Consider the following 115,343-nt stretch of genomic DNA (forward strand, 5'->3'; position numbering starts at 1 on the left):
TCCGGCCCGCAAAATAAGAAATCGGCATGAAAAGTGTTAGTACCGGCCCGCAAAATAAGAAATCGGCATGAAAAGTGTTAGTACCGGCCCGCAAAATAAGAAATCGGCATGAAAAGTGTTAGTACCGGCCCGCAAAATAAGAATCGGCATGTAAAGTGTTAGGTCCGGCCCGCAAAATAAGAAATCGGCATGAAAAGTGTTAGTTCCGGCACGCAAATCGGGAAAGCGGCACGTAAAATATTAGTCCCGGCACGCAAATTAAGAAAGTGGCACGTAAAGTGTTAGTTCCGGCAAGCGAATCGGGAAAGTAGCCCGAAAATTAGCAGTTCCGGCTCATTAATCAGAAATCGGTCTAGAAAAGTACACGTCACCGCATAGTAACCTCTCGATATTCGTTATAGATAGCATGTTAACAGCAGTGTGTGTTGTTCGTTCTCACTGCTGTTTTGCAAATTGGATTAATCCGACATTTATTCCACTGCTCCACTTTCAAGAATTTCAAAATTGACATTCACTTGAAAAGGGATAGTTGGATATAATGACTTCCATTCATCCTTATTCCAGCTTCTTGTTCTAGTTCGTACTTGCTCACCAACTCCAAGCGGATCGACTTCTAGTTTTTGAAGTTTTACGATTAGTTTTTCAGCTCGTTGTTTTAATTCTTTTTCCATCTTCTTTTCAATTGTTCTGATCACTTTTTTATCAGGCTGTTCACCAGTGAACTCTCGCAAAACCGCTTCTACTTTTAAATTGATCATAATGGGCGAATTGGTCATTGGTTCAGGGATGTTGTAGGAAACTTTTGAGGAGATATTATAGACGGAAGCAAATAAATTTTCCCCTAATTTTGCCGAAAAACCTTCTTTGTTAGAAGATGTTTCGACTAACATTTTAAAAATGATGTTTTCATGATCTTTTGTTTGATACACGAATTTCCCCTGATCAAATAGGGCCACACCAGTAATGATTGGATTCCCATTTTTAGGCTTAATGATCGGAAGGAATGGGTCCATCCCTTCTGAATTATGTGCATATGAAAATAAATGCAGATTGGTTTTAGGGAGTATTCCGCTTTGGATATTATGCTCAATCGCATTTGATAAGTATGTGCCTTTATCTACGTTACCGAACTGTTTGATTAAGACATCCTGAGCCTTACCATCTACAACGGCCAAATACACCGTATTTCCGATCGAAGGATCGCGAATTAATGTATCTGTCATTCGTATTAAATCATGTTTAGCAAGTTCCTTACTATATAAGACGACTTCTATTTTTCCGCTGAAAATCGGTTTATCCGTTTGTTGATTCATTCTTTGGCGGACGTCTTTGCTCAAAGAAGAAGTTGCCGTAAAGGTAACGTTATTTACTCGCTTATCCGGCAAATAGTAAGGTGTGACAGCAGTAGATGTAAAGTGGTCTTTATCGATGTAATCATAACTGATGGCTGTGGCTATATTAATCTCATTTAAAACTGTAGGTTCGATATTCATACAAGACGACAGAAATAAGGTCATCATTGAAGTTAGTAAGATCATTTTAATTCTCATGCATTACTTCCTTCTTTTTCATAATAAATGATAGACAGAGCAGAATCGGGATGTACACTGTATAAAGGTAAAAACCAGTGTAGGACATATAATTCAAGAAGGTGTTAATCTGATCACGATTTTTCAAAGAAAGTGAGACAACAATTAAGATCACTAGATATAACATTGTTATCTTGTTAGGAGCCACGTTAAATAAGACAGAAGCTCCTTTCGTCGCTGCCCAAATAAATAGACAAATATTGGGAAGAATGAAGATCACCCATGTTGCAATGCCGATATATTCGAAACGTTCTACAAAAGGTACTTGGACGATACTCCAGAAAGACAGTGTAGCCCATACATATCTGCTGATTTGATTTTCGGAGTAAAATCCGATTGAAACAATTATGAGTAATAAATACGATAAGGTGGTAATAATATTTGCCAGTTGCGCCCATTTATTTGCTTTCTTTTGCTGCTTGATTAATGGAAAGTACATCAGTAAAGTCGAAATACCCAAGTAGCTAAGTGACATATTTTTCGTTGCCAAGGCTATTTCTTTATATGAGTGATTCCATACTGGTAATAAGTTGCGAAAGTCTGTATATTCCAATGGGAAAAAGATTGTTAATATCAAATAAGAGGGAATGATGACTCCTAAAAAGCATATTCCAGTTATAACTTGAAAACCACCAGAAACCGTATAATAAATTAAAAGTGCAAAAACAATACTAAAAGTCAGAACATTGATTTGTGGAAACATCCATGCCTGGACAACTTCTACATAGGTTCGATAAACAGCGATGCCCATGAATAGCCAATAGGAGATCCAGATTATATTTAAAATGCCGCCTAGTACTTTTCCAAAAAGCTGAGTATGAATGCCCATCAAGTTCTGCTTATGCAAATTTAGTAGGGTAAGCATACACCAAATAACGATCGAGAATAGGAGTCCAGCGAGAATGACTGCAATCCAAGAATCGTTTCCTGCTGATTTTATTATGATTCTTTGAAAGCCCAAAACCCCTATCCCCATTTGTACTTTTAAAACGAGAAAGAAGACTAAGAATGGAGAAATTTGTTCATTTTTATTGATCATATGTGAATAAAGTCCCCTTTCATTACTCTTCATGTTTTGAAGCAGGGCGCTTAGATAGATAAGTTAATGGCAGTCGGATAAGAGAATCCTTTAAGCTTTCTAGCTTTGGTGGGTATAGTGGCTCAAGATAAGGTCTTCCTAGTGTCGTGATTCTTAACAAATGTATCAGCATGAAACAAAAGCTAATCGCAACACCTAATATTCCAATATAATAGGCCATGAAAAGAAATGGGAATCGAATAAGCCGAATCGTATTACCCATTTGATATACAGGTGTTGTAAAGGAAGCAAGAGCTGATAATGCAACAATAATTAATAGTACATTACTCGTTAAACCCGCTTCGACCGAAGCTGTTCCGATGACGATACCACCAACGATACCAATTGTTTGTCCTACTTTGGTAGGGAGTCTTGCCCCTGCCTCACGGAGCAACTCAATCACCAATTCCAACACAAGTGCCTCTAGAATGGGAGGAAAAGGGATCCCACTTCTTGAAATAACGAGTGTGTTGATCAGATTTTTAGGCAGCAATTCATAGTGATAAGTCAAAATTGCTACATATATCGGTGTTATTAAAATGGAGAATAAGACAGCAAAAAATCGGACGAGACGAAAAAATGAAGCCATTGTCCAATTAATAAAATAATCCTCAGAGGCAGTAAAAAATTCTACCAACGTAGCTGGCCCTAGAAGACCGTGTGGTGCACCATCTACTAAAATGACAAGCTTACCTTCACCTAGCACGGCAGCTAAACGGTCTGGTCTTTCAGTATCAATAAACTGTGGAAACGGCGAATTCTTCTTATCCGCAATCATTTGAGCTATATAGGAACTATCAATAATCTGTTTCACATCTAAATTCGAGATTCGTTGAATAACGGTGGAAACATTCTTTTGGTTACAGATGCCATCAATATGGAGGAGGGCCACTCTTGATTTTGATAATTTCCCTACCGTTAATACCTCCACTTTTAACTCTTGAATCGGCAATCTCTTTCTGATGAGATGCAAATTCGTATCGAGCGATTCTACAAGCGATTCCTTTGGTCCAATGACGCTAAATTCTACCTCAGGCAATGAGACAGTTCTAGAAAGTTGAGAATCAGCTTTCACTAACACGGCCTGATCATTGTTCCCTTCTACCGTTATTGATATATAGCCAATTAGTAAATGATTTTGCACATCAGCTGGTTTCTGAGTGAAAAGTAAATTTTCAATTGGCAAGGCTTGGACAGCATCGTAAAGTGTGGACGAAGATTTATTTAAATATGGAAGCAGATCTCTGTGTAAAATATTCGTGTCGATTAACGTATTAAAATAAGAAATACATAGAGTATCGTGCTTGATACCAACCGTAAAACATGTAAAATCTTTAGATTCCTTTAACTGCTGTAAGACTTCATCAAAATGAGGTGTTTGCGATTGATTGCTTTTTTCGAAGGGGAACTTTTTCATTTTCGTCACCTCAGAATTCATCGTTTGACATATATTTTAAGCAAAGTGGAAATTATTATGCGTATTACTAAATGATTCATCCTAGATTAGCTAAAAAGAGGGGGAAGGTTGACCTCGCACTCTGAATCGATAAGTAGGGTTTCATTACACTTTATGTAATGAGTTGTTGTGAGCCTTTTATTTTGAATTTTCTGAATTTTAATGTTAGTTTGTGTAAAATAATGTTAAAATGTTTGTAGAGTGTTCAATCTAATTGTTTGGAGGTAAATCAAAATGACAATTGCAGTTAAACAAAATACAAACATGAGCGTCTGCTCCCAACCCTACGATGAAAAAGGTTCAAGTTCACAAACTGTATCACCTAATGAAGGTGGCGGTGCGGAGCCGATTTTGCGAAACCGCGCCCCTTTTTCGCAAAAAAAGTTGAAAGCTAGTCGTGTCAGAGCTATTAGTAAATTTGCTGCTTGGTGTTATCTTGAGTCGTATTCTATCGTTTCAGAAGAAGAGCTGGATGATATTTTTGACAACAAAGATGAAACATACATTAAAGAATTGTTGTTACATGGTTTACATTCTAAAGGATTACTTATAAGAGATTGAAAGATTCATAACTAAGCTACAAATAGTCGGAAGATAATGGGTAATTTTTACAACAAAAAATATTTTGTCACCTGGTATTGCAACTGCTTTTCTAACCTGCTAAGATAATATCAATATAATATTTCCTTTAATACGGTCCAGAGAGGCCGAAAAGGGTGGCTTGATAGTCTGATATTTTTTAAGTCTATTTTTGTACATTCATGCCCTTCTGTCCTCTGTGACGGAAGGGCATTTATTTTTGTATTAAAGACATGGGGACGGGTCTTTTCGACTTATTAATATGGCCAATCTACTTTGCAGAATACGTATTTTTTAAGGAAGTGCTTCAAAATTCAGCTCCGCACCGCCACCATTATGATTTTTGCGAGTGTAGCGTGACATATGTGGTAATTGGTGGCGTTTTACGGCATATTTGTTAAAAGCTCCTCTTTTAAATAAAGTCCTGTGAGGCTTGAAAAGAGAATGGAAGATTTTCTTGTAATTGATGAATTGCATATCCATTCCCTCAAAGCACAAAAAATTTTTACTGAAAGATTAAACTGGAGGGTGGAACAACATGAATTATCGTAATAAAACAGTTGTAGCGTCAGTGGCAGGATTAACGTTAGAAGGCATGGACATCATGTTTATCTCTTTTGCTATGTCGATGATCATTGCAGAGTTTCACATTGATTTAGCAACGGGAGGACTTATTTCTTCGATAACGAATATTGGCATGCTTGCTGGCGGGATTATCTTTGGGATCTTGGCAGATAAGTTCGGCAGGGTGCGTATTTTTACCTATACAATTATTTTGTTCGCAGTAGGTACAGCTTTAACAGGATTAGCTACAAATATAGAGCAGGTTTACGTGTTTAGATTTATCGCTGGATTGGGTGCTGGAGGCGAGTATGGGATTGGAATGGCTCTAGTTGCGGAGGCATGGCCTAAAAATAAACAAGGACGAGCTTCATCATATGTAAGTATCGGTGCTCAATATGGTGTCATTCTCGCAGCATTGCTTAGCGCCATCATTCTGCCTACTTTGGGGTGGCGAGCATTGTTCTTCGTGGGTGTTCTTCCAGTTATATTCGCTTTTATTGTGAGGAAGAATCTAGATGAATCTCCTGAATGGATGGAAGCTCAAAAACAGAAAAAAATCGTCAGCAAACAAGAGAAAGGTAAGCTGCTTCAGTTGTTTGAAACACCAAGAACAGCGATGACGACGATTTCTCTAGCAATTATGGCAACGGTGCAGATTGCAGGCTACAATGGCTTAATGATTTGGTTGCCATCTATGTTGCAACAATCCCAAGGTCTGTCTGTTTCAAGCTCAGCACTTTGGACAATTAGTACAGCAGTTGGCATGATCGTTGGTATGTTAACTTTTGGACAATTCATGGATCGATTTGGAGCGAAACGAGCCTTTGGCATTTTCCTTCTTGCTTCTGCATGTGCTGTTTTTCTTTACTCGTATGCTGAGGGAAGTGCAGGTGTATTAATCGGTGGTGCCATTGTCGGCTTCTTTTCGAATGGGATGTTTGCCGGATACGGAGCGTTGATCAGCAGTTATTATCCTATTCAAATTAGAAGTACAGCTACCAACACAATATTTAACTTTGGTAGGGCAATAGGTGGACTGTCACCCATCCTCGTGGGCTATATTTTGCAAAGTTATGATATGACTGTAGCGATGACATATCTAGCAGCCTTATACATCATCTCCTTTGCCGTGATGGTTAGTCTTAAGAAAAGACAGCCTACAACTTTAATAGATGGATTCAATCATTAACACATGGGTGTCCACTTTGGGCACTCTTTTTCTTTGGAAAAGGGGCGAGGCTTCGCAAAATCAGCTCGGCACTGCGAACTTCATAAGCTGTTACAATTTGAGAACTTGAATCTTTTTCATGCTCTATTTTCGTATGGACTTGCTTTACTTAGCTATTAAAAAGAAGTGGAAAAATTGGTTGGAGTTCCATCTAAGAGGGATGTTAGGTTCATATATAGGTATTGTAACGGTCACTTTAGTTGTAAATGTGCATTGAATACTTTTATTAAATGAATTTCCTACAATATTGTTTTGGTTCTATCCTACAATAACTCATAATAAAGAGGATGACCCGTATGTAAAGGGGCATCCTTTATTGTAAGTCATCCTTTATTTAGTCACATAATTCTCTGTGAAATAAGGTCTCGATTCGGAGTTGAAATCGACGCCAACTCCGAGTTCTTGATATTCCGGGCGGAGTTTATTTTCCCGGTGACCGAGTGAATTCATTAATCCTTCGTGGGCAAAGATGCTACTTTGCTGGCCTGCCGCTAGATTTTCTCCAGCCATGCGGAATGTGATGGCGTCCGCTTCCATTCTGTCGAAAGGAGATTCACCATCGAGGTTCGTGTGGTTGAAATAGTTATGAACGGCCATATCGTTGCTATGATCGCGAGCTGTTTTGCGAACGGCCTCATTCCAGGAAAGCACGCTAAGACCGTGATTCACCCTCGATGCATTCGTCAGATCGAACAATTGATACTCAAATCCTTCCTCTAATTCAGGACTAGGCTCACCGAAGAACTCCTTCTTATTTGCTTCAAGTCTATCACTAATAATTTGCAGTGCAGTGACTGTATTATTTTCATGCTTGTCATAAAAAACCGTTACATAGCTTTTCTCAACATGAAATGTATCGTATTCTGGATTGTTTATTTGATAAAAAGCAAAACCTTTTTGAATTTTCGTTAAAGGCTTTCCTAGCTGTGAAAGAACCGTGTCCTTAGCCGCACCGAGTTTCAAGCCTTGTTTCGATGAAATAAGATCTTGATTCGTATACAATCCAGCTACTTTGCCTTGATCATCATAAGCGACCATGAAAAAGTTTTGGTAATTCTCATGATAGGTATGCCAATCCACTCCATATTCATTTAGAGAAGAGCGTTTCGGTGCTCCAATTTGACTTTCAACATCTGTTTTTGAATCACCAAGTTCTATGTTATGGATGGAGAAAGCTTGTGTGGGTGTAGCTAACAGAGGCTTTTGAACAGGGTCATCAAGGTGTTCCTTGTTAGATGAAGAATCTAATTTGTCATTTACAATGACAAGTAGATTCCCAACACCCTCTTTCAGCTTTTCAATTCCAGAAGAAACCTCTGGAGAATTTTTAAGTGAAGTTACGTCCGATTTCAGTTCCGAGAATGCAGCTTGAAAACCAGATTCCTTAAGCTTCTCTCCATAAAAAAACCAAAATAGACCGACAATCATCAATATAGTAAAAAGAAAGCGCACCTTTCTCATTATTCCACTCCTATCCGCCTAGTCGGTATCTCTGATTATTCTAGTCGTTTCATTGTACCAGTTTGGAAAAAAGCATGCATACTTTTCAAACTGGAGTTTTTTGGAGTAAATAGTCATCTTCAACGCCAATCCGCCAAAATTTCAATCGATCAATATACTTGCTATAATAGATGAGAAATATTAATCAAGAATGAGGTGCTTATGATGGAAGAAATTAAAACGATTACCCCAGATGAGGTAGAAGCGAAGTTAGAAGCAGGAGAGAATTTGGAGCTCGTTGATGTCCGTGAAGATGATGAAGTTGCAGAAGGAATCATCAAAGGTGCTAAACATATTCGGATGAATGATATTCCTGCTACACTTGACTATTTCGATAAAGAGAAAGAATATATTTTCATTTGCCGCTCAGGAGGTCGTAGCGCAAACGTTGCTCATTATCTTCAAGAACAAGGCTACAAAGTTGTAAATATGGTAGGCGGAATGCTTGAGTGGAATGGTGAAGTAATTGTGAAATAAGGAAGGCTTTGCCTTTCATTTGGGTCTTGCTCCACATCTACAGATGGTTTGTAACCGTATGTAGAGTGTGAGACAAGACCTATTTTTTTAAAAAAAATGAATATTCTTTTCCAAATTGGGGCACGCTGTTTATAAAAAAGGTAGGGGATAGCTGATGATTCAAGTAAAACTGTTTGATCATGAGCATGAAAAGGACTTAGAAGATGAAATGAATGTATTTCTTGAGGACATTCGTGATAATAAAATTGTCGACATCAAATACAATATTGCCACGACCGGAGAAGAGGAAGATGATCAAATCTATTGTTTTAGTGCGATGATTATATATAAGAAGTAACAGCAGTATATAGAGAAAAGTAATTTAGCACTTGGCTGATATATGGGAAAAACGGCTGATATAGGCAAGATAGGCAAGTGTTTTGACAGGCTCATGTGGTCGAACTGCTTCATTTATTAGAATATTGCCTGAGATCATTTATTTATCAAATCTGGGTTTTATGCCTCGAAATCGAAAAATATGCATCATATTGAAAAAGAGCAGATTCCAATCTGATTTGGAATCTGCTCTTTAGATTATGAGTGACCTTTTGCATAGAGCGCTGCATTCATCCCAGCGAGCCGGCCTGTTACAAGCGCAGAGGTAATATTGTAGCCTCCAGTATAGCCATGTATGTCTAAGATTTCTCCGCAAAAATAGAGACCGGGCATCAATTTCGAACCCATTTCTTTTGGATGGATTTCTTTCACAGAAACTCCGCCACCGGTAACGAAGGCTTTTTCGATCGAATGAGTACCAGTAACGGTGAATTGAAAGTCTTTGCATAACTCAGCAAATCTACGGACTTTTTCATGTGCTAAATGGCCACTTTGTTCTTGTAAATCAATACCGCTTTTTTCAAGTAGAAAATGCAAATAGCGTTCAGGAAGCAAGCCTTTTAAAGAATTCTTAACCGCTTTTTTCGGATCTTCTTTTAGTAATTTAATTACATCTTGAAATACTTCTTCTTTGTTTGCGTCTGGTAGAGCATCAATCTTCATTGTTACAGTTTGTGAATTTGCTTTTTTTAATTCTTTCACAACGAACTGACTGCAGCGGAGAACGGCGGGACCAGAGATGCCAAAATGGGTGAAGAGCATATCCATTCTGTGCGTGATCAGTGGTTTGCCCTTTACATTCAAAACGCTTAAGGCAACGTCACGAAGTGCGAGACCTTGCAATGACTTATCTTTAATGAATGGCTCATTGCTTGTTACAGGTACCTCAGTTGGAAACAGCTCGGTAATTGTATGGCCTGCCTTCTTTGCCCATGCATAGCCATCGCCAGTTGAGCCCGTCTGTGGTACAGACTTACCGCCAACTGCGACAACGACGCTGCCTGCCTTGAAAGTTTGTCCATCTTTTAAAAGCACACCTGCTGTTTTGTCATTTTCATACAGTACCTCTGCAACAGGGGAATTTTTATAAATCGTTATTTTCAAGCTGTTCATGCGTTCTAGCAGAGCATCAACTACACTTTGGGCACTGTTATTAACAGGAAACATTCGACCGTGATCTTCTTCTTTTAATTCAACACCAAGCTTCTCAAAAAAATTGATAATATCTTCATTATTAAATTCGGAAAAAGCACTATATAAAAAACGGCCGTTCCCTGGGATATGTTTAATAATTTCATCTATCGAAAGACGATTAGTTACATTACAGCGGCCACCGCCTGAAATGGCAAGCTTTCGTCCAAGTTTTTCTCCTTTATCAACAAGAAGCACATTCGCTCCTTTTTCTCCAGCGGCAATCGAAGCCATTAATCCAGAAGGACCGCCGCCAATTATAATTACATCATATTTCATGTTTTCACCAGCTTTACTATTTTCATTCCTTCATTATAAAGCATATCTAGCTAGTAGTAAAAACGACATGTAAAAACATTTACTTGTGACTCTAGAAAGTTTTTGCTAAAATTCATGAGATATTGTTATAAAATATCTATATCTAATCTAGTTATGGATTCTTAAATGATTAGGAATTGTGGTAAGGTAAAAAGCGTGAAAACGTAACTGACATAGGCAGGAAGGGATTAAATGTCTTCAAAGCTTTTAAAAGGGGCGTTCATATTAACGCTCGGTTCGGTTTTATCGAAAGTATTAGGGTTATTATATGTGATACCGTTTGATGCATTAATGGGAGAAAAAGGAGCCGGTCTGTATTCCCATGCGTACGTTCCATATACGATCTTTATCAGTATGGCTACAGCTGGAATGCCGCTTGCTGTTTCTAAAACGGTTTCTAAATACAATTCATTAGAAGAATATGCAGTTAGTCGAAAACTATATAAGTCGAGTTTGAAACTCATGTTAGTAACTGGGTTTTTAGCTTTTATTGTGATGTATACGTTAGCTCCTGTGTATGCTAACTTTGTCAGTGTGGGCGAAAAAAGTTTTGCAGCTGCTGATATTACAGCGGTGATTAGGGCAGTAAGTTTTGCGTTGATTATCGTGCCATTTATGAGTATTATCCGTGGCTTTTTTCAAGGACATCAAAAAATGGAACCAACGGCTATATCGCAAGTTGTTGAACAAATCGTTCGGATTGTTTTCCTATTGGCTGGTGCATATGTTGTACTGAAAATAATGGATGGAAATCTTGTAACAGCGGTCAGTGTAGCAACATTCGCGGCTGCAATAGGTGCAATTGGTGGGTTATTCGTACTTTTATGGTATTGGAAAAAAGAAAAACCTTACTTAAACGACCTTTTGAAACAAGACAAAGGGACCATGGATATTTCCTTACCACATATTTATAAAGAGATACTCATTTCTTCGATCCCATTCATTTTCGTATCGATTGCCATGCCTGCTTTCCAGTTTGTAGATAACTTAACATTTGAAAAGACTTTAGTTTCGATTGGTATAAGTGGTGACATTGCCGAATCAGCTTTTGGGATATTGAATTTTAATGCACAAAAGTTAGTTGTCATTCCGATGACGCTTGCGACTGCTTTTTCGATGGCTCTTTTGCCATCTGTAACAAAGGCATATGTGAGTGATAATCAGGATGCCTTCCGTCATCAACTCGATCAAGCCTTTCAAATTTTATTATTTTTAACGATTCCTTCCGTTATCGGAATGGCGACATTAGCAGAGCCGATTTATACTGCGTTTTTCGCACATAATCCATTAGGGACAAGTATTCTTGCCACGTATGCGCCCACTGCGATTTTATTTGCGTTATTTTCTGTATCAGCGGCTGTTTTGCAAGGAATTAACCAGCAAAAGTATTCAGTGTTAAGCTTATTAGTTGGATTACTCATAAAATTGAGCTTAAATATCCCATTGATCAAAATGTTCGAATCAGTTGGAGCGGTTTATGCAACAACCTTGGGATATGTCGCTTGCTGTGCACTAAATTTATATTTTATCCATTATTTCACAGGGTATCGATATTATCTAGTCATAAAAAGAATAATTCTTATGAGCTTATTTGCGACAATTATGGGTCTTGTAGTTTGGGGAGTAGAAAGTGTATTAGGCTTGTTTTTGGATTCGGAAATTAAAATTCAAGCAATCCTAATCATCATTATATCTGCCATCTTCGGTGGTCTCATCTACGCAGCCTTCTCTCTAAAAAGCAAATTAGCGCACCGTTTATTTGGCAGTCGAATCGATCGTTTAGCAGAGAAACTAGGTGTAAAGGCGAAAGGTTAAGGAAAAAGAAAATTAGATAAAAGATGCTTCCATAAGGGTCTAACCATGCACTTTATATACCCGTTTATTGTGTCATATAAACGATATAAAGAAGATGTAGGGTTTTAGACCCTTTTGCTTTTTACTTTATCCCGCATTAACGGGCAGTAACACCCCATCTTAAGGCATAGAGGAATCGAAGAAGCGTAGGTGGGCGATAACTGCCTAATTTAGTTGTAGCTCTAGCCCTACTTAAGGTTATAAACTGTAATACTCTGTGGCAAACTACGCCACGCCGTATTTCCATCTTCTGCTTGTCGGACTATCACAGGATGTGGGTTACTCAGATGAAGACATGGGGACGCGGCGTACTTAGTCTGAGTTCGTTAAACCTTAGTTCGTACCCTGTTGATTGATCGAAGCGAAAGCAAAGATCTTGGCTACAGTAGAACGGCACTAACAATCAGCGGGGATGAAGAACCCCCCACTGATTGAAGTTTCACTTTATTCCTTTTAGAAGTATCCTGTTATAATGAAATGGGCATATAAACAATAAATGTTAATGTAATGCAAGATCAATTGTACCGGAGGAACTTATGAGAATCGATAAATTATTAGCAAATGTTGGCTATGGCAGCCGAAAAGAAGTGAAAAGTTTACTAAAATCAGGTGCTGTCGTTGTGAATGATCAAGTTGTGAAAGACGCGAAGGCGCATGTTGACCCAGAAGTGGATCATGTAACGGTACATAATGAACAAGTGGTCTATAGAGAGTTCATCTATTTAATGATGAATAAGCCACAAGGCCTTATTTCTGCTACGGAAGATAATTTTCAGGAAACAGTGATTGATATACTAGAACCAGAGGATGCGGCAATGGAGCCTTTTCCGGTAGGTCGCTTGGACAAAGATACAGAGGGGTTGCTTTTGATTACAAATGATGGACAGCTCGCCCATCAATTGCTTTCCCCAAAAAAACATGTCCCAAAAACGTATTTCGCCGTGATTAACAGCGAAGTGTCAGAAAGCGATATTGAAGAATTCAGTAAAGGGGTAACACTGGATGATGGCTATCATACGAAACCTGGAGAGTTGAGAATCATTAAATCAGGACTTACATCTGATATTGAATTAACGATTATGGAAGGGAAGTTTCATCAAGTGAAAAGGATGTTTGAAGCGGTAGGCAAACGGGTCATCTATTTGAAGCGTATTTCAATGGGGAGCCTTACGCTTGATGAGGAGCTTGAATTAGGTGAGTACCGTGAATTAACTGATGAGGAACTTTTTGCTTTAAGAAATGGGCAATCACAATCATAATAAGCAAAAAAATGAGGCGGACTGTATGAGTCTGCCTCATTTCTAGTAGATGGGTATTATTCATATATTTCTTTCTTTAGTTTGCAAGCTTAGGTTGGAAATTATTATAACAAATTTTGTCTTTTGCCTTAAGATGACATCTTTACTTTTTTGCTTGTTGTGGTCCATAGGCCGCGGCTTGGGCTTTTGACTAAGTCGTTATAAGCTAACACATTTAAATCGCGCTGTATTGTTCGAGGAGTGATGCCAAATTCTTCTACAAGGTCCTGAGTAGAAACCGTACCGTTATTGCTAATAAACATATAAACGGATTTAATACGGGTTAACATGCGATTTGTTGAAGGTTTCAAAAAATCACTCCTTATTCATTTTCATTGGCACCAAAACAAATGAAAACAACCGATAAGATGGACAGTATTCCAACTGCCACTATGTACTTGCTTTACCCATCCAAAAACTCCCCTGAAACATTACGCAAAATTCAAGTTGTCATTTGCTTATATTCTAACTCTTTATTCAATGAAATTCTAGAAAAAAACTATGGAATTTACAAATTTTTTACTTTTCATCGTTAATCTATGCGTGTATTTTTATTTTATTCGTTATTAATCACTTTTTGGGAAAAAATGTTGATTGGTTTTATGTAAAGTATTAGGTATAATTCCAACGTATTCATTAATAGTTAATAGGGGGAAAAGGGTTGCTAGAAGAAAGATTTAAAAATGATCTTGTTTACCGAAAAGAGAAAGTGTATTTTATTCTCACAATGATTTTTAGTTTGATGATGTATATCTCTTTAGCCTTCAGCATAATTGGAATTGTGATTGTTGGGGCACTGATTTTATTGTCATTATTTGTCCACGGCCTATCGATGGCCCATATTCGCCGTAACGGTGTTAGGATTAGTGAGAGACAATTTCCCGGTGTTTATGAAAAGGCAGAGTTGCTTGCCAAAGAGATGGATATGAACGTTCCTTCGATGTATGTGTTAGAGTCTTCTGGAATGTTAAATGCTTTTGCGACTCGTTTTTTTGGGAAAAATATGGTGGTTATTTATTCTGAATTGTTCGATTTAACAGAAGAAGGCAAGGAAGATGAGTTATTGTTCGTGCTTGCTCACGAATTTACACATATAAAGCGAAGACATGTGCTAGTTCATATGCTCGTACTTCCCGGAATGTTTATTCCACTTCTTGGTGAGGCGTATATGCGAGCATGTGAATATACATGTGACCGTCATGCACACTTTTATGTGAAAAATATGGAAGCATCTAAGCAGGCATTGACTATGCTTGCCATAGGAAAGAAACTTGCGCCGAAAGTGAATCAGGATGCATACATAGACCAGATTCGCGAAGAGTCGGGATTTTTTGTTTGGTTAAGTGAAAAACTGTCCACACATCCCCATCTACCGAAGCGTTTAAATGCGTTGGATAACTGGTCATTTCCAGAAGAAAAAGAATTAATTAAAGAGAAAAAAGCAACGGTCATAATAGGAATTAGCGTCAGTATTCTACTATTTGTGGCTGCTGGTATAGGGATTGCTTTCGCGATATCTACTCTAGCCAATAGTGATTTAGCTACAATGTTTCAAGAGGACTATGACATGGAAGAAGGCTTTACACCGCTTATGAACGCAGTTTCTGAAAATGAGACAGAGACAATACTTTCGCTCCTGGCTGATGGTGCAGATATTAATGAAACCGACGATTATGGCCAGAGTGCGCTTCATCATGCAGTGTCCTATGAAAATAACGAAGCAGCTAAATTACTGCTTGAAAAGGGAGCAACCGTTGATTTAGTAGACTCGTATGAAACGACACCATTAAATCTGGCGGCTTATTTAGAAAATGTGGAACTAGTTGCATTACTTCTTAAATATGGTGCAGATCCGACCATAAAAGATATGGAAGGCTTATCAGCAATAGATTATGCGCATGACTCACAAAACAAAGAATTAATTGAACTATTTAAGCAATAATAACAAGACTTCTTTCCTGACAATGGAGAGAAGTCTTTTTAGTGAAAAATTTAATATGGATATGGAAGATAAACCTATATCTGAGTTACCTGATTCCGATATTTGCCATCCCTAAATTTTGGATTGTTATTTTACCGGCCCGAAAGAGCTAGTTCTGGCACGCAAAAGCGGAATCCGGCCCGAAGAGCTAGTTCTGGCACGCAAAAGCGGAATCTGGCCCGAAAAGAGCTAGTTCTGGCACGCAAAAGCGGAATCCTGCCCGAAAAGAGCTAGTTTTGGCACGCAAAAGCGGAATCCGGCATGAAAAGAGCTAGTGCTGGCACGCAAAAGCGGAATCCGGCCCGAAAAGAGCTAGTTCTGGCCCGCAAAAGCGGAATCCGGCCCGAAAGAGCTAGTTTTGGCACGCAAAAGCGGAATCCGGCCCGAAAAGAGCTAGTTCTGGCACGCAAAAGCGGAATCCTGCCCGAAAAGAGCTAGTTTTGGCACGCAAAAGCGGAATCCGGCATGAAAAGAGCAAGTGCTGGCGCGCAAATCTCAAATCCGGCCAGAAAAGTACTTAATCCTGCGCAAAACCTCATGTTTCATCTTGGAATAGGCTTTTCATATACTTTGAGTTTGCCGATATTAATCTTAAATAAGTAATTTCCGGGATTTTATGTAAAAAAATCACGGCGATTATCCATGTATGAAAAGAATAAAGAATCTATTTTCTATAACATTTATTTTTTCCTCTTTCATTCTTAGTTGAAATTAACTAAAATAGGGATTAACAAAATAGAAAATGTAGACGTTTTCAATGAATTTGCATTTAAAGGGGCCTATGATGAATACAACCATGACTAGTTATTCACCTTATGTGACATTTACTAAAGAGGAATGGGCAAAATTACGTTTTAACACACCGATGACATTGTCAGAAGCCGAGCTTTGGGAATTACAAGGAATTAATGAGAATATCTCAATGGATGAGGTTACGAAAATTTACGTTCCTTTGACAAGGCTGATTAATTTATATGCAACAGCTTCTCAACAGCTTCATTCTGTAACAGATACTTTTTTTGGAAAAAACACTCGGAAAATCCCTTATATTATTGGGATTGCTGGGAGTGTCGCGGTTGGAAAAAGTACGACCTCGAGAATCATTAAGGCGTTGCTCTCGAAATGGCATAATCACCCAAAGGTTGAAATTGTAACGACGGACGGTTTCCTTTTTCCGAACTCAGTTTTGGAGCAAAAGGGATTAATGCAAAGAAAAGGATTTCCAGAAAGCTATGATATTCGGGAACTTATTAACTTTCTGGCGCAGTTAAAGTCAGGTGCTCCAACCATTTCAGCACCCGTTTATTCACATTTGTATTATGATGTCTTGCCAGGTCAAAATGTGCTGATTAATCAGCCGGATATCGTGATTGTAGAAGGAATAAATGTATTGCAAACACCAATACTTCAAGATCAATCATCACCAAGTGTGTTTGTCTCGGATTTCTTTGATTTATCCATTTATGTAGATGCAGTGGAAACAGATTTGAAGGAATGGTATATAAACAGGTTTATGAAGTTAAAGGAAACAGCTTTTCATAATCCTCAGTCTTACTTCCATCGTTATGCGTCGCTATCTGATCGAGAAGCTTTTGTTGTAGCTGCGGATATTTGGAATCGAATCAATAAAGTGAATCTGCTTCATAATATTGAGCCGACAAAGACAAGAGCTGATTTAATTTTAACCAAAGCTGCCTCCCATGATATTCGTACCATTAAGTTGAGGAAGATTTAAAGGCTTAATAAAGGAGGGACGACTGAGTGACTGATTACAAATTAAGTCAAATTGGACCACCACGGTTTGCGCTTGCCGTTCATGCTCTCTTCTTGCTTGCTAAAAGTAATACGTTGCAATCAAGTTCAAGTATTGCACAGCAGGTGAATTCTCATGCGACTTTTTTGCGTAGGGTGCTTGCCCTTCTTTGCGTGTCTGGGATAGTGAAAGCAAAGGAAGGACGTGATGGCGGATACGGCTTATTAATACCTGCATCTAAATTAACGCTTGCGGATATTTACATGGCGGTAAGACCAGAATGTCTCATTTGTTCAAAGGAAGAACCAGAATGCGATGATACTGGGAAGCGATTGGCCCAGCTACTGGAAGAAATCCTTAGCGACGCTGAACAAGAGACTGTTAAGTATTTGCGGACAATTACCTTGGATGAAATCATGGACAAAATTAAAATTTCTTGTTAAGAAAACAAATATGGCGTTAAAATGCAACCATTTATCATGAAGGAGCAATCAAACAACACGCTACACTCGCATTCACAATGGTGGCGGTGCGGAGCAGGATTTAGGGGATTTCAATAATAAAGTAAGTATACTACCTAAGTAGGTTAGCTATATTTATAAATCGCGAAGACCCGTCCCCATTTCCTTCATTCAAAAAGACTGTACAGGCGGATGATTTGGAGAATCATACTGTACAGTTTATAATGTGCTTAGTTTAGTTGCAGTTAATTTTCATTAAAATATTATTTAGGAGGTTTAGACATGAAAGTTGAAGTTTGGTCTGATTATCAATGTCCGTTTTGCTATATTGGCAAACGTCGTTTTGAAAAAGCTTTGTCTCAATTTGCTCAGCAATCAGAAGTAGAGGTTGAATTTAAAAGCTTCGAATTGGATCCGCATGCACAAAAAGATATGGGGATGAATGTTCACGAAATGCTGGCAAAGAAATATGGTACGTCAGTTGAACAAGCAAAAGAAATGAGTGCCAATGTAACAAGTCAAGCAAAGGGAGAAGGGTTAGATTATCGCTTCGATACGCTGATTCCTACTAATACATTTGATGCTCATCGATTGTTGAAATTCGCTTCAGTAAAAGGAAAAGAAAAAGAAATGAATGAAACGTTATTTCATGCGTACTTTACAGAATCCAAGCATATCGGTGATCAAGAAACACTTGCTTCACTTGCCAAACAAGTCGGGCTTGATAAAACAGAAGTAACTGCCATGCTTGCTAGTGATCAATTCACTGAAGAAGTAAGAGCAGATGAACGTGAAGGAAGTCAGTTGGGAATTACTGGAGTGCCATTTTTCGTAATTAATCGAAAATACGGTGTTTCTGGTGCACAACCAACTGAATTATTTTTAGAAACTTTAAATAAAGTTTGGACTGAAGAAAATCCGTTGCAGATTTTAAATGAAGCCTCAACAGAAAATAGTTGCAGTGATGGATCTTGTGCTGTTCCTGAAAAGTGACAACATTGTAATAAGTAACAAGAGGTTATCCTATTTCGAAAAGGTCAGATTATGACACAAAAAAACGGTTGATAGAATGTGAAGTCCTACCTTTTCCAGGATACCTCTTTTGTATGGATCGAATAAGTTCCCTTAAAAAGGAATGGGTGAATCCGCTTGATTTGGATAATCACAATATTCAATGATTGTGCCTTCAGTATCCGCTGGATTTAAATAGATGAGCCTTCTTCCGTGTTTATTGATCCGTAAAGAATTTTCTAATACTCGGATCCCTTGCTGTTTCAGTTCGATTAAAGCTTTGTCTAAATCATCAACGCGATAAGCGATATGATGGACGCCTTTTCCTTTTTGCTTAATGAACCGTGCAATCGGTGAAGTTGTGTTATTTGTCGGTGCAAGCAATTCGATTCTTTCCCCGTTGATTTCAATGATTGCAATTTCACTTTCGACCCCTATCGCTTCACTCCTGTAACGATCGATTAATTTTCCACCTAATACATTCAGATAAAAATCAATACTATTATTTAAGTCGCGGACTGCAATCCCGATGTGATCTATTTTTTTATTCATATTAACCTCCAAGTTTATATCTATTACATAGTAGCATACGGCTTATATTTCCTGTAATGATTAAAGAGGAGTCTATTACTAATTGTAAAAATATTTTGTTTGCATGTTTTGTCATACATTTAGTAGGATTAAAGATGAAATAGAGTTATTCATTCAAAATGGTTGTAATGCATAAGTTAAACATGTAGTTGAGAAATAATTTAGGGGGGAATATGGTGAAGCGTACAGGTGAATATATTCTGGCAATTATTGGAATTTTACTATCGGTAATCTTGACATTTATTGGGGTTTTCTTTATTGCTTTGAAACAAAATGATGGAATTAGACAAGTGATAGAAGCAGAATTAGCTAACGACCCAACGATAACGATGGAAGACTTCTCTCTTGTAATGGACGCAGTTGGAGGGTTTGGCTGGCTGATTGTAGTTGCATCGGCAATTGGTATTATTCTTGGTCTCGTTTCCATCTTCATCCTTAGAAGCAAGAGACAGACGATGGCTGGGGTTTTCTTCATTATAACCGCCGTGCTTGTTGGTTTACTTTCAATTGGCTTAGGATTGCTTCAGGCGGTATTATTCCTGATTGTTGGCATCATGTGTTTCGTTCGTAAACCGAAAAATGCCGATAAAGATCCAGTTGTAACCATGTAAATAATTCGTAGGAGGGTGTTTCATAAGGGGTCTGACTTCGCACTCTAAATCAGTATGTAGCGTTATCTTATACTGTATTTAGTTGTTGCTGCGGGGTCTGACTTATCTTATTGGGCATCCCTTTTTTTATTGAAGATGCCATCATGTTGCTGCTTAAAGAAAAAAGGATCACGTACAAATATATGTGCAAAAACAATCAATTAAAAACATAAACCCTATTTGTCTCTATGTTCGCGTATAATGAAAGCTTGTACACATGGGAAACATAATAAAAATTCAAAATAAATGAGGCAAAAAGATGAAAAGTTTTAAAGAATATAAATTAAGTGAAGAAATTGTAAGAGCGCTAACGAGTATGAATTATGCGACACCAACAGAAGTTCAAAGCAAAGTGATTCCGCTTGTGCTTGAAAATAGAGATCTTGTTGTAAAGTCACAGACAGGAAGCGGGAAGACAGCTTCATACGGTATTCCGATTTGTGAAAAAGTGGATTGGCATGAAAATAAACCACAAGCACTTGTTTTGACGCCAACGCGAGAGCTAGCGGTTCAAGTGAAAGAAGACATCATGAACATTGGTCGTTTTAAGCGAATTAAAGCGACGGCAGTTTATGGCAAGCAGCCTTTCTTGAAACAGCAAGCAGAATTAAAGCAAAAGAGCCATATTGTTGTAGGGACACCAGGTAGGGTACTTGATCATATTGAACGAGGGACTATAGCTTTAGACAAACTAACTTATCTTGTGATCGATGAAGCAGATGAGATGTTAAATATGGGGTTTATTGACCAAGTTGAAGCGATTATTCAGGCGCTTCCTAGAAATCGTGTAACGCTTCTTTTCTCTGCAACATTGCCGGAAAGTATTAAAAACATGACTCATAAATATATGAATAACCCAAGTGATATTGAGATTAAGGCAACAGGCTTAACGACAAATACAATCCATCATACCGTTATCGAAGTTGAGGAACAGGAGAAATTTACATTACTACAAGATATAACGATTGTAGAAAATCCTGATAGCTGTATTATTTTCTGCCGAACAAAAGACCGCGTTGATCAGTTAGTTGATGGGTTAACCGATTTGGATTATGACTGTGATAAAATTCACGGAGGGATGGTACAGGAAGATCGTTTAGCTGTTATGAATGAATTTCGCCGAGGTGAATTCCGTTATTTAATTGCAACAGATGTAGCAGCAAGAGGTATTGATATTGATAGTATTACCCATGTGATTAATTACGATCTACCATTGGAAAAAGAAGGATATGTTCACCGTACTGGAAGAACAGGGCGTGCAGGGAAAACTGGACAGGCGATCACCTTTGTTACCCCGTTTGAAGATCGCTTTTTAGCAGATATTGAAGCATATATCGGTTTTGATATTGCTAAAAGAATGGCACCTACCAAAGAAGAAGTGGCAAGTAAGCAGGCAGCTTTCGAAATGAAAATGAATGCCAAACCAATGTTGAAGAAAGATAAAGCAGGCGCATTAAATAAAGGAATTATGAAACTTTATTTTAATGGTGGTAAGAAAAAAAAGCTACGGGCAGTAGACTTCGTTGGAACAATTGCAAAAATTAACGGGGTATCTTTTGATGATATCGGGATTATCTCCATCGAGGATCATGTTACCTATGTTGAAATATTAAATGGAAAAGGGTCACAAGTATTACGGGTGATGAAAGATACAACGATTAAAGGGAAATTATTAAAGGTAAATGAAGCTAAGAAGAAATAATGAATAGGTATTTCGAAAAGGGTTAAACATGCACTAGGGATTGCGGTGTTTAATCCTTTTATTATGGGGGAGTTTATCCAGCATTAACGGGCAGTAATACTCCCACCTCAAGGCTTAGAGGGGATAACTGCCCATAAAAGCCCGATTAGTTCAACTAACAATCAGTGGGGGATGAAAAAAACCACTGATCGAAGTTTCACATTATATGAAATCACTTCAATCGATTATCAGCTTTACTCAAGATGATTTGGAAAACCGAAGCAAAAGCGGTAATGTATGTATTGGATAATTAAAAATATTGGATTTCAGTAGTTGTTTTGGGGTATAAATAAGGCATGGTGTTTAAGAAAGAGGGGAAAAGAATTTGGAAGAACGCAAAGAGATATTTTCATGGGTAAAGGCCATATTAATCGCCGTTTTACTTGCATTTGCCATTCGTACCTTTATATTTGCTCCAATTATCGTAGACGGTGAGTCCATGATGCCCACATTACACAACCATGAGCGTGTTGTGCTGAATAAAATGGGTACAGATATTGAAGACATAAACAGATTTGATGTTGTCGTTTTTCATGCGACGGAAAAGAAAGATTATATTAAACGTGTGATTGGGCTTCCAGGTGATCGAATTAAATATGAAGATGATGTTCTGTATGTGAATGACAAACCTGTAGATGAACCTTATTTAGCTGAATATAAACAAATGACGGACGGGTTGTTAACATGGGATTTCACCCTGGATGAAACAGTTCCTGAAGGACAACTATTTGTCATGGGGGATAACCGCCAAAATAGCCTCGATAGCAGGGAAATCGGTACCATATCCATTGATCAAGTTGTCGGCAAAGCAAGCTTTGTCTATTGGCCGGTGAAAGAAATTAAAATAATTAAATAGGCTCTTTTCGTAAAGAGTTGTTTTTAGCAAGAAACCAAATCGAGTAGATGTTGATTGTAGTGGGAGGTGCGAGACTCCTGCTTAGAGAAGCGTGTTGATGGAGACCTTGTAAGTGCAACGCACTCAGGAGGCTTCTTTAGACCGCCCGCTTAAAAGCAAGTACCTGCTACGGAAATCAACCCAGAATAGTCAATAAAGTATGCGAAAAATAGCAATAAATAAAACGAATGAGAATATCTGAAAAAGGGTCTGACCTCACACTCTATAAATAGTTTATAGTGTTAATCACTTAAATTTAAACTATATATAGGTAGTGGGTCGGACCCTTTTTCTTTATATTTACGAAATATCATAAGTCAGCCTCTAAAAGACGTGGTTCTTCTGAATTTCAGATAGGAAGAATTTAAAGAACATATATTGATTATTTAGGGAATATACTCTATGGTTGTGCTTGCTAGTTAGATAGAAAAGTCCTAATTTTTCTTGGTAAATAGGATAATATATTATTGATGAAACAGAAATAGCAGGCTATAATTGGAAATAAAGCAGGTGTTTTTTAATAAGTATTTCAGAGTTGTATGTTAGTAAAGTAGTGTTTTGGTAATGAAGATTAGAAAAAAACCGGGAAATAGGTGGGGGAAAATTGAAAAAGTATATTGGCTGTTTGACAGGAATTGTGTTGGTCTGCGGATTGGTTCTATTCGGAAAGCACGGAGAAGCAGCTACTCATGTAACCTCTAATGAAATCCATGGCATCGGTCAGCATATGAAGCATGAACTTCTGCTTTCTAAGAAAGAGTGGGTCGAACAAGAAATAACATTGATTGATCCGAGAGATGGAAGCGAAATACAAAAAGTTAAACCTTCTTCATTTAATAGTGAAGAAAAAGCTGAGAATCTTGCTCACGAGCTGGAACAGAAATACGATCAGCCCATGGTCCCGGCCCGACTAAATTCTGATGGGACAATAAAAGCAGGCAGCAACAGAGTCGTGGTAGATAAAGCAGCATTTGTAACAGCACTACAGAATGTGCCATTTTTTCAAAGAGAAATTGAAGTACCTATAACGGAAAGTGCACCTAATATAACAGCAGAAGCAGCTGTAAATGTGGATCAAGGTGTGCTAGCCTCTTATAAAACCCATTTTAATGCTTCTATTAAAGGGAGAACGACCAATATTGTTCTTTCTGCCAAGGAGATTGATGGAGTCATCTTAGGTCCAGGAGACAGATTTTATTTTAATTTAATAGTTGGGCAAGCTACTACTGAAAGAGGCTATCAAAAAGCTATGGAAATTGTGAATAAGGAAATGGTAGAAGGCATTGGCGGTGGAATTTGCCAGACATCTAGTACTCTCTACAATGCAATAGATAAATTAGGCCTAGAAATTATAGAGCTGCACCACCATTCTTTGGGTGTTTCCTATGTTCCAGTAAATCGTGATGCTACCATAGCTTACGGAGGAAAGGACTTTAAGTTTTTAAATAATCAAGACTTTCCAGTTATGATTAAGGCCATAGTAGATACAAAAAATGGAACGCTTGAAGTCCAAGTACGCGCAGCTAACCAATATGTTGCAACAAAAGGTTGAGAATTGATGATAAGCGATTATAGGGAAATCGGTTATCATCAAAATTCAAAATCAATGATATAATAATAAGTAAACTTTAACCTAGACAAAATTTTTTGTTTAGGTTTTGTCTTTTTAGCTGACATATATAATGTGGAACTTCAATCAGTCGGGGTGTTCTTCATCCCTTGCTGATTGTTAATGCGGGATAATGGGAGTTTCTATCAGTTGGTTATTCTTCACAGGAGCAATGGGAGATATATGAAAAAGTGAGCGGACCGCTAGCGGTTCGACTCCAAAGATTGTTCACATCCTGCGACAAGTCCGACTAGTATTACAGCTTAGGCCTCGGACGGGCTTGGTGCAACATCAGCAGACTGTTTTTCTCACAAACATTGAGATGTGAGGATTATAGACTGGTAAACCGGGTTTAAAGAATAAAGTAGATGGAGTGTGATGAATGGTAGTGAGATTTAAAAAAATGATTCCGAATTTTGTTACGTTAGGAAATTTGTATTGTGGTTTTTTATCAATTGGCTTCGCGGCAAATGGTCAATATAATAACGCAGCCATCTTAATTTTGATTGGTATGATGCTTGACAGTATGGATGGTCGCTTGGCACGAATGTTACATGCGGACAGTATATTAGGAAAAGAACTGGATTCATTGGCTGATATTGTTACATTTGGTGTTGCACCTTCGTTTCTTGTGTATTATACATATTTCTTCCATTTTGGTTTATTAGGATTGATTGTAGCTGGACTGTTCCCTCTATTTGGCGCATTCCGCTTAGCAAGATTTAACATAAGCTCGACGAAATCATCTATGAATTATTTTATCGGAGTACCAATTACAGCAGCAGGAGGGATTCTGGCGTTACTCACTTTATTTGGTGGAAAACTACCAAATATCATAACGACAGTTGTCTTTACAGCGCTTTGCTTCTTAATGGTGAGTAAGATCCGAATTCCTAGCTTAAAAGAAATACCACTCCCAAAATACGGTACCATTGTAACGATATTTCTAGGCTGCTCTTTGTTTGCGATTTATAAAGGCACTCATCAAAACTTTCCTTATTTTATCTATATCGCAACACCGCTTTATATCACGTATTTAGGGTATCGTTTTGTGAAAAGCAGGCGGGATCCAGAATAAAGTGAAATCAGTGGGGGATACTCCCATGAAAATAGCTATTATTATTATTTTGGGTGTGCTTGCTTCATGTTTGGTTACTAATGAGTGATAAAATGGAATATGTTACTAACTGTTCTGCCTTCACACTCTATACACCGTTTTTTTTGACTAGTGATATATAGTAGTAAAAGGACATGATCGGATAGTTTAGATCTTCTTGAAATGGGTAGAAAATTTGGAAGTATTGGTAAAATAGAACGGTAATGTGAATAGGAGTGATCGTATGATGAATAAAATTAATTGGCGTAATGAAATCGAAAAACGCAAGTTGGATTTGTTACTAGATACCCAAAATCTATTGAAGATTAAAAGTGTTTTAGACGAAGAAAATGGTACGAAAGAAGCGCCATTTGGAGTAGGTGTGAAAGATGCGCTCGACTATATGCTAGAGCTTGGAGAGAAAGCTGGTTTCACGACTAAAAACGTTGACAATATCGCAGGGTCTATTGAAATCGGCGAAGGAGAAGAAGTTGTCGGGATATTATGTCATGTAGACGTCGTGCCAGCAGGAGACGGTTGGAGCTCAGACCCATTTGGAGCGGAAATTCGTGATGGCAAAATCTTTGCTCGCGGCGCCATCGATGATAAAGGGCCGACAATGGCGGCTTTCTATGCGATGAAGACAGTTGCGGAACTTGGTTTACCATTAAGTAAGCGTGTACGGATGATCATCGGTACAGATGAAGAATCCAAATGGCGTTGTGTGGATCGTTATTTTGAAGTAGAAGAAATGCCATCAATCGGCTTCGCACCAGATGCTGATTTCCCAATTATTAATGCGGAAAAAGGAATTTGGGATTTTGCGATTATTCAACAACCAGCGAAAATAAATCAGAACACATCTTTCGTACAAGTAAAGAGCTTTACATCTGGACTAAGAACGAATATGGTACCTGATTTTGCAACTGCTATTGTGGAAACGGCTAATCAGGAAGAAGTAACAAGTCTATTCAATTCGTATGTAAAAAATCATTCATTAACGGCTACAGTCACTCCGATGGGGAATGAACTATTATTTGAGGTTAAAGGGTTATCTGCTCACGCGTTGGAGCCGAATAATGGTGTGAACGCAGGACTACACCTTGCCGATTTCCTATCAAGTATAGAACTGGATGAGCACGCAAATACGTATTTCCGATATATTAAAGAGTATTTAATTGGCGATACACGTGCTGTCAAACTTGGGCTCGCCTATAGCGATGAAATTACGGGTGAGTTGACGTTGAATGCAGGCAGATTCAACTATTCTAAAGAAAATGCAAGCAGTATCGGCTTCAGCATGCGTTATCCGGTTACATACAAATGGGAAGAATATTCAACAAAGCTAAAAGCTCAACTGAAATCTTTGAATTGGAGTCTTGTAACGAATTCTCACTCTACTCCGCATTATGTGGACAGTGACAGTTTCTTAATTAAAACCCTGCAAAAAGTATATGAGGATGAAACAGGTGAAAAAGCTGATTTACTTTCGATTGGCGGGGGGACATATGCCCGTTCATTGAAAGAAGGAGTTGCATTTGGTCCACTATTCCCGGGTAGTGAGGATCCTGCCCATCAAAAAGATGAATATATGGAGATTGAGGATATGTTAAAAGCGGCAGCCATTTATGCAGCTGCTATTTATGAATTGGCTAAGTGATAAAAGGGGGATTTCTGTATGGAAAAGATGATTCTTAACGGTGAAATACGAAATCGTAGCGAAATAAAGGTAGAAATTGAAGATAGAGGCTATCAATTTGGGGATGGGGTATACGAGGTTATTCGGATTTATAACGGCAAGCTCTTTACGAGTGAAATGCATCTTGCTAGGCTAATTGAAAGTGCGAAAAAAATCAATATCACGATTCCTTATACAATAGAAGAAATCGAGGTTAAGCTAAAGGAACTCATAGCTGAAAATGCGATTACATTCGGTACTGTCTATATGCAATTTACAAGAGGGGTCTCGCCTAGAAATCATGCATTTCCAAGTACAGATGTTGCACCGGTTTATGTTGCTTACACAAAAGAAGTTCCATACAGCGGGGTACTAAAGCCAGGAGCGAAGGCAATCACAGTAGAAGATATACGTTGGCTTCGCTGTGATATTAAAAGTCTAAACTTGCTTGGAAATATCCTTGCCAAACAAAAAGCGGCTGAAGCAGGTTGTTTTGAAGCGATTCAGCATCGTTGCGGCACAGTGACTGAAGGGAGTTCATCGAATGTATCGATCGTAGTGAACGGTGAACTGAAAACCCATCCAGCTACTAACTTGATCCTAAACGGTATTACTCGACAAGTAATGATTAAGATTTGTAAGGATTTAGGGATTTCATATAAAGAGGACGACTTTACTTTAGAAGAACTCTTAGCAGCGGAAGAGGTCATCATGACAAGCACAACGGCTGAAATCACGCCAATTACTGAAATAGATGGTCAAGCAATTGGTAATGGTGAATCAGGTACTGTGACACGTCAATTACAACAAGCTTTTCATGCAGAAATTGAACGTCAATGTGGTCACATTAGTGAATCCATTGTGAAATAATCCAAATATTTTTGTTGAAATTCATGAACGAACGCCAATAAAAACTTGATAGTATGCAATATACGTTTTCAGTAAATGAGGGGACAGATTAGTCTGTTCTCTTTTTTGAATACTAATAATTAATCTATTATAAAGTGAAACTTTTTCCTCCCACACTTAAGCTTCTTCAATTTCTCTCTAAGCTTTTAGGTAGGGGAGTACTGCCCATTAATGCGGGATAAAATATAAATAAAAGGAAGGGGTAGTTGATGACTAAAACACATTTTTTTTATGCGCTAACATTGCCAGATGAAACGAAAGAATTATTGCAGCAGACGAGCGAACGGATTAAGACCGAGTTCCCTTTTAAAAAATGGTTGCATCATGATGATTATCATATTACACTTGCGTTCCTTGGAGATGCACCAGAAGAAATGAGGCAGAAGAGTTTAGAAAACGTGAATGTTGCGCTTGCAGAAGTATCTAAATTTGAACTCTATTTGAATGGAATGGGTATTTTTGGATATTTGGCATCGCCTCGAATTCTTTGGGCGGGAGTGGATCCGTCAGAACAGCTTTTCAATTTGCAAAAAAAAGTATACACAGCGTGTGAGGAAGCTGGTTTTACTTTAGATAAAAAGCCATTCAAACCACATATTACATTGGCAAGAAAGTTTATCGGAAATGCTTTTCAACTTAATCGAATGCAAGAACTAGCCGATATATCTAATAGAACATATCGATTGCAAGGTGCTACTGTTACGTTATACCAAACGCATTTAGGTCAAGCGCCATCTTATCAACCAATCGCAACAAGTTCACTAATATAAATCAGAGGATGTGTCAGAAAGGGTCTGACCTCACACTTTAAACACATAAATTAAACGATTGTAGTTGTGGGGTCTGACCCTTTCGTTATGGGGCCCCTTCGACTAAACCTCTTAGGACGGTGAAGAATATGGGACAGCTGATAAAGCTTCAAGATTATATATCAAGATATGAACAGGATATATATCGTTATCCCAGTCAATTTGTTCGGCTCAAGCAGCAACAGTGGGAAAAGCTAAAAGCTGCTTACACGGCAGGTGAGCTTACAAGGCTTTATGAGGAACATGAAGATACTGGACAAATGGAAGTAGAGCATGATGAAAAAAAAGGCTTATTGAACAAAGTAAGAGGTCTTATAGGACGAGGTACTAAAGAGTTACCTGCTAATCAGCTAAAGCCTGTTGGAGAAACGAATGTTTTCTCGTTGAATTTTCCAACAGAGCCAAAGAGTTTAGATGATTTGAAGCAAAACTACTTGAATCAGCTTTTGAAGTTTCAATTAAAGTGGGGAAGCTCGACGATTCATGAAAAATCATGGATGGATGACTCTTATATTTTAGATGAAAAGTTGCGTTTCTTTTTACAACGTTTTCCCGATACATATCTAGTCCTCTACAAGCCGATCTTTGTTTTTAAAAACGCCCCTATTGAATTAGAAGTCATTTTATTAGGACCGACCGATGTGTGGTGCATAACCTTTTTGGAGGCAGAAGAAGATGCAGCCTTCATCGGGTCAAATGAACGATTCTGGCTCCGCAGGCATCATCGATATCCGGATAAAAAACTATTAAACCCACTAATTGCTTTGAATCGGACTGGAAAAATTGTTTCCCAGTTATTTGAGTTGTATGAGATTAGCCTACCTATTCATAAGGTTGTCTTATCACGAAACGGATACATTGATTATCCACAAGCACCTTACGATGTGACATTTCTAGATAAGCGCGTTTTTCCGGAATGGTTTGAGAAAATGAGAAGCGCACAAACGCCTTTAAAGCACCAGCAGTTAAAAGCGGCACAAGGATTGTTAGAATATTGTCAGACAACATCAAGCAGACGATTGGAATGGGATGTGGATCAACATGATCAATTTGGAATCGAAGATGAATCCAAATAAATCGAACAGCAGTTGATGTCTCAAAACATAAGCTATCAGGTTTTTTATACAGAAAAAAGATCATGCACAGCAGTTGACTGAAAATATCCTAAAAAAATCAGCAGAACGAACGTATATTATTTCAGTAGGTGGCGATGGAACTCTTCATGAAGTGATAAATGGAGCAGCGAGCTTTTCAAATGCATTGATAACTTGCGTTCCGGCTGGTTCAGGCAATGATTTTGCAAGAGGCATACAGAAGAGAAGATAGGAAATATAGCTGATGCCCTTTCTTACTAGTAAATAATAAGGAAGAGGCCCAGGCAGTTGATATTGGCGAGTTTATGGCCGCTAACAGAAACGGGTATTTCATTAATAGCCTTGGCATGGGGATGGATGCCGAAATCACATCTGATGTAAATCAGTCACAATGGAAACGTTGGTTCAATCTTTTAAAAGCCGGTCGACTGATTGATATATACTTTTTTAAAGAAGTTGTTTACTTATCAACAGCGCGATATGGACGTGATTCTAGACAATCAAACGTATCATTATAAAAAAGTATGGTTTATTGTTGTTGCAAATCAACCTTATTTTGGTGGTGGGGTAAAAATTGCCCCAGACGCACGCACGATTCGACGATGGGAAATTTAATATACATATCCATATTTATTACGGTTTATTGGGGCCGACACTTATGAATCAAAAATGTAGATTCATTCAGTTCGCAAGACGTTCAGATTACGTCAAAACAGCCCGTAAAAATCCAGGCGGATAGGGAGATTATCGGGGGTTCTTGCGTAAAAGTCACTATGTCCACTAAAAAAAATTTAGTGTTATTAAAGTGAGAATATCAAGCTTTACAGAAAATATAGGCTTATTTTCTATTGTGATTCGATGATACCACTTGACGAAAAACTAGCTTTTAACTAAAATTTAAAAAGGATAGCTATTGTTAAATTGCTCAATAGCTGTCTTTTTTATTCTAATGGATACGACCAAAACTTACGCATGTCTTTTATTGAATTAAGAAGCGATAAGATTTTAGAAATTATTTAAGCAAATACCGAATCTGAAAGTGAAGTTGTAAAAACAGCTATTATATAAAGAAAACACCACGAGGCAATTATGTGAGGAAATTGAAGGTGAACCAATTGGAACATTTATTAGGGCAGGAGTGGGATATATTTCCTGCTGGAGGAGCAACAGGAGAAGCCTTCATTGCCGTCAATAAGAATGAAAAACTTTTTCTAAAACGGAATTCATCTCCATTTCTTGCTGTCCTATCTGCTGAAGGCGTCGTGCCTAAGCTGATTTGGACTAGAAGGCTGGAAAACGGAGATACCATTACAGCACAGCGCTTTATAGACGGCAAGGAGTTAACACACGAAGAAATGAACGAAGAGAAAGTTGCTCATCTTCTGCGGAAAATTCATCGGTCTAAACCGTTATTAAGCATGTTGAAAAGGTTAGGAAAAACGCCATTGCTGCCCGATATCATGTTAGAGAATATTGCAAGTAATCTTGACTTGGAATTACAGAACATTTCGCCGATACAACAAACGTTATATTTTTTACAGGAAAATTTATCTTTAATTGAATGTGATGATAAGGTTGTTTGTCATTGTGATGTAAATCATAATAACTGGATGATTACGAAGGAGAATAAGTTGTATTTAATTGATTGGGACGGTGCCATGATTGCAGACCCAGCTATTGATCTAGGTATCCTCCTTAATTCTTATATACCAAGAGAACAATGGGGACCTTGGCTAAGCCGGTATGGAGTAGATCTTGAGCCGGGTCTTCTATTGCGGATGAAATGGCATGTGTTAGCGCAGTTGCTCATTTCCATTCAATGGCATAAACGTAAAAATCGATTAAAGGAAATGGATATTCTTCTTAAAAATCTTGAAGCCATTTTAGTATAATTATGAATATTGATTCATGCCATCCACCCATTGTAATAATTGGTCTTGATGAGTTTGTATGTGTTGGTCTGAATCTGAAGTGGAAATGCCATTCTGACTATACTGATATACGTCCTGTAAAATTGATTTTACATTTTGATGAACGCCGTTGTTGACCAGTAATGACTTCACAAGTCGTTCTACCTGCTCGTACTCTGAAATGGAACCGCAGCAGTCTGTTTGATGGTTGCTTAATATATCTTTTAATAACGTCATTTGGTGCTCGTGTGAAAGTGGCATAGCGTCACCCTTTCTGAAGTTTCTTTTAGGGTGCGCTCTGCTACTTTTCTTTATTCATTTAATATGTGATCGCCGGTGTACTAAATTCATGTTGCTTAGGTGAGCGATTCCGTGTTATGGTTTGAACGAATCTTTTTATTAGGGGTGTCATCATGCGTTTAAGAAATAAGCCCTGGGCTGACGAAAAATTAAGTGAGTTCTCTCACTTTGTTATTGCAAATCCAGAAGAACAAAAAGGAAAATGGCGAGATGTTTTTGGAAATGATAATCCGCTTTATATTGAAGTTGGATCTGGGAAAGGTCGTTTCATTACGGAAATGGCCAAAGCTCATCCAAACGTGAATTTTATCGGCATCGAAGTATATAAAAGCGTGATCGTCGCTGCGCTTGACCGTGTCATCGAAGCAGATATTCCCAATGTAAAACTGCTCAATGTCGATGCAACCAACATACGAGATTATTTTGCAAAAGGTGAAGTAGACCGGTTGTATTTGAACTTCTCTGATCCATGGCCAAAGACACGTCATGCCAAACGTCGGTTGACCTACAAAACGTTCCTGAGTATCTATGAAGACATTTTACCGTCCAACGGTGAAATTCATTTTAAAACCGATAATCAAGGGTTATTTGAATCGTCGTTAAAGAGCATTTCCGAATATGGAATGTTGCTGTCCTATGTCAGTCTTGATCTTCATAACAGTGATTTTGAAGGCAATATCATGACGGAATATGAGGAGAAATTCTCAAATCTAGGCAGTAGAATCTACCGAATGGAAGCTAAATTTCAATAAGAAAAACTTGTCATAAGGGTCAGACCTCGCACTCTAAATCAGTATGAAGTGTTCCTTGCTGTATTTAGTTGTTACGGAGTCTGACCCTTTACTTATGGGATCGCTTCTATTTCAAATTATATCAATTTGAGCTCATACGTCGAGACCGAAAAATATGTGTCAACTTCGGGATTTGTGATAGTTTTTGTAAAATATTTTCAATAATTAAATAATGGTGATACGCTTATTTGTATGAAGGACATGGGGACTTAGTCTTCGTTCGGCGCAGTAGTGATAGGCTGTTATTATATGATTGCAAAAATAGTTATGTAAACTTAACAGGTGAAGTGTATTTGACTTATATTTGATGAAAAGATAATCGAGCTCTATAATGAATTTTTAATATAAACAAAATGGGTTAAACTGAAGGGCGGTCATTATTTTGAAACTTGCATTCATCTCTGATATTCACGGAAATGCTGCTGCACTGGATGCAGTGTTGCATGATATTAAATTAAGAAATGTAGATCAAGTATATGTACTTGGTGATTTATGCTACAGAGGGATTGAACCGAAACGTGCGCTTGAATTAGTTAGAGCGTTGAATTGTGAGGTTATTAAAGGAAATGCTGATGAATGGGTAATTCGTGGAGTTGGAGAAGGTGAGGTGCCCAATCAAGCTCTAGAAATGATGAATAGAGAACGAGACTGGATTGTATCTCAATTAGATGAAGAATGTATTGAATATTTGAAAGAACGGCCAACTGAATTAAATCTTACATTTGGAGATGTAACAATCCACGCGTTTCATGCTACTCCTAATAGTTTGTTTGAAGTGGTTCAAACAGATGATAGTGATGAAGTTTTGACTGAAAAATTAATGGCGAAACAAGCTGATTTATACATATACGCGCACATTCATAAGCCTTACGTAAGATGTATAAATGGGAAATATGTCATAAATTGTGGAAGTGTCGGATTGCCATTTGATGGTCTGAAGAAAGCTTCATATACACTCATTGATATTGAAGCAGAAAGTATTCAGGTTTCAAATGTAAGAGTGGACTATGATGTTGAAAGTGTAATACGACAGTTTAAAGAATCTGATTATCCAAATCATGAGTTATTGGCTAATATTTTAGATAACGCAAAATTGTAATAGTATAAATTCGTTAACTTGAGAGAGCGGTGTTTACGCTCTTTTTTTGTCGAAAGAATGTTCTTTAAAAAGAATTTATTGTATTTTATAATGAAAAGGGAGCTGATTTCTAAGTCTTAATTACTATTTTGACCTTGATATATAGTAATTTGTTACTACGGAAAATGATGATTTGTTCTTTTTTAATAGATTATAAAAATCGGTCAAGCAATCCATAATGGGGGAGTTGGGAATGATAAACACTGCTCATACATTTGTTTACAAAGCATTTGGCTATACAATATCCAGTGAAATTCCTTTGCCGGAATTACCTACGATAAAGCTTGAGGATTATTTATCTGATATTACTGTAAAAAGACTAGATTTGATTAACTTGTGGTCTGAACTTTCAAGTGAGAATGATTATTTTGTAATAAATGAGAATCAAATCGTGTTTCAGATTCCTGAAATTGCAATATTTTTAATTCGAAATGGAAATGAAATTTGTTTTTCTCCATTTGTAGATATACATGATAAACATCTTCGATTATATATACTTGGAACTTGCATGGGGGCCATTCTAATGCAACGGAAAATCCTTCCGCTACATGGTAGTGCAATTGCCATAAATGGAAAAGCGTATGCTATTGTAGGAGAATCAGGTGCAGGAAAATCAACTTTGGCTTCTGCTTTTTTACAGAAAGGATTTCAACTTCTTAGTGATGATGTGATTCCAGTCACATTTTCATCAGATGATACTCCTATTGTCACACCAGCCTATCCCCAGCAAAAATTATGGATTGAAAGTTTGAATCAGTTTGAAATGAATGCAGATGATTTTCAGTCTATTGTTGAAAGAGAAACCAAGTTTGCAGTTCCAGTTTTCAGTCAATTTGCCAGTGAATCCTTACCCCTTGGCGGCATTTTTGAACTGATTATATCAGAAGATGAGAGAATAGAACTTCTTCCTATAAAAAAAATGGAACGCTTCCTAACTGTGTATCAACATACCTATCGAAACTTTTTTATTGAGGATTCAGGATTAATGGATTGGCATTTTAATACTTCAGCTAAATTTGTAAATAAAATCAATCTTTACCAATTGAGTCGGCCACAATCTCGTTTTACCGCTCATGAATTAGCAGATTGCATTTTAACGACAATTGAAAAGGAGGTGAGTTATTTAAAAAATTAAGAAAGGTAAGTAGATTTTAATGTAAAGATTATGTTTAAAAAAAATCACTTTATGAGGTGGAATTTTATGAAAAAACAATGGAGACAACCTGAGTTAGAGGTACTTGATGTTAGTATGACGATGAGTAATGGTAAAGGTCATAACAATGGTAACGGTAATGGAAATAATGGTAATGCTCCTGGTCATGGCTACGATGCGGGTCCTGGTATGGGTCCTGGCAATGGTAATGGATACGGTCATAATGGTGGTAATAAGCCGATTCTTGGTAGTTGAAAGAGAAGAAGGGCACTTTTATAGGAAGGGCAGTATAGGGGCTTTCAGTAATTGTTAGAGAAAAGGTACATTAATCATGTATGAATTGAAGTATGTAGTCAAGATAGAGGGCGAAGTTTTATCAGTATTTTCTGGTACTTCTACATGCAGGAGGCTAATCAGGACACTAAAATGACCATGATAAACAACAAGACAATTAGTCTGTCATGTTTGAAGAATCATGTATATCATCAACTATCACTCAGTGGGGGTGAAGAAAACCCTCGCTGAGTCGATTTTCACTTTACACGTTGGAACATTGAGTGGGACTTATGTAAAGTCGAGATTGTTTTTCTGACAGATGAACTACTTCATATACTGAGAATTCAATTATTGCATCTGAATCTCATGGTAAGAAAGTAAAAGCAATGTTGGAGTGATTCAATGAAAAATAAAATAGTAACATTAGTTAGCCCTTATTTTGCATGGAGTGATTTTCAAAAAACATTCACCTTACTAAAACCTTTTGTTCTTCAGTATAAGAAAGCCTATTTTGTTTTGTCTTTTATTTTATTTATACAAATTTTCTTCACGTTGGCGTTTGCATGGTTTTTTGGGAATCTTACTGATGCCGCTATTTCTAGTAATCTTGATCGAATCAAAGCTTTAGTACCTATTGGTGTAGGCCTTATTTTATTAAATATTATTACTACTTATATTTATATTATTTATGAAACGATCGCGATTAATGGTATTAAAAAAGATTTGAAATCCTATTTATTTAGCCATATTTTACGATTGCCCGCAGGTAAATTAGCTACTCTTGAATCTGGTAATTTATTATCGCACTTTAACAATGATATTCATAGTATTGATGGGGTCATTGGGAGTAGCTTAATTGAATTAATTAGGCTTCCCATCATCTATATTGCTGTCTTTATCTACTTATATCAAATTAATCCGATAATATGTTTTGTTAGTTTGATTGTCGCTCCTTTGGCGATCGGTTTTGGTGTTTTTTTTGGATTATTACTGCGCAGAAATAATCGGAGGATTTATACTTTATTTGGAAAGATTAATACGATTCTTAATGAATCGTTTTCTGGACTCACTGTGATCCGTTCCTTTACATTGGAAAAGCTTACATTTAATAAACTCTTAAAGAAGAATGATGAACTGTATCGTTTGGAAATTGCCAATTCTAAATTAAGGGCTTGGTTTTTTACAGCCGGGGAATTATTATGTTCCTTTTACTTTTTATTTAGTCTTTGTTTAGGTGCTTATTTTGTATTTACAGGAGAAATGACAGTAGGATCGCTCTTAATCTATGTAAATCTTGTGAATTATTTAGTAAATCCGTTAACTGGTTTAGCTGCTATGTGGGCAAGCTTTCAACGCTCGGCGACCGCAGTTGAAAGACTCTCCACCGTACTAGATCTTGAGCCTGAATCTTATGGATTACCTTCTTACAACAAGGCTATAAATACTGTTTCATCTATTCGTTTTCAAAATGTAACATTTGGTTATGAGTACAATCAAATCATTTTTGATAGATTTCAGTTAGAGATTCCAGTTGAAAAAGTTGTGGCCCTTGTTGGACCAAGTGGAGCAGGGAAAAGTACGCTATTCAATTTGCTCCAAGGCTTCCATAAACCAAGTGAAGGCGATGTTTTCATTAATAATAGATCTACTGCTGATTATTCTCTTGAAGAATTAAGAAGTGCCGTTGCCTATGTACCACAAGAGACTTTTTTGTTCAGTGGGACGATACGAGAAAATTTGCAGATTGCTCGTCCCAATGTTACGGAAATGGAGATAACACAAGCCTGCAGCCAAGCTTTTTTACATGATTATATTATGTCTCTTCCCGAAGGATACGACACGAAGATAGGAGAAAGAGGCATTCGCTTATCGGGTGGGCAGAAGCAGCGTCTAGCCATTGCTCGAGCAGTTTTGAAAAACGCACCGATTCTATTATTGGACGAAGCGACCTCAGCTCTTGATAGTGAAACAGAGCTTTATGTACAAAAAGCCTTACAGGAGCTAATGAAAAATCGAACGACCATTATTATTGCGCATCGATTATCCACGATTCAAAATGCTGATGTAATTATTGCCATTGAAAATGGAAAAATCGTTCAGATGGGCAGTCATGAAGAACTTTTACAAAACAAAGGTTTATATGAAAAATTGTATAATATTCAGTATGGTCGTGAGAAAAGAAAACCCTTTAGGGCTGTCGCAGAATAGGACATACTAAGAATGAAATGCGATCATAGGAGACACTTTATTTGCAAAAAAACTTCTTTTTCAAAATAATTTAATAGACATAAATTATTTTGAATATAAAGCAACAAATTGGAGGAGCCTGTCACTGACAGGCTTTTTTTGCGCTTTTTTAGAAGGGGGGTAAGAATTTGGAACTATTTTTACAGCTATTCTTTATTATTATTATCGCAACAAAAATCGCCGGAGTGATTTCAGTGCGGTTTGGTCAGCCATCTGTATTAGGGAAATTAATCATTGGTGTGATTATTGGTCCAGCAGTATTTGGATGGATACCAGAAACAGATGTTATAAAAGCTCTTAGTCATATCGGGGTTTTGTTGTTAATGTTTATAGCGAGCCATGAGATGAATCGGCTTCAGATAGGGCGTGGCTTATGCCACGTTAACGCTCCGACATTTGCTCAGCCAAACATGTAAAAAAAGTATGAATATCATGCTCTTATTTCCCTTAAACCTTTTAACATATGTTACCATTAGCATGAGATGGTAGATTGGGCAGACGTTAAGGATGGTAGGGGATAGGGGATATCTGTACTTCATTCAGAACTCTATTGCATGCGTCAAATATCGCTATAAAGTATGAATGGGTGATAGAGATGTAAGATGAAAAGAGATGTTGTATCAAATAGAAACAGATCATGGTTTTACCATTTCAGAAATCGAAACCGATTGCTACCCTATTCATCTTCTTATCGACTGCGCTCCACAACATTCCATTCCAACTATGGTCCATACATGAAAAGGTGTCTCCGCTGAACATGCGTTTCAAGCCATTGAGAAAGTCATGTATGGGAACGGTAAGAAAGTTCATTTTTGTTCAATGGGTTCATTCTATTCGTTAGAAGAAAAGACAAACAAGGCTAGTTTTCGTTACTTCTCCGAAAACAAACGCATGGAATGGTTAGGGCTGATCCTGCCTGTCATGATGAAAGATCGAGATGAATACGCACATCTTGCGCTTCAAGATAAAAATAGACTGGCGACAGTTTCAAAAATGGGGGGATATCTATGGAAACATTACAAATTGGAGATTTTAAGCTGACCTGGTTGAATGGTGGTGTTACTTATATGGATGGCGGCGCCATGTTTGGTGTTGTTCCTAAACCACTCTGGTCAAAAAAATATCCAGTAAATGATATCAATCAAATTGAATTACGGACCGATCCCATTCTTATTGAAGCTAATGGATTAAAGCTTCTGATTGATTCAGGAGTGGGAAATAATCGATTCTCAGAAAAACAAATCCGAAACTATGGTGTAAAAGAAGAATCAAAAGTGGTTGAAGATTTAGCAAAGTTGGGCCTAAAGACATCTGATATTGATTATGTGTTAATGACGCATTTACATTTTGATCATGTTAGCGGGCTTACTAAGCATATCGGAGAAGAATATGCACCTGTTTTTGAAAATGCATCGATCATAACATCTGATATTGAATGGGAAGAAATGAAAAATCCAAACATTCGTTCAAGAAATACATATTGGCGGGAAAATTGGGAGGCTATAGCTCATTTAATTCAACCTTTCAGTACCGCTTTGCAAATAACAAAAGGAATTAAGATGATTCATACAGGCGGTCATAGCGCTGGCCATTCGGTTATCATGATCGAAAGCGGCGATGATATGCTCATTCATATGGCTGATATTATGCCAACGCATGCGCATAATAATGTATTATGGGTGCTTGCTTATGATGATTACCCAATGAACTCCATCGATCAAAAACAAAAGTGGATGAAAAAAGGACTAGAAAAAAAAGCTTGGTACAGCTTTTATCATGATGCCTACTACCGAGCTGTAAAATGGGATGAGACGGGTAAAGAAATTGTAGCAGAAGTAAAACGAGTCCGATAATGGACGAACGTATATCTCATAAGGGACAGACCCTGCAATAATAACACGATAAATTGAAACTTAAATCAGTGGGGAGCTCTTCTCCCCCACTGATTGTTAGTCCCTTTCTACTGTCGGTATGAGACCTGACCCTTGTTATTTTTGCGGTATTAAATCAATGATTGTACCTGAAGCTGCATCTGCAACAAATTCGAATTGTTCTTGGGTATCGTTGATTCTCCTCGTAATGCCACCTTTATACACTTCATAATCGAGGTCGTATTTTTGATACGTTTCAGGCTTCATTAAAATCCAAGAACCGTAAATTTTTCCATCCTTCTTAATGGATGCTTTCACAACATCTAATATTTTTTCAGGAGAAGGTGGTCCTGATTGTTCCAATACTTGTTTCGTTGCATAGCCTGCAGCAAAACCGGCAGTAACTCCTAGTATTAATGTTTTCCAATTCATTCTCTGATCCCCTCCGTTTTCACACGTGTAAATCTACCTCTTAGTATACAAAAGATTGTCATCACTTCCCAATAATTAGTTACCGATATAATCTTCTATGGTGTATGTATTCATACTATGCAAATTATTTTATTCTGAGGGCAAAATAATCTGTAAGTGGCAACAAACATCAATTTTCTGTAAAATAGAGGGGTACATAATATAGTCAGATTCGAGGTAGAAAAAAATGGATCAAGAAACTTTAGCGTTATTTAGAACGTTGACTGAGTTGCCAGGCACTTCAGGTAATGAACATGCTGTCAGAAAATTTATGAAATCTGAGCTTGAAAAATATTCAGATGAAATTGTTCAGGATCGACTTGGCAGTATTTTTGGTCTGAAAAAAGGACCAGTAGATGGACCAACTGTACTAGTTGCTGGTCATATGGATGAAGTAGGTTTCATGGTCACGTCAATTACGGATAATGGAATGATCCGTTTTCAGCCACTTGGCGGCTGGTGGAGCCAAGTACTACTTGCGCAACGTGTGCAAATCATTACCGATAATGGTCCAGTTATAGGGGTAATTGGCTCGATTCCACCTCATTTACTTGAGGAGTCTCAACGCTCAAAACCAATGGATATTAAAAATATGCTGATTGATATCGGTGCCGACGATAAAGAAGATGCGATGAAAATCGGCATTATCCCAGGTCAACAAATTGTCCCAATTTGTCCATTTACACCGATGGCAAATGAAAAGAAAATTCTTGCAAAATCATGGGATAACCGCTACGGATGCGGTCTAGCCATCGAACTTTTGAAAGACGTACAAGGGGAGACGTTACCAAATAATCTATATTCAGGAGCAACGGTTCAAGAAGAAGTGGGTCTTCGCGGTGCACAGACTTCTGCATTTATGATTAAACCAGATATTTTCTTCGCATTGGATGCGAGTCCAGCAAATGATATGTCCGGTAATAAATCTGAATTTGGACAGTTAGGAAAAGGAGCACTATTAAGAATCCTTGACCGTACGATGGTAACGCATAAAGGGATGCGTGAATTTATTTTAGATACAGCAGAAACCCATTCCATTCCTTATCAATATTTCGTATCACAAGGTGGTACAGACGCAGGACGTGTGCATCAAGCGAATGAAGGAATACCAAGTGGAGTAATTGGCATCTGCTCAAGATATATCCACACAGCGGCTTCTATGATCCATATAGACGATTATGCAGCAGCACGTGAGCTAATTGGGAAATTAGTGCGTGCTTGTGATAAAACGACGCTTGAAAGTATTCTAAATAACGGGTAAAGGTGATTGAGAGGTACGATGTTACGAATTGTAGTCGGGAGTCATAACCCGGCAAAAGTGCAAGCAGTCAAGAATGTATTTAAAGGAGAACGTGTTGAAATCATATCCTTAAACGTTGCTTCTGGTGTACAAGATCAGCCTTTTTCTGATGAGGAAACGATTGAAGGCGCGATAAATCGGGCTCGAAATGGGTTAACCGAAAGCGATGCACAAATTGGAATAGGTCTTGAAGGTGGAGTGGTCGAAACAAAACACGGACTGTTTCTCTGTAATTGGGGAGCTTTAGCAGTGCGGGAATCATCAGATGTGTTCATTGCAGGCGGTGCGAGAATATTGCTGCCAGATACAGTTGCCAATAGACTGCTTGCTGGAGAAGAGCTTGGGCCGGTTATGGATGAATTTACAAATCGTGCTGGAATTCGAAAAAAAGAAGGCGCGATTGGCGTATTTACAAACGAACGAATCACCCGAGCAGATATGTTCAGCCATATTATGAACATGTTAGTTGGGCAGTATGAATATAAAATCGGGCAACAGCGATAAAGTGAAACTTCCATCAGTGAGGGGCCTCATTCCCCACTGATGGTTAGTCCCGTTCTACTGTCGCTAAGATCTTTGCTTTCGCTTCGATCAATCGACAGTACGAACCCGATTCAACGAACTCAGACTAAGTACGCCGCGTCCTGCGGCCACGTCTGAGTGACCCACATCCTGTGGGCCTCAACTAAACCTCTGCTCACGCATCGGTAAGTTTCACTGTATCTCACCAATCGGGCTTTTAGGGGCAGTTAGTCCTCCACCTACATTCTTTGTACCTCATAAGCTTGAGGTGGGGGTCTTACTGCCCGTTAATGCGGGATAATTTTAGTAAAGTTCTTTCTTCGGAATGGAGGAAGAGCTTTTTTATGCGTCGAAATCGAAAAATATGCATCAAAGTAATCTTTCGATGAGCGATTGAGCTTGCCCTTATGCCCCGTTAATCACAAGAGCCCAAGGAGATGAGAGGGACTAGGTACTGCCTTGTCCTTTTGTCGAAGCATAAGTGAAAAACCTATATTTTTGAATTTATTAGCTCTAGTCCTATACACTTTAGCTTCCACCTGCATTATATAACAGGAGAGACACAGTATAGTGTCAGCATGAAAGGAAGATGAGAGAAATGACTTTTGTTTCAAGGTCAGATTATAACGAAAATTATCGAGGGAAAGACGATTGCAAAGATCGTGAAAGAAAAGACGATAAGAACAATCAATGTTTTATTGCTACTCAAATTTCGAATCCAAATATTTCTGTCCCAGCGGGTGCAGAAAAATTGGTTTATGAGAATTTTACAAAAAATCACAATAAAGCAACGATGAATTTGCAATCTTCTGAACCAATTGGCGGTGGTGATGCTCATACATTAATAGTAACGATTACAACAAGAAGAAAAAAAGGTTGTGACAAACAGATTGTAAGAGTTATTGATCCCCAAGATGTAGTATCATTTACAGTTGAGAATTTAAAACGAGTTGTTGTCACTGGAGGCGCTGCTCCTGGAAGGCTTACCGCAAATATTACATTAACCATGTGTATCTGCTGTAATGAAAATGAAGATGACAAGCATGATTGTTGCTACTGAGCATTCACAGATTAGGTCAGTGATAATTTGAATGATATACTGGAATAACCCATTTTGTATTTGTCAATTCAACATTCCCACACTTAATCATTTAAAACTCCTAATATTCAAATATTTACATTTGTTTAGTGGGCTGACCATAAATAAATAGGAGTATTCCCAATTGATCTTCTAATTCTCTTTTTCCTCGCGTGATTTTCAATCTGTTCTTTAAGATGTCTAATTCCTTTCTCGACAGCTATCCCTTTCCATCAATAGGCTCCTATTTTTGAAAAATTCGTAGAGTTCTTTCAGCGACGCTTTTTTTATTGATTGATTAACAATGAAACAGTAACCACACCTTATATCCCTCTTTATAGGCCTTCATCCCGAGGCCTATGGCCATGTGGCTTTTACCGGTATCAGGGTTTCCTGCTAAGATGATGTTTCTGCTTGGCTGAAATACTCCTACTTTTAAATAAAACAAGGTTGCTATTGTAGTCGGAAGTCATAACCCAGCAAAGGTGCAAGCAGTACAGCATGCATTTAAAGGGGAACATGCTGAAATCTGTCTCTTTAAACGTTGCACCTGGTGTACAAGAACAGCCTTTTTCTGATGAAGAAACGATTGAAGGTACGATGAATCGGGCTCGAAATGATTTAACTGAAAGTGATACACAAATTGGAATAGGACTTGAAGGTGGAATGGTCGAAATAAAACATGGGTTGTTCCTCTATAATTGGGGTGCTCTTGCAGTCCGGTAATCATCAGATGTGTTCATTGTTGGCGGTGCGAGAATATTGCGTGCCGGAAAAAAAGGAAGGCGCGATTGTATTTACATATGAACGCATCACCCGAGCAGACATGTTCAGCCATATTATGAACATGTTAGTTGGGCAGAATGAATATAAAATTGGACAACGACGATAAAGTGAAACTTCCATCAGTGGGGGGCCTCATTTCCCCTGATGGTTAGTCCCGTTCTACTGTCGCTAAGATCTTTGCTTTCGCTTCGATCAATCGACAGTACGAACCCGATTCAACGAACTCAGACTAAGTACGCCGCGTCCTGCGGCCACGTCTGAGTGACCCACATCCTGTGGGCCTCAACTAAACCTCTGCTCACGCATCGGTAAGTTTCACTGTATCTCACCAATCAGGCTTTTAGGGGCATAGTCCTCTACCTCCATTCTTTGTACCTCATAAGCTTGAGGTGGGGGTCTTACTGCCCGTTAATGCGGGATAATTTTAGTAAAGTTTTTTCTTGGAATGGAGGAAGAGCTTTTTTTGCGTCAAATTCTAAAATATGCTTCAAAGTAATATTACGAAGAGCTATCGAGCCTGCTCAAAAAGAAAAAAGGGTCTGACCTCACAGTCTATTCACGATAAATAATGTAAGGTCAGACTTGCAATGTTAAGCCTATCTCTTCTATGTCCAGTACGTTTTTCTATCGCTTGAGGAACTTAAGTTTTTTAGTTCGTCTTGCTTTCTTTTTCTTATCAGAAGGTATGCCGTTGGCTTCTTCCTCAAGATTAAATTGTGAAACGACTGTTTGTAAATCAGCTGCGATACGGCTTAGTTCTGATGCTGCTTCACTAACTTGAGTAATCGCCATTAATTGGCCTTCACTTGATGCACTTACTTCTTGTGAAGCGGCGGTAGCTTGCTCTGATACTTGATACACATCTCCCATTTTTTGAACGAGGATCGTATTTGCGCTTTGGACATCACGTATGGAATATTGGATTGTACTAATTTTCAAGCTGATTCGTTCTACATGTTGAACGATATTTTCAAATGCGCTTTTTGTATAGTCCACAGAATTACTTTGAATCGTTTTATATTCATTGAATTTCTTCGATTCAATCATTAGTGCTTTCATTTGTTCATTCATTGTATGGATGACGTTTTGAATGCTTTGGGCTTCATGCTTAGATCGTTCCGCAAGCTTTCGTACTTCGTTTGCCACGACATTAAATCCTCTGCCTGCATCCCCGGCTCGGGCAGATTCGATGGCAGCATTTAAGGCAAGAAGATTAGTGTTCTCAGCAATTTCTTGGATTGTTCCAACGATACCTGATATTGCAAGTGATTTTTCAGATGCACTTTGAATTTGCATCGTCAAGTGTGAAGCCAAATCTAGGAATTGTTCAGATGTTTCCTGGAGGCTTGCGACAGTATTCAGTCCTTCATGCCCTTCATACTCCGTTTGTTTAGCCTCAATAACAATTTCCTCACTGATCAATTCTGTTTCTGAGATAGACTTCGTAACCTTTTGCAAAATATCATTGCTCTCCTCAAGCTCTAAAGATTGCAATGTCGCTCCTGATGCAACTTGTTTAATCGCTGCATTTACTTGATTGGATTGAGCTGAAGTTTCTTCAGAAATAGCGGCTAGATTTTGTGAAGAAGAGTTCAACTGATCAGCTGAATTTCTAACTTCGAGTAAAGTTTGTTTAACTTTTTCAGCCATTTTATTGAAAGTTGAAGCTAAACTCATCATTTCATCTTTTCGTGTGATGGGTACTTGGTAAGCCAGATTCCCGTTGCCGATTTTATCTGCTCCGTCTTCTAAAGCAAATATAGAATTCCGTATCGATGCCATTAAAAAATAGCCTGTGGTCGAAAGAATGACTACAATAATAATACTGATTACGACAAGAGAAATAGTTATCCACTTAATCTTTTCTTCATTTGCTCGGTTTAATTTAGTTTCGTGATCATGTACAATGGCTTCTAAATCAGAAGCGGAGTCTTCAACTGTGCGGGCTGTTGTATCAAAGGCCATCGTCATTGTTGCTGTATCCAGATAGGTTTTCACGATCGATCTCATTGGATCTCTATAATTATTTAGTTGAACAATTAGGGCCTCTTTTTGCAACGGAGAAATGGATAAACTAGCAATTGTATTTTCCAAGTCATTCATCTGTGAAGAATATTCTGTATTAGCACTGGTTTCTTTTGTTGCTAAATATTGTCTTTCGAATAGACGAGTAATGGAAAATTGGTTGAAAAGTTCTTGGTGATTCGATTGCAAAAGCAACTCAGCCACTTTTACCCCGCTACTTTCAAGCTCTGCTTGAAGGCCTTCTGTGTTGGAGTAGCCTATTTTTTCATATAGCTGGACGATTTGCTTAAAGCTATTTTTGTAATCTTTAACATAATCCTCAATCTTTTCGAATTGCTGAACGATGTCAGGATATGAGCGGTATTCTGCTTTTAATGATGCAGATGTATCGATAATCTTACCGGCACGTTCGAATACAAACCTTGCATTGGATGCTTTAGGATTTTTCAAATATTGTCTCTCGAATTTTCGTATATCCGCCATTTGATATTTAAGATCCTTACTATCATGGATAGCTTGATTGAGAATTATCTGCTCTTCTCGAACGTTATTTTGCATGCCCATTGCGACCATGTTAAATACTATTAACAAAAGAACGCTAACTAATGATATGAAAATAATAAGTCCGATCTTTGCTTTAATTGTCTTCATGAACTTCCTCTCTTTCTAAAACATTAGGTACAAAGTATGTACTATGCTATTTCAATATAAGAAATATTTACTATATTATAGAATTTTTAGTAGTTGATAACAATAGAAAGTTGTTTAAGACGGAAGACTGGTAACAAGGAAACCTCGAAGGAGTGGGTCTATAGACTTTGTTTATCGTCGGTTTGTATTTCTTCTCATATTAACTGAAAGCAAATTTGCGTATTGTTGGTTTATCGTGAAGTAGTTTGGTATCATCAAAATAAGAGATGAGAGCTAAAGTGAAACTTCCCCCAGTGGAGTGTAGTTCACCACTTGGGATCTTACTGCCCGTTAATGCGGGTTAAATTTAGTGAATAAATGGAGGGAATAAAATGAAGAACTTAGAATCTATGGAGCAATTTACAACGTTAAAAAATGAAGGGAAACATATTTTTTTGTTTTCAGCAGACTGGTGTGGAGATTGTCGAGTAATTGAACCTGTTTTACCAGGTATTGAAGCTGCGTATCCAGATTATACTTTCGTACATATAGACCGTGATAAATTTATTGATCTATGTGTTGAAAACGATGTTTTTGGTATTCCAAGCTTTATTGCGTATGACAATGGAAAAGAGTTAGGGCGTTTTGTTAGTAAAGACCGTAAAACCGAGCAAGAAATTAAAGATTTTATTGAATCGTTATAATGTTTAAACACGTTAGATGCGCTTAATCACAATGGTGGCGGTGCGAAGCCGGAATTCGAAATATTTTTCAATAATTTAGGTATATTTGATATAAAGATTGACTATATAATCAAGTTGCGAAGCCCCGCCCCATGTCCTTAAAGGAGTGAAGTTTTCTGGATGAAAATGGATAGTAAGCAGATCATGAAACTTATGAAAGAGCGGCTAGGGTCGGAAAACCGCAGCTATGCTTTCGATCATAAGACAGATGTTCTTCGAATTGAAAACACGGTAACTGGAAAAGGAATTTCGGTCGAGTTGCCGAAAATCGTGGCAAATTGGGAAATTTCAAAAGAAAAAGCCATTGATGAAGTAGTATATTACGTTGAGGAAGCCTTGCTGGTCATGGGAGAAGATCATACGTTGACAGGGAAGGAAAAAAGCATCTTTCCAGTCATTCGCTCCACCTCATTTCCAAAAGAAGCGACTGTTGGAAATCCGTTTTTATTTGATGAACATACAGCAGAAACTCGGATTCTGTATGCTCTGGACTTAGGAAATACATACCGACTTATCGACCGGCAGATGTTAGAGAAAGAGGGGTGGGAACCTGAGCGAATTCGGCAAATTGCCAAGTTTAACGTCCGATCGCTCAAAACCCCTTTGAAATCTGATACCGTTGCAGGCAATACATTCTATTTCTTGAATACGAATGACGGCTACGACGCAAGCCGTATCCTTAACGACACGTGGTTAAAAGAAATGAAGAAAACAATGAAAGGTGAAATGGCCATTAGCATTCCGCATCAGGATGTCATCATTATCGCCGATGTTGAAAATGATACGGGCTATGATGTACTTGCACAAATGGCAATGAGCTTTTTTGCAAGCGGCCATGTCCCGATTACCGCTCTTTCCTTTTTATACGAAAATGATGAATTAGAGCCAATCTTCATACTAGGTAAAAATAAAAAGAGAAGCGAATAATCAAGCAAAATCTAATAAAATGCACATTCTGACAGTGAGACATCACTGGTCGGGATGTGCTTCTTTTTTATCCCAGTTTAACAGGCAGTAATATCCCTTGATAAATATTTCGTGAAAAAGTGGAATAGGAGTAAAGCGGTAAACAGCCTGTAAAACCCCGATTGGTTCAACTAACCAACAGAGGGAAACTGCACCCCTCTGTTGGAAGTTTCACTTTATCCCGGTTTAACAGGCTGTAATAACCCCAAGTATTTCGTGAAAAATGGAATGGTGTATTAAGTGGGTAAACAGCCTGTAAAACCCCGATTGGTTCAACTAACCAACAGAGGGAAACTGCACCCCTCTGTTGGAAGTTTCACTTTATAATGAAAATATAATATGACTGTATTGCTACTGAAATAGAATCCACGTATACTAGGTCATCTAGAGGTTATGAAAATCTCACAAATAAAACGGTTTCCACTAATGAATTTTGTGAAAATCATTGATTAATTGGTGTATACTGGATATATTCCAAATGGTTTATCCCGTTAACGCGGGATAAAAGTTGATTTAAATAAATTAAAAAGATCGTTGACTATAAGTTGGTAGAAAGAGTGATTGTATTGAAATGGCTCAAAAAAATAAAGAAATGGTTTCAAGATGAAGAAATTATTGAAATAGAAGAAATTATGCTAGATGAAGAGATTGATAAAGATACTTTAAAAAAGATGGACTTGACTCAATTGCAAAGATTGAAAGAGCAATCAGTCTCGCATGAAGAGCCTACGTCAACTCGTTTAGACCCGGATACTCGGATATTATTTCAATATCCAAAGGGTGAATTTAAATTTCCTGTAATACCAGATAGTAAAGTGAGAGAAAGGCGCCCTAAAAGGCCCGAGCGACCAATAAATAAAGAAAGAAATCTGAACTATCGGGAGAAAAGTGCGGAAAAAGTTAACAAGAAACCGATAAAACCAGAAATAAAGAAACCAGAAGTAGAAGTAGCACCCAAAACTACTAAAATTATTCCGTCAAAAACACCGTTTCGGCCAACTGAAATCCCATCTCCTATCTATGGTTATAAACGGCCAGAATCGTCTAAAAAAACGGAAGCTGCCCCTGTTGAGTATGAATTAGAAAACACAATAGGATTACGTGTTATTGACCCAATAGAAACACCAGCGATCCTGCGAAACAATGAGAGGGAAGAAGTCGCAAGTAAGTATAAGGAAAAAGTTGAACCAGATTATAAGGAACAAGAGGTTAATGAAGTTGCATCAGAAATAAGCGAGGTTCAAGATAGAAAAGAAACAAATGAAGATTTGTCTCTACTAATCAATGTAGAAAAAACAGATCAAAAGGAAATAAGTTCTGAAGCGACGGCTGCTACAATTGAACCGTTTGCACAAAACGTAGAAGAGAACGAGATAATGGAAGCTGTGCCTAAAGAAGAACCAGAGTATGCAACGACTATCGAGGAATCTTCCATTGAACAAGAACCTGTTGAAGAAAAAACTGTAAAAAAACATATTCCATTTAATGTAGTTATGTTAAAGCAAGATAAAGAAAAGGTAGATCGGCTGAAATCGATTGAATTGATGAGAAAATCGATTGTCGATAACAAGAACATTTCCCGGGAAACTGTCGAATCACAGTCTGAAGATACGGATGAACAAGAGGATGCTGAAATACATAATCAAGAATCAGAAATAACCAAAGACCGACTTGAATCGAAAGCCGAAACACCTCTTTCTTCTGATCAAGGTCATGTATATATCGAAGAATCGGTAAAAGAGGCCATTTCTACTATTCCGGTAGAAATGAAATTACATGAGGATATTGTATTGAATCATACACAAGGGGAAGAAGAAAACCCGTACTATGCCTTTCCTTCTATCAATCTATTAACCCCGGCTAAAACCGCGGAAAATGACAATGAATGGCTTGATGGCCAAACGGCACTATTGGATGATACATTAAAGAATTTTAATGTACGTGCAAAAGTGGTCAATGTAACCCAAGGCCCTGCTGTCACAAGATTTGAAGTACAGCCAGAGCCAGGCGTGAAGGTGAATAAGGTTACGAATTTAATGGACGATATTAAACTAAGTCTTGCTGCACAGGATATTCGGATGGAAGCACCGATTCCCGGTAAGCATACAATTGGAATTGAAATACCGAACCGAAAAAGCATGCCTGTTTTTCTTCGGGAAATTCTCGAAAGTGATTCATTCAAACAAGATCCATCTCCGTTAACAGTTGCACTTGGGCTTGATATTTCCGGACAACCGATCGTAACAGATTTGAAAAAAATGCCGCATGGACTCATTGCAGGGGCAACGGGCTCAGGGAAAAGTGTATGTATTAATTCAATGTTAATCAGTTTACTGTACAAAGCTACACCACAAGAAGTAAAACTTTTGCTCATTGATCCTAAAATGGTTGAGCTTGCACCTTATAATCGTCTTCCTCATCTCGTTAGTCCGGTAATAACGGATGTTAAGGCAGCTACTGCTGCTTTGAAATGGGCTGTCGAAGAAATGGAACGGCGTTATGAACTATTCGTTCATGCGGGAGTACGTGATATTGGACGTTTCAATGAAAACGCAGAGGCTGCGGGTCAGTATGCAAACAAACTGCCTTTTATCGTGATTATTATTGATGAACTTGCAGATTTAATGATGATGTCACCTGCAGATGTAGAAGAGGCTATTAGTCGAATTGCACAGAAAGCGCGTGCTTGCGGGATTCATTTGATTGTTGCAACTCAGCGTCCTTCAGTTGATGTCATTACTGGGTTGATTAAGGCAAATATCCCGACAAGAATTGCCTTTTCTGTTTCATCTCAAGTAGATTCACGGACAATTCTTGACAGTGGTGGTGCAGAAAAACTGTTAGGTAGAGGAGATATGTTGTTTGCTGAAAATGGATCTTCCAAATCGGTTCGGCTCCAAGGAACATTCGTCACTGATCATGAAATTGACGAAGTTGTAAATCATGTGAAGAATGAGCAGCAACCTCAATACTTATTTGAGCAAGAAGAATTATTGAATAAAGCTCAAGTAACAGAAGAAATCGATGAACTATTTTTTGAGTCATGCGAATTTGTCGTTGCTCAAAATGCTGCTTCAACCTCAAGTTTACAAAGAAGGTTTAAAATAGGTTACAATCGTGCAGCTAGATTGATGGAAATGATGCATGAACAGGGGATCATTTCTGAATCCAGAGGAAGCAAACCAAGGGATGTCCTCATCACTGAAGAAGAATTGGAATACTTTTTGGAGGAAAATTCAGTGACTTAAAAATCGGACAATATTATCGGGTGCTTCATGGTCATTCTTCGTTTGTGCTAACGGTTGTCACGAGGGAGTAGCGGTCCGTAATCGAAGTTCCTCTTGCGAAGTTCAAAAGCAAAAAACAAATAACGTAAAAATCTTACATGTTTTTTATGCAAGAAGATGTGTTATAGTGTTACTCACGTCACTTTCATCGAGTTTGTTCGTTTATTCGTCAGCTTGGTGTGTTTTGTAGGTGAACATCCTAGACAAAAATGTATATAATAAGAATTGTAACGCATACATTGAAAATTGATCGGTTGGTAAAATCAACTAAGTAAATGGTAGTATCGTGTGATGGTTGATTTTTTTTAAAAGTGATATAATGAGTACTCATGTATTAAAATGAGAAAATAAGATTATGATTTACTGGGAGATGCTGAAAGGGAAGCCATTAATACCCTTATCACTTCCACATTAGATAACATGTAAAAAAGATAATATTTTATAACGTGATACAGATAGACGATTGGTGGAGGATCTATTTATGACTGTTTACCATTTTGTAGGAATTAAGGGCTCTGGGATGAGCGCGCTTGCGCAAGTACTTCATGATATGGGGTATGTTGTTCAAGGTTCTGACTACGAAAAGAAATTTTTTACACAAATTGCATTAGAAAATGCAGGCATTGCAATTCTTCCTTTTGCTGAAGAAAATATTCAGCCTGGAATGACAATCATAGCAGGAAATGCATTCCCAGATACTCATCCGGAAATTGTTGCAGCGATGAAGCTCGGATTGCCAATTCTTCGCTACCACAACTTCCTCGGAGACTTGTCGAAAGGGTTCATCAGTGTGGCTGTAACAGGGGCACACGGGAAAACATCGACGACAGGATTACTTGCGCATGTAATGGGAGGAGCAAAGCCAACTTCGTATTTAATTGGGGATGGCACAGGAAAAGGGATTGCTAAATCGGACTATTTCGTTTTCGAGGCGTGTGAATATCGCCGCCATTTCCTTTCTTATTATCCTGATTATGCAATTATGACAAATATTGATTTCGATCATCCAGACTATTTTGCTAACATTGAGGACGTATTCGAGGCGTTTCAGAAGATGGCTTTGCAAGTGAATAAAGGAATTATTGCTTGTGGCGATGATGAGCAACTTCAAGGAATTCAAGCAAAAGTTCCAGTGATTTTCTACGGATTTGCGGAAGAAAATGATTTTCAAGCACGAAATATTCAAGTTTCGGAGCAAGGTACAACTTTTGACATTCATGTGCGTAATAATTATTATGAGACGTTTACGATTCCGACCTTTGGTAAGCACAATGTATTAAACGCGGTAGCGGTTATTGCTTTGTGTCAATATGAAAACTTGGACACTGAAACGGTAAAGGCTCAATTGGCTACATTTATGGGAGTGAAGCGTCGCTTTTCTGAGAAAGAAATCGGCAATCAAATTATTATTGATGATTATGCCCATCATCCGACTGAAATCACAGCAACTGTTGATTCTGCACGTCAAAAATACCCGAATCGTGAAGTCGTAGCTGTCTTCCAACCGCATACGTATTCAAGAACACAGGCTTTTTTGAATGAATTTGCTGACAGCTTAAACTTAGCTGATAAAGTATATCTGTGCGAAATCTTTGGTTCGGCACGTGAACATCAAGGGAAACTTTCCATTGAAGATCTTCAAGAGAAAATCCCAGGAGCTGAGCTGATTTCTGAGGAAACAACAGAAATCCTTCGCAAACATGACAACAGTGTAATCCTATTTATGGGCGCTGGAGATATTCAGAAATTCCAGGCTGCATATGAACAGATATTAGAAGTGAAATAATATAACAAATGCCATCGGGAATTACCCGGTGGCTTTTTGTGTGATAAATAAAAAACTCAGATTTCCTAAATGAGGAAAAGCGCTTTATTTTTGCGTGCTCTTTTAAATGTGGTTAAAGATGAGTAAATAATATGGGGAAATAGCTTTTGACATTTGCCTTGTATGTGCTATGCATGCTATATGAGGGACTCATTTCTGTAGTTTGAGGTTAGCAAACATCAGTCTATAGAATTAGTGTCCTTTTTGTGATGCTTTTATAGAATTTCATTGGTAAATCACGAAGTATGTCGCGATCATAGTTTATGGAAGTGTCCACTCACTACTATGTTGTCTGCCAGCATGTCAGCTAAGCCACAGATACAACCTAAAGGATTTGTATTGAGAGACATATCTAGTGAGGTTAAGACCGTCGGAAATGAAATTTGCACTTACATTTCTGCTCTAACTTTTCTTTTTTATCATTCTTCTTGTTATGGAACTTGCTTTTCTCAGGACTAGTATGATGAGAGTAATATCGAGCTTCCATATAATACTTATTTTTCTTTGGATCATAAAGCTTCATAAGATCATCCTTTCTATCATCTTAATATAAGGTATTCAATGAACGAAAAGGGTGCTTGTACCTAAGAGAAAAATCTCACTATTATTGCGCCTTTTTTATGTCGGACCGAGCACGAATGTTAGTTTATTGATTTCGTTCCTTTAAAATGCAAGATAATTGAGAAGGAGATCAACATGGAGATTTAATAGGTCCCTTTTATCAAATAGAAAGTTGGGTGCAGCATATTCACATAACAGGAATAAACACGCACCCATTCTTAAGCGCTTTATATAAGTACGGCCTGTGTAGATAAAGACAAGTTCTATGGGCAGACGATTTATTGACACGGATTACTATCCATGTTTTCATCATTATTTTCAATTTTTGTGTCTTTATTTAAATACTTCCAATAATACGCTTCAATGGCAGTATCAATCATCCGCTGTTTAATAAAATGATCAAATGTCCTTTTCCCTTTCTTTTTCTCCTCCAATGCAGCATTCCGATCCTTCTTAAGCTCATCGATCCACTCCAATAATTCTTCACGGCTGGAATCAAGAAAGTCGTTGTAAATTTCTCTGAAAGGATGAGACTCAGGTACTTTAGGACGTTTTTTCCATTCTGACATAACGAGTAGTTCCCTCCTCCTCTTAATAAGGTATTCTTCAATCCCTTTAAAAGCTCCCAGATTTATAAAATTGTTTAGATGAATGTCTCAATTTATACAAGGGTATATCAGGAGCAGTAACTTTACTTTTATTAAATAAGCTCATGTCCTTATCAAAATCATGCCAGTCTTCATTAACTAAAAGAGATGGTATTAATATTAAAAAGTATTGGGTGGAAGGGAGAATGATTTTTTTGGCGGAGAATAATACGGAAAAAATTAATATTGATGTTACCCAAAAACAAGAATGTTTTAGTGGTAATCATACATTTTTTTCTGGATTTGAGAATATTGGAAATAACACAAGTCGAACAGTGTTCGAAGATAATACAAAAAATCACAATAAAGTAACATTAGTATTAGTTTCAAATGGCGGTGCTTTAGATATAAAAATTAAAACTAGAGGGAAAAATTGTGATAGGGTAATTTCTGCAATAGTTCCCGCTACAAGTGTAAGAAACTTTCTAGTTGAGGATTTTAAAAGTCTTGAAGTCTCTAATAATAGCGGTGTAGTCATTAGTTTTCAATTTGGCATTTTAAAAGAATTTTGTATCTGCTGTAATGATGAGTGTTCTTACGGAGATTGCCATAAAAAAGACCAAAATAAAAACAACGAGAATGCACAATGTTTTGTTGGAAATGAAGATTTTTTCTTTTTCCAACCAATTCCCGGTAATACTTTAAACCTTCCACTATTTGAAAATTTTACAAAAAATCATAGTAAAACCAACTTTATTATAGCTGTGACTAATCCTATACAAGTAATAATTCGAACTAGAGGAGAAAAAGATTGTGACAGACCAATTATTGCAACGATCCCTACAGGTGGTACGAGGGCTTTTCAAATTGAGGACTTTAAAAGCCTTGAAGTTTCAAATGATAGTGCTATCCCTTCAAGTTTTACAATAACAGTCCAAAATTCTATATGTATTTGCTGTAAAGATGGGAAACACAAGAAATTGGAAGATGAATGTGAAAGTGAACATGAACATGCATGATTAATATTAAATAAAATAGATGAGAACTTTCATTTAAGGGTTCTCTTCATCTAATATAAAAATTAAAACTTTTTCATATCCTACTCTTAAAAAATATTAGGAAAGTATGTTCCAGTCCTATACAAGACTAAGATTACTTGCATTTTATAAAAGGCAAGGCATTAATGTAGCAAAATAGAAAGGTGATAAAAATGGATAATATTAAAAAAGATATGGAGAAAGCTGCTTCGAAAAACCTTGATACTCAATCTAATAAGCATTCTTCTGAAGAAACACATACGTTTTCTATTCCAGGTATCCCTGATCCTAAAGACATAACAGAAGCAGGGGCGGGTTTTTTCAACCGATCATAAACAGTCATTTGAATATGACTGACAGATTAATTTCATTAAAAAAAGAGAACTTTATTGAGTTCTCAGATTGTAGAGAAAAATATACTGTCTCTACAATCTGAAGAACTGAAAGTAAGAGGGATAGCCGAAGGCTGTCCCTTTTACTTTCAGTTCCTTACTTAATAACAATGTAAGGAAATTCCATCCCTTATAGGACCTAAGATTAATAAAAATGAGCGATTTAATTGAAAAGGATATTAAAAGAGTAGTTAAATACTTTTTTATAAGCTCTTGTCCTTATCAAAATCACGCCAGTCTTCATTAACTAAAAGAGAAGGTATTAATATTATAAAGTATTGGGTGGAAGGGAGAATGATTTTTTTGACGGAGAATGATACGGAAAAAATTAATATTAATGTTACCCAAAAACAAGAATGTTTTAGCGGTAATCATGCATTTCTTTCTGTAGGTGAAATTATTGGACCAGGCATGCAAAGGACAATCTTTGAAGACACTACAGAAAATCACAATAAAGTAATGTTAAATTTATTAGCAGCTGGTGGAGCTTTAGATGTAAAAATTAGAACAAGAGGGGAAAATTGCGATAGAGTCATTTCTGCAACAATTCCTGCAAATAGCATAAGGACGTTCCAAGTCGAGGATTTTAAAAGTCTTGAAGTCGCCAACAACAGCGGAGCAAACGTTTTGTTCGTGTTTAATATTTTTAAACATTTCTGTATCTGCTGTAATGACGAAGGTTGCTGCGAAAAAAATTGCAAGAATGAATGTACAAATGATGAATACAATGAATGCGACAAAAAAGATACTGGAAAAGCTCAATGTTTTGTTGGAAATGATCCTGCCTTCGCCTTGGGTCAGACTGTACCCAATAATACAATTAACCGGCCACTATTTGAAAATTTTACAAAAAACCATATAAAGATTGGTTTTACGGTATCTTCTAGTGAGCCTATACTGATAACCATTAGATATAGGGAAGATAAAGATTGTAATAGGCCAATTACTATAAGTATTCCTGCAAATGGTACGAGAGCATTTCAAATTGAAGACTATAAAAGTGTTGAAGTTTCAAATAGCAGTGGAGCAAATGCAGGTGTAGGTATAGTGTTCCAAAATACTATTTGTATTTGCTGTAAAGATAGAAAACACAAGAAATGTAGGGTTGATGAAAATAAATGTATATGTGAACATGCATGACTTTTATTAAATAGAAAGGAAGAGAACTTTCATCTGAGAGTTCTCTTCTAACCTATTTTCGAAATTAGATATCTGAACGCGTTTCAAATATAACTAAGTTATTCTAAAAAAATATTAGAAATATGTTCCTGTACCGTACGAAACTAATGTCACTTGCATTTAATAAAAAAGGAACAGCATTTTAATGTATCAAGAAAGGAGATGAAAAAATGGATAAAAAATATGAAGAAAAGGACATAGATGATGCTGCTTTGAACAATCTTGAAAATCATTCGAAAGAACAGTCATCTGAAGCTCATACATTTTCCATTCCTGGATTTCCTGATCTGAAAGACATAACGGAACCACGAATGGGGTATTACGAACAACCATAAACATTCGATATGCCTGATATAATAATCTAATTAAAAAAGAGATCTTTCATTTAGGAAAGATCTCTTTTCTTTATGGATTTTCAGAATTACATAGAATAAAAATTTCCAATGTGTAAAAATTGGAAAAATTTAAAAATAGATTCTTGTCCCATGCAATACTAAGAATACTAACATTATATAACATGGAAGACAATTTAAAGTCTCAAAAAGGGAGATGAAAGTATGGATTACAAAAGAGACGAGTGGAAAGAACGGGAAATAAAAGAAGAATTGATTGCTTTAATTCACTTGAAAGAACAATGTTCTGTTGAAACGCATCAATCTACTATTCCTGGTTTTACTCTTCCTGCTAACACAGTAAACTTGCCAATTTTTGAGGATTTCACAAAAAATCATAATAAAACATATCTTCAACTAACTGTGGGGCAAGGACCACCTGTAGAAGTAATAATTAGAACGAGAGGAAAAAAAGATTGTGACAGACCTATTACGGCGACGATGCCCCAAACAACGACAAGGGCTTTTCAAGTTGAAGATTTTGAAAGTCTCGTTGTCTCGAACACAGGTGGTACTGCCAATTCTATAGGAGTAACTATAATAAAAACGTTTTGTATCTGTTGTAAAGATAAAAAACATCATTGTGATTGTGATTAAATGTTTAGGTTATGATGAATATCCGCTAACTAATAAAGAGCTTCTATAATGGGAAGTTCTTTTTTTCCTTTTTTTGTAGCAATTAGAATGGCAGTATAACTAAGTAATATAGAAATATTATTCAATGGGTATTGTTCAAATAAAGTGTCTATTTATTTAATAAATACACTCCTGTCCTATACAAAATAGTGCTTGCTTGCATTATATAGAGGGAAGACATGTTACAGTGTCAAATATTTAAGGGAGATGAAGGGAATGGTTTATATTAATAGGTATTATAGTGGCGACTATTATGAGGATTTCTATAGCAAAAAAAGTGGGAACAAAAAAGATCACTGCAAAAAAGATGATCGGAAAGATCGCAACAAAAAAGAAGAGGAGAAAGAAATTGAAGTTAGTCTAAAACAACAATGTACTGTACAAAATCATAATTTTACTACAGGAGATATTCCAGTTCCAGCTAACGCAACTAACTTAGTGATTTTTGAAGATTTTACAAAGAATCATAATAAAACCTTCCTAGCGTTAACAGCTGGAAACAATGCGGGTGTACAAGTAACGATTACTACAAGAGAGAAGAAACATAAGAAAGATTGTTGTCACAGACCAATTACAGAAACAATTCCTGCAGGCGGTACAAGAGTATTTCAGGTCGAAGATTTTAAAAGACTAACGGTCTCAAACCCTACCAATAATGCAACTACTTTAAGAGCAACTATCCAAAAATCATTCTGTATCTGCTGTAAAGCTGATCAAGATAAGAAACATCACGAACACGACGAACACCACCACCATGACTGTGATTGTGACTAATTATGATTTAATGAAATCTAAATAATAGAAAAAACAAAAATGTACAAGGACTTGAAGCTTAACGTATTATATAATCTGACAATAAAAAGAGTAACAATAATTCTATTATATAGGTTTCAGTTTTAACGAATTAACTACTAGGAAAATAATTAAATAATTAATAAATAATTCTAGTAGCAAAGACCCCTTGTTTAATATACAAGGGGTCGAATTTATGAGAATGAATGTAAAAAATTTATGATAGCATTTCTAAGATATCTGAATAAAACAGTCTATTATTACCCTTCAGTGTGGTAATCTGATGCACCATTTTTTTAACTCTTTTCTCAGCCGATTGGATATTTGTATCTTTATTTTCCGTTGTAAGAATAGAATATTTCATGACGTTATTTTTCTCCCCAAGTAAAAGATAAAACAATGCATATAAGAGCGGATCGTAATTAATGTTGATGACCGTTTGTTCTTTGTTATGTACAGCTTCATCGCTATTGGGTGGTTTAAGTCTCCTTTCCATTTCTTGTATAAGTAAAGTCTCCAGCATTTCAATAATTTCTCTATTATCAGATGAAATCATATGCGGCCCCCTTTTCTAATAGCTAATGCTGATGGAATTTAACGATGCTATTCCATCGCTTTTTTCCTGATAATAAATAAATCCTTCAACGTGCATGTAGCCGGTTTCTTCATTTGAGAAGCGAATTTGAAAATTAGAAAATGAGAACGTATCATTTGGTGGAATGATTTTGTTGGCTACTGGTCGAAATGAATATTCGTTTATGGAACCGCTTTGTTTATGTTCAATGCGCTCCCAAAAAAAGGTTTCATTCTGGATTGGTTTATTGGCAAAAACATATTTCCCTGAGAAATCAAATGGTTGATCTGAATTAATTTTGAGAAGAATGACTGGATTATGAAGGGGAAGAGTGCTTGGATTATGCAAATGAAACGTTCCTATTACGGTATGTTCACCACTTTTTTCTTTATCAATTATGGTTGAATAATTAAAATAGGATATCGGGTTTTGTGCTTGTGTTCTTTTATGTAATAAGGCCCTTATCTTTTCTTGGTATTCAAGGCTTTCGCTCTTCAGTTCAAGAAGATGATTTTCTAATTCTTGAAGTAGTTTCTCAATCATATCTTTCACCCGCCCTAAAAAAGAATAAAGAGAGGAAATTTCCTCTCTTACACTTTATGCAAACAGTTTAGTGATCATGACCAGGGAAAATGACTGGGCATTGTGGTGGGATGACAGGTGTTGAACATTGCTCTGTTAAAATATCGCGTGGGTGACAGAAGTCTGCTTTTACTTCAATCGTAACGTCAGCAACTGCTTGAATACTTTGGCAAGTTGTTAGTGTTACATCAACGCTTTTTAAACAGTCATCGAAGAAATTCAGCTTTGCGCTGCCATCTAAGTCTGTTATTCTAACTACTAATCTTGTACCCTCTGGTGCACATAAGAATAAACTTTCGTGGGCTTCAATACGAATTGGACGAGATGTAAAGACGAACGGAGAATGTTCTTTGACTCCCCTAAATTCGATGACAATAAAAAAGACTTTTACGAACGATACTTTTTCTAGTGTTACTAAAGCCCCGTCAATGACAAATGTCTTTTCCTCGCGCTTATCGACTTCTTTTACTTTGACCTCTGCATTTGGACCAAGCGGTTTTCCGTGCTCATCGGTTAATATGAAGCGGGTTGATAAATGCTTTACATCGTCCAATTCACGGTCAATATCAAGCTCCTCTGCTGAAACCAATTGTCTAACTGTATTCTCTAAAATTACCCAATCATATACTTTTTCAGCATTGATACATAAAAGCTCTTGAGTGGGCCGTGGTGAATGACTCATATGATCGACTCCCTTTTAAAATATTTACTGTACAGTACAAAGTATGTAGCCCCCCTAGTCCTAGTTACGGCATTAACGCCCATTTTCTGAAACCATTATTCGGAAAAGTGGAAACAATTATTTTGGCACAGCCCAAATGGAAAAACATACAATACTCTATATCTTTTTTTATGGGGGGGTAACTATGTCCAATTTCGTAGATGAAAATCAGCTTAGTACAATGATACGTCAAATTAAAAAATACAAAAAAATGGTAAGGAGCTATCGAGAAAATGATGTTACCGAAGAATATTTGAAATTACGACAAAAGAACGAGCAAATTGAAATTGAGTGGCAGGAGGAGAAGAGGGAGCATTTAGAGTTATTGGATCGAGTACAAATCATGGCTGTACAGATAGAAGAATTAGAAACTCGAAATAATGCTATGGAAAAAGAATATGAAGAATTGCAGAGGAGAGAATTGGATCAGAAAAGTATATTAGATACAGCAAATCAACAAAATAGCGATTTGCAGGAAAAGGCTCAAGAGCTTGAAGAATTAAAACAATCTTACGAAGAAATACTCGAACAGTTATCTGCCGCTACAATGAAGGAAGAAAGTCAGCACCAAGAGCTTGAACAATTAAAACAAACATATCAAGAGGTGACTAAAGAGCTATCGGAAACAAAATTGGTAGAGCAAGTCCAAACCGAAGTGTTAGAAGAGTTAAAACAATCGTATGAGGAAGTAAGTGAACAATTAGTAACCGCTACAATGAAGCAACAAAATCTGCACCAAGAACTTGAAGAGTTCAAGCAAACATATCAAGAAGTGGTCGAAGAGCTTTCGGCATCAAAATTGGTCGAGCAAGTCCAAAGTGAAGAGCTCGTTCAAATAAAACTCTCGCATGAAGAAGTACTCCAACAATTATCAGGGGCAACGTTGAAAGAACAAAGTCAGCACCAAGAGCTTGAACAATTAAAACAAACATATCAAGAGGTGATTGAAGAGCTATCGGAAACAAAATTGGTAGAGCAAGTTCAAACCGAAGTGTTAGAAGAGTTAAAACAGTCGTATGAGGAAGTAAGCGAACAATTAGTGACCGCTACAATGAAGGAACAAAATCTTCACCAAGAATTTGAACAATTAAAACAAACATATCAAGCAGTGACGGAAGAACTTTCGGGATTAAAATTGGTAGAACAAGTCCAAACGGAAGAACTAGAAAAATTAAACCAAACACATGAAGAGGTACTCGAACAGTTATCCGCCGCAACAATGAAGGAACAAAGCCAGCACCAAGAACTTGAACAATTAAACCAAACTTACCAAGAAGTGACCAAAGAGCTTTCGGCATCAAAATTAGTAGAACAAGTTCAAGCCGAAGAACTAAAAAAATTAAAATACTCGCATGAGGAAGTACTTGATCAGCTATCGGCTGCAAGGTTGAAGGAACAAAGCCAGCACCAGGAACTTGAAGAATTCAAACAAACTCATCAAAAAATGACCGAAGAACTTTCGGAATTAAAATTGGTAGAACAAGTTCAAGCCGAAGAATTAGATAAATTAAATCACTCGCATAAAGAAGTACTTGAACAGATATCGGTTGCTACCTTAAAGGAACAAAGTCAGCACCAAGAGCTTGAACAATTAAAACAAACATACCAAGAGGTGATTGAAGAGCTATCGGAAACAAAATTGGTCGAGCAAGTTCAAACCGAAGTGTTAGAAGAGTTAAAACAATCGTATGAGGAAGTAAGCGAAAAATTAGTGACCGCTACAATGAAGGAACAAAATCTGCACCAAGAACTTGAACAATTAAAACAAACATATCAAGCAGTGACGGAAGAACTTTCGAGATTAAAATTGGTAGAACAAGTCCAAACGGAAGAACTAGAAAAATTAAACCAATCACATGAAGAGGTACTCGAACAGTTATCCGCCGCAACAATGAAGGAACAAAGCCAGCACCAAGAACTAGAAAAATTAAACCAAACTTACCAAGAAGTGACCAAAGAGCTTTCGGCATCAAAATTAGTAGAACAAGTTCAAGCTGAAGAACTAAAAAAATTAAAATACTCGCATGAGGAAGTACTTGATCAGCTATCGGCTGCAAGGTTGAAGGAACAAAGCCAGCACCAGGAACTTGAACAATTCAAGCAAACTCATCAAAAAGTGACCAAAGAACTTTCGGAATTAAAATTGGTAGAACAAGTCCACAGCGAAGAGCTCGAACAATTAAACCAATCGCATGAAGAAGTACTCGAACAGTTATCGGCTGCAACATTAAAGGAACAAAGTCAGCACCAGGAACTTGAACAATTCAAGCAAACTCATCAAAAAATGACCAAAGAACTTTCGGAATTAAAATTGGTAGAACAAGTTCAAGCCGAAGAATTAGATAAATTAAACCACTCGCATAAAGAAGTACTCGAACAGTTATCGGTTGCTACCTTAAAGGAACAAAGTCAGCACCAAGAACTTGAACATATAAAACAAACATATCAAGAAGTGACCGAAGAGCTTACGGAATCAAAATTGGTAGAGCAAGTCCTATCCGAAGTGTTAGAACAATTAAACCAATCGCATGAGGAAGTACTTGATCAGCTATCGGCTGCAAGGGTGAAGGAACAAAGCCAGCACCAAGAACTTGAACAATTCAAGCAAACTCATCAAAAAATGACGAAAGAACTTTCGGAATTAAAATTGGTAGAAAGAATCCAAAGCGAAGAGCTCGAACAATTAAACCAATCGCATGAAGAAGTACTCGAACAGTTATCGGCTGCAACATTAAAGGAACAAAGCCAGCACCAAGAACTTGAACAATTAAACCAAACTTACCAAGAAGTGACCAAAGAGCTTTCGGCATCAAAATTGGTAGAACAAGGTCAAGCCGAAGAACTAAAAAAATTAAAATATTCGCATGAGGAAGTACTTGATCAGCTATCGGCTGCAAGGTTGAAGGAACAAAGCCAGTACCAAGAACTTGAAGAATTCAAACAAACTCATCAAAAAATGACCGAAGAACTTTCGGAATTAAAATTGGTAGAACAAGTTCAAGCCGAAGAATTAGATAAATTAAACCACTCACATAAAGAAGTACTCGAACAGTTATCGGTAACTACCTTAAAAGAACAAAGTCAGTACCAAGAACTTGAACAAATAAAACAAACATATCAAGAAGTGACCGAAGAGCTTACGGAATCAAAATTGGTAGAGCAAGTCCTATCCGAAGTGTTAGAACAATTAAACCAATCGTATGAGGAAGTACTCGAACAGTTATCAGTCGTAACATTGAAGGAACAAAATCAACACCAAGAACTTGAACAATTAAAACAAACATATCAAGCAGTGACGGAAGAACTTTCGGGATTAAAATTGGTAGAACAAGTCCAAACGGAAGAACTAGAAAAATTAAACAAATCACATGAAGAGGTACTCGAACAGTTATCCGCCGCAACAATGAAGGAACAAAGCCAGCACCAAGAACTTGAACAATTAAACCAAACTTACCAAGAAGTGACCAAAGAGCTTTCGGCATCAAAATTAGTAGAACAAGTTCAAGCCGAAGAACTAAAAAAATTAAAATACTCGCATGAGGAAGTACTTGATCAGCTATCGGCCGCAAAGTTGAAAGAACAAAGTCAGCACCAAGAACTTGAAGTATTCAAGCAAACTCATCAAAAAATGACCGAAGAACTTTCAGAATTAAAATTGGTAGAACAAGTCCAAAGCGAAGAACTAGAAAAATTAAACCAATCATATAAAAAAGTGCTCGAACAGTTATCGGCCGCAACGTTGAAAGAACAAAGTCAGCACCAAGAACTTGAAGAATTCAAGCAAACACATCAAAAAATGATGGAAGAACATTCGGAATTAAAATTGGTAGAGCAAGTCCAAATGGAAGAACTCGAACAGTTAAACCAATCGCATGAGGAAGTACTCGAACAGTTATCGGTCGCTACCTTAAAGGAACAAAGTCAGCACCAAGAACTTGAAGAATTCAAGCAAACACATCAAAAAATGACCAAAGAACTTTCAGAATTAAAATTGGTAGAACAAGTCCAAAGCGAAGAACTAGAAAAATTAAACCAATCATATGAAGAGGTACTCGAACAGTTATCGGCCGCAACGTTGAAAGAACAAAGTCAGCACCAAGAACTTGAAGAATTCAAGCAAACACATCAAAAAATGATGGAAGAACATTCGGAATTAAAATTGGTAGAGCAAGTCCAAATGGAAGAACTCGAACAGTTAAACCAATCGCATGAAGAAGTACTCAAACAGTTATCCACCGTAACAATGAAGGAACAAAATCTGCACCAAGAACTTGAACAAATAAAACAAACATATCAAGCAGTGACGGAAGAACTTTCGGGATTAAAATTGGTAGAACAAGTCCAAACGGAAGAACTAGTAAAAATAAACCAATCGTATGAAGAAGTGCTCGAACAGCTATCTGTTGCAACAATGAAGGAACAAAATCTGCACCAAGAACTTGAACAAATAAAACAAACACATCAAGCAGTGACGGAAGAACTTTCGGGATTAAAATTGGTAGAACAAGTCCAAACGGAAGAACTAGAAAAATTAAACCAATCACATGAAGAGGTACTCGAACAGTTATCTGCCGCAACAATGAAGGAACAAAGTCAGCACCAAGAACTTGAAGAATTAAAACAGATACATCAAGAAATGAGCCAAAAATTAGCAGAATCTAGAATAACGGAACAAGATCAGAAACGGGTCCTTGACGTATTAAATGAGACGAATCAAGAGTTGAATCAGGAGCTAGCAGAGTCTAGAATGAAGGAACAGTATCAAAAACAATCGTACGTAGAAGTAAACCATTCATACGAATTACTGAAAAAAGAGCTAGCTGCTTCAGTATTAAGTGAACAAGTTCAAAAACAAGTACTCGAAGTATTAAGACAATCTTATGATTTGCAAAACCAGGAGCTAGCAGACACAAGATTTGCTAAACAGCTTCTGCATAAAGAGCTTGAAGAAGTGAAACAATCGTACAAAGAGTTGAAATATGAACTTGAACAAATGAAAATGGCTAAAAAGGAAAAGGCCTATGATTTAGAAAAGTTAAGGCATTCTTACGAAAGTCATAACCAAGAATTAGCAGAGTTAAAGCAAGCCTATCAAGATAATGAAGCAGAGTTAAAAGATGTAAGCCAATCTTATGAAGTTCAGAGCCAGGAACTAGCAAACCTCAAATTGAATGATAAGGAACAAAAGCAGGAACTTGAAAAAATAAACCAGTCTTATCAACAACTACAACAAGAACACGAAGAATTAATAAAATCAACTAAAGGCAAAATAGAGGCAGAAATGGATAATAGCAAAAAACTTGGAGATTCATTAAAACCAATTTCTAGAACGCCATTAGACTTGATGAGGTTGTCCCAAAAGCATAATACTGAGCAACCAGTTCAGCCTAGGAGAATGACGTTTCGTGAAATACAAGCAACTTCCCTTCTAAAAGAGGATAGAATAGAATCCAGTGATTGGAAATAAATCATCCACCATGACGGATGAAAAAGAGAGTTTAATAACGTAAAGGCTAAAAGAACCCACATCTCTTATATATCGTTTCTCCTGCATTAAGGGGCAGTATCCAGTAACCTTGCTTTTGACGTAAAAGCCCGATTGGTGAGATACAGTGAAACTTACCGGGAGTTACGCAGAGGTAAGTTTGCTCCCACAGGATGCAGCTCACAAAGACGAAGATATGAGGACTCGGCGTACTTAGTTTGTGACTCTAGAACGTGACTAACAATCAGTGGGGGAAAAGAAAACCCCACTGATTGAAGTTTCACTTTATAGACGTGTAATAACACAATAAAAGGTGTATAGAGTGTGAGGTCTGGCCATTTTGGAACAGCCCCGTTTTACATATTACTTCAAGTTTTCTGGATTTAACTTTTCAAGCTCTGGAATGACAAAACGGCCATCTTGACGGATTAATACGTCATCAAAGTAGATGTTTCCGCCGCCATAATCAGGACGTTGGATATTTACTAAATCCCAGTGTATGTTGGAGTGATTGCCATTATATGCATCATCATAGCATTGCCCTGGAGTGAAATGGAAGCTACCGTCAATCTTTTCATCAAATAAGATATCCTGCATCGGATGGAGGATGAATGGATTCACACCAATTGCGAACTCTCCAATGAACCGAGCACCTTCATCTGTATCGAAAATTTTGTTGATGCGCTCTGTATCATTTGCCGTTGCTTCAACAATTTTGCCATCTTTGAAGGTTAATTTAACATTTTCAAACGTAAATCCTTGATATGGCGATGGTGTATTATATGTAATCGTTCCGTTTACTGAATCACGTACAGGGGCCGAATACACTTCTCCATCAGGAATATTTAATTCTCCTGCACATTTAATCGCTTTGATGTCCTTGATAGAAAACGTTAAATCGGTACCAGGTCCAGTTAAGCGGACTTTGTCCGTACGATTCATGAGGTCAACCAGGCTGTCCATTGCCTCGCTCATTTTGCCGTAATTTAGATTGCACACATTAAAATAAAAGTCCTCAAATGCCTCCGTGCTCATTTTCGCCAATTGAGCCATCGAGTTTGTCGGGTAACGAAGCACAACCCATTTTGTTTTTGGAACGCGAATTTCTCTATGTACTTTCTTACCGACTGTATTGCCGTGGATTGCCATTTTTTCTGCGGGTACATCTGATTGCTCATTTATATTGTCACCAGCGCGCAGGCCGATATAGGCATCCATATTTTTCATAACATTCGCTTCGAATTCAGCTATCATCTCATATTGTTCTTCTTTTGCGCCCATTAGTAAGGAGCGATCTACTTGATGGTCTTTTAAAGAAACAAATGGGTATCCACCTGCTGCATATGCTTCTTTCACAAGGGCATTGACGAGTTCACGTTGTAATCCGAAGTTTTCAATCAGGACTTTTTCCCCTTTTTGTAGCTTAACAGAGTAATTGATTAAATTTTTTGCTAGTTGTTCAATTCTAGGATCTTTCATTGTATGGCCTCCAATTTAAATAAGATAAAGTGAAACCTCTATCCCCTTAACTATGCTTCTTCGATTTCTCTAAGCCTTGAAGTGGTGGGTGACTTTCCGTTAATGCGGATAAAATGATAGGTAAAATATTTGGAAAACGTAGACTTGTTGCGTATCCTATCACATAATTATTGTAACCGATTTTCTTTATTCTGTTACATATAATAGTTCGAGGGGAGAAATAATTTTCACTCGTGAAAAAATTTGTTATTCTAAGACTTAAGATTATGAAGGAATATATAGCATAATTGTGGAAAATGTTTAGAGATGAAGTTTATCAAAGAATGGAAAGGGTATTGATAAGAACAGAAAAAATATCGTATAAACATAATGTGAAATTTCAATTAGTGGAGTGTAATCTCCCACTGTTGTGACCAATCAGGCTATTAAGGGCAAGTTATCCTCCACCAAGGTTTCTTCGATTCTTTTAAGTCTTGAGTTGGGATCTATTGCCCGTTTAAGCGGGATAAATGAACATTTTTCGGAGGGATTGATATGGAGATCATTTTATACTTGAGTGCTGCCGTTTTCGCAATTGCTTTTTTCATTTTAGTTGTTTTCTTAGCCAAAACATTAAAATCGTTGCAATCTACACTTGATAGTGTGTCGAAAACATTAACCGGGCTAGAAAGCCAAATGCAAGGTGTGTCACTTGAGACGACACAATTATTGCATAAGACAAATGCACTCGCAGAAGATTTACAAAAGAAATCAGAAAACCTAAATACCGTGGTAGATGCAGTGAAGGATGTGGGAAGTTCCATCCAAAACTTTAATACATCTGTTCAAAAAATTTCACACAAAGTACAGCATGAGCTTGAGAATAATCAAGATAAGATTTCCCAGATTGTCCAATGGACAAATGTTGCGATGGAAATCCGCGATAAGTGGAAATCTAAGAAAAAGCAGACCATGTCAACTGACGAACCATCTTACAGACAAGAAGAGGAACCAGAATCAGACAAAGTAGTAAAAAAGCGTTTCTTACGTTCTAGATGATACGTAAGGAGAAGAAAACTAGTAAATAAAGTGAAACTTCCATCGATGGGTGCAGTTTCCCACTGATGGTTAGTTAAACCAATCGGGTTTTTACGGGCAGTTTGTCTAAACTTACTTCTTTGTTCATCACAAGCTTTAGGTGGGGGGCTTACTGTCCGTAAAAGCGGGATAAAAAGTTGAGAGGAGAATGGACATGGCACAAAAAGAATTTCTGGTTAAGGATTATACGAAGGATTGCGAAAAAGCAATTGAAGAGCGTCATTCTGGTAACTCTACAGGATTTATTATTGGGGCTGTAATTGGAGGCGTCATTGGTGCTTGCTGTGCCTTATTCATGGCTCCTAAAACGGGTAAAGAATTACGGATCGACGTCACTGAACAAGCGAAATCATTAAGTGAGAAAACAGAAAAGCTCCGTCGCGTTGCGATTGAAAAAGGCAACGGAATCGCCGAAACGGCTAAAGAAAAAAGCAATTCTGTAACGCAGATTGTTAGTGATAAAGGTTCTGACTTATTAAATAAAGTTTCCAGTTTAAAGCCTGGCGTTAAATCAGGAGAAGAATTAAGTAAAAAAGAAGGAATCGAAAGTTTGGCAGATGATAAAGGAAGTTTCGGACATCGTTCAAAAATCAAAAGTGTTGAAGTGAAGCATGTACCAGATGCAGATAATTCAACAGCTAAGGATCCAAAAAAGAGCAACAAAAGTGCGGCTCAACTGCTCGACGAGACCGAAAAGGCATTTGAAGAAACGGAAACGAAGTATAAACAGTAAATTTGTCAAAACTGGCGCTGAAATGATAGGCTAATTTCAGCGCCAGTTTTTTTGAAATGGTTGATCAATCTAGATGATTATTTTGAAAGGAGTTATGAAGATGGCATTAGTAAAAATTGAAACAGAAGAACAGTTTAATGAATTAGTTAATGAGGATTCATTCCTTCTATTTAAGCATAGTTTAACCTGCCCAGTCAGTGCAGAAGCCTTTACAGAATATCAACGGTATATTGATGAGCACAACGATGTTAAGACAGCTTATTTAGCTGTTCAGGAAGCACGTCCGCTTTCTGCTTATATTGCAGAAACCTTTGATGTGAAACACCAATCACCACAGGCCATTTATTTTAAAGATGGCAAACCTGCTTGGAATGAGTCACATTGGAGAATTACTGTGGCTTCACTTGATGAGGCAGTAGGAAAATGATATAACAGGCTATAGCGTAACGAAGGGTCAGAACCCCATCTCTAAATACCGTTTAGAGTAAGGTCTGATCCTTTTTTACTTTTTCTTTATGTCGGAGATGATGTCGGCCAAAGGATGCTTAATTCATCTCCAGGAGCAAGCGTGTCATTAAAGGTTGTTTCTTGATTGTTTTTTATTAACAGAAATCCTCCAACTGGATGGTCTGGCATGTCAATGTCCATATGCATGAATACATCCTGAAAAATAAACGGCTCCATTTTATGTTGAACGAAGCTAAGAACATCCTCTTGGTTGATGACATCTTCATTCGATAAGTTTTGTCCATCGCGATAAAACTCAGCGAGCTTTTTTGTGAGCTGTAGTTTTTTTCCGTTGAATGTAACGGGGATTGAAAATGTTAGCTGGGCATTCATCGCAAAAGCCAAATCAGTCGTAATTGGCTGGGCTGACTTAATGATTTCAATCACATCACCATCTTCGTATAAACTTTCAGGATTTGTTAGAATACCGTTTTTGACAATCTTGCTACCGAATGAAGGGAGGGTAACGATCTTTTTATTCACTTTAACTGTAAATGGCTTTACACTTCTCAACAGATGTTCTTCATTGGTAATTGTAAAAAGTGCTGCTAGTGTTCCTGGTATCGTACATGTAATTCGGTCATTGTCATGAAGGAATTCTTCACCTGTAACGACCTGTTCATTACGGCGTAGTTCGGCATGAATCGTGTGTGAAACGCCATTGATTGAGACTTGTTTACTTGGTAATCCATCAACAAGTTCTTTAATAGACAATTTAGGTGATCGGCCATCTTCCCCTTGCTGGACAGTGATTTCATCGCCATCTCGAACGGTGTAGTCTAATGATACGTCCTTGCCGTTTATTGTTAGGATCGGTTTTGTCCCATGCTCGCCTGGGATTGTAATTAATTGGCCGTTGAACTCGATGATCATAGCCATGCCAGGTCTTCCAAATAATTTATTCAATTTAACTCCAGCAGTAAGCAAGCAATCCCCTACTGTCATTTCTTTCATATCAAAGAGGCGGATCGTCTGACCGTTCACAGTCACGCTCATATATTGAATCGGACTTTTGTGAGCGGCTATAGCAATCCCGATTGGTGTTACGAGCTCAGGACCACTGTGAACGTGGGCAGCAAATGTAAGTTTGCCAATAGCTTCAATTCCTCGGATGGCGACACGGTTTTGTGGAAGATTTAATTTGTCAGCCAAAACATCAGAAAGTCGAGGGGTTAGGCTGCCACCGCCAACTAGCATCACTGCCTTCGGTGATTTGTTGTTATTTAATTCCAATATTTCTTTGCAAATAGCATCTGCCAATTTTTCAATAGAAGGCATGATGCTTCGAACTACCTCTGTACTTGGTATTTCCGTCTCGAAACCAAGGATATCGGTTACAGTAATCATTTCAGAATCTGTCAACTGCCTTTTAGCGGTTTCTGCTAGAGGAAAATCGAGTAGAAGCGAGTCGCTAATGGCTTCAGTGATTTCATCGCCAGCAATCGGTACCATACCATAGGCAATAACCGTTCCTGAATCTGTTAAGGCGATGTCAGAAGTACCTGCACCGATATCTACGAGCGCAACATTCAATCTTCTCATGGACTGTGGAATCAGTACATTGATGGCAGCAATTGGCTCAAGCGTCAAAGCTTGCATATGTAAATCTGCTCGTTTTAAAGCGGCAAGTAGACTTTCAACAACTACTTTTGGAAGAAATGTTGCAATAATTTCGACAGAAGCTTTTCCTCCATTTTGATCGATTAAGCTGCCAATTTCTTGATCATCAAGTCGATAATATAAAACAGAGTAACCGACACAATAATAATGATGGTTTGTACTTGAGTTGTTTTTTTCTGCCACAATGGCTTGCGCTTTTTGAACGGCACTTAATTCAAGGTGCAAAATATCATCGTGCTTTAGCATCGGTTTCCCGTTAATATCCATACTAATAGAGGCACGCTCTGTTTTTAATGCACGCCCAGCTGCAGCAACCGACACATTATGAAGTGAGCCGTGTTTCTTTTCCAAAGTGTCTTTAATAGTTTGGATGACATTCGAGACAGCTATCACATCATGAATTTGTCCGTCTAGCATAGCCCGTTCTTGATGTTCAATTGAAACAATATCTGTTACTTCAAATGAATCTGCCGTTTGTTCCAAAATAATTCCTACAACTGAACGAGTACCAATATCAAGTGCGAATCGTTTTTCGTGCACAAAGAACACCTTCTTTTAACTAAAATATACTTTAATGCTTAAAAGCGTTTAATTATTAAAGAAAAAAATAGTGACAATTCAAAACTTTTCATTTATAATAAATGAAATTATATAAAAACAGTAACATATTTTTTCAATTCATAACAGATTCCGGATGTGAATGATAAAAACTTGCCATCTTCTCATAAATTATGAAGCAGCTATGTTTTTCAATTGGTTAACCGGAAAGGAAAGGGTGGATTATTTTGAGTAATAATGATTTGGAACTTTTACGTGAGAAACTAGATGATGTGAATTTGGAGTTATTACATCTTATTAACAAGCGTGCAGAACTTGTTCAACAAATTGGCCAAGTAAAAGAAAAACAAGGGATTAACCGTTATGATCCAGTTCGTGAGCGAAAGATGTTGGATTCTATCGAAGATCATAATCAGGGACCACTAGATCCTGCATCACTTAAACATATTTTTAAAGAAATCTTTAAAATGGGTCTCGGTTTACAAGAGGAGAATCAGAAGAAAGCATTGCTCGTTTCTCGTCAGAAAAAAGCAGAAAATACTGTGATTGATTTAAAGGGCGAATTAGTAGGAAACGGTATTCCAAGCTTCGTGTTTGGTCCTTGTGCAGTTGAATCTTACGAACAAGTAGCTCAAGTAGCTGAAGTAGTTAAAGCAAAAGGACTTAAATTGCTTCGCGGTGGTGCATATAAACCACGTACTTCTCCATATGATTTCCAAGGTCTTGGCCTTGAAGGATTAAAAATATTGAAGCAAGTCGGTGATAAGTACGACTTAGCTGTTATCAGTGAAATTGTCAGCGCGAATGATATTGAAACAGCGCTTGATTATGTTGATGTGATTCAAATCGGTGCACGAAATATGCAAAACTTTGATCTATTGAAAGCTGCTGGAAAGGTGAATAAACCGGTTCTTTTAAAACGCGGGCTAGCAGCTACGATTGATGAGTTTATTCATGCAGCTGAATACATCATGTCACAAGGAAATGGCAACATCATCCTTTGTGAGCGTGGAATTCGTACGTATGAAAGAGCAACGAGAAATACATTAGATATCTCAGCTGTTCCAATTTTAAAACAAGAAACACATTTACCTGTCATGGTTGATGTTACACATTCGACGGGCCGCCGTGACCTATTGCTTCCAACAGCAAAAGCAGCTATAGCAATTGGTGCAGATGGTGTAATGGCAGAAGTTCACCCAGATCCAGCAGTCGCGCTTTCTGACTCTGCGCAGCAAATGGACTTCAAACAGTTTGATGAGTTTTATAAAGAAATTCAAAAAATGATGACTGGCGTAACTGTATAAGGTGATTTATTAAAGAGAGGCTGTCCCATACGGAAAAGGTTAGACCTTACATCTCTGATATATCGTTTAAAAGACATAGTAAACGGGATATAGAGTGTGAGGTCAGACGTTTTCTGAGGCAACCTCTCTTTTTTTCGTGGTTGTCAGACTAACGCTGTGGGGCAGAACGGCGAAGTTAGAAATTTGTTGCTTTTTCTTCAATTCAGGTATTTTGTTGAATCGATGATGATAAAGAATCATTTCATTCGGATTTGTATGAAGGACATGGTGTGGGGCTTTGAGACTTAAAAATATAGACAGTCTACTTTGTAGATAAACGTATTTTATTAAGAAAGTACTTCATAATCTGGCTCCGCACCGCAACCGTTGTGATTAGGCGAGTGTTGCGTGTGATAGGAAGGATCTTTCTTGATAAATGGTGACGTTTGAACGCCATATTTGTTTTGTGCGCAATTAATAGCTAGATACGTTGCAGTAATGCGCCACATATCGTATGATTAAAGGAATCTTTACTAAACAATATTCTTATAAACTATTTTATAGGAATGAATAGAGAGTTTTGTCGAAAAGTATGATATAATTTGTATGTTTTTCTTATAAGATGTATATAGTGTACGCATGACTTCTCATTATGTTTAAAAGATAGGGACAGTGCCTTTTGACTTGGCCTGTATACCTTTAATAAAGTGAAACTTTCATTAGTTGGGGGCATCCCTATTGATGGATAGCTAAACAGTGATAAAGGAAGAAATTATTATTTTTTTAATGAATTTTTAGTATCTAGTCCAAGTAAATGAAAAATGATAGTAGTAAAGGAGTGGTTTGATGAATAATATCACAATTTATGATGTTGCACGTGAAGCAAATGTTTCTATGGCAACCGTATCACGTGTTGTCAACGGCAACCCAAATGTTAAGCCAGCAACAAGAAAGAAAGTTTCCGAAGTTATTGATCGCCTCGGTTATCGTCCAAATGCTGTTGCCAGAGGTCTTGCAAGTAAAAAGACGACTACTGTAGGTGTAATTATTCCTGATATTTCAAGCATTTTCTATGCCGAATTGGCACGTGGAATTGAGGATATTGCCACGATGTACAAGTATAATATTATCTTGAGCAATTCCGATGAAAACCAAGATAAAGAGTTGCATTTATTGAATACGATGCTTGGGAAACAAGTAGATGGAATTGTATTCATGGGATCAAACATTACTGAAAATCATATTGCAGAGTTCAAAAAGTCTCCCGTTCCAATCGTACTTGCAGGAACTGTTGAGGATACGAAGCAAATCCCATCTGTAAATATTGACTATGAAGCTGCAGCTTTTGATGCGGTCTCGACTCTTACAGGGAAAGGCCATACTCAAATTGCTTTTGTTGGCGGTAACCTTGAAGATCCAATTACGAAAAAGAAACTAGAGGGTTATAAGCGCGGACTAGAAACGGCTAATATTTCGTATAACGAAGATTTGATTGTCGAAGGGGATTACACATACGATTCAGGAATTGAATCATTAGAAAAACTACTTGAATCTCCATCTAAACCGACTGCGATTATTGCTGGTACAGATGAGATGGCACTTGGAATTGTTCATGGAGCGCAAGATAAAGGCTACAATGTCCCAGAAGATTTCCAAGTGATCAGTTTTGATAATACACGCCTGACTTTAATGGTGCGTCCACATATCACAACTGTTGTACAGCCACTTTATGATATCGGGGCTGTTTCAATGAGATTGCTGACAAAATTGATGAACAAAGAAACAGTAGAAGGACAAGAAGCTGTTATTCTACCTCATCGAATTGAAGAAAGACAATCAACGAAATAAGAAGCTTTAAGGCTGTCTCAAAAGTCAGTGTCAGACTGATAACTTAATACACATCTGGATTTTTATCATGTATAAATGCTGGGTAGATTACGAGGTTGGACTTATGAGACAGCCTCTTTTTTATGTTCATTTGATGAAAGAATCTTTAAGATGAAGCTTTAGTTGTTTGATCGAATCGGATATAATGCCTTTGCGACGGTTTGTGCATTAATCTCCGTAATTTCCGCTCGTCTGGGAATTGGTGTATAGATACCTTCTGGATCCTCCCAAGCAGCAGGGAGTGTGACAGTTGTTTCAGTTTGCCACCGATCAATCCAAGATTGTGGCAATGGTCCTAAATTATTACTGTTTTCAGTCATTTCCAACCAAATAAATGACCAAGCTCTCGGTACGACCCGCCAAATATCGTAGCCGCCACCCCCTACAGCAATCCATCGCCCCCCGCAATATTTATGGGCGAGTTCATGAGCAAGCTTAGGTATTTCTTTGAAAATACGCATTGTGGCTGATAAATGTGTTAAAGGATCATAATAATGTGAATCTGCGCCATTTTGTGTAAGAATTACATCAGGTTTGAAATACTCAATAATTTCTTTAAAAGAAGTTCGATATGCATCAAGCCAAGAATCATCCTCTGTAAATGCATCAACAGGAATATTGAACGTGAAACAATAGCCATTCCCTTGACCTCGTTCATGAATATTTCCGGTCCCAGGAAATAAATAACGTCCTGTTTCATGAATTGATAAAGTACAGACATCAGGGTCATCATAGAACGCCCATTGTACGCCATCACCATGATGGGCGTCAGTATCGATGTACAAAACGCGTGCATGATAGTGATGCTGCAAATATTTAATAGCTACAGAGCTGTCGTTATAAATGCAAAAACCTGATGCTTTCCCCTGGAAGCCGTGATGTAAACCTCCGCCTAAATTTAAAGCGTGCTTGGCTTGTCCGGTCATGACGTAATCTACAGCTGTCAGAGTGCCGCCGACCAATAATGCACTTGCTTCATGCATATGTTTGAAAATAGGTGTGTCCTCGGTGCCAAGTCCAAAATTCTCAGCCTTTTCTGAAGAGAGCTTCCCTTGACTTGCAAGTTTGACTGCGTTTATATATTTAGGGTCATGAATCAATTGAAGCTCTTCGTCTGTTGCCATTCTTGGCTGAATGATATCTTCTGCAGCTATTGCTCCATGCGCTCGTAATAAATCTAGAGTGAGCGCTAGTCGTTTTTGGTTGAAAGGGTGATGATCATGGAATTTGTATGTTAATAGCTCATCTGAATAAATGAATATGGCATCTTTTTTCATGATTAACTCCTTTGGGCAGTGGGCCGAAAAACCTTATTGCTTTGTTGAAAATAGCGATACTACTAAAGTTGTTCGGAACTTTTTTTGCAAATTGAAAATAGGGTAGATGTATTGTTGATAGCAACAAGTCAGGCCAAAGAGTGATGGGGAACGTGGTCTTTTTCATGATTCGTTTGCTAATCATTTCAATTCCTCCTAAATGTACGTAAACCTTAATACATGAAGCGATTCATAAATCTCAGTTGATCAAATTTCTGAACGGACTCAAGGGGAATGTGCTTGCCGATTCGAGCCATTAGGCAATTGGCTGGATGTGAGCTTATTTCGGGATCATCTGTTGCATAATAAACAAGTCCACCAGCGTTCATCATTTTTTCCATTACTTTTCGGTATTCCCATACATTCAAACCTGTTCCTTTTAAATCCCAATGCCAATAATATTCGGTCGTAATAATGATATAATTTTCCATGCTTTCGTCCATCATGGATACTCGTATTAAATTTTTTCCGACAGAAGCTCCACGAAAATCTGGGATGACTTCAATAGCTCCAAGCTCAAGCAAATCCGGCATATTAATCTCAGACCATCGCTCAAGTGGATCGGGGTATAAATAGGTCACATATCCGACAATCATGTTCGCAAGTCGGGCAACGATAATCCGGCCTTCAGCGAGCTCTGCAATTTCAATTAAAGCCTGATGCTGCTGTGTTGCGGGACGAAATGCAAGTAAGTCCTTGTGGAATTCATAAGATTGTAGTTCTTTTGCAGTTACTGGCCCCTCGATAATTAATGTCTGATTCAACGATTTCAATTCCATTCTGTTATACGTCTTGTTGTGTTCCAAGTTTTCACCACCTAAACAGCTGTTACTTTCATTATACATAAAATGAAGTTTTTATAATTGATCTAATATATAGAATTTAATAATATTTTAGAATAGATTAAACCGAATATTAAAAAAATTGTGAAAAAAAGTTAATTATATTATAATAAGCCTAGCAAGTATGCAAAGGGGGATGAATGTTTATGAAAATGGAAGCGTTACCAGTAGCTAAAGGGGATTATAATTTAGAAGACTATGAGAATACTTACAAGCATTTCGATTGGTCTGAAGTCGAGAAGGAATTTACTTGGTCTAAAACAGGCAAGGTAAATCTTGCATATGAAGCAATCGATCGCCACGCTGATTCATTCCGGAAAAATAAAGTGGCCCTCTATTACAAAGATGAGAATCGAGCCGAAAAATATACATTTAAGGAAATGAAAGAATGGTCAAACAAAGCAGCGAACGTAATTAAGGAGTACGGGAATATTGAGAAAGGGGATCGTGTGTTTATTTTTATGCCACGTTCACCAGAGCTATATTTTGCCGTGCTCGGAGCGATTAAAGCAGGTGCGATTGTCGGCCCGCTCTTTGAAGCTTTTATGGAGGGCGCTGTACGGGATCGTTTGACTGATAGCGGAGCTAAAGTGTTAATTACAACGCAAGCTCTATTATCGCGCGTTCCTGTAGACGAACTTCCTAATTTGAAACATATTTTTCTTGTTGGAGAAAATATAGAAGAAACCGAAACGCAGTATGATTTTATGAAAAAAGTCGCAGAAGCAGATAAGAACTTCTCGATTGAATGGATGGACCGGAATGATGGGATGATACTTCATTATACATCTGGTTCAACAGGGAACCCCAAAGGTGTACTTCACGTACATAATGCGATGTTACAGCACTATCAAACAGCTAAATGGGTACTGGATTTGCAAGAAGAGGATGTATATTGGTGCACGGCAGATCCTGGCTGGGTAACTGGGACTTCTTATGGGATATTTGGGCCGTGGCTAACGGGAACGTCAAATGTGGTAGTAGGGGGCCGTTTTAAGCCTGAAACCTGGTATAAAACGATTGAAGATTATGGAGTAACGGTTTGGTATAGTGCTCCAACTGCATTCCGCATGCTCATGGGTGCGGGAGATGAAGCTGTGAAGCAATATGATTTAAATTCATTGCGCCATGTGCTAAGTGTAGGTGAGCCGTTGAATCCAGAGGTTGTTCGGTGGGGAATGAAGGTCTTTAATAAGCGAATTCATGATACGTGGTGGATGACAGAAACAGGCGCCCAATTAATTTGTAATTATCCGTGCATGCTCATTAAACCAGGATCCATGGGTAAACCGATACCTGGGGTCCAGGCTGCGATTGTAGATGATCAGGGAAATGTGCTCCCACCTCATCGAATGGGGAATCTAGCGATTAAAAAGGGTTGGCCGTCTATGATGCAAACGATTTGGAATAATGAGCAAAAATATCAATCTTACTTTATGCCGGGAGACTGGTATGTTTCAGGAGATTCTGCGTATATGGATGAAGAAGGCTATTTCTGGTTCCAAGGTCGTATCGATGATGTAATTATGACGTCAGGTGAACGTGTTGGCCCATTTGAAGTAGAAAGTAAGCTAGTCGAGCATCCAGCCATTGTTGAGGCAGGTGTTATCGGTAAGCCAGATCCAGTTCGTGGTGAGATCATAAAAGCATTTATCGCGCTTCGAGATGGATATGAGCCTACCCAAGAGTTGATTGAAGAAATTCGAACATTTGTCAAGCAAGGATTAGCAGCTCATGCGGCTCCAAGGGAAATCGAATTCCGAGAAAAATTACCAAAAACACGAAGCGGAAAAATTATGCGCCGTGTGCTTAAAGCATGGGAGCTTAATTTGCCAACAGGTGATTTGTCCTCAATGGAAGAGTGAAATAAAATCTATATGACTTTATAAAGCTATCATTTACCACAAATAGAATGCTTCACTCACCTAATCACAATGGTGGCGGTGCGGAGCCGGATTTTAGTGTACTTTCTTGATAAAGTCAGTATACTGCAAAGTAAATTGGCTATATTAGTAAGTCGCGAAGCCCCGTCCCCATGTCCTTCATATATAATATAAAGATCCTCTAAGGCATATTGTACCTGTGCTTTAGAGGATCTTTTTTATCCCGCAATACCAGTAAGATCCCCACCTCAAGGCTAAGAGGGGAATGAAAAAAACGACTGATGAAAGGGTCGGATTATATTTAAAAAAATTATTTAAGCAAAGTACTAGTAATCTAATGTAAATCGTATTATATTATTAAAAGATAAAACCAACTTATCTTATACGAATAAGAAACTATAATGGTTTGGGAGGGTTATGCATGTTAGGATATGTTCTACTAAATATCGCAATTATGCTAGTATTATTAGCTGTTTTATTTTATATGCAGAAAAAGCATATGTCATTTACGGTAAGAGTGTTTACCGGATTAGGGTTGGGAGTTGTGTTTGGGTTCATATTACAGCTTTTCTCAAGCCCGGATTCTGAAGTCATTACTTCTTCAGTTGGCTGGTTCAGCATTATCGGTAGCGGGTATGTGAAATTTCTGCAAATGATTGTTATGCCACTTGTCTTCATTTCAATTATTTCAGCATTTACAAAGTTAAAGCTGACTAACAATATTGGGAAAGTCAGTACGCTAATTTTAGGAATTCTTATTGGTACAACAGCGATTGCTGCAGCAATCGGGATTGGATCCGCTACCGTTTTCAATTTAGAAGCCGTACAAATTGAGCAGGGGCAAGCAGAAATTGATCGTGGTGTTCAATTAGAAGAAAAATTCGGAGCTTCGCTGGAAGGGAAAACAATGCCACAGCAAATTCTTGAATTTTTCCCTGCTAACCCTTTCCTTGATTTAACGGGCGCTCGTTCGACTTCAACGATTGCGGTGGTTATCTTCGCTGCATTTCTAGGGTTTGCATTTCTAGGAGTTAAAAGAAAACAACCAGAGCATGCAGAAATGTTTGCGAAAATTGTGGATGTTTTCTATTCGCTAATTATGCGTGTTGTAACCTTAATCCTTCGATTAACACCATACGGTATCTTAGCGATTATGACTAACACGGTTGCGACAAGTGACCTTGATGCTATTTACAAGCTTGGTAAATTCGTCATTGCTTCATATATTGCGTTAATCATTATGTTCTTGATTCACCTGTTGATGCTGTCTTTAAGTGGCTTAAGTCCAGTAAAATACTTGAAAAAGGCATTTCCAGTACTTACGTTTGCCTTCACATCTAGATCAAGTGCCGGGGCGTTGCCATTAAATATTAAAACACAGAAACAATTAGGAGTTTCTGATGGGATCGCAAACTTTGCTGGTTCCTTCGGATTATCGATTGGTCAGAACGGTTGTGCGGGAGTTTATCCTGCAATGTTAGCTGTAATGGTGGCGCCTACCGTTGGAATTAATCCATTATCACCTTCGTTTATTGTGACGCTTATTCTTGTCGTTGCCATCAGTTCGTTTGGAGTCGCTGGAGTTGGCGGCGGAGCTACTTTTGCAGCATTGATTGTCTTATCGGCGATGGACCTTCCAGTTGCACTTGCTGGTGTGCTTATTTCAGTCGAACCGTTAATTGACATGGGACGTACAGCGCTTAATGTAAGTGGAAGTATGACTGCTGGTGTGCTTACTAGTAAAGTAACTGGTGATCTGGATAAAGATGCTTACTTTAATGAGTCTGCATCGATTGAAGTAGAGGCATAAAAAAGGTAGAAGAATGTCGACGTGTTGTCGACATTCTTTTTTCTCTCTTTTAAAACAACCTCTTTAAGAATGAATTTACAACAAACCTGAAAAAACGAGGTTGCCCCTTATTATGGGGCAGCCTCGTTTTTTGTTTAACCTCCCTAATTTTCCGGATTAGCAGGTGTTTCTGCTGGTGGTTCAGGAGTAGGAGGGGTGGTATCATCAGGAATTGTTTCTACAGGTTTTTCTACAGGTTTTTCTACAGGCTTTTCTTCTGGTTTCGTCTCTGGTTTTGTTTGTTCTTCGTTTGTCTCAATTGTTTTACTCGGAACCTCTTGCTTTTGCTTTTGCTCAGCTTGTTTAGTAACGGCGTTAGAAGGAGATGATTCTTTACCAGCAATATCAACAGCTGTCACATAATATGTTCCGCTTTGAATGCTATATGCTAGGCTTTCGTTAGAGCGAATACTAGCAACTCTTTGACCGTTGCTATAGATTCTGTATCCAACAACATCTCTTTCAGGATGAGAATTCCAGGTAATCCTGTTTCCGTTTAATCCTAGAGTAGGGGCACTTGGCACTTTACCGTTATCAGAAAGTGTCGAACCAGTAACAATATTGCCGTTACTATTATATTTAGCTAGTAAATCGTTGATATTATTAATATACCTTCCACCGATTTTATTCAGATACTCAGGACTTAGCATATATCCGCCACTTGTAAATTCGCTTGGTGTCGATGATTGTGCCAAGTAGCGACCACCTCCTGCATAGACATATTGTCCATTAATGAAGCTATGGTCTACTTTTGTTGGTACATATTTTACATTGAATAGATCCGTTTTGACTAATCCAGCATTTGAACAAGCATCAGATGGAAGTAAACCTGATATTGAACAGAAAGAACGAGTTACAACGCCTGCTGGTTTTTCAAATTTACCTTTAGGTCCAATGAGATCCGCGTTTACTTGATAAGCTGAATTGACTAAACTTGCCCAAAGTTTAATATTTCGTTGGCTATACGTAAGACCTTTGTATTTATTATCTATTCTTTTTGGCGTGTCATAACCAATCCATGTTCCAAATGTTACGTTTGGATTCGTGGCAACAAACCAGGCATCCTGGGTATTGTTCGTTGTACCCGTTTTTCCAGCCCAGTCCGAAGAGAAAGATAACTTTCCATTTAAATATCTTGCCGTTCCGTTCGAGATAACATCTCGCATAATATCTAGTGTAAGATAGGCTGTTTGCGGTGAAAACACTTCTACCGGAGCCGTTTCGTGCTGATAGATGACAGTGCCATCTTTCGCTTCAATTTTGTCAATCATGTAGGCGTCGATAAATTGTCCATCATTTGCAAACGTTGTAAATGCATTAACATTTTCTTCAACTGTTACCCCGTTTGTAGGTGTCCCTAAAGCTAAGGAAGGGATTGTAAAGTCTGTTTCAATTAACGAGGTAAAGCCCATTTTTTCGAGATAGGTGGCTGGGCGCTGATTTATGATACCCATATAATAGCTTGCTGCAGGAATGTTGTAGGATTTAGCCAGTGCTTCTCGCGCATTGGTTAATCCAGTATACCCTTCTCCCGCATTTTTCGGTTGCCATTTCCCAATTGAAATGGGCACATTAATGCCGACAGATCCTGGTGAAATATAACCTAGCTCAAATGCAGGTGCATAAACAAGCAATGGCTTCATTGTTGACCCGTTCGGTCGTCTAGCTGATGTCGCATGATTGGTCTGTTCTCTGTCAAAGTCGCGACCGCCGACGAAAGAAAGAATTTTTCCTGTCTTGTTTTCAATGAGAATAGCTCCTGTTTCGACTTGTTCCTGAACAGTGATTGTTTCACCAGATTCTGGGTCGGTAACTAGTTGGGGTTTATCCCTGCCATAATATTCATAGTTCTTAACAACTTGTTGCATGTTATCGTACATATCTTTGTTAATCGTTGAAAAGACTTTGTAATTATTCTGCTTTAGTTCTCTTCTTGCAAGTGTTGTATATTGTTCATTTAAATCTTTATCTTTTTCCAAATCTGTTTTTTCATATCCTGATTGCTCAGCAAGAATGACTGAAAGAATTTTGATCGCCCGTTCTTCAAGCTCTACGACCAACCATGGATATATTTTGGACGGTGCTGTTTTAGGTCCGATAAAGTCTTTCGTAATATCATAATTGAGAGCATCTTTGTATTCTTGTTCAGTAAGATAATTTCCGTCACGCATTCTTTTAAGTACAGTTTTCATTCTAACTAATCCGGGCTCAATACCTTCTGGACTTTTCAATTCAGCTTTTTGCGTATATGGCGTATAGCGAAAAGGACTTTGAGGAAGTCCAGCGATAAATGCCGCTTGTGGAATAGTAAGATCTTTGGCATCGATTCCGAAGATTCCCTTGGCCGCTGCCTGGACACCTGCGATATTTTGGCCGGAAGAATTCCTGCCGAAGGTTGAAACGTTTAAGTATGCTTCTAAAATTTCATCTTTAGTTAAGAAATTTTCCACTCGAAGTGCGAGTAAGATTTCTTTCGCTTTTCTGTCGAAGGATACTTCGTTTGTTAATATTTGATTTTTGATCAATTGTTGAGTTAAAGTACTTCCGCCAGATTGAACAGATGCGTTTGTCATTTCTTGGAAAATAGCCCGCATAACTGCTTTAGGTACGACACCCTTATGCTCATTAAAATATTCATCTTCTGTTGCAATGATGGCGTTGAGCATGTGTGGTGACATTTCATTGATAGTTATTTCTTCACGGTCAAGATCTGATTTTAGCTTTCCAAGAAAAATGTTATTAGCAAAATATAAGTCTGATGCTTCTTCATAATTATAAATATCTTTTCTTAGTTCTTCTTTCGTGCGAATCGGTTCGTCTTTGACTAAAGCGGCAAAATAACCGGCTCCTACACCGCCTGCAAAGGAAAAGCCTAAAACAAGCACGATAATAAACAATAATACGATATTCCAAACCACATGATATGTAACTCTGGAGTACATTTGTGTTTTTTTACTATGGAAGAAATCGGTGATTTTCATCCAAAATGACTTATGCTTATTTTCATTATTTTTCATCAATCATTCCCCCTGAAATCAGATACATTATAGCATAGATACGTATTTAGCAGGGATGTTTTCAAGTATTTCTATCAATTGAAGAAGTTGACATAGTGATAAATATATGATAAAAAATCATTAACTGGAATTTGTTTAGGAAAGCGATGAGAGGACTTAGTAGTCAAACTATCCCTGTTTTTAGAGAGCCGATGGAAGGTGCGAATCGGTACACATAGTTTAGATGAATTACTTCCTTGAGCATTTGCTGTGAACTTTAAGTAGCAGTAAACGGTAGACCGCCGTTAACGGTTTTAAGACGGAGGATGAAGTATGTCCTCAAGTTGGGTGGTACCGCGAATATATTCGTCCCTTCATTTATGAAGGGGCGTTTTTATTTGTCAATTTATCCCGCATAAACACTTTATGAATATCAAACAGGAGGAAATCAAATGGAATTGCTTAAAGATTTGGAATGGCGAGGGATTATTTATCAACAAACTGATGAAGAGGGAATGAAAGAACTTTTAGAAAAAGAAAAAATTTCGCTATATTGTGGCGTGGATCCGACAGCAGATAGTATGCATATTGGCCATTTATTGCCATTCTTAACACTGCGTCGCTTTCAACAGCATGGTCATCGCCCGATTGTTTTAGTGGGTGGAGCAACAGGGTTAATTGGTGACCCAAGTGGAAAAAAAGAAGAGCGTTCCCTGCAAACATTAGAAACGGTTTTGCATAATGCAGATTGCCTAAAAGGTCAATTAACGAAGATTTTCGATTTTGATGGAGACAATGGCGCAATCATGGTAAATAACTATGATTGGATCGGCAAGATTGATATGGTTACTTTCTTGCGTGATTACGGGAAATATATCGGCATTAATTACATGTTAGCGAAGGATACGATTGCTTCAAGATTGGAAACAGGGATTTCATTCACAGAATTTACCTACACGATTTTACAAGGAATCGATTTCAATCATTTATACGACAATCATAATTGCAAGCTGCAAATTGGCGGAAGTGATCAGTGGGGCAATATTACAACAGGTCTAGAGATGATCCGAAAATCTCATGACGAAGCTGTTAAGGCATTTGGGATGACAATTCCACTTGTAACAAAAGCGGATGGCACGAAATTCGGGAAAACAGAAGGTGGGGCAATCTGGCTTGATCCGGAGAAGACAACTCCTTATGAATTTTACCAATTCTGGATTAACACAGCAGATGCTGATGTAGTTAAATACATGAAATTCTTCACATTCTTATCACAAGACGTGATTGAGGGATTAGCACAATCGGTAGAAAATGAACCACATTTGCGTAAAGCACAAAAAGCATTGGCAGAGGAAATGACACGTTTGATTCACGGTCAAGAAGCACTAGACCAAGCAATAAAAATTTCTGCGGCTTTATTTAGTGGAGATGTAAAAAACTTAAGTGCTGCTGAGATTAAAGTTGGATTCAAAGATGTGCCAAGTTTCAGCAGAGACGATTCGGATGACATCAACTTAGTTGAACTAATCGTTGAAGCGAAGATTTCGCCATCTAAACGTCAAGCTCGAGAAGACATCCAAAATGGTGCGATTTCAATTAATGGCGAAAAAGTGACAGACTTAGAATATGTCGTAACAGTAGCAGATAAAATTGAAGGTCAATTCATGCTTGTTCGCCGCGGGAAAAAGAAATACACGCTAATTAAATAATAACTGAAGTTGTTAAAAAGGGTCAGACCCCACACTCTATACATCGTTTCATTACGGTTTAAAAGAGATGTAAGGTTCTGATCCTTTTTGGTTAGGGGGGGTCTTGTTTTATTAGAGATCTAGCTCCGGACTCCGGCCCGCATATCCGAAATCCGGCATGGAAAGTGTGGATTCCGGCCCGCAAATCCGAAATTCGGCATGAAAAGTATGGATTCCGGCCCGCAAATCCCAAAAAGTGTCTCACGGTGTACCACTCCGAGCTGGTAAGCCATTCATTCTGACCCCGATAAAATCTAGGTTCTAAGACAGATGTTTCAATGCCTCGCGCTTGCTCAGTGGTTTTAATTGGTTTTGAGAGACAAATAATTGCACACTAGAAGCGTTCGTTTTGGCGTATTCACGTAACACCCAGCCAATTGCTTTTTGTACAAAAAATTCATCGCTGAGAGCTTGGCGTAGAATATAATCATACAGCAGCTTTTCATTCATATTCTCTTTATAATATAGCTGGTAGAGAATCGCAGATCTCTGTAACCAAATATAATCATCATCAATCCACTGGTCAGGGTATAAGGAAACAAGTTCGGGGTATTGTAAAAACATATATCCAAAGATATGAGGTGATAGTACATCGATTGTATCCCACCAAGATTTACTTTTGAGCAGACTGACTAGCCACGGCATATCAGCGGGAGTGAGGGTTTTTTTAGTTTTTTCCAAGATATCAAGGGCAGCTTTTTGGTATTCTCGTTCCGGCTTCTCCCATAGTGTAAGAATTAGCGTTTGTAGTTCCTCTTTTGACGGTATTCCATTTTCTTTTAAAAACTGCTTAGTTAATTTTCGGCGAATGGGGGTTCGAATCCCGAGAAAATCAAATTGATTTCTCATATATTTTTTAGACCACTGTGCATATTCTGAGCAAGCGTGCTCATTGTATAGCCTTTCTAATGCATGAATAGGAAAATTCATAGCTCCTCCTAGGTAAGTAATTTTGAGTGATATGCTTTTTATTAGGCCATTAAGGATGAAAAAACCCCCATCAAAGGATGAGGGTTCATTTCAAACTGATTAACGAGAGTAGAACTCAACGATAAGAGCTTCGTTAATTTCAGCAGGAACTTCAGAACGATCTGGTAAACGAGAGAAAGTACCTTCTAGTTTGTCAGCATCGAAAGTCAAGAAATCAGGAACGAAGTTGTTTACTTCGATTGATTCTTTGATTGTGCTTAGGTTGCGTGATTTTTCACGAACAGAGATTGTGTGTCCAGGTAACACTTTGAATGATGGAATATCAACGCGTTTTCCATCAACAAGGATGTGACCGTGGTTTACAAGTTGGCGAGCTCCACGACGAGTGCGAGCTAAACCAAGACGGTAAACAACGTTATCAAGGCGTGATTCAAGAAGAATCATGAAGTTTTCACCGTGTACACCTTGCATTTTACCAGCGCGGTCGAATAATGTGCGGAATTGACGCTCATTAACTCCATACATGTGGCGAAGTTTTTGTTTTTCTTGTAATTGCAATCCGTATTCGGAAAGTTTCTTGCGTTGGTTTGGACCGTGTTGTCCAGGAGCGTAAGGACGCTTTTCTAATTCTTTACCAGTACCTGTAAGGGAAATTCCAAGACGACGGGATAATTTCCAGCTTGGGCCAGTATAACGAGCCATAGGATGACTCCTCCTTCAAATGTTTTTATTTGGGTAAAATAAAAACCGTTGCGATAAACGATTATGGTCATTTTGTTTTCATGTATCTTCGCCCTAGCAGCTGAGGGTTACGTGATACACCTCATAATGAGGAACAAAATGAGGCCGTAAAAGCACTCACATAGGCTGCACTATTTTACACAACTAGTAGTATATAATTTTAAAGAAAAATAGTCAAGTGTGTTTCCATTTAGTTAGTAATGTAAAAACGAAATCAGCATGGTCAAATTACTTTAAAATAATTAGGTTTCACTTTGAATTTTTGTAGGTATAAAGAACTGAGTCTAAAAACATGAGATCTACGTTTATCCCGCATTAACAGGCAGTAAAACCCCGACTCAAGGATTAGGTGAATTGAAGAAGCGTAATGAAGGTATTAGCGGACACTAGAACTGGACTAACAATCAGTAGGAGATGACGAACTCCCTTTTACTGATTGAAGCTTCACTTTATTTAATAGAAATTTCTAAAATTAATAAAGATATTTTTTACATACAAGTATATAATGAATAATATAGAAAAAAACGGAAAAGTAATAGTTCTTTTTAACTGTTTGTTTTTTGGGGGTTTTGAGCTTCGGCATTACTTATATAGGGATGAGATAAAGATGAGAAATATGACTCAGTTACTATATGAATTAAAAACATTATTAATTAATCAAATGGATGATTCAAAGGGAAGAATGGAAGACACTTCTTTTTTAAAAAAACTTGTACTTGCCATTTGCGATGCTTTTGAAGCTGAAGAGGTTACTTACTTTAAGGTGGACAATAGCCAACAGCATTTACATATTGAAGCTTCAAGCAAGCATTATCAAGATCGAAAAGATATTCGCATAGCAAATTTTTCTTTATTTAATGACTGTGAACCGTATGCATATAATGATTTTCAAATAGAAGAGTTAAAGGATTTTCAACTGTATTTGCCACTAAAAAGCGAAGATGAATTAGTGGGACTCCTTGCATTAAAAGAAGGGATTCCTGGTTCGTTTGAGAAAATCACTTTAGAAGAAGGGGAGGCGTTCTCAAGAGAAGTGATGAAAATTTTAAATGCGGCGATACATATTTCAGAGATTACGAGTGAAAGAAGGCGCTACAAAAAACTATTTCGGGTAACTGAAAAAATTCATTCATCTATGAGTATGGATGCTGTACTCGGGGAAATTATCCAAACGCTACAAGAAGTGTATCCGTCTTTCACCTATTATCTTCTTCTAACACATGATAATACAAACCATGAAGACCTTCCGATAAAAGATCTCGGCTATGATAGTGAGAATGTGGCCGTTATGCAAGCCTTTGTTACTGGAACTGTCCAAATCGAAGACGAGTTGATTGCAAGAAAAACAAATCTATATGCACCACTGAAAGGAAAACAAGGCGTGTACGGAGTTCTTCAAGTAATAGCTCCAAATGCTCGTATGTTTCCAGAAAAAGAAGTCGAATTTATTACTCTATTAGCAAATACCGCAGGTGGCGCTCTTGAGAATGCACAGCTGTATCAGCAATCTCGCCGTTTAATATCTGATCTACAGTTTATTAATGAAACATCCCATAAATTGAATTTGAATCTACGCCTAAGTGAAACGATGGAGTTCATGAAAGAGCAAATTATGCATTCTTTCCATGCAGATGAGGCAGGGTTCGTATTTGTTCTACCTGATGGAACGGCTAATTTCTTGCCGGGTAGCTCGGAATTTTTTTCTTCTGATCAAACGGGATTATACGTCGATTTTTTGAAAGAAAAAATTGGTTCTACTACTGAATCCTTGTTCATTGGGGATATGCATTTGAAATTACCTGAAAAAGACGTGAAGTATCGTTCGATGATGGTTGTTCCGATGATAGAAAGTGATCAAATACACGGTTACGCACTAGTATTACATAAAGATTCATATTATTTTTCTTTTGAAACATTTAAGCTTCTTCAATCATTGATTCACCATACGAGCCTTGCATTGGCTAATTCAATGCTTCGCGAAGAGCTGGAGAAAATGGTTATTACGGATCATTTAACAGGCTTGTATTCACGTAGTTATTTAGATGAGAAGATGTTGGAGTCATTGAAAAAAGATCATAATGGAACATTTATTTTGGTAGACATCGACAATTTTAAAAAAGTAAATGATACCTACGGTCACCAAATTGGTGATGAGATTCTCATTCAAGTTTCAATGATTATCCAATCAAGTATACGAGAAACGGACATTGGAGCAAGATGGGGGGGAGAGGAATTGGCAATCTATCTGCCAAATGTCTCCATACAAGTTGGGCAAGGGATTGCACAGAGAATCCAAGAAAGAGTAAGTGAACAAACCAACCCTAAAGTTACCATATCGTGTGGGGTTTCCTATTGGACGAATCAAAACAGAGATCACGTTAAAGCCCTATTCAAGCGTGCAGATGATGCTCTATACGTTGCGAAGAATACGGGGAAAAATAAAGTGCTTGTTCAGAAATAAGTTAAAGGAGAGGGGATGTCTCAAAAGTGTCTGACCTCGCACTCTATACACAGTATATAGTGCGAGGTCAGACACTTTCGGTATGGGACAGCCTCCTCTCCTTTTGTTTAGATAATACGTATTTATTTAGAAGATAGGAGCCATCTTCTTTTTTTACAAGTATTTCACTAATGTATGCGCGAATTTTTCTAGCATTTCTTCATCAATCTCGTCAAATCTATTTATGATTGGGCTATCAATATCAAGGACCCCAATTAATTCATCCCCTTTAATAAGCGGGATGACAATTTCTGAACGAGAAGCGGCATCACACGCAATATGCCCTGGGAATTGATGAACATCTTCTACACGAAACGTTTTACGTTCAGCAGCAGAGGTCCCACAAACGCCTCGACCAAAAGGAATGCGAATACATGCCGGCAATCCTTGGAAAGGCCCGAGCACTAATCCATCATTTTCTACTAAATAGAATCCGACCCAATTCACTTCATCCAAAAGCTGATTAAGGAGGGCACAAGCATTGCTTAGATTCGCAATTCGATTTGGCTCTCCATCAACTAACGCAATCAGTTGTTGTTCAGCAAGTAAGTAATTTTCTTGCTTGCTACCTGTATATTGTTCGACATTAAACATAAACATTCCCCCTGCTTCATTATAAAGTGAAACTTCCGTCAGTGGGAGGTCTTTCCCCACTGATGGTTAGTTGAACCAATCGGGATTTTACGGGCAGTTTGTCCCCCACCTACCCTCTATGTACTTTGTACTTCATAAGCTTGTGGTGGGGGTCTTACTGCTCGTTAAATCGGGATAAAAATACAACCTTCAACAAGTTTGCAAACTATCCGCTAGAAGTTGTCGAGAAGTTCTAACAGGACATTGCGAATATTCCAAGAATTACTTTAGGTAAGACTTGAAATTAGAGGAGGAATTCAAAAAATGAACCGCCAAACTCAAACGAAGGAAGCAATTCTTGAATCCGCCCTATATTTATTTCACTTGAAAGGCTATCATGCGACCTCCATACGGGATATTGCTCATAAAGCCAAAGTCAATTCAGCTAATATTGCTTATTATTTCAAAAACAAACAAGGATTGCTAGAATATTGTTTCACTACATATTTAGAAGCATATATTCAGCTATTAGAGAAAAACCTTGTCCAGCTTGATCGCATTGGCACACAAAAAGGTTTGCTGACGATACTTACAGATGTCTTTAATTTTCAGCGAAAAAACTTCTTGGCCGCAAGCTTTATTTATGGAGAATCCTCCCTTGATTCTAATCTTAATCGAGAAGTTTTATCAACCTATTACATGAAAGAAAACGCTTATTTTCAGTATGTCTTAGAAAAAGGAATAAAAGAAGGAATATTTCGTAAAATTCAACCAGCGATCTTCACTTTACAAATTAAAGGGTTGCTCTCAGCACCAATCATACATGCTCACTATGCGAGAGAAGTGTTGCATGTGTATACGCAGGAAAAATATTACACTGATAAATATTGCGATGAAATCTGTTTGTTTTTAGAACAAAGTCTGTTTGTTAAACGTGATAGGCAAGAAGAGTTGCTATATAATGTTTCAATTTGAAAACGCTTCTTCTAAACATGCGTCATACCCTTGACCTAAGTCTTTGGCTTGGTGTGCATCAGAGCCATAACGTAAAGGAATGCCAATCTGCAAGGCATATTTTACAAAACGCTCTGGCGGATAAGGTTCTAGGCAAAGTGGCTTAATAGCTCCTGCACCGTTATAGTCTAGCTCATATCCCTGTTTACCCATGATGTCTAGAATTGAATATAGCTTCTGATCATAATTTTCTTTCGGTGAAAAACGCTGCTGAAATTTATGAATAAGTGTAACATGTCCGATACGCTTCGGCTTGAAGATCCCCAAATCAGCAGCAACACTTTTCTCTAATGTATCGTAATAAGATGAATAAACCGCATCAATAGAACCTAATCTATTGGCAATGCTCTTAAACATTTCATCACTAAAGTCGATGCAATGCCACTCATTTTCATATCGAATAAAATGAACAGATAGGATACTATCATCTAAATAATTGCCATATTGGTTAAGGAATCTCTTAGTTTCTGCTTCAAAACCTTCGATATAATCTACTTCAAGCCCTGTTTTAATCGTAATTTTTTCCTTATATTTCTCTTTTAGAGAAGCAATTTTTTGAAAATAGTCTAGTAAATGGCCAGGATCCATGCCACTATCACGATCTGGTGTAGGGTCAATGAACCCTTCTGGCAGTGGTGCATGTTCTGTAAACGTTATTTCCTCGATTTTTAAGAAGATTGCTCGCTCAATATATTCTTCAAAAGAGTCGTCAGAACCATGAGGACAGTATGGACTGTGAACATGACTGTCATTTTTCATGAAAATCCCCCCAATAAATTCAAATTCAAGCACATTTCTGTAAAAAAAAATTATTTATTAGTCAAAAATTATTGCTAACATGGTATCATAAAAGCATTGAATTGAACATGTAAACATTTATATAGATCGTTTCCTACTGGATAGGCTTAGAATTGGGGGGCAATATGATGGAATACATACTAGGAATAATCATACTAGTTATTGTGTTAATAATATGGGGATATTTTTTGAAAAAGAAGCATTTTAAAGAAATTGACCAGCTTGAGGCTTGGAAAATGGACATAATGAACCGCCCGATATTGGATGAGCTTTCTAAAGTAAAGCAATTAAATATGACAGGTGAAACGGAAGAAATGTTTGAAAGATGGCGCAAAGAATGGGACGCCATTATTACAGTTTATATGCCGGATGTTGAAGAATTATTGTTTGAAGCAGATGATTATGTCGACAAATACCGTCTCGGTAAATCGAAAGAAGTCCAGCGAATGATCTCAACTAAACTTACGAATATTGAAGCGACTATCGAAAAGATTCTCATAGAGTTAAATGAATTGGTCGGCAGTGAAGAGAAAAACAGGGTTGAGATTGAGGAGATAAAAGAAAGTTACCGTAAAATTAAAAAAGACTTGTTAGCTCACCGCCATACATTTGCAAAAGCTGCAGACCCACTTGAGAACATGCTCGATGAAATAGTGGAGATACTTAAGCAATATGAAGAAGCGACCGAAAATGGCAATTACTTAAATGCGCGAGAGCTTGTATTATCGATAAAAAATAAGCTTGCTATGATTCAAACAAAAATGAAAATCATTCCTCAATTGCTGCTTGATGGGCATACTTCTCTTCCGACATCGATCTCGGAGTTAAAAGTTGGTTTCAAGGAGATGGTAGAACAGGGCTATACCTTGGAACATATTGAATTTGAGGCAGAAATTCAGAACCTTGAAACTGAGCTTTCATATTATAATGTTCAGCTTGATCTTGCGCAGACGGAAGATGCAGAACAAGGAATAAATGAAATTTTTGATCGTGTGAACCTCTTGTATGATTTGCTTGAAAAAGAAGTGCTATCCAAACAGTACTTAATAAGAAATCAGGATATTTTAAAAGATAGCCTTGAAGCTTTTGAATATGAGCATGATAAGTTGAAAGCTGAGACAGTTGTGGTGCGACATAGCTATCATGTTACAGAAAGCGAACTAAGTGCACAAAAGAAATTAGAAAAAGAAATCGATAAATTGGTTAAGAGGTTTCAATTGCTCTCTTTAAAAATTGCCGATGATACGCTTATCAGCTCTGTTTTAAGTGATGAAATGCAGGAAATTGAAGCAGTTCTAAACGAGTTGAAAGTGGAACATGAAGCATTTTCTGAGAAACTTCATGCATTGAGAAAAGATGAATTTCAAGCACGTGAAGTATTACAAGAACTAAGAAAAAAAATGGCAGACACAACTAGAATTATCACGCAAAGTAATATTCCTGGTCTGCCTGAAAGCTATCGGAATTTGCTATCGGAAGCCAAAGAAAGCCTTGAAGATGTTCAGAATAAACTAGATGAAAAACCTCTAGACATGGGCTCTGTTCACATTTTTCTTGAAAAAGCCATCGCTTCTGCGAATAATTTATACGAAAACACAGAAGATTTGATTGAAGAGATGCTTCTTGCAGAGAAAGTAATCCAATATGGAAATCGGTATCGAAGTAGATACCCAGCCGTTGCTGAGGCATTAAGAACGGCTGAAAAGCATTTTCGGGATTATGAATATGAGTCGGCATTACAAGTCGCAGCAACAGCTATTGAAAAAGTGGAGCCAGGCAGTTTAGATAAAATTGAGGCCAATATGGAAGAAGTACATTCATAATAGGACAGGTTGGTACAAGCTTGAAGGGAACTTAATCCCTTCAAGTTTTTTTTATCCAGCATTAACGGGCGGAGGAACGGGACGATCAATGAGTGGGGGATGTAGAAAACTCCCACTGATTGAAGTTTTACTTTATCTAGGTTTGTAGGTGGAATCCTGATTTTGGAAAAATGAATCTTTTTCAAACATCGTGATTTATGGTAAAATAATATGTTGTATTTCAATTAATGGACAAGAAGTAATCTGATGCATGTATATAAAGTGAAACTCCCATCCTTGGTTTTTTTCCGCCTCACTGATGGTTAGTTAAATTAAGATAAATGAAAATTTAATTGAATTTTTAGTCTAGATAAGTAGCTTGAAGTCTACAAGGTGGGGTAAAACGACGTTATCACATGTTTTTTCCTCATTAAAGGCGTGTGCGCTTTTCTATAAGGAGGTTAATACATGATATATTTTGATAATAGCGCTACGACTAAGCCGTATCCAGAAGTTATCGATTCTTTTATAAAGGTTTCTACAGATTATTTTGGCAACCCCTCTTCTTTACATGGTTTAGGGGCTAAAGCTGAAAACCTATTAACTCAGGCCAGGAGGCAAGTGGCTGAACTACTTCAAGTGAAAAGCATGGAAATTTGCTTTACTTCTGGAGGAACGGAAGGAAATAACCTGGCTATAAAGGGTGCAGCCCATGCTTATTCAGGAAGAGGTAAGCATATTATCACTACCGTTATGGAGCATGCATCCATAAAAGAAACCTGTAAATCTCTTGAAGAAGAGGGGTACGAAATTACTTATTTACAAGTTGATTCCGATGGTCTTGTTTCTGTAGAAGAATTGAAAAAAGCTTTACGCACAGATACGATTTTAGTGTCAATCATGTCTGTTAATAATGAGGTCGGATCTATTCAACCGATAGCAGAAATCGGTCAATTATTAAAAGAATGGCCACAAGTGCTCTTTCATGTTGATCATGTGCAAGGCATTGGCAAGATTCCATTAGATTTAACTGCTGGCAAAATTGATTTATGTACGATTTCTGGTCATAAATTTCATGGCTTGAAAGGTACGGGGGTATTATACATTAGAGATGGTATTAGGGTTTCACCGCTTTTCACAGGCGGCAATCAGGAGGCGAGGTTAAGGAGTGGAACGGAAAACGTTGCTGGGTTCGTAGCCTTAGCGAAAGCATTACGTCTCACTTTGCAAAAAAGTGCCCAAGATGACGGTAAACTAACTGAAATTCGCGAAATGTTGTTTCAGGGATTGAATGACATGCAAGGTGTGAAAATAAACAGTCCGAAACACGGTGCACCCCATATTATCAATTTTTCCATTCCGGGTATTAAATCGGAAGTATTTATCCATTCGCTTGAAGAAAAAGAGATATATCTTTCAACGACAAGTGCCTGTTCGTCTAAGAAAAAATCCGTCAGTGATACTGTGTTGGCCATGTTCCATGATCAGAGAAGGGCAGAGAGTGTTATTCGAATAAGCACTTCATATGGAAATGAACACTATGAGGCGGAGCTCGTCCTTAGGGAAATTAAGAACACACTTTTAAAATTACAAAAGGTTATGAGGTAAAATAAAATGAAATTTGATCATATTATCATTCGTTACGGCGAGATTTCAACGAAGAAGCGTAATCGAAAAAGCTTTGTTGATAAACTTAAAAATCATATTCGCTGGGCATTAAGAGATTTTAAAGCTGCCACACTGCAAGCGAGTCGAGAGCGGATGTACATTCTGTTAAATGGTGAAGATCATCAGAAGATTATCGACCAAATAAAAAGTGTTTATGGTATCCAATCATTAAGTCCGGCTTTAAAAGTAGGCCGTGATATTGAAGAAATTAAAGCTGCTGCTTTATATTATGTAGACCAACTATCGGGAGAAATTGAGACCTTTAAAGTTTCGACAAAGCGCTCAGATAAAGATTTTCCTTATAATACAAATGAAATGAACCATCTTCTTGGTGGTCATTTGTTACGGAATAAAGATGGTATTCTGAAAGTGGATGTCAAAAAACCAGATTTAAATTTACTTGTAGAAATACGCAAGGAAGCGGTCTATTTATCTGGAGTGAATATTCAAGGTGCAGGCGGTCTCCCATTTGGCTCAAGCGGGAAGGCAATGCTTATGCTTTCCGGTGGAATAGACAGCCCGGTTGCAGGCTTCCTTTCCATGAAACGTGGTCTTGAAATTGAATGTATTCATTTCTACAGCCCGCCATTCACGAGTGAACGTTCTAAACAAAAGGTCATGGATTTAGCAGAAAAGCTTGCTTTAGTGAACGGAAGCATGAAAGTTCATATTGTTCCGTTTACAGAAATTCAATTGCTGATTCAAAAGCAAATCCCTGAGAACTATACAATGACGAGCACACGTCGTTTAATGCTCCGCATAGCTGATGCAATAAGAGAAAAAGAAGAAGCTCTGGCTATTATAACCGGTGAAAGTCTTGGACAGGTGGCGAGCCAGACGATGAATAGCATGTTTGCCATAAATGAAGTGATTTCTACACCTGTATTACGGCCGCTTATTGCGATGGACAAATTAGAGATCATTGATCTTGCCAAGCAGTATGATACATTCGAGATTTCAAATCAACCATACGAAGATTGCTGTACGGTATTTACACCAGCAAGTCCGAAGACAAAGCCTAAGCTTGAAAAGGTTCAGTATTACGAAAGCTTTGTTGATTTTGATAAGTTGATTGAAGCTTGTGTGGAACAGACTGAAACACGCAAGATTCACTTTGGTGAAAAAGCAGCAGGAGAAGTACAAACAGAAGACCTATTCTAATTGGTAAGTCTGACTATAATTACCAAGAGATTAGTGAATGAAGCCATGTGTTTTTACACATTCTATACTCACAAGGAGGTGAAAAACACATGGCAAACAACAACTCAAATCAACTTGTCGTACCTGGTGTACAACAAGCTCTAGATCAAATGAAATATGAAATCGCTACTGAATTCGGTGTACAACTTGGCGGTGAAACAACTTCACGTGCTAACGGTTCAGTTGGTGGTGAAATCACAAAACGTCTAGTTCAAATGGCTGAACAACAATTAGGCGGGTACCAACGATAACTTCATAAACATGGCTGCAGGAAGCGGGCGTTTCGCCCGCTTTCTTTCATTTGTTTTCCATTTCGACTTATTTTCTGATAAGATAATAAAAAATATTTATTAGTTACATACTTTTAACATGTCATCATGTAACTAAGTTAGATTTTTACATAGGCTATGTTAAAGCTCATTGTTGATTTGGAGCGGGAGGCATGAGACTCCTGCTTAGAAAAGCGAGTTAAAGGAGCGCCGAGGATGCTCCCGAACCTCCAGCTAATGCTGCCGCCTTTCGTTTCAATTAACAGGCAAGTTTAACAGAGCCTTTACATAAAAACATTAAAAAATATGGAATAGTGTAGCTAATGGAGTTGGTTTCTCGATTTTACTGAAATCTTCCTTTATACTAGATTATGGCGTTTTTACATACATACTGCTGTTTTTATCCCGTCATATAGGCTATTGAATAGATAAATGATAAAGTGAAACATCAAGTAGTAAGGGATAAAAAAATACTGATAAAAGTTTCACTTTATGAATGGGAGGAGAATTACGATGAGAAGAGAAGATTTGATTGCTCCAGAGAAGTATAATCTTGTCAGTGAAATGGAACAATTTGCAAAAGACAAGAACCGTTTAGCCTTAAAATGGGAATCTGAGGATGGAGTAAAGAAAGAAGTTACATATAATGCTTTAATGAAACGGGTTAACAAAATCGGTAATGTGTTTAAACATGCAGGATTCGAAAAAGGAGATATTGCCCTTATCATCATTCCGAGATTAATTGAGGCATATGAAGTATATCTAGCAGCCCTTAAGATTGGAGTAGTGGTTATCCCATGTTCTGAAATGTTAAGGCCAAAGGATATTGAATATCGTATAAGGCATGCTGAAGTGAAGGGAATCATTTGCTATCATCAATTTTGTGATCAAGTAAATGCAGTTAAAGATGCTGAGCAGCTTGTGAGATTTTCAGTTGGTCAGGAAGTCCAAGGATGGCTCTATTTGGAGGAACAAATACAATCATCTGATGATACGCTAGCTCTAGCAGATACGAAAAGCTCGGACATGGCATTCCTTTCTTATACATCAGGTACGACCGGAAATCCTAAAGGTGTAGTACATACTCATGGCTGGGCATATGCTCATTTAAAGACAGCTGCTGCAAACTGGCTAGGCGTTCGTGAGGGAGATATAGTGTGGGCGACCGCGGCTCCTGGTTGGCAAAAGTGGATTTGGAGTCCTTTCCTTGCTGTACTAGGATCAGGTGCAACCGGTCTTGTGTATCATGGCAAGTTTGAAGCAAAAAAATACTTACAACTCCTTCAGGATTACAAGGTAAATGCTTTATGCTGTACACCAACAGAATATCGATTAATGGCAAAAGTGAATAATTTGGCAGACTACAATCTTGCCGAACTACACAGTGCAGTATCGGCAGGTGAGCCATTGAATCGAGAAGTCATTGATATATTCGAAAAGTATTTCAATATTCAAGTACGAGATGGATACGGCCAGACAGAAAATACGCTTTTAGTCGGAATTTCCATAGGAATGGAACTGAAACCTGGCTCAATGGGAAAACCGACACCTGGTAATCGAGTTGAAATCATTGATGAAGATGGAGTACCTTGTAAAGTAGGTCAAGTCGGAGATATTGCTGTGCACATCGAAACTCCAGCTTTATTCAAAAATTATTATCGTGATCCTGAACGAACAGCTATGCAATTTCGCGGTGAATATTATGTAACAGGAGATAAAGCAAGAAAAGACGAAGACGGCTATTTCTGGTTTGAGGGGCGCGGCGACGATATGATCATTAGCTCTGGTTACACGATTGGACCGTTTGAAGTTGAAGATGCATTAATTAAGCATTCTTATGTAAAAGAATGTGCTGTAGTAGCAAGTCCAGATGAGGTACGAGGAAATGTCGTCAAAGCATATATCGTGCTTCAGGAACATGTTGATGAAAATGAACCACAGTTGGTGAAAACACTTCAAGAGCATGTGAAAAAAGTAACTGCACCATATAAATACCCGCGGAAAATTGAATTTATTAAAGAATTGCCAAAAACGACATCGGGGAAAATCCGCCGAGTAGATTTACGCAATTTGGATGAGAACTATACTGGTTAAATAAATAAAGAGAGGTTGTCTCATAACAAAAGGATCAAAACCTCACATCTTCTATCAGCGTTTAATAAACGTGTATAGAGTGTGAGGTCAAGACCCTTTGTTTAGACAACCTTTTTTTATCGATTAGGATGTTTATTAATTATCTTTTTAGAGAAAATAATTTTAACAATGGATGCTTTTTCTTATCCACAATCTTTAACTCATTCATGACAAGATGATCTTCGTGATCGGCTATCCATTTCTTAAGCGCTTCTTTATCTTGACAATGGGTTAAGTATGTCTGACCGCCTTTACCTACGGCGTTAATTACATATCTATTAGAAATATTCCCCATATTTAATCACCTACATATTCATAATGAAATTTCAACTCACAAAAAGGACTTGCGATCATATACAGTATACAAACTATGAATCTAAAAACATGTATTTCTTTTATTCAATTAATTACAAAATTCGATAATATGAAGATTGCTAGCATTGTAGACTGAAAGACCCGTTTTTAAAGGCTTTTCTCTAAGTCTTTATCCATAATAAAAACCTCGATTCTCTCTCCCGTTTTCGTACTAATATCACTATGAGAGGAAAGGACTTTACAGCCAGTAAATTGTTCGACAATTTTTTCATAATCTTCGCTGTACATTTCGCGAAGAAGCTCTCGCATTTGTTTGACAAGTTTTTTCCCAGATTCTCGATTGACTAGATGCTTTTCTTCAACCGTTAGAACACCTTTGAAACGGGTAATCAACATGTCATTAATGATATACGTTTTGGCTTCCTGTGGTCCTCTGCCGATCAAATCACGCTGGAATTTAATAAACGCAGAACTAATTTCAGCCTCTAGTTTCTTTTTGGAATTTGACATGATGCCTCCGGTTATTTTCTGAGATTTATGGAGTTATCATAATGTCCAATGTGAGTTCTTGTCAATGCAAAATAAAAATCTTTAAAAAAAATTTGAAATACCTCCAAATCCGTAGAAATACTACGTAATATCGAGCTTTTTAAAAGAAGAATGTTAAATTCAGCTATATTTGGATCGATTTGAACCTATATCGCACTTATCGAGGGTTTACAAAGATTGTAAAGCAGGCGTAGAATGATTCTCGTAAATAACAATTTGATATCGGCCAAATCTCAAATCATTGAGAACGGAGGACCCACTATTTTGGGGTTAATTCTGCTTTTGCAGAAGGGATGAAATACTCTTTCGCCATCCTACCCGTCAGCTAACTTCGTCGGCTAAAGCGAAGGAGGTCATAAGACCACCTTATTATAGGGGGCTTTTTTGTTGTGAATGGAGCAAGAAAGCAGCCTAATGAACAATAAGTGGGTCTTTTTCGTTGTCGGGCTTTAGAGCAGAAGCTCATGGATGTTTTTTTTGCATAAATATGAAAAGGTTTCTTGGGTGACAGAACGCAAAGGGAGTTTATAACTTGCTGGGCGTTAAGTAGACCAATGAGTTCTTTTTCTCCAATCAACATGTTGTTTTGCAAGTGTTCAATACGCCATTGTGTGAATCGTTTGGTTTACCGCTGGGCTTTGAATGATATTGCATGACTGCATCAAGGAGAAAAGTACCATTGGTCTATTTGTGTTCAATCTACTTTTCTCTATTTGACCAATAATCTAAATCATCTAACATGCTACCTCTTAGAATGGATGATATTTAGATGAGAATACTAATTGTGATCGTTTTAATTTATTAGCAGGTAGGAGATTATTATGGAAAAACTAACAGCGTTTCTAAACCCGCCAAAAATTCTTGTTTTGGGCTTTGCGGCAGTGATTTTAATAGGTGCATTATTACTGACTCTTCCCCTTTCAACAGAAGATGGAGTCGGTCTCTCGTTTTTAAATGCCTTATTTACCGCAACATCTGCTACATGTGTAACCGGGCTTGTCGTCGTAGATACAGGAAGCACATTTAGCAGATTTGGAGAGATTGTCATATTATTACTCATTCAAATCGGTGGATTAGGGTTTATGACATTTGCAACTTTTTTCTTTTTTCTCTTAGGCAAAAGAATATCACTGAGAGAAAGATTGTTACTTCGAGAAGCGTTAAACCATTTATCAATGGCGGGTATTGTTAGGTTAGTGAAAAGAGTGTTGATTTTTACAGGAGTGATAGAGCTTGTCGGTGCGGTCATTCTGTCAGTCCGGTTTTCTTTTGACATGCCGATTAGTCGGGCCATCTATTTTGGCATTTTTCATTCGATCTCCAATTTTAATAATGCAGGTTTTGATTTAATGGGGGACTTTCGGAGTTTGACCCCTTACGCAGAAGATCCAACGGTCGTGCTAACCGTCTGTGCGCTTATCACATTAGGTGGAATTGGTTTTATCGTACTGAATGAACTTTATGAATATCATGATACAAACCGTTTATCTGTGCATACGAAAGTCGTATTGCTCACAAGTCTTATTCTGACAGTAGGTGGAGGCATTTTAATCTTCTTGTTTGAATATGGTAATGAAAAAACGTTAGAGCCTTTATCCTATCTAGGAAAAGGATTAGCAGCATTGTTTCAATCGGTGACTGCGAGGACAGATGGTGCTAATACATTGAACATTTCAGATTTAACACAACCAACGTTGTTTTTGACCATTATTCTGATGTTTATTGGTGCATCTCCAGGATCAACAGGTGGCGGAATTAAAACGACGACTTTTGCTACTTTACTTGGAACCGTTTTGTCGCAAATTAAAGGAAAAGAAGATGTTGTCTTCTTTCATAAACGCATTGTTTTTGACACGATATTTAAAGCTCTTACTGTAACTGTAAGTGGATTATTTCTTGTGATTACAATTACCATGCTATTGAGTATCACGGAAAAAGGTCATGATTTTATTATGTATCTATTTGAAGCGACTTCAGCGTTCGGCACCGTTGGTCTATCAATGGGATTAACCCCAGAACTATCACCTATCGGCCGTGCCCTCATTATATGTACGATGTTCGCAGGCAGATTAGGTCCTTTAACGATTGCTTTTGCTGTTGCTATGAAGCGTAAGCCAGATGCGTTTCGTAACCCAAAAGGAAAAATAATGATCGGTTAATGAAAAAATAGGGAGTGTAGATAGGATATGGTCAAACGACAATATGCGGTTATTGGTTTGGGGAGATTTGGAGTGAGTGTAGCTCGAAAATTACATAATGCCGGGCATGAAGTCTTGGGCATTGATTGTAATGAGGAACGGGTCGAAGATGCTGAATTAGCCGTTACTCACGCAGTTGTGGCAGATACGACAGATGAAAAAGCACTTCTTTCAATTGGGATTCGCAATTTTGATTGTGTAATCGTTGCGATTGGGAATGACATGCAGTCGAGCATTTTAACTGCAATGCTTTTAAAAGAATTTGGCGTGAAAAAAGTGATTGCGAAAGCTCTCGGAAAGCATCATGGCCGAGTTTTAGAGAAAATAGGTGCTGATTGGATCATCTATCCTGAAAGAGATATGGGGGAACGTGTTGCGAATCAACTCCTATCACCGAAAATGTTGAACTACATTGAGCTGTCAAAAGAATTCAATATCGAGGAAATCCTCATACCACTTAGCATGGCGGAAAAAAGTTTGCGAGAACTTGATATTCGTGCTAAATACAATGTTAGTGTCATTGCGATTGTTAGAGAAGGGGATATTATCGTATCCCCATCCTCAGATCAGATTATTCATAAAGGAGATTTATTAGTGGTAATTGGGAACAGAGAGGACTTGGCTAAATTTTCAAATATAGAATAATAGTGTAGCAAAAAAAGAACTATATAAAACAGCTACTCTTGGCACTTCACCCATTCCAGATGCGGATGATCAACATGAAAATGATCTACTTTGATAGAAATCTCTAGGGGCTCATAACGGAAAGGTCATAGTTTTGAGCCCCTCTATGTCTGCTATTTTTACAATCTTGTTTTCTTGTGTAATATTCTGGAAATTGTGATACTCTTAATAAGAAAACAAATATGGCGTTAAAACGCCACCATTTATCATGAAGGATTAATCAAGTAGTACGGTACACTCACCTAATCACAATGGTGGGGGCGGAGCCAGATTTTGGGGACTTTCTATAATACATTAAGTATACCTTTAACTCGGTTGACTATATTAGTAAGTCGCGAAGCCCCGTTCCCATGTCCTTCATGTAAGTGTGTGAGGGGGCGATCAAATGGGGACGCTTTGGCATAATGGTAGCATTTATACGATGCAAGCAGAAAATGATCAAGTTGAGGCGATTTTTACTAAAAATGGCTTAATCATTGAAGTTGGAGAAGCTACTGCACTAAGAGATACCTATCAAGATATGATTACGAACGAAATCGATTTGCAAGGTCAGATGCTTATTCCAGGACTTGTGGATAGTCATCTGCACCTAATAGGACATGGTGAAAAGCTAATGAGGCTGGACCTATCGGAGATGAAGAGCAGAGATGAAATCCTAAAGGCTTTACATAAAAGATGTGCACAAACGCCTGCTGGAGAATGGATTATAGCAGAAGGTTGGAATGAAAATGAATGGCGGGAATCTACGCTTATATTGCGAGATGACTTAGATCAGCTTTCGAATGAACATCCACTCGTTTTAAAACGGGTTTGTCACCATGCTGTCGTTGTGAATTCCTTGGCTATCACAATTAGTGGTATCGAGGAAAATATTGAGCAGCCGTTTGGAGGAGTTATTGGGCGGTATGTGGATGATCGGTTAAACGGTATGTTTAAAGAAGACCCTGCGCTGAAACTGATCATGAATCATTTACCGGGAATAACGGATGAATATGTGAAACGGGCCCTAACAGATTCGATTCGTGATTGCCATAGACTTGGCTTAACTGGCGGGCATTCGGAAGATTTACATTATTACAATGGTTTTTTGCCAACTTATCAAGCATTTGTTTCCGTTATTGAGGAAGCAGGATTGCCATTCCGTGTCAACTTGCTTGTTCATAATAAAGTGGTTGATGACATGAAGGAATCTAGGTTTGGATATCGCAGCAAACGAGGGTTAATTGAATTGGATGCGATGAAAATATTTGCAGACGGATCACTTGGCGGCAACACGGCATTATTAAGCCATCCGTATCATGATCGTCCGGATACTCAAGGTGTGGCGATTTATACAGAGAAAGAATTGCACGATCTTGTTCAAAAAGCTAGGAATTATGAGATGCCAATCGCTGTACATGCAATTGGTGATCTTGCCTTCGAAATGGTACTGAATGCGATTTGTACATATCCACCGAAGCTTGGATTGAGAGATCGGCTTATTCATGCACAAATTATGAGACACGATTTATTAGAGCGTGCCAAAGAATTACCGGTGATTTTTGATATTCAACCTGGGTTTGTCCCTTCTGATTTTCCATGGGTTATTGATAAAGTTGGAAAAGATCATATGGCGGTAAACTATGCATGGAAAACCTATTTGGAAAAAGGCATCCATTGCGCAGGTGGTTCAGATGCACCGATTGAACCGGTAAATCCGTTGCTTGGTATTCACGCTGCTGTGACAAGAAGAAAACCATTTGATGCAGATCATACGATTTACGATGAAAAGGAATGTCTGTCACTATATGAAGCACTCTCCTTATATACGACAGGGAGTGCTTATGCGATTGGTCAAGAAGAGTCACGAGGCAAGATTGCTTCAGGGTATGTGGCTGACTTCACAGTTTTTGAAAAAGATTTGTACACGATACAGCCTGATGAATGGCTTGAAATAAAAGCAGCTATGACTGTTGTAAACGAACAAATTGTCTATGTGAAAAAATAATAATAGAAGAAGTAGAAACTTGCATGTATAATAAATATATTTCGTAATCTGAAATAATAGAATAGAAAGAAGGCATGCAGGTCATGAAACTGGAAAGTCAAAGAGAAGGTGCCTTTTTTGCGGCATTATCTTATTTAATTTGGGGAGTTATTCCGATTTATTGGAAGCTGATACAAGATGTGTCTGCTGGAGAAATTCTTGCCCATCGGATTATTTGGTCGTTTATCTTTATGGCCATTCTTTTGTTGATTTCGAGAAAATGGAAGAGTTTTGTTAGTTTTCTAAAAGAAATTGCTCAAAATCGAAAAATCATGTTCTCGCTTTTTATTGCTTCGGCTCTAGTCAGCGTCAATTGGGGAACCTTCATCTGGGCAGTGAATGCAGGTAAGATTATGGAAACTAGTCTAGGTTATTATATCAATCCACTAGTTAGCGTACTGCTTGGTGTCATTGTTTTAAAAGAAAAACTAAGTAAACAGCAGGTCTTTGCCTTTGCGCTTGCAGGCGCAGGCGTGCTTATTCTCGGTATTTACTTTGGCTCAATCCCATGGATTTCCCTCATTTTGGCTGTTACATTTGGACTGTATGGTCTTGCAAAAAAAATGATAAAAGCCGACTCGGCTATGGGACTCACATTAGAAACCTTAATGATTACTCCATTCGCGTTAGGATATATAATTTATATTTTGTCTACATCAGGTTCAGCGTTCTTTACAGCGCCACATACAGCTTTCCTATTAATGGGAGGGGGAGTGGTCACAGCACTGCCACTGTTGTTCTTTGCAAAAGGAGCACAAAAGGTTCCGCTATCCATGCTCGGGATATTGCAATACATTGGCCCAACTCTTTCATTGATGCTTAGCGTATTTGTCTACCATGAGACATTTACGAAAGTTCATTTACTTGCGTTCATCTTTATCTGGAGCGCACTAGTCATCTATACGCTTTCGATTACAAAAAAGAGAGTAATAGGCAGCAATAAAGTAAAAAAACAGGTAAGCCATGGTGCTTGATCTTTATTAAAGGCTGTTTTCACATACTTTGTTGCTTTTCAATCATTTTTACACTAATAACCCGGGTTGATTTCCGTTGCAGGTACTCGCTTTCCGCGGGCGGTCTCAGAAGCCTCCTCAGTGCTTTGCACTTGCGGGGTCTCCCTCAACACGCTTTTCCCGCAGGAGTCTCGCGCCTGTAACGAAGATCAACATCTGTTCGAATTGGTTTCTTGCTAAAAACAACAATCTTTACGAAAAGAGCCTTATTGAAACAAGGAGGTTGTCCCTTAATGGGCAACCTCCTTGTTTTGTTTATCCTGCATTAACAGTTAGCGACCCCTTGAAGTTTCACTTTATAAAAATGTTCTTTTTACTTTTTCCCAAAATGAGTTATCTTTTAGTTTGATCGTTTTAATCGATTTCCCACTTAGTTTTACTTGAATTTTCTCAATGTTTCGGATGCTGATTGCTTCGTTGTCGAGACCGATTGTTGGGTAATCGTTTTCATTCTGTGGCATTTTGACTGATAATATTCGTTCAGGTCCGAGTATAAAAGATGATCCTAGCGTTCGATACGTATTGTTGTTGATCGAAGCAAGCTCGCTAACTTGGAAGCATGGCAAAGTTGGATCCACAACTGCACCTTTGACTGATTTGTTATAGGCCGTACTTCCCGTCGGTGTAGCAACCACGATACCATCGCCACGGAATGTTTCAAAATGGATCGAATCAATAAAGAGATCCAGTACGAATGTTTTTATTATGGAAGAACGAATGCTTAGTTCATTGAGCGCAAAGAAAGATGGCTGGTTATCCAATTTAATTTCAATCGTTGGATAGCGCAGTACTTCTATTTGATTTGCTTCTGTTGATTCGATCATTTTGTTAGTGTCTTCCAAATGAAAGTCGCAGTACATATTTAAGTTCCCGGTTGTAGAAATCCCTGCATATAAGCAATCTTCTCGGAAACCCGTTTTTCTGACTGCTTGAAGAAATGTTCCATCGTCCCCAATACTAACGATAATATTTGCTTGTTTAAAATCAGATACAATATTGTATCCATAGCGTGGTGCTAAATCCCGTAGTGGCTGTACTTTAGCAATAATATCTTCAGATAGGGTATGAAAGAAATATAAGTTACGACGATTATCCATAGTAAAAACCTCCAACGGTATTGAAATTATTTTCCAAAAAAGTAGATTGTTTGTTACAATATTAGGGTGTTTTCTTAGTTTATCATGAGATGAAACATTTTGAAAATTCAAACGCATAAACTAGTAGTGCGTGTTCAAAAAAGATGATAAAAAGGCCGAGAAGTTTTGCGAGTGATCGTCTCTAACCTCTCGCGTATACAGAAATACGTGAGAACCACAAGACGGTGCTTTCGTTCAATGCGCAAACTTTTTTACCAGACTTTTTGAATAACCTCTAATAGTACAGAGTAGAGAGAGGATGAAGATAATGAATGGTAAGCGTTGGGCTGCTTTGGGGATTGCGGTAGTATTATTTGGTTTCTCAATTGGATTCAATTTCTTGACTACAGCCATGTTCGTTGATGTTGATAAGCTTTTTAATGATTTTCTTGGGTCAGATGATGAATTTATGACAGAAGTGATTGAACAAGGTACAGGCTTTGACGAAATTGCTGTGCTTGATATTGAAGGAGTCATTCAAGATACAGGGAATTCTAACTCATTGTTAGGTACAACAGGTTACAATCACAGAGCTTTTATGAACAAATTGAATATGGTGAATGAAACTCCGGCAATAAAAGGAATGATTTTGCGTGTCAATTCACCAGGCGGTGGTGTTGTTGAAAGCGCCGAGATCCGTGACAAGATTTTAGAGATTCAAAAAAATGGTGTGAAGGTATACGTTTCGATGGGATCTATGGCAGCGTCTGGAGGATATTATGTGTCAGCGCCAGCGGATAAGATTTTTGCAAGTCCTGAAACATTAACGGGTTCATTAGGAGTTATTATGCAAAGTGTGAACTACGGAAAATTGGCAGAGAAATATGGCGTTGATTTCGTGACGATTAAAAGCGGACCATATAAAGATATTATGAGTCCAACCCGAGAGATGACAAACGAGGAAAGAAGCATCCTGCAATCATTAATTGATAATTCATATAATCAATTCGTGAAAATTATTTCTGAGGGCAGGGATATGTCAGATGCTGAAGTTCGCAAAATAGCGGACGGCCGAATATATGATGGTCGCCAGGCGCTGGATCTGAAGTTAATCGATGGTCTTGGCACATTGGATGATACAATTTTAGCGATGCAAAAAGATTTGAAATTGAAAAACGCCTCGGTGATAAGGTATACAGATCAAGCTGGTTTTGGTTCACTGCTCAATATGGGCGCGAGAAAGCTAATGGGGAATGACCTTGAGAAAGAAGGTCTTATTGAATTGCTTTCAAGAACCAATTCTCCGCGGCTAATGTACTTATATTCACACTGAGGAGGCGAGAAGAATGAATGAGGATAAACAGACAAATAACGATGTAAATCTTGAAAAAGAGTACGAAACAGATTCTCGCCAAACTGCTTTAGATGGAACGTTAAGGGAACATGAGTTGATTTCGACAAATCTAGTAGCAGATTACAATGTAAAAGAACGTCCAGAAGTAACCTATGCTGGATTTTGGATGAGATTTTGGGCGTATTTGGCCGATTTATTAGTCATCGGTAGTTTGAATCGAATTCTAATTAGCCCACTTTCCATGGCCATTACCGGGAATGTTTTTGACGGCTCCTTCTTCTCTTTTCAAGCAATTGGAACGACAATTGTTTTCTATCTATATTTCGTACTAATGACTCGCTTTTTTGGAAAAACTTTAGGGAAAATGATATTCGGCTTGAGAGTTGTCAGCCTAAAAGAAGAAAAGATCTCGTGGGGAACATTGGTTTTTAGAGAATTCATTGGTCGATTCATTGCGAAGTTTCTTTTTGCAGGCTATATTATTGTCGGATTCCTCCCGAAAAAGCAAGGGCTCCATGACATCTTTGCCGATACAACAGTTATATTAGATAGAAGGTAATAAGAAACATTCACGAGCGCCTGTTTCAACCCTAACGATCAAAAGGTTCAGGTTCTAAATACTGTATCACCTAAGGGGGCGGTGCGAAGCTGATTTTGCGAAGCCCCGCCTCTTGCCCTTTCAAGCTAAACAAATAAACCTGTGGGATTTTATCGATCCTGCAGGTTTATTTTTTTGCATATACGACCAGAATGAGAAGCTGAAAGGGTGTGAACATATGAGGTGGTTAATCTTGGTAATAGCAATCTTACTTTTTATATTCATTCTTATTTTCCTAACAAAATTAAAACTCCACATTACATACTCTCATATACAGAAAGATGATCACTTTCGCGTGAAGATACATGCTTGGGGTGGGATGATCCGTTATACGATAAAGGTTCCAATCATTAAAGTAGCTGAAGATTCCAAATCCATTGTCTATAAAGCAGAAAAAGGTATCAATGCAGATAAGGCTGGACAAGAGGCTGTAAAAGATTTCACAGCTGAAGAAATGCTTACTAGCCTTGAAAACATGAAGAAATTAATAAAACATGTATTTGGATTTCATATACTAGTCCGTAAATTTCTACGTAAAGTGAAGGTTAAAACATTTCAATGGCATAGTCTAATCGGCACAGGGGATGCGGTATTAACAGGAATCTGCGTTGGTGGATCCTATGCTATTAAAGGCTCAATTATCGGGCTGTTAAGTAGATATTTAAGATTTAAAAAAATGCCAATTTATTCGATAACTCCAGATTACGCGAAACCATCTGCAAGTACTTCTTTTTTTTGCATAGTTGAGTTTCGGATCGGACATGCTATTGTGGCAGGTATCAAAATATTCCGCTACTGGAAAGGTGAAAAGGTAAAATTTTCTTCCGAACAAGTGGCGAAAGATTCAAGTTAGAAATTGATGTAGAGTGGAGGAAGATAAGATGTCAGATCATCCGATTCAAGGCTTGATGACAGCCGCAATGGAGAATCTTAAAGAAATGGTAGACGTAAATACAATTATCGGAGATCCAGTTGAAACGCCGGATGGTAGTGTTATTCTAACGGTGTCAAAGGTTGGCTTCGGCTTTGCAACAGGTGGAAGTGAGTTTATGATGGATGGCGGTCAAAAGGGTGAGTCTGGGGGCGGTCAACCTTTTGGCGGAGGAAGTGGCGGCGGTGTATCCATCACGCCAATCGCCTTTCTCATCGTTGGTTCACATGGAGTGAAAATGCTACACCTAGATCAAGGTACGCATTTACTTGAAAAAGTTCTGGATTTCGCTCCAGCTGTTTGTGAAAAAATTCAATCGATGCTGTCCAAAAATGAACAGAATAACCAAAAGAACACACAGCAAAAATTAGATGATTTAGGTATTTAACGTATGGCTAGTTGCTGTTAAATAAGAGGAAAAGAATGTTTGGATTGTAGGGGTGTCTCATAAGGGTCTGGCCTCGTACTCTAAATCAGTATGTCGTGCTTTATACACACATCTCATACTGTATTTAGTTGTTGCGGGTCTGACCCTTTGCATTTTGGACATCCTCATTCACAGAAATATGTCATCATAATGTTAATCAATTGCAAAATGTGGTGGAACATTCTATCATTAATCAGGTAATACATAAAAGTAAAGGGAGGAACTATTAATGGCAACTGTTACATTTAAGAACAACCCGATCACACTTGTAGGGGAAGAAGTGAAGGTAGGCGATAAAGCACCTAACTTTACTGTATTGGCAAATGATCTTTCAGAAGTAAAAGCTAGTGATTTAGATGGTTCTGTCCGTATTATCAGTGTAATTCCTTCCATTGATACTGGAGTTTGTGATGCACAAACAAGACGCTTTAACGAAGACGCTTCGAAAGTGGCTGGTGTAAAAGTATTAACAATCAGTGTAGATCTTCCGTTTGCACAAAAACGCTGGTGTGCAGCGAATGGTCTTGAGAATGTTCATACATACTCCGACCATAGAGACCTTTCATTTGGTACTGCATTTGGCGTTGTTATGAAAGAGCTTCGTTTGCTTGCTCGTGCTGTATTCGTAATTGATAGCAATAATCAAGTTACATATGTTGAATATGTGAGTGAAGGCACTTCACACCCTGACTACCTTGCTGCAATTGAAGCAGCTAAAGCAGCAAAATAATATTTCAAGAAAGGGTCTGACTTCACATTCTATATACCGTTTATTACGCCATGTTCACTTAGTAAACGATATATAGTAAATGTTGGGTCTGACCCTTTTATTGTTATAACATTCCCCATTCGTGAACCCCATTATTATTTAAAAGGATCGTTTTATGATAATATTGACTTTTGTCTCGTTTTTTGCGAAATTTCCCTCTCATGCAATTGAGTCAAGATCATTTCCTAAACTAATATTGTTGGATAATGCTAGGTGAAAGCCATGGAGCTTGTGCCTCTAGCCCAAAAGTTTTAGAATAATACACGAGAATGAAACAGGAGGAAGTATATTTTGAAATTTGCCCCGATTGAAGATTTATTCCATATTTTTGATGAAACAGCTCAAATTTTACAAGATGAGCTATCATGTACGTATTTAGATGCCCTTGGTGAAACAGGAGAAAATATATTTCATGGAAAAGTATTACAGGAAGAAATTAGTGAGTTGTCACAAAAAAGACTCATGAAACACTATCAAGAATTTACTCTCGATAAGTATCAGAAAGAAGAAATACGGAAAGCCTATCAATTAGCCATTCTAAAGGGCATGAAAGAAAACATCCAGCCAAACCATCAAATGACTCCTGATGCTGTTGGGATGTTTGTCAGTTATTTAATCGGGAAGTTCACTCATGGACAAGCTTTATTGTCGATGTTAGATCCAGCTGTTGGGACAGGGAATTTACTGTACACGATTCTCAATTATCTCACGGACAAAAATATCACTTCTTATGGTGTTGATGTGGATGAAACGCTAATTAGGCTTGCTTATGCAGGAGCGAATCTACAAGAACATGAAGTTCATTTCTTTAACCAAGATAGTCTTGAGCCATTGTTTATCGACCCAGCTGATGTTGTGGTGAGTGATTTGCCGATTGGCTATTATCCAAATGATTTGCGAGCCAGTGAGTACACACTTGCTTCTGATAAAGGACATTCCTATGCGCATCATCTCTTTATTGAACAAAGTATTATGCATTTGAAGGATGGGGGATACACATTCTTTATCGTTCCGAATAATCTCTTTTTATCGGAAGAAGCCCATAAATTAAATGAGTTCTTAAAAAAGCACGCGCATATTCAAGGGCTCGTGCAATTGCCACTTTCCATGTTTAAAAATGAGCAATCGGCGAAAAGTATCTTGATTTTACAGAAGCATAAAGAAGGACTTCAAGCTCCGAAAGAAGCTCTGTTAGTTCAGTTACCAAAATTATCTGACGCAGCTAGAACAAAATCGATTATGGACCAGATAGACACGTGGTTTCGCCAAGAAAAACAAGTAGGAAAATAAAGAATAAGCGGATGTTTTCTTTATCCCGCATTAACGGGCAGTAAAAACCCCACTGAAAGTAGTTCCACTTTATGAGTGAGATGACAAACGAATGTGGCTAAAGCTCCTTTAGGTCAAATGTTCTCCAGCCCAAAAGTCGATGAGTGAATTTTTAAAGTGGAGAGCATTTGCTTGTAGGAAAAAAGTGTTTAGCATAGGTGTCGGGTTTAGTGGAAGTTCCAAAAAAGTTGCTTTCGTTTTCGGGCGGGGAAATACAGATATTTCCTCGTTTATTTTTATGGAAAAATCTGAATACATTTTCTTCTTTTATGTAAGCGCTATCTAGGTGGCTCGCCCTTGAAAGCTCCTTAATTCAATGCTTAAATGAGAAAAGAAGCATTTGCTCTTAAGGAGATCATTGTAAATACGTGTAGAAGAGAGGCTGTAAAATGTCTAAAGTTATTGCAATAAATGCAGGCAGTTCTTCATTGAAGTTTCAATTATTTGACATGCCTAGCGAAGAAGTAATCACAAAAGGTCTTGTGGAAAGAATCGGCTTAAAAGATTCAGTTTTTGAAATTTCTGTAAACGGTGAGAAAATCAAGGAAACATTAGATATTCCAAACCATGAAGTGGCTGTAAAATTATTATTAGAAAAACTAATTAATCATAAAATCATTTCTTCATACGATGAAATCGAAGGTGTCGGACATCGTGTTGTCCATGGTGGAGAAGTGTTTACAGATTCTGTATTAATTACAGATGAAGTACTAGCTCAAATTGAAACTCTTTCTGATTTAGCGCCGCTTCATAATCCTGCCAACATAACAGGAATTCGGGCATTCCAACAAGCGCTTCAAAATGTACCAGCTGTTGCTGTTTTTGATACGGCATTTCATCAAACAATGCCTGAAAGCTCTTTTTTATACAGTTTGCCTTATGAATATTACAAAGAGTACGGAATTCGAAAATATGGTTTCCACGGGACTTCACATAAATATGTGACTGAGCGAGCAGCCGAATTGCTTGGACGTCCAGTTGAACAACTGCGCTTAATCTCTTGCCATTTAGGAAATGGTGCAAGTATTGCTGCGATCAAAGGTGGGAAATCAATTGATACATCAATGGGATTCACACCGCTTGCAGGGGTAACTATGGGTACGCGTTCTGGAAACATTGACCCTGCTCTTATTCCGTATATCATGGAGAAAACAGGAAAAACAGCAGATGAAGTTCTTGATGTGTTGAATAAAGAAAGTGGAATGCTTGCTATTTCAGGCTTTTCAAGTGACTTGCGTGATATCCAAGTGGAAGCTGATAAAGGCAATGATCGTGCAGAATTGGCACTTGAAGTTTTTGCTGGCAGAATTCATAAATATATCGGTTCTTATGCAGCAAGAATGAGTGGTGTTGATGCAATCATCTTCACAGCAGGTATTGGTGAGAACAGTGCCATGGTGCGTGAAAGAGTCTTACACGGTCTTGAATTTATGGGTATATATTGGGATCCGGCTTTGAACAAAACACATGGAGAAGAAGCATTTCTCAACTATCCGCACTCTCCTGTTAAAGTAATAGTCATTCCTACTAATGAAGAGGTTATGATTGCTCGTGATGTACAACGCATTGCGAATAAATAAGTGATACGCACAAAATAAGGTTGTCCTAAAATGGTTAGGCCTCACAATCTATACACAGTTTATCTAACACTGGATATAGTCGTTGTGAGACCTAGTCTTTGAATGGATAGCCTCTTTTTGCATTCTAGCGATGTAGTCCTCTGTGTTATACTAATAGGAAGAATGAGCCAGCCAATATAAAAGGCTTTTAGGAGGTTGGGATATGGGCATGACAAATCGAGATATTCAAGTCTGGAATGAGATAGGCGAATGGGAGCAAAAGCTTTATCAATACGAACCGACTGATTTTACGGTGATGTATGATAGATGGCTTGAACAAAGTTTTTCCCTGCTTCCTGAAGATGTTCGGACGCAATTTTTTGCGAAACTTGATACGATGCTCTTTCATTTACATGCATTATTGCAAAGTTCGCAAATCCAGATGGACGCTCGAGATAGAATTTTAGAAGCTGCGCGGGTATATAATCCTGAAATCGAGACCATTACTGATATTAAGCGTCTACCTATTGATCAATTGAATTACATAGCGGCACAGCAAATTGCGAGACATAGACTGTATTCGTTTGCCCAAGGCGGAGCAAGTGGGTCAGGCGGACTAATTTTATTAGGAAGCGATATCCCAGCGATGACGGTCATTAACGTTCGGGTTGTTCAGCTGATAGCGATGACGTACGGTTTTGAAGTAAATACACCGTTTGAAATGATGATGGCCCTCAAGGTCTTTCATATTGGCAATATGCCGAGACGCCTTCAAGGTGCTGCGTGGCAGGAATTGATTAATGAAACCCATCAGGATGGTGAAGAATATTTTTACGAGGGAACCGATGATTTAACGAACATTACTTGGTTAGAGCAGCCGTTAAAACAATTGTTGAAGGCGGGGGCGATTACAGTGTTTCGGAAAAAACAAATCCAAGGTATTCCATTGCTTAGCATGTTAATTGGAGCAAGTTCTAATTATCGGATGACACGGCAAGTGAGTGAATTCGCGCAAAAATATTATCAATATCGTTATTTGCAAAAAAAGAGAGTAGTTAATGAAT

The 115,343-nt window shown here is 37.9% G+C and carries 97 protein-coding genes, 2 pseudogenes, 1 riboswitch and 1 other annotated feature (1 of these 101 running past the window's edge); of the genes and pseudogenes, 72 read left to right on the forward strand and 27 right to left on the reverse strand.

The annotated features are described in order from the left end of the window. Positions 1–470: 470 nt before the first annotated feature. The 3 genes from HNP81_RS07285 to HNP81_RS07295 are packed head-to-tail and all read right to left on the reverse strand — an operon-like array spanning position 471 to position 4,084. Positions 471–1,550: a Ger(x)C family spore germination protein gene (locus HNP81_RS07285; protein WP_182502110.1), complete on the reverse strand. Its 1,080-nt coding sequence runs from the start codon at positions 1,548–1,550 to the stop codon at positions 471–473. After that, positions 1,540–2,628: a GerAB/ArcD/ProY family transporter gene (locus HNP81_RS07290; RefSeq protein ID WP_182502111.1), complete on the reverse strand. Its 1,089-nt coding sequence runs from the start codon at positions 2,626–2,628 to the stop codon at positions 1,540–1,542. The genes HNP81_RS07285 and HNP81_RS07290 overlap by 11 nt, the downstream gene beginning before the upstream one ends. A gap of 22 nt (positions 2,629–2,650) precedes the next feature. Continuing rightward, positions 2,651–4,084, reverse strand: coding sequence for a spore germination protein (locus tag HNP81_RS07295; protein ID WP_182502112.1), 1,434 nt, complete (start codon positions 4,082–4,084; stop codon positions 2,651–2,653). Positions 4,085–4,357: 273 nt separating this feature from the next. Here HNP81_RS07295 and HNP81_RS07300 point away from each other — a divergent pair, with 273 nt between their 5' ends. The 3 genes and pseudogenes from HNP81_RS07300 to HNP81_RS23775 all read left to right on the forward strand — a co-directional run. Then, on the forward strand, positions 4,358–4,684 hold the full coding sequence (locus tag HNP81_RS07300; protein WP_182502113.1) for a hypothetical protein: 327 nt from the start codon (positions 4,358–4,360) through the stop codon (positions 4,682–4,684). Between the two features lie 556 nt (positions 4,685–5,240). Beyond that, positions 5,241–6,455: an MFS transporter gene (locus tag HNP81_RS07305; protein WP_182502114.1), complete on the forward strand. Its 1,215-nt coding sequence runs from the start codon at positions 5,241–5,243 to the stop codon at positions 6,453–6,455. 145 nt (positions 6,456–6,600) lie between these two features. Beyond that, positions 6,601–6,708 (forward strand): annotated as a pseudogene (locus tag HNP81_RS23775) (DUF2306 domain-containing protein); the annotation flags it as partial. A 116-nt stretch (positions 6,709–6,824) separates the two neighbouring features. On the opposite strand, the gene HNP81_RS07310 reads toward HNP81_RS23775, so the two are convergent. Further along, positions 6,825–7,955 (reverse strand): CAP domain-containing protein, encoded by a 1,131-nt coding sequence (locus HNP81_RS07310; RefSeq protein WP_182502115.1) that lies wholly within the window; start codon positions 7,953–7,955, stop codon positions 6,825–6,827. Positions 7,956–8,159: 204 nt separating this feature from the next. Between HNP81_RS07310 and HNP81_RS07315 the strand changes: the two genes are divergently transcribed. Together HNP81_RS07315 and HNP81_RS07320 are read left to right on the forward strand one after the other, a co-directional pair. After that, positions 8,160–8,471 (forward strand): rhodanese-like domain-containing protein, encoded by a 312-nt coding sequence (locus HNP81_RS07315; protein WP_028392318.1) that lies wholly within the window; start codon positions 8,160–8,162, stop codon positions 8,469–8,471. Between the two features lie 154 nt (positions 8,472–8,625). Then, positions 8,626–8,808 (forward strand): sporulation protein Cse60, encoded by a 183-nt coding sequence (locus HNP81_RS07320; RefSeq protein WP_028392317.1) that lies wholly within the window; start codon positions 8,626–8,628, stop codon positions 8,806–8,808. Positions 8,809–9,044: 236 nt separating this feature from the next. Here the strand turns inward: HNP81_RS07320 and HNP81_RS07325 are convergent, their stop codons facing one another. After that, positions 9,045–10,316: a BaiN/RdsA family NAD(P)/FAD-dependent oxidoreductase gene (locus HNP81_RS07325; protein ID WP_182502116.1), complete on the reverse strand. Its 1,272-nt coding sequence runs from the start codon at positions 10,314–10,316 to the stop codon at positions 9,045–9,047. A gap of 231 nt (positions 10,317–10,547) precedes the next feature. Here HNP81_RS07325 and HNP81_RS07330 point away from each other — a divergent pair, with 231 nt between their 5' ends. Together HNP81_RS07330 and HNP81_RS07335 are read left to right on the forward strand one after the other, a co-directional pair. Beyond that, a complete protein-coding gene (locus tag HNP81_RS07330; RefSeq protein WP_182502117.1) occupies positions 10,548–12,170 on the forward strand; it encodes a putative polysaccharide biosynthesis protein in 1,623 nt (540 codons plus the stop codon). A 575-nt stretch (positions 12,171–12,745) separates the two neighbouring features. Beyond that, positions 12,746–13,468 carry a pseudouridine synthase gene (locus HNP81_RS07335; RefSeq protein ID WP_182502118.1) on the forward strand — a complete coding sequence of 241 codons (723 nt, stop codon included), beginning with the start codon at positions 12,746–12,748 and terminating at the stop codon, positions 13,466–13,468. A gap of 128 nt (positions 13,469–13,596) precedes the next feature. On the opposite strand, the gene HNP81_RS07340 is transcribed toward HNP81_RS07335, so the two are convergent. Then, complete coding sequence (locus tag HNP81_RS07340; protein ID WP_028392313.1) at positions 13,597–13,818, reverse strand: DeoR family transcriptional regulator; 222 nt, start codon at positions 13,816–13,818, stop codon at positions 13,597–13,599. 350 nt (positions 13,819–14,168) lie between these two features. Between HNP81_RS07340 and HNP81_RS07345 the strand changes: the two genes are divergently transcribed. From HNP81_RS07345 to HNP81_RS07360, 4 genes are all read left to right on the forward strand, one after another. Continuing rightward, complete coding sequence (locus tag HNP81_RS07345; protein ID WP_028392312.1) at positions 14,169–15,449, forward strand: M48 family metallopeptidase; 1,281 nt, start codon at positions 14,169–14,171, stop codon at positions 15,447–15,449. Positions 15,450–16,269: 820 nt separating this feature from the next. Continuing rightward, positions 16,270–17,223 carry a type I pantothenate kinase gene (coaA, locus tag HNP81_RS07350; RefSeq protein WP_376766721.1) on the forward strand — a complete coding sequence of 318 codons (954 nt, stop codon included), beginning with the start codon at positions 16,270–16,272 and terminating at the stop codon, positions 17,221–17,223. Positions 17,224–17,249: 26 nt separating this feature from the next. Continuing rightward, entirely contained in the window at positions 17,250–17,684 is a 435-nt protein-coding gene (locus HNP81_RS07355) for an RrF2 family transcriptional regulator (RefSeq protein ID WP_051404976.1), read from the forward strand. Between the two features lie 300 nt (positions 17,685–17,984). Next, the gene (locus tag HNP81_RS07360; RefSeq protein WP_182502120.1) at positions 17,985–18,695 is read left to right on the forward strand and encodes a DsbA family oxidoreductase; all 711 of its coding nucleotides are present in this window, start codon (positions 17,985–17,987) and stop codon (positions 18,693–18,695) included. 132 nt (positions 18,696–18,827) lie between these two features. On the opposite strand, the gene HNP81_RS07365 is transcribed toward HNP81_RS07360, so the two are convergent. Further along, positions 18,828–19,265, reverse strand: a complete 438-nt coding sequence (locus tag HNP81_RS07365; protein WP_028392308.1) for a VOC family protein — start codon at positions 19,263–19,265, stop codon at positions 18,828–18,830. Positions 19,266–19,477: 212 nt separating this feature from the next. Here HNP81_RS07365 and HNP81_RS07370 point away from each other — a divergent pair, with 212 nt between their 5' ends. From HNP81_RS07370 to HNP81_RS07425, 12 genes are all read left to right on the forward strand, one after another. Beyond that, the gene (locus HNP81_RS07370; protein WP_051404975.1) at positions 19,478–19,915 is read left to right on the forward strand and encodes a DUF4064 domain-containing protein; all 438 of its coding nucleotides are present in this window, start codon (positions 19,478–19,480) and stop codon (positions 19,913–19,915) included. Positions 19,916–20,213: 298 nt separating this feature from the next. Continuing rightward, a complete protein-coding gene (locus HNP81_RS07375) occupies positions 20,214–21,656 on the forward strand; it encodes a DEAD/DEAH box helicase (RefSeq protein WP_028392306.1) in 1,443 nt (480 codons plus the stop codon). A 364-nt stretch (positions 21,657–22,020) separates the two neighbouring features. Beyond that, entirely contained in the window at positions 22,021–22,551 is a 531-nt protein-coding gene (gene lepB / locus HNP81_RS07380) for a signal peptidase I (RefSeq protein ID WP_028392305.1), read from the forward strand. Between the two features lie 643 nt (positions 22,552–23,194). Then, on the forward strand, positions 23,195–24,142 hold the full coding sequence (locus HNP81_RS07385) for a VanW family protein (protein ID WP_051404974.1): 948 nt from the start codon (positions 23,195–23,197) through the stop codon (positions 24,140–24,142). A 445-nt stretch (positions 24,143–24,587) separates the two neighbouring features. Next, positions 24,588–25,277 (forward strand): CDP-diacylglycerol--serine O-phosphatidyltransferase, encoded by a 690-nt coding sequence (pssA, locus tag HNP81_RS07390; RefSeq protein ID WP_028392304.1) that lies wholly within the window; start codon positions 24,588–24,590, stop codon positions 25,275–25,277. Between the two features lie 265 nt (positions 25,278–25,542). Further along, a complete protein-coding gene (gene pepV, locus HNP81_RS07395) occupies positions 25,543–26,955 on the forward strand; it encodes a dipeptidase PepV (protein ID WP_182502203.1) in 1,413 nt (470 codons plus the stop codon). Between the two features lie 18 nt (positions 26,956–26,973). Continuing rightward, on the forward strand, positions 26,974–27,843 hold the full coding sequence (dat, locus tag HNP81_RS07400) for a D-amino-acid transaminase (RefSeq protein ID WP_182502121.1): 870 nt from the start codon (positions 26,974–26,976) through the stop codon (positions 27,841–27,843). Between the two features lie 248 nt (positions 27,844–28,091). Further along, entirely contained in the window at positions 28,092–28,652 is a 561-nt protein-coding gene (gene thpR / locus HNP81_RS07405; RefSeq protein WP_182502122.1) for an RNA 2',3'-cyclic phosphodiesterase, read from the forward strand. Between the two features lie 128 nt (positions 28,653–28,780). Continuing rightward, on the forward strand, positions 28,781–29,767 hold the full coding sequence (locus HNP81_RS07410) for an NERD domain-containing protein (RefSeq protein WP_182502123.1): 987 nt from the start codon (positions 28,781–28,783) through the stop codon (positions 29,765–29,767). 46 nt (positions 29,768–29,813) lie between these two features. Beyond that, entirely contained in the window at positions 29,814–30,017 is a 204-nt protein-coding gene (locus HNP81_RS07415) for a diacylglycerol kinase family protein (RefSeq protein WP_312859658.1), read from the forward strand. Between the two features lie 200 nt (positions 30,018–30,217). After that, positions 30,218–30,400 (forward strand): hypothetical protein, encoded by a 183-nt coding sequence (locus HNP81_RS07420; RefSeq protein WP_182502124.1) that lies wholly within the window; start codon positions 30,218–30,220, stop codon positions 30,398–30,400. Positions 30,401–30,900: 500 nt separating this feature from the next. Further along, positions 30,901–31,677 carry a phosphotransferase family protein gene (locus HNP81_RS07425; RefSeq protein ID WP_182502205.1) on the forward strand — a complete coding sequence of 259 codons (777 nt, stop codon included), beginning with the start codon at positions 30,901–30,903 and terminating at the stop codon, positions 31,675–31,677. Here the strand turns inward: HNP81_RS07425 and HNP81_RS07430 are convergent, their stop codons facing one another. Next, on the reverse strand, positions 31,678–31,956 hold the full coding sequence (locus HNP81_RS07430) for a YtzH-like family protein (RefSeq protein ID WP_182502125.1): 279 nt from the start codon (positions 31,954–31,956) through the stop codon (positions 31,678–31,680). 152 nt (positions 31,957–32,108) lie between these two features. Between HNP81_RS07430 and trmB the strand changes: the two genes are divergently transcribed. From trmB to HNP81_RS07465, 7 genes are all read left to right on the forward strand, one after another. Next, a complete protein-coding gene (gene trmB / locus HNP81_RS07435; protein WP_182502126.1) occupies positions 32,109–32,747 on the forward strand; it encodes a tRNA (guanosine(46)-N7)-methyltransferase TrmB in 639 nt (212 codons plus the stop codon). 421 nt (positions 32,748–33,168) lie between these two features. Then, positions 33,169–33,885 carry a metallophosphoesterase family protein gene (locus tag HNP81_RS07440; protein WP_182502127.1) on the forward strand — a complete coding sequence of 239 codons (717 nt, stop codon included), beginning with the start codon at positions 33,169–33,171 and terminating at the stop codon, positions 33,883–33,885. 232 nt (positions 33,886–34,117) lie between these two features. Beyond that, the gene (locus HNP81_RS07445) at positions 34,118–35,059 is read left to right on the forward strand and encodes an aldolase (RefSeq protein WP_182502128.1); all 942 of its coding nucleotides are present in this window, start codon (positions 34,118–34,120) and stop codon (positions 35,057–35,059) included. Positions 35,060–35,125: 66 nt separating this feature from the next. Beyond that, complete coding sequence (locus HNP81_RS07450; protein ID WP_182502129.1) at positions 35,126–35,332, forward strand: paeninodin family lasso peptide; 207 nt, start codon at positions 35,126–35,128, stop codon at positions 35,330–35,332. A 423-nt stretch (positions 35,333–35,755) separates the two neighbouring features. After that, the gene (locus tag HNP81_RS07455) at positions 35,756–37,561 is read left to right on the forward strand and encodes an ABC transporter ATP-binding protein (RefSeq protein ID WP_182502130.1); all 1,806 of its coding nucleotides are present in this window, start codon (positions 35,756–35,758) and stop codon (positions 37,559–37,561) included. A 167-nt stretch (positions 37,562–37,728) separates the two neighbouring features. Then, positions 37,729–38,016: a cation:proton antiporter domain-containing protein gene (locus HNP81_RS07460; protein ID WP_182502131.1), complete on the forward strand. Its 288-nt coding sequence runs from the start codon at positions 37,729–37,731 to the stop codon at positions 38,014–38,016. A gap of 591 nt (positions 38,017–38,607) precedes the next feature. Continuing rightward, positions 38,608–39,453, forward strand: coding sequence for a YtnP family quorum-quenching lactonase (locus tag HNP81_RS07465; RefSeq protein ID WP_182502132.1), 846 nt, complete (start codon positions 38,608–38,610; stop codon positions 39,451–39,453). Positions 39,454–39,588: 135 nt separating this feature from the next. Here the strand turns inward: HNP81_RS07465 and HNP81_RS07470 are convergent, their stop codons facing one another. Further along, entirely contained in the window at positions 39,589–39,903 is a 315-nt protein-coding gene (locus HNP81_RS07470; protein WP_028392288.1) for a peptidase M4, read from the reverse strand. A gap of 226 nt (positions 39,904–40,129) precedes the next feature. Between HNP81_RS07470 and HNP81_RS07475 the strand changes: the two genes are divergently transcribed. From HNP81_RS07475 to HNP81_RS07485, 3 genes are all read left to right on the forward strand, one after another. Further along, positions 40,130–41,203, forward strand: coding sequence for a M42 family metallopeptidase (locus tag HNP81_RS07475; protein ID WP_028392287.1), 1,074 nt, complete (start codon positions 40,130–40,132; stop codon positions 41,201–41,203). 18 nt (positions 41,204–41,221) lie between these two features. Then, the gene (locus HNP81_RS07480) at positions 41,222–41,746 is read left to right on the forward strand and encodes a DUF84 family protein (protein ID WP_182502133.1); all 525 of its coding nucleotides are present in this window, start codon (positions 41,222–41,224) and stop codon (positions 41,744–41,746) included. 616 nt (positions 41,747–42,362) lie between these two features. Then, positions 42,363–42,824: a hypothetical protein gene (locus HNP81_RS07485; protein WP_182502134.1), complete on the forward strand. Its 462-nt coding sequence runs from the start codon at positions 42,363–42,365 to the stop codon at positions 42,822–42,824. 316 nt (positions 42,825–43,140) lie between these two features. On the opposite strand, the gene HNP81_RS24230 is transcribed toward HNP81_RS07485, so the two are convergent. Next, positions 43,141–43,290 carry an ATP-binding protein gene (locus tag HNP81_RS24230; protein ID WP_220478520.1) on the reverse strand — a complete coding sequence of 50 codons (150 nt, stop codon included), beginning with the start codon at positions 43,288–43,290 and terminating at the stop codon, positions 43,141–43,143. 7 nt (positions 43,291–43,297) lie between these two features. Here HNP81_RS24230 and HNP81_RS07495 point away from each other — a divergent pair. Next, positions 43,298–43,734 (forward strand): annotated as a pseudogene (locus HNP81_RS07495) (DUF84 family protein). Positions 43,735–44,252: 518 nt separating this feature from the next. Here HNP81_RS07495 and HNP81_RS07500 read toward each other — a convergent pair. Then, positions 44,253–46,304 carry a methyl-accepting chemotaxis protein gene (locus HNP81_RS07500; RefSeq protein WP_182502135.1) on the reverse strand — a complete coding sequence of 684 codons (2,052 nt, stop codon included), beginning with the start codon at positions 46,302–46,304 and terminating at the stop codon, positions 44,253–44,255. Positions 46,305–46,675: 371 nt separating this feature from the next. On the opposite strand from HNP81_RS07500, the gene HNP81_RS07505 reads away from it, so the two are divergent. The 4 genes from HNP81_RS07505 (at position 46,676) to murC (ending at position 53,065) form a co-directional block, all read left to right on the forward strand. Then, positions 46,676–46,987: a thioredoxin family protein gene (locus HNP81_RS07505; RefSeq protein ID WP_028392283.1), complete on the forward strand. Its 312-nt coding sequence runs from the start codon at positions 46,676–46,678 to the stop codon at positions 46,985–46,987. Between the two features lie 165 nt (positions 46,988–47,152). Then, entirely contained in the window at positions 47,153–47,953 is an 801-nt protein-coding gene (locus HNP81_RS07510; protein WP_028392282.1) for a DUF1444 domain-containing protein, read from the forward strand. Positions 47,954–48,558: 605 nt separating this feature from the next. Further along, a complete protein-coding gene (locus tag HNP81_RS07515) occupies positions 48,559–51,240 on the forward strand; it encodes a DNA translocase FtsK (RefSeq protein ID WP_246399268.1) in 2,682 nt (893 codons plus the stop codon). 520 nt (positions 51,241–51,760) lie between these two features. After that, positions 51,761–53,065, forward strand: a complete 1,305-nt coding sequence (murC, locus tag HNP81_RS07520; RefSeq protein WP_182502136.1) for a UDP-N-acetylmuramate--L-alanine ligase — start codon at positions 51,761–51,763, stop codon at positions 53,063–53,065. Between the two features lie 878 nt (positions 53,066–53,943). Here murC and HNP81_RS07525 read toward each other — a convergent pair. Continuing rightward, a complete protein-coding gene (locus tag HNP81_RS07525; RefSeq protein WP_182502137.1) occupies positions 53,944–54,234 on the reverse strand; it encodes a hypothetical protein in 291 nt (96 codons plus the stop codon). Positions 54,235–54,467: 233 nt separating this feature from the next. On the opposite strand from HNP81_RS07525, the gene HNP81_RS07530 reads away from it, so the two are divergent. The 6 genes from HNP81_RS07530 (at position 54,468) to HNP81_RS07555 (ending at position 58,662) form a co-directional block, all read left to right on the forward strand. Then, complete coding sequence (locus HNP81_RS07530; protein ID WP_182502138.1) at positions 54,468–55,271, forward strand: hypothetical protein; 804 nt, start codon at positions 54,468–54,470, stop codon at positions 55,269–55,271. Positions 55,272–55,462: 191 nt separating this feature from the next. Next, positions 55,463–55,624: a hypothetical protein gene (locus HNP81_RS07535; RefSeq protein ID WP_182502139.1), complete on the forward strand. Its 162-nt coding sequence runs from the start codon at positions 55,463–55,465 to the stop codon at positions 55,622–55,624. Positions 55,625–55,984: 360 nt separating this feature from the next. Next, positions 55,985–56,821, forward strand: a complete 837-nt coding sequence (locus tag HNP81_RS07540) for a hypothetical protein (RefSeq protein ID WP_182502140.1) — start codon at positions 55,985–55,987, stop codon at positions 56,819–56,821. Between the two features lie 209 nt (positions 56,822–57,030). Then, the gene (locus HNP81_RS07545; RefSeq protein WP_182502141.1) at positions 57,031–57,195 is read left to right on the forward strand and encodes a hypothetical protein; all 165 of its coding nucleotides are present in this window, start codon (positions 57,031–57,033) and stop codon (positions 57,193–57,195) included. A 222-nt stretch (positions 57,196–57,417) separates the two neighbouring features. Further along, on the forward strand, positions 57,418–57,849 hold the full coding sequence (locus HNP81_RS07550; protein ID WP_182502142.1) for an exosporium protein D: 432 nt from the start codon (positions 57,418–57,420) through the stop codon (positions 57,847–57,849). A 255-nt stretch (positions 57,850–58,104) separates the two neighbouring features. After that, entirely contained in the window at positions 58,105–58,662 is a 558-nt protein-coding gene (locus HNP81_RS07555; RefSeq protein WP_182502143.1) for a hypothetical protein, read from the forward strand. Between the two features lie 235 nt (positions 58,663–58,897). On the opposite strand, the gene HNP81_RS07560 is transcribed toward HNP81_RS07555, so the two are convergent. From HNP81_RS07560 to HNP81_RS07570, 3 genes are all read right to left on the reverse strand, one after another. Further along, on the reverse strand, positions 58,898–59,236 hold the full coding sequence (locus tag HNP81_RS07560; protein ID WP_182502144.1) for a hypothetical protein: 339 nt from the start codon (positions 59,234–59,236) through the stop codon (positions 58,898–58,900). A 15-nt stretch (positions 59,237–59,251) separates the two neighbouring features. Further along, complete coding sequence (locus HNP81_RS07565; RefSeq protein WP_182502145.1) at positions 59,252–59,797, reverse strand: hypothetical protein; 546 nt, start codon at positions 59,795–59,797, stop codon at positions 59,252–59,254. Between the two features lie 67 nt (positions 59,798–59,864). Beyond that, entirely contained in the window at positions 59,865–60,518 is a 654-nt protein-coding gene (locus HNP81_RS07570; protein WP_182502146.1) for a BMQ_0737 family morphogenetic spore coat protein, read from the reverse strand. A gap of 184 nt (positions 60,519–60,702) precedes the next feature. Here HNP81_RS07570 and HNP81_RS07575 point away from each other — a divergent pair, with 184 nt between their 5' ends. After that, a complete protein-coding gene (locus HNP81_RS07575; protein ID WP_182502147.1) occupies positions 60,703–66,024 on the forward strand; it encodes a coiled-coil domain-containing protein in 5,322 nt (1,773 codons plus the stop codon). Positions 66,025–66,405: 381 nt separating this feature from the next. Here HNP81_RS07575 and HNP81_RS07580 read toward each other — a convergent pair whose 3' ends face one another. After that, on the reverse strand, positions 66,406–67,521 hold the full coding sequence (locus tag HNP81_RS07580) for an aminopeptidase (protein WP_182502148.1): 1,116 nt from the start codon (positions 67,519–67,521) through the stop codon (positions 66,406–66,408). A 534-nt stretch (positions 67,522–68,055) separates the two neighbouring features. Between HNP81_RS07580 and HNP81_RS07585 the strand changes: the two genes are divergently transcribed. The 3 genes from HNP81_RS07585 to ytxJ all read left to right on the forward strand — a co-directional run bounded on the left by HNP81_RS07585 (position 68,056) and on the right by ytxJ (position 69,758). Continuing rightward, complete coding sequence (locus HNP81_RS07585; RefSeq protein ID WP_182502149.1) at positions 68,056–68,559, forward strand: DUF948 domain-containing protein; 504 nt, start codon at positions 68,056–68,058, stop codon at positions 68,557–68,559. A 193-nt stretch (positions 68,560–68,752) separates the two neighbouring features. Next, positions 68,753–69,331 carry a YtxH domain-containing protein gene (locus HNP81_RS07590; protein ID WP_182502150.1) on the forward strand — a complete coding sequence of 193 codons (579 nt, stop codon included), beginning with the start codon at positions 68,753–68,755 and terminating at the stop codon, positions 69,329–69,331. A 100-nt stretch (positions 69,332–69,431) separates the two neighbouring features. Continuing rightward, positions 69,432–69,758 (forward strand): bacillithiol system redox-active protein YtxJ, encoded by a 327-nt coding sequence (gene ytxJ, locus HNP81_RS07595; protein ID WP_028392272.1) that lies wholly within the window; start codon positions 69,432–69,434, stop codon positions 69,756–69,758. 86 nt (positions 69,759–69,844) lie between these two features. Here the strand turns inward: ytxJ and HNP81_RS07600 are convergent, their stop codons facing one another. Beyond that, complete coding sequence (locus HNP81_RS07600) at positions 69,845–71,998, reverse strand: cell division protein FtsA (protein WP_182502151.1); 2,154 nt, start codon at positions 71,996–71,998, stop codon at positions 69,845–69,847. 245 nt (positions 71,999–72,243) lie between these two features. Here HNP81_RS07600 and HNP81_RS07605 point away from each other — a divergent pair, with 245 nt between their 5' ends. Both HNP81_RS07605 and ccpA read left to right on the forward strand, forming a co-directional pair. Further along, positions 72,244–73,323, forward strand: coding sequence for a bifunctional 3-deoxy-7-phosphoheptulonate synthase/chorismate mutase (locus tag HNP81_RS07605; RefSeq protein WP_028392270.1), 1,080 nt, complete (start codon positions 72,244–72,246; stop codon positions 73,321–73,323). 825 nt (positions 73,324–74,148) lie between these two features. Continuing rightward, complete coding sequence (gene ccpA / locus HNP81_RS07610) at positions 74,149–75,150, forward strand: catabolite control protein A (RefSeq protein WP_182502152.1); 1,002 nt, start codon at positions 74,149–74,151, stop codon at positions 75,148–75,150. Positions 75,151–75,308: 158 nt separating this feature from the next. Here the strand turns inward: ccpA and HNP81_RS07615 are convergent, their stop codons facing one another. Both HNP81_RS07615 and HNP81_RS07620 read right to left on the reverse strand, forming a co-directional pair. Then, entirely contained in the window at positions 75,309–76,466 is a 1,158-nt protein-coding gene (locus HNP81_RS07615; RefSeq protein WP_182502153.1) for an acetoin utilization protein AcuC, read from the reverse strand. Between the two features lie 212 nt (positions 76,467–76,678). After that, entirely contained in the window at positions 76,679–77,311 is a 633-nt protein-coding gene (locus HNP81_RS07620) for a GNAT family N-acetyltransferase (protein ID WP_182502154.1), read from the reverse strand. A 182-nt stretch (positions 77,312–77,493) separates the two neighbouring features. On the opposite strand from HNP81_RS07620, the gene acsA reads away from it, so the two are divergent. Together acsA and HNP81_RS07630 are read left to right on the forward strand one after the other, a co-directional pair. Further along, positions 77,494–79,212 (forward strand): acetate--CoA ligase, encoded by a 1,719-nt coding sequence (acsA, locus tag HNP81_RS07625; protein WP_182502155.1) that lies wholly within the window; start codon positions 77,494–77,496, stop codon positions 79,210–79,212. A gap of 439 nt (positions 79,213–79,651) precedes the next feature. Beyond that, on the forward strand, positions 79,652–81,040 hold the full coding sequence (locus HNP81_RS07630; RefSeq protein WP_182502156.1) for an L-cystine transporter: 1,389 nt from the start codon (positions 79,652–79,654) through the stop codon (positions 81,038–81,040). A 143-nt stretch (positions 81,041–81,183) separates the two neighbouring features. On the opposite strand, the gene HNP81_RS07635 is transcribed toward HNP81_RS07630, so the two are convergent. Beyond that, positions 81,184–84,096: a transglycosylase domain-containing protein gene (locus tag HNP81_RS07635; RefSeq protein WP_246399269.1), complete on the reverse strand. Its 2,913-nt coding sequence runs from the start codon at positions 84,094–84,096 to the stop codon at positions 81,184–81,186. A gap of 137 nt (positions 84,097–84,233) precedes the next feature. Further along, positions 84,234–84,452 (forward strand) — a binding site (T-box leader). Positions 84,453–84,527: 75 nt separating this feature from the next. Between HNP81_RS07635 and tyrS the strand changes: the two genes are divergently transcribed. Continuing rightward, positions 84,528–85,784 (forward strand): tyrosine--tRNA ligase, encoded by a 1,257-nt coding sequence (tyrS, locus tag HNP81_RS07640; RefSeq protein ID WP_182502157.1) that lies wholly within the window; start codon positions 84,528–84,530, stop codon positions 85,782–85,784. Between the two features lie 300 nt (positions 85,785–86,084). On the opposite strand, the gene HNP81_RS07645 is transcribed toward tyrS, so the two are convergent. After that, positions 86,085–86,753 (reverse strand): DNA alkylation repair protein, encoded by a 669-nt coding sequence (locus HNP81_RS07645; RefSeq protein WP_182502158.1) that lies wholly within the window; start codon positions 86,751–86,753, stop codon positions 86,085–86,087. 99 nt (positions 86,754–86,852) lie between these two features. Continuing rightward, positions 86,853–87,455, reverse strand: coding sequence for a 30S ribosomal protein S4 (rpsD, locus tag HNP81_RS07650; protein WP_028392260.1), 603 nt, complete (start codon positions 87,453–87,455; stop codon positions 86,853–86,855). Between the two features lie 646 nt (positions 87,456–88,101). Between rpsD and HNP81_RS07655 the strand changes: the two genes are divergently transcribed. Beyond that, positions 88,102–89,955 (forward strand): sensor domain-containing diguanylate cyclase, encoded by a 1,854-nt coding sequence (locus HNP81_RS07655; RefSeq protein ID WP_246399270.1) that lies wholly within the window; start codon positions 88,102–88,104, stop codon positions 89,953–89,955. A gap of 153 nt (positions 89,956–90,108) precedes the next feature. On the opposite strand, the gene msrC is transcribed toward HNP81_RS07655, so the two are convergent. Then, positions 90,109–90,588 carry a free L-methionine (R)-S-oxide reductase MsrC gene (gene msrC, locus HNP81_RS07660; protein WP_028392258.1) on the reverse strand — a complete coding sequence of 160 codons (480 nt, stop codon included), beginning with the start codon at positions 90,586–90,588 and terminating at the stop codon, positions 90,109–90,111. 303 nt (positions 90,589–90,891) lie between these two features. On the opposite strand from msrC, the gene refZ reads away from it, so the two are divergent. Continuing rightward, positions 90,892–91,542: a forespore capture DNA-binding protein RefZ gene (gene refZ, locus HNP81_RS07665; RefSeq protein WP_028392257.1), complete on the forward strand. Its 651-nt coding sequence runs from the start codon at positions 90,892–90,894 to the stop codon at positions 91,540–91,542. On the opposite strand, the gene hisJ is transcribed toward refZ, so the two are convergent. Then, the gene (gene hisJ / locus HNP81_RS07670; protein ID WP_028392256.1) at positions 91,534–92,340 is read right to left on the reverse strand and encodes a histidinol-phosphatase HisJ; all 807 of its coding nucleotides are present in this window, start codon (positions 92,338–92,340) and stop codon (positions 91,534–91,536) included. The genes refZ and hisJ overlap by 9 nt on opposite strands. Positions 92,341–92,504: 164 nt before the next feature. Between hisJ and ezrA the strand changes: the two genes are divergently transcribed. From ezrA to mbcS, 5 genes are all read left to right on the forward strand, one after another. After that, entirely contained in the window at positions 92,505–94,202 is a 1,698-nt protein-coding gene (gene ezrA / locus HNP81_RS07675; protein ID WP_246399271.1) for a septation ring formation regulator EzrA, read from the forward strand. A 447-nt stretch (positions 94,203–94,649) separates the two neighbouring features. Beyond that, entirely contained in the window at positions 94,650–95,789 is a 1,140-nt protein-coding gene (locus HNP81_RS07680) for a cysteine desulfurase family protein (protein ID WP_182502159.1), read from the forward strand. Between the two features lie 6 nt (positions 95,790–95,795). Continuing rightward, positions 95,796–97,010: a tRNA uracil 4-sulfurtransferase ThiI gene (gene thiI, locus HNP81_RS07685; protein WP_182502160.1), complete on the forward strand. Its 1,215-nt coding sequence runs from the start codon at positions 95,796–95,798 to the stop codon at positions 97,008–97,010. A gap of 89 nt (positions 97,011–97,099) precedes the next feature. Then, positions 97,100–97,300: an alpha/beta-type small acid-soluble spore protein gene (locus HNP81_RS07690; RefSeq protein WP_028392252.1), complete on the forward strand. Its 201-nt coding sequence runs from the start codon at positions 97,100–97,102 to the stop codon at positions 97,298–97,300. Between the two features lie 531 nt (positions 97,301–97,831). Then, positions 97,832–99,412, forward strand: coding sequence for an acyl-CoA synthetase MbcS (gene mbcS / locus HNP81_RS07695; protein ID WP_182502161.1), 1,581 nt, complete (start codon positions 97,832–97,834; stop codon positions 99,410–99,412). A gap of 139 nt (positions 99,413–99,551) precedes the next feature. On the opposite strand, the gene HNP81_RS07700 is transcribed toward mbcS, so the two are convergent. Together HNP81_RS07700 and HNP81_RS07705 are read right to left on the reverse strand one after the other, a co-directional pair. Beyond that, entirely contained in the window at positions 99,552–99,746 is a 195-nt protein-coding gene (locus tag HNP81_RS07700; protein ID WP_028392250.1) for a hypothetical protein, read from the reverse strand. Positions 99,747–99,913: 167 nt separating this feature from the next. After that, complete coding sequence (locus tag HNP81_RS07705; RefSeq protein ID WP_220478521.1) at positions 99,914–100,276, reverse strand: Na-translocating system protein MpsC family protein; 363 nt, start codon at positions 100,274–100,276, stop codon at positions 99,914–99,916. Between the two features lie 253 nt (positions 100,277–100,529). After that, a riboswitch (cyclic di-AMP (ydaO/yuaA leader) is annotated at positions 100,530–100,670 on the forward strand. Between the two features lie 466 nt (positions 100,671–101,136). On the opposite strand from HNP81_RS07705, the gene HNP81_RS07710 reads away from it, so the two are divergent. The 4 genes from HNP81_RS07710 (at position 101,137) to rarD (ending at position 106,197) form a co-directional block, all read left to right on the forward strand. Beyond that, entirely contained in the window at positions 101,137–102,474 is a 1,338-nt protein-coding gene (locus HNP81_RS07710; protein WP_182502162.1) for a TrkH family potassium uptake protein, read from the forward strand. Between the two features lie 27 nt (positions 102,475–102,501). Further along, complete coding sequence (locus tag HNP81_RS07715; RefSeq protein ID WP_182502163.1) at positions 102,502–103,158, forward strand: potassium channel family protein; 657 nt, start codon at positions 102,502–102,504, stop codon at positions 103,156–103,158. Between the two features lie 424 nt (positions 103,159–103,582). Further along, on the forward strand, positions 103,583–105,184 hold the full coding sequence (locus tag HNP81_RS07720) for an amidohydrolase (protein ID WP_182502164.1): 1,602 nt from the start codon (positions 103,583–103,585) through the stop codon (positions 105,182–105,184). Between the two features lie 83 nt (positions 105,185–105,267). After that, complete coding sequence (rarD, locus tag HNP81_RS07725; RefSeq protein WP_182502165.1) at positions 105,268–106,197, forward strand: EamA family transporter RarD; 930 nt, start codon at positions 105,268–105,270, stop codon at positions 106,195–106,197. A 335-nt stretch (positions 106,198–106,532) separates the two neighbouring features. Here the strand turns inward: rarD and HNP81_RS07730 are convergent, their stop codons facing one another. Continuing rightward, the gene (locus tag HNP81_RS07730; RefSeq protein WP_182502166.1) at positions 106,533–107,333 is read right to left on the reverse strand and encodes an NAD kinase; all 801 of its coding nucleotides are present in this window, start codon (positions 107,331–107,333) and stop codon (positions 106,533–106,535) included. Between the two features lie 307 nt (positions 107,334–107,640). Between HNP81_RS07730 and sppA the strand changes: the two genes are divergently transcribed. The 8 genes from sppA to HNP81_RS07770 form a co-directional block, all read left to right on the forward strand. Continuing rightward, positions 107,641–108,645 carry a signal peptide peptidase SppA gene (sppA, locus tag HNP81_RS07735; RefSeq protein ID WP_182502167.1) on the forward strand — a complete coding sequence of 335 codons (1,005 nt, stop codon included), beginning with the start codon at positions 107,641–107,643 and terminating at the stop codon, positions 108,643–108,645. A 13-nt stretch (positions 108,646–108,658) separates the two neighbouring features. After that, on the forward strand, positions 108,659–109,225 hold the full coding sequence (locus tag HNP81_RS07740; protein ID WP_182502168.1) for an RDD family protein: 567 nt from the start codon (positions 108,659–108,661) through the stop codon (positions 109,223–109,225). 232 nt (positions 109,226–109,457) lie between these two features. Further along, positions 109,458–110,117, forward strand: a complete 660-nt coding sequence (locus HNP81_RS07745) for a DUF2953 domain-containing protein (protein WP_182502169.1) — start codon at positions 109,458–109,460, stop codon at positions 110,115–110,117. Positions 110,118–110,145: 28 nt separating this feature from the next. Further along, positions 110,146–110,583 carry a GerW family sporulation protein gene (ytfJ, locus tag HNP81_RS07750; RefSeq protein WP_182502170.1) on the forward strand — a complete coding sequence of 146 codons (438 nt, stop codon included), beginning with the start codon at positions 110,146–110,148 and terminating at the stop codon, positions 110,581–110,583. Positions 110,584–110,851: 268 nt separating this feature from the next. Next, positions 110,852–111,352: a thiol peroxidase gene (gene tpx / locus HNP81_RS07755; protein ID WP_182502171.1), complete on the forward strand. Its 501-nt coding sequence runs from the start codon at positions 110,852–110,854 to the stop codon at positions 111,350–111,352. Positions 111,353–111,682: 330 nt separating this feature from the next. Further along, a complete protein-coding gene (locus HNP81_RS07760; protein WP_182502172.1) occupies positions 111,683–112,681 on the forward strand; it encodes a class I SAM-dependent methyltransferase in 999 nt (332 codons plus the stop codon). A 428-nt stretch (positions 112,682–113,109) separates the two neighbouring features. Beyond that, on the forward strand, positions 113,110–114,300 hold the full coding sequence (locus tag HNP81_RS07765) for an acetate kinase (protein WP_182502173.1): 1,191 nt from the start codon (positions 113,110–113,112) through the stop codon (positions 114,298–114,300). Positions 114,301–114,502: 202 nt separating this feature from the next. Further along, positions 114,503–115,343 carry the 5' portion of an EcsC family protein gene (locus tag HNP81_RS07770; RefSeq protein ID WP_028392237.1) on the forward strand. 2 nt of this gene lie beyond the right edge of the window, so the window shows 841 of its 843 coding nt (coding positions 1–841); its start codon is at positions 114,503–114,505; only part of the stop codon is in view: it crosses the right edge, with 1 base visible at position 115,343.

The organism is Peribacillus huizhouensis, from assembly GCF_014138605.1.
GTDB lineage: Bacteria > Bacillota > Bacilli > Bacillales > DSM-1321 > Peribacillus > Peribacillus huizhouensis.

What these genes read in the sequence shown, in the direction of transcription:
- HNP81_RS07680 (WP_182502159.1), top strand. Translation starts at nt 94,650, where the DNA reads ATGATATATTTTGATAATAGCGCTACGACTAAGCCGTATCCAGAAGTT.
- HNP81_RS07325 (WP_182502116.1), bottom strand. Translation starts at nt 10,316, where the DNA reads ATGAAATATGATGTAATTATAATTGGCGGCGGTCCTTCTGGATTAATG.
- HNP81_RS07365 (WP_028392308.1), bottom strand. Translation starts at nt 19,265, where the DNA reads ATGAATAAAAAAATAGATCACATCGGGATTGCAGTCCGCGACTTAAAT.
- coaA (WP_376766721.1), top strand. Translation starts at nt 16,270, where the DNA reads ATGATGAATACAACCATGACTAGTTATTCACCTTATGTGACATTTACT.
- HNP81_RS07550 (WP_182502142.1), top strand. Translation starts at nt 57,418, where the DNA reads ATGGATTACAAAAGAGACGAGTGGAAAGAACGGGAAATAAAAGAAGAA.
- HNP81_RS07505 (WP_028392283.1), top strand. Translation starts at nt 46,676, where the DNA reads ATGAAGAACTTAGAATCTATGGAGCAATTTACAACGTTAAAAAATGAA.
- HNP81_RS07500 (WP_182502135.1), bottom strand. Translation starts at nt 46,304, where the DNA reads ATGAAGACAATTAAAGCAAAGATCGGACTTATTATTTTCATATCATTA.
- HNP81_RS07320 (WP_028392317.1), top strand. Translation starts at nt 8,626, where the DNA reads ATGATTCAAGTAAAACTGTTTGATCATGAGCATGAAAAGGACTTAGAA.
- murC (WP_182502136.1), top strand. Translation starts at nt 51,761, where the DNA reads ATGACTGTTTACCATTTTGTAGGAATTAAGGGCTCTGGGATGAGCGCG.
- HNP81_RS07715 (WP_182502163.1), top strand. Translation starts at nt 102,502, where the DNA reads ATGGTCAAACGACAATATGCGGTTATTGGTTTGGGGAGATTTGGAGTG.
- ccpA (WP_182502152.1), top strand. Translation starts at nt 74,149, where the DNA reads ATGAATAATATCACAATTTATGATGTTGCACGTGAAGCAAATGTTTCT.
- HNP81_RS07335 (WP_182502118.1), top strand. Translation starts at nt 12,746, where the DNA reads ATGAGAATCGATAAATTATTAGCAAATGTTGGCTATGGCAGCCGAAAA.
- HNP81_RS07510 (WP_028392282.1), top strand. Translation starts at nt 47,153, where the DNA reads ATGGATAGTAAGCAGATCATGAAACTTATGAAAGAGCGGCTAGGGTCG.
- HNP81_RS07560 (WP_182502144.1), bottom strand. Translation starts at nt 59,236, where the DNA reads ATGATTTCATCTGATAATAGAGAAATTATTGAAATGCTGGAGACTTTA.
- HNP81_RS07330 (WP_182502117.1), top strand. Translation starts at nt 10,548, where the DNA reads ATGTCTTCAAAGCTTTTAAAAGGGGCGTTCATATTAACGCTCGGTTCG.
- HNP81_RS07445 (WP_182502128.1), top strand. Translation starts at nt 34,118, where the DNA reads ATGATAAACACTGCTCATACATTTGTTTACAAAGCATTTGGCTATACA.
- HNP81_RS07740 (WP_182502168.1), top strand. Translation starts at nt 108,659, where the DNA reads ATGAATGAGGATAAACAGACAAATAACGATGTAAATCTTGAAAAAGAG.
- refZ (WP_028392257.1), top strand. Translation starts at nt 90,892, where the DNA reads ATGAACCGCCAAACTCAAACGAAGGAAGCAATTCTTGAATCCGCCCTA.
- thpR (WP_182502122.1), top strand. Translation starts at nt 28,092, where the DNA reads ATGACTAAAACACATTTTTTTTATGCGCTAACATTGCCAGATGAAACG.
- HNP81_RS07655 (WP_246399270.1), top strand. Translation starts at nt 88,102, where the DNA reads ATGAGAAATATGACTCAGTTACTATATGAATTAAAAACATTATTAATT.
- HNP81_RS07480 (WP_182502133.1), top strand. Translation starts at nt 41,222, where the DNA reads ATGTTACGAATTGTAGTCGGGAGTCATAACCCGGCAAAAGTGCAAGCA.
- HNP81_RS07295 (WP_182502112.1), bottom strand. Translation starts at nt 4,084, where the DNA reads ATGAAAAAGTTCCCCTTCGAAAAAAGCAATCAATCGCAAACACCTCAT.
- HNP81_RS07370 (WP_051404975.1), top strand. Translation starts at nt 19,478, where the DNA reads ATGGTGAAGCGTACAGGTGAATATATTCTGGCAATTATTGGAATTTTA.
- sppA (WP_182502167.1), top strand. Translation starts at nt 107,641, where the DNA reads ATGAATGGTAAGCGTTGGGCTGCTTTGGGGATTGCGGTAGTATTATTT.
- HNP81_RS07690 (WP_028392252.1), top strand. Translation starts at nt 97,100, where the DNA reads ATGGCAAACAACAACTCAAATCAACTTGTCGTACCTGGTGTACAACAA.
- HNP81_RS07310 (WP_182502115.1), bottom strand. Translation starts at nt 7,955, where the DNA reads ATGAGAAAGGTGCGCTTTCTTTTTACTATATTGATGATTGTCGGTCTA.
- HNP81_RS07575 (WP_182502147.1), top strand. Translation starts at nt 60,703, where the DNA reads ATGTCCAATTTCGTAGATGAAAATCAGCTTAGTACAATGATACGTCAA.
- HNP81_RS07585 (WP_182502149.1), top strand. Translation starts at nt 68,056, where the DNA reads ATGGAGATCATTTTATACTTGAGTGCTGCCGTTTTCGCAATTGCTTTT.
- HNP81_RS07615 (WP_182502153.1), bottom strand. Translation starts at nt 76,466, where the DNA reads ATGAAAAAAGATGCCATATTCATTTATTCAGATGAGCTATTAACATAC.
- HNP81_RS07525 (WP_182502137.1), bottom strand. Translation starts at nt 54,234, where the DNA reads ATGTCAGAATGGAAAAAACGTCCTAAAGTACCTGAGTCTCATCCTTTC.
- HNP81_RS07630 (WP_182502156.1), top strand. Translation starts at nt 79,652, where the DNA reads ATGTTAGGATATGTTCTACTAAATATCGCAATTATGCTAGTATTATTA.
- HNP81_RS07765 (WP_182502173.1), top strand. Translation starts at nt 113,110, where the DNA reads ATGTCTAAAGTTATTGCAATAAATGCAGGCAGTTCTTCATTGAAGTTT.
- HNP81_RS07635 (WP_246399269.1), bottom strand. Translation starts at nt 84,096, where the DNA reads ATGAAAAATAATGAAAATAAGCATAAGTCATTTTGGATGAAAATCACC.
- dat (WP_182502121.1), top strand. Translation starts at nt 26,974, where the DNA reads ATGGAAAAGATGATTCTTAACGGTGAAATACGAAATCGTAGCGAAATA.
- HNP81_RS07700 (WP_028392250.1), bottom strand. Translation starts at nt 99,746, where the DNA reads ATGGGGAATATTTCTAATAGATATGTAATTAACGCCGTAGGTAAAGGC.
- HNP81_RS07730 (WP_182502166.1), bottom strand. Translation starts at nt 107,333, where the DNA reads ATGGATAATCGTCGTAACTTATATTTCTTTCATACCCTATCTGAAGAT.
- HNP81_RS07285 (WP_182502110.1), bottom strand. Translation starts at nt 1,550, where the DNA reads ATGAGAATTAAAATGATCTTACTAACTTCAATGATGACCTTATTTCTG.
- HNP81_RS07710 (WP_182502162.1), top strand. Translation starts at nt 101,137, where the DNA reads ATGGAAAAACTAACAGCGTTTCTAAACCCGCCAAAAATTCTTGTTTTG.
- tyrS (WP_182502157.1), top strand. Translation starts at nt 84,528, where the DNA reads ATGGAATTGCTTAAAGATTTGGAATGGCGAGGGATTATTTATCAACAA.
- HNP81_RS07485 (WP_182502134.1), top strand. Translation starts at nt 42,363, where the DNA reads ATGACTTTTGTTTCAAGGTCAGATTATAACGAAAATTATCGAGGGAAA.
- HNP81_RS07555 (WP_182502143.1), top strand. Translation starts at nt 58,105, where the DNA reads ATGGTTTATATTAATAGGTATTATAGTGGCGACTATTATGAGGATTTC.
- HNP81_RS07470 (WP_028392288.1), bottom strand. Translation starts at nt 39,903, where the DNA reads ATGAATTGGAAAACATTAATACTAGGAGTTACTGCCGGTTTTGCTGCA.
- HNP81_RS07290 (WP_182502111.1), bottom strand. Translation starts at nt 2,628, where the DNA reads ATGATCAATAAAAATGAACAAATTTCTCCATTCTTAGTCTTCTTTCTC.
- HNP81_RS07315 (WP_028392318.1), top strand. Translation starts at nt 8,160, where the DNA reads ATGGAAGAAATTAAAACGATTACCCCAGATGAGGTAGAAGCGAAGTTA.
- HNP81_RS07430 (WP_182502125.1), bottom strand. Translation starts at nt 31,956, where the DNA reads ATGCCACTTTCACACGAGCACCAAATGACGTTATTAAAAGATATATTA.
- trmB (WP_182502126.1), top strand. Translation starts at nt 32,109, where the DNA reads ATGCGTTTAAGAAATAAGCCCTGGGCTGACGAAAAATTAAGTGAGTTC.
- HNP81_RS07545 (WP_182502141.1), top strand. Translation starts at nt 57,031, where the DNA reads ATGGATAAAAAATATGAAGAAAAGGACATAGATGATGCTGCTTTGAAC.
- rpsD (WP_028392260.1), bottom strand. Translation starts at nt 87,455, where the DNA reads ATGGCTCGTTATACTGGCCCAAGCTGGAAATTATCCCGTCGTCTTGGA.
- hisJ (WP_028392256.1), bottom strand. Translation starts at nt 92,340, where the DNA reads ATGAAAAATGACAGTCATGTTCACAGTCCATACTGTCCTCATGGTTCT.
- HNP81_RS07360 (WP_182502120.1), top strand. Translation starts at nt 17,985, where the DNA reads ATGAAAGTTGAAGTTTGGTCTGATTATCAATGTCCGTTTTGCTATATT.
- HNP81_RS07465 (WP_182502132.1), top strand. Translation starts at nt 38,608, where the DNA reads ATGGAAACATTACAAATTGGAGATTTTAAGCTGACCTGGTTGAATGGT.
- HNP81_RS07300 (WP_182502113.1), top strand. Translation starts at nt 4,358, where the DNA reads ATGACAATTGCAGTTAAACAAAATACAAACATGAGCGTCTGCTCCCAA.
- HNP81_RS07305 (WP_182502114.1), top strand. Translation starts at nt 5,241, where the DNA reads ATGAATTATCGTAATAAAACAGTTGTAGCGTCAGTGGCAGGATTAACG.
- HNP81_RS07720 (WP_182502164.1), top strand. Translation starts at nt 103,583, where the DNA reads ATGGGGACGCTTTGGCATAATGGTAGCATTTATACGATGCAAGCAGAA.
- rarD (WP_182502165.1), top strand. Translation starts at nt 105,268, where the DNA reads ATGAAACTGGAAAGTCAAAGAGAAGGTGCCTTTTTTGCGGCATTATCT.
- HNP81_RS07570 (WP_182502146.1), bottom strand. Translation starts at nt 60,518, where the DNA reads ATGAGTCATTCACCACGGCCCACTCAAGAGCTTTTATGTATCAATGCT.
- HNP81_RS07410 (WP_182502123.1), top strand. Translation starts at nt 28,781, where the DNA reads ATGGGACAGCTGATAAAGCTTCAAGATTATATATCAAGATATGAACAG.
- ytxJ (WP_028392272.1), top strand. Translation starts at nt 69,432, where the DNA reads ATGGCATTAGTAAAAATTGAAACAGAAGAACAGTTTAATGAATTAGTT.
- pepV (WP_182502203.1), top strand. Translation starts at nt 25,543, where the DNA reads ATGAATAAAATTAATTGGCGTAATGAAATCGAAAAACGCAAGTTGGAT.
- HNP81_RS07590 (WP_182502150.1), top strand. Translation starts at nt 68,753, where the DNA reads ATGGCACAAAAAGAATTTCTGGTTAAGGATTATACGAAGGATTGCGAA.
- ytfJ (WP_182502170.1), top strand. Translation starts at nt 110,146, where the DNA reads ATGTCAGATCATCCGATTCAAGGCTTGATGACAGCCGCAATGGAGAAT.
- HNP81_RS07565 (WP_182502145.1), bottom strand. Translation starts at nt 59,797, where the DNA reads ATGATTGAGAAACTACTTCAAGAATTAGAAAATCATCTTCTTGAACTG.
- HNP81_RS07455 (WP_182502130.1), top strand. Translation starts at nt 35,756, where the DNA reads ATGAAAAATAAAATAGTAACATTAGTTAGCCCTTATTTTGCATGGAGT.
- tpx (WP_182502171.1), top strand. Translation starts at nt 110,852, where the DNA reads ATGGCAACTGTTACATTTAAGAACAACCCGATCACACTTGTAGGGGAA.
- HNP81_RS07705 (WP_220478521.1), bottom strand. Translation starts at nt 100,276, where the DNA reads ATGTCAAATTCCAAAAAGAAACTAGAGGCTGAAATTAGTTCTGCGTTT.
- mbcS (WP_182502161.1), top strand. Translation starts at nt 97,832, where the DNA reads ATGAGAAGAGAAGATTTGATTGCTCCAGAGAAGTATAATCTTGTCAGT.
- msrC (WP_028392258.1), bottom strand. Translation starts at nt 90,588, where the DNA reads ATGTTTAATGTCGAACAATATACAGGTAGCAAGCAAGAAAATTACTTA.
- HNP81_RS07475 (WP_028392287.1), top strand. Translation starts at nt 40,130, where the DNA reads ATGGATCAAGAAACTTTAGCGTTATTTAGAACGTTGACTGAGTTGCCA.
- thiI (WP_182502160.1), top strand. Translation starts at nt 95,796, where the DNA reads ATGAAATTTGATCATATTATCATTCGTTACGGCGAGATTTCAACGAAG.
- HNP81_RS07535 (WP_182502139.1), top strand. Translation starts at nt 55,463, where the DNA reads ATGGATAATATTAAAAAAGATATGGAGAAAGCTGCTTCGAAAAACCTT.
- HNP81_RS07580 (WP_182502148.1), bottom strand. Translation starts at nt 67,521, where the DNA reads ATGAAAGATCCTAGAATTGAACAACTAGCAAAAAATTTAATCAATTAC.
- HNP81_RS07450 (WP_182502129.1), top strand. Translation starts at nt 35,126, where the DNA reads ATGAAAAAACAATGGAGACAACCTGAGTTAGAGGTACTTGATGTTAGT.
- acsA (WP_182502155.1), top strand. Translation starts at nt 77,494, where the DNA reads ATGAAAATGGAAGCGTTACCAGTAGCTAAAGGGGATTATAATTTAGAA.
- ezrA (WP_246399271.1), top strand. Translation starts at nt 92,505, where the DNA reads ATGATGGAATACATACTAGGAATAATCATACTAGTTATTGTGTTAATA.
- HNP81_RS07375 (WP_028392306.1), top strand. Translation starts at nt 20,214, where the DNA reads ATGAAAAGTTTTAAAGAATATAAATTAAGTGAAGAAATTGTAAGAGCG.
- HNP81_RS07645 (WP_182502158.1), bottom strand. Translation starts at nt 86,753, where the DNA reads ATGAATTTTCCTATTCATGCATTAGAAAGGCTATACAATGAGCACGCT.